Source organism: Variovorax sp. OAS795, assembly GCF_040546685.1.
Taxonomy (GTDB): domain Bacteria; phylum Pseudomonadota; class Gammaproteobacteria; order Burkholderiales; family Burkholderiaceae_C; genus Variovorax.
Genome location: NZ_JBEPOH010000002.1, coordinates 721,238 through 825,893 on the forward strand (window position 1 = coordinate 721,238; position 104,656 = coordinate 825,893).

Here is a 104,656-nt window from a genome sequence, read left to right on the forward strand (position 1 = left end):
ATCGCGCCGCAGCAGCGCAGGCGCGCACACGGGCAGCAGCGTTTCGCGGAACAGCAGCCGGTAGCCCGGACCCACCGGCGGGCTCGGCTCGGAATGGATGCTCACGTCGATGTCGTCGCGGTCGAAATCGGCCGGCTTGTGCGACGTGGTGATCTGCACGTCGATGCGCGGGTGCTGCGCATGAAAACGCCCGAGCCGCGGAATCAGCCAGCGGATCGCGAAGGTGGGCGGCACCTTGATGCGCAGCAGCCATTCGTCCGGGCTTTGCTGCAGCTGCCGTGTGCCGTGCTCGATCTGGTCGAAGGCCACGCGCATGCTCGCAAAGTAGCTCTCGCCGGCGGGCGTGAGGCGGATGCCGTGCCGCCCGCGCTCGAACAGCGGCACCTTGAGCCAGCCTTCGAGCGTCGCGATGTGCCGGCTCACCGCGCCCTGGGTCACGAACAGCTCCTGCGCGGCCCGCGTGAAATTGCCCGAGCGGGCGGCCGCCTCGAAGGCGCGCAAGGCATTGAGCGGAGGCAGTCGGCGTGTCATGGGGTATGAAGTTTACTCATGCTTGCATGCCTTTATTGTGGTTGCTGCGTGCAGGGGCGCAGGCATAGCATCGCAGCCAGCAAAACGACGGAGACAAGCCCATGACGATGAAGAAATTGCATGCCTGCCTGGTGGCGGCCGTGCTGCTTGGCGCGCAGGCCGCGGCCTTCGCGGACGACGCGGCAACGAAGAACTATCCGTCCCAGCCCATCAAGCTCATGGTGCCCTGGCCACCGGGCGGCGGCGTGGACACCACGGCGCGCATCGTGTCCGACCTGCTCGGCCAGCGGCTGGGCCACCCCTTCGTGGTCGACAACCGCGCCGGTGCCGGCGGCAACATCGGCACCGAGCTCGCGGCGCGGCAAAAGCCCGATGGCTACAACCTGCTGATGTCCTCGATCAGTCCCAACGCAGTGAACGTGAGCCTCTACAACAAGCTGGGCTTCGATCCGGTGAAGGACTTCGAGCCGATCATCTATGTCTCGGCCGTGCCCAACATCCTCGTGGTGCCGGCCAGTTCGCCGTTCAAGTCCGTCAAGGACGTGATCGATGCGGCGCGCGCGAACCCGGGCAAGCTCAACTACGCCTCCGGCGGCGTGGGCTCGTCGCAGCACCTGGCGGCGGTGCAGTTCGCCACCGCCGCCAAGCTCGACATCGTGCACGTGCCCTACAAGGGCACGTCGCCGGCCGAGTCCGACCTGGCCGCGGGCCATGTCTCGCTGATGCTCGACACCACCACCTGCCTGCCCTTCATTGCGGCCGGCCGCATGCGTGCACTGGCCGTGGCATCGAAGCAGCGCAACCCCGCACTGCCCGACGTGCCCACCTTCGACGAAGCGGGCCTGAAGGGCGTCTATGCGTCGTCGTGGTACGGGCTCTCGGCACCGGCGGGCACGCCGCGCCCGATCATCGACAAGCTCAACGCCGAGGCCAACGCGGTGCTCAAGTCGCCCGAGCTGCAAAAGCGCATGGCGGCGTTCGGTGCCGAGATCGGCGGCGGCACGCCCGAGGACTACGGCCGTTTCATGGCGAGCGAGACCAGGCGCTATGCGGAGATCGTGCGCATCTCGGGCGTGAAGCTCGACTGATTTCCTTACTTTCCCAAAGCGACTTCTTTCATCCATGCCTTCCGTTCCCCGCACCCTCTTCGAAAAGATCTGGCAGGCGCACCTGGTGATGCAGCGCGACGATGGCCAGGGCCTGCTGTACGTCGACCGCCACCTGGTGCAGGACGGCTCCGCGCCCGCCTTCGAGATGCTGCGCCATCGCGGCCTCGCGGTGCGCCGGCCCGACCGCGCGTTCGCCACGCCCGACCACTACGTGCCGACCGCCTCGCGCGCGCTGTCCGACATCGCCGATCCCGAGAAGCGGGCCATGGCCGAGGCCCTGCAGCACGACAGCGCCGCCGCCGGCATCCGCTTCTTCGGCCTGGACGACCTGCGCCAGGGCATCGTGCACGTGGTGGGGCCGGAGCAGGGCCTGAGCCTGCCCGGCAGCGTGATCGTCTGCGGCGACAGCCACACCGCCACGCATGGCGCGCTCGGCGCGCTGGCCTTCGGCATCGGCGCCTCCGAAGTGGCGCACGTGCTCGCCACGCAGACCCTCTGGCAGCGCAAGCCGCGCACGCTGCGCGTGACCATCGACGGGCGGCTTCCCGAAGGCGTCTCGGCCAAGGACATCATCCTGGCCGTGATCGCGCGGCTCGGTGCCGGGGGCGGCACCGGCCACGTCATCGAGTACGCGGGCGAGGCGATCCGCGCCCTTCCGATGGCGGGGCGCATGACGGTGTGCAACATGTCGATCGAGGCCGGCGCGCGGGCCGGCATGGTCGCGCCCGACGACACCACCTTCGAGTGGCTGGCCGGGCGCCCCGAGGCGCCGCAGGGCGCCGCCTGGGACGAGGCGGTGGCACGCTGGCGCCAGCTGCCCGGCGACGAGGGCGCCGTGTTCGACAACGCGCTGCAGCTTCGCGCCGGCGACATCGCGCCGATGGTCACCTGGGGCAACAGCCCCGAAGACGCGTTGCCGATCACCGGCTGCGTGCCCGATCCCGCCCATGCCGCCAGCGCCGAGCGCCGCGAGACCATGGAGCGCACGCTGGCCTACATGGGACTGCGTCCGGGCCAGCCGCTCGGCGAGGTCGCGGTCGACCGCGTCTTCATCGGCTCCTGCACCAACGGCCGCATCGAGGACATGCGCAGTGCCGCCGAGGTGGTGCGCGGCCGCCGCGTGGCCGAAGGTGTCGAGGCCTGGGTCGTGCCCGGCTCGGGGCTCGTGAAGCAGCAGGCCGAGGCCGAGGGGCTCGACGCGGTGTTCCTTGCGGCCGGCCTGCAGTGGCGCCACGCCGGATGCTCCATGTGCCTGGGCACCAACGGCGACCAGGTGGCCGCGGGCCAGCGCTGCGCATCGACCTCCAACCGCAACTTCGTCGGCCGCCAGGGACCGGGATCGCGCACCCACCTGATGAGCCCTGCCATGGCCGCGGCAGCCGCCGTCACCGGCCGGCTGACCGATGTGCGCAGCCTGCTCGCCGCGCACCGCTGAGCGACAACCGGAATTCGAACGATGGAAGCTTTCACCCGACTCGAGGCCGTGGCGGCGCCACTGCCCCGCGCGAACGTCGACACCGACCAGATCGTGCCCGCGCTCTACCTGCAGAAGCCGCGTTCCGACAACTTCGGCAACTATCTTTTTCGCGGCCTGCGGCATGACGCGAACGGCCAGCCCCGAGACGGCTTCGTGCTCGACGAGCCGGCGTATGCGCAGGCGCGCATCCTGGTGGCCGGCCCCAACTTCGGCTGCGGCTCGTCGCGCGAGCACGCCGTCTGGGCGCTGTACGACGCGGGCTTTCGCGCCGTGGTGGCGCCGGGCTTCGGCGACATCTTCTTCGGCAACGCGCTGAAGAACGGCCTGCTGCCGGTGCGCCTGTCCGAAGCCGTGGTGCGGCAGATGCTGGCCGACCTGCGCGCGCATCCCGGCGCGCGCATGACGGTGGACCTGCGCGCGCAGACCGTCACCGGACCGCGCGGCGGCATCGAGCCTTTCGCGATCGATCCGTTCCCGCGCCATTGCCTGCTCGAGGGCCTGGACGAGATCGACTACACGCTGGCGCAGCACGCCGCCATCGACGCCTTCGAGCGGCGGTGCGAGGGTGGCCAGCCTTCCTGAAACGAGACAACCCAGAAAGGTTTGAAATGAAGATAGCAGTGATGCCGGGCGACGGCATTGGCCGCGAGGTCACGGCCGAGGCCGTGAAAGTGCTCAAGGCAGTGGTGGGCGGCGCCCGGCCCCTGGAACTGGTGGAGGCGGCGATCGGGCAGGCCGGCATCGATGCCGCCGGCGATCCGCTGCCCGCCGCCACGAGCGAGATCGCGCGCAAGGCCGATGCGATCCTGTTCGGTTCGGCCGGCATGCCGGGCGACGAGGAGATCCCGTTCATGATGCGGCCGGGCGCGAGCCTGCTGCGCCTGCGCAAGGAGCTGGGCCTGTTCGCGAACTTCCGGCCCGCCTTCCTGTTTCCCGAGCTGATCGGCGCCTCGACGCTGAAAGCCGAAGTGGTCGACGGCCTCGACCTGATGATCCTGCGCGAGCTCACGGGCGACGTGTACTTCGGCGAGCCGCGGGGCAGCGGCCTCAACGCGGCCGGCGAGCGCGAGGCCTTCAACACCATGCGCTACTCGGAGCCGGAGATCGAGCGCATCGCGCATGTGGCGTTTCGCACCGCGCGGGCACGCGGGCGCAAGCTGTGTTCGGTGGACAAGGCCAACGTGCTCGAGGTGATGCAGCTGTGGCGCGAGGTGGTCACGCGCGTCGGCGCGCAATACCCGGACGTGGCGCTCACGCACCTGTTCGTCGATGCGGCCGCCATGCAGCTGATGCGTGCGCCCCGGCAGTTCGACGTGATCGTCACCGGCAACATCTTCGGCGACATCCTCTCCGACGCGGCCGCAATGCTCACCGGGTCGATCGGCATGCTGCCATCGGCCTCGATGGCGGCGGGCAGCTTCGGGCTCTACGAGCCGGTGCACGGCACCGCGCCCGACATCGCGGGCAAGAACCTCGCGAACCCCCTGGCCTCGATCCTGTCGATGGCGATGATGCTGCGCTTCTCGTTCGACCAGCCCGGCGCTGCCGGCCGCGTCGAAGGCGCCGTGCGCCGCGTGCTGGCCGATGGGCTGCGCACCGGCGACATCTTCCAGCCCGGCTGCACCCGCGTGGGCACCGAGGAGATGGGCGAGGCCGTGGTGGCGGCGCTTGGAAGGAGCGGCGGCTAGCGCTGCGGCTCCGCCGCCATCAGCACCGCGCATGCCTTGTCCCGCAAGGCAAGCAGAGGTCCCCGCAATTCCTCTTCGGTGTCCCGGATGCTCGCCGCCGTGGCAACGCTCACATTGAAGACATGGATCGGCCGGCCGGGCATGACAAGCGGCGCGGCGAGCGCGACCACCTCGGGCTGCCATGACGCCACGCAATAGCCCCGCTGTTCGACGCTGGCCATCGCGGCGCCGATCTCGTCGCGGATCCGGCCCCATTCCGAACGCCGCGCGGCCTTGAATCCGGCCAGCAGCGCGCGCCGTTCTGCGGGTGGCGCTACGGCCAGGTAGGCCCTTCCCAGCGAGGTGAGTTCCATCGGCACGCGCTGGCCCGCGACCACGTTGCGCAGCGCCACCTTGCGGTTGTAGCGCACCGATTCCAGATACACCATCTCATCGCGGTCCGGCGCCGCCAGGCCGACATTGATGCGCATCTTCTCGGCCAGTGCGCGCATCAGCGGCGCCACCGCATGGAGCACCGGCGATCCGGAGCGCATGGCGTGGCCCAGGCTCAGCACGGGGGCCGCCAGCCGGTAGGCCCGACGGCTGCGGTCATGCTCGAGCAGGCCGGTCTCGGCCAGCGTTTGCGTCAGGCGGCTCGCGGTCGCACGCGAGAGGCCGGTGCGCTCTGCGATCTCCCCGTTGCCCAGCAGGTCCGCACCCGGCCGGAAGGCGCGCAGGATCTCGATGCCCCGCACCAGGGACCGGTTCAGGAGCGGATCTTCGTGATGCTGGCGCCGCGGTATGGAGTCTGGAGGAGAGGGCATGAAAGGGGGCTCGAGGCGACAGGGCCGAGCCTAACGCAAATTTCCATCCAGTGGAAATCGGGGGCTGTGCCACGAGGCCCATGCGCCTAAGCTGTACCCAGTCGACGAGAAGAGCCGCAGGGCCGCCCCGATGGATTTCGCACATTCCTTTTTTGACGGAGACAGCCCATGCAGAACACCACGATCCTGGCACGTGCCAGGAGCGCCCTTCTTCTTTCGATCGCCTGCGCCGCCGCAAGCCTGGCCGCGATGCCCGCGCGCGCGGCGTTTCCAGAGAAGCCGATCAAGCTCGTGGTGCCGTTCGCACCGGGCGGCGGTACCGACCTGGTGGCGCGCACCATGGCCATCACGATGGGCCAGGAGCTGGGCCAGCCCGTGATCATCGACAACAAGCCCGGCGCGGGCACGATCATCGGCACGGATGCGGTGGCCAAGAGCGCACCCGATGGCTACACCATGGTGATGGCCACCGTCGCGCACGTGGTGAACCCGAGCATCCAGCCCAAGCTCCCGTACAACCACGACAAGGCTTTCACGCCGGTCATGCTGGTGGGCATCTCCCCGAACGTGCTGGTGGTCCGCGCGGACAGCCCGCTCAAGTCGGTGAAGGACCTGCTCGATGCGGCCCGGAAGGACCCGGGAAAGCTCTCGTTCGCGTCGCAGGGCGCGGGCACGTCGGCCCACCTGGCCGGCGAGCTCTTCAAGAACCTCACCAGGACCAACATCACGCACATCCCGTACCGCGGCGCAGGCCCCGCCATCACCGACCTTCTGGGCGGACAGGTCGACGTGATGTTCGCGACCGCCGCGGCGGTGGGCAACTTCGTCGAGAGCGGCAAGCTGCGCGCGCTGGCCGTGACGACCGCCACGCGGTCCGCGGCCCCGGCCCTCGCGAAGGTACCGACCATCGCAGAGAGCGGCGTGCCCGGTTATGTCGCGGACAGCTGGTATGGCCTCTATGCGCCGGCAGGAACCCCGGCCGACGTGATCGTGCGCCTCAATGCGGCTGCGAAGAAAGCCGTGCAGACCGAAGCCTTCCGCAAGCGCGTGGAGTCCGAAGGCCTTGTGATCCAGGGCGGCTCGCCGCAGGACTTCGACAAGTACGCCAAGGGCGAGGAAGCGCGCTGGCGCAAGGTGGTCAAGGAAAAACAACATCACCGCGGAATGAACGGAGAAACGAAATGAGCAGCAGCAACCTGATCGAACTGGAAGTCGCCAACGGCATCGGCACCCTGTGGCTGAACCGCCCCGACAAGCGCAATGCGATGAGCGACGCCATGCGCACCGAATTCATCGCCGCGCTGGAGCACGTGACTTATGACAAGAGCATCCGCGCGCTGGTGCTGACGGGCCGCGGCAAGGGCTTCTGCGCTGGCGGCGACATTGCCGGCATGGAGCGTCGCATGCAGGCGCCCGCGGGCGAGGTCGGCTTCAACGGATGGAGCCGGCAGCAGCGCGTGCACCACACGCAGTCGCTCCTTCACACCATGCCCAAGCCGACGATCGCCGCGGTCAACGGCGCGGCCTCGGGCCTGGGTGCCGACACGGCACTGGCCTGCGACTTCATCATCGCGTCGGACGCCGCGAGCTTCAGCTGGTCGTACATCCATCGGGGCATCGTTCCCGACGGCGGCGGCATGTACTTTCTTCCGCGCCGGGTGGGCCTGGCCAAGGCCAAGGAACTCATCTTCAGCGGCCGCAAGGTGGAAGCCGGGGAGGCGCTGAAGCTCGGCATCGTCGATCGCCAATCGGAGGCCGAGGGCCTCGTGGCGGACGCGCAGCGCTGGGCCGCCGAGATGAGCAAGGGCTCGCCGACCGCGCTCGCACTGGGCAAGACGATCCTGAACCAGAGCTTCGAGTTGTCGTCGCACCAGGTGTTCGCCCAAGGCAGCCAGGCGCAAGGCATCTGCTACACCAGCACCGAGCACCGCGAATCGGTGATGGCGTTTCTCGCCAGGAGCGGCGCGAACAAGGAGTCCGCGCAATGAACGAGGTGAATGCCATCGCGAGGCTCCTGAAGCCGCGCAGCGTCGCGGTCATCGGCGCCTCCGGCGACGCCGCGAAGACCGCGGGCCGCCCCGTGGCTTACCTTCGCAAGCATGGGTTCACCGGCGAAATCTACCCGGTCAATCCGCGCGCCGAAACGATCGGCGGCCTGCGCTGCTACCCCGACATCGCGTCGATTCCAGGCACGCCTGACGTCGGCATCGTGCTGCTCGGCGCCGAGCGCGCGCATCTCGCGGTGTGCGAACTCGCGGCGAAGGGAACCGCCGCCGCGATCGTGCTCGCGAGCGGCTACACCGAGACCGGCGAAGACGGCGCGCGCCGGCAGCGGCAGCTCATCGAAGCGGCCGGGGGCATGCGCATCCTGGGGCCCAACACGATCGGCTTGGTCAACCTGAGCGACAACATCGTGCTGTCGGCCAGCGGCGCGCTCGAGATGGATCATTTCCCGGTCGGCGGGATCGGCGTGGTCTCGCAGAGCGGCGGCATCCTGGGCGCGCTGCTGTCGCGCGCTGCGCCGCGCGGCATCGGCCTGTCGAAGCTGATCTCGACCAGCAACGAAGTCGATCTCGAGCTCGCCGATTTCGTCGACCACCTGGCCGACGATCCGGAGACGAAGGTGATCGCGCTCTATGTCGAAAGCATCCGCAATCCCGCGAAGTTCCGCGCCGCGGCACTGAAGGCCGCGAACGCCGGCAAGCCCGTGGTCGCTTTCAAGATCGGCCGCTCCGAGGCGGGCGCCAAGGCCGCGGTCTCGCACACCGGCGCACTGGCAGGCGCGGACAGCATGTACGACGCGCTGTTCAGGCAGGTTGGCGTGATCCGGGCCCAGACCTTCGGCGACCTGCTCGACATTCCCGTGGCGCTGGCCACCGGCCGCAACCTGCGCGGCAATCGCATCGCCATCCTCACCTCCACCGGCGGCGCCGGCACGCTTGTGTCCGACGACCTGGGCATGCAGGGCTTCGACACGCCCCCGCCTGACGCCGCCACGGCCGAGGCCCTGCGCGCGCTGCAGAGCGGCGACCACGCCGTGCTCGACCGCAACCCGATCGACGTGACCCTGGCCGGCCTGCAGCCGGACCTGCTGCGCGGCGCCATCAAGGTGCTGCTCGCAAGCCCGAGCTACGACGCGCTGGCCATCATCGTCGGCTCGTCCAGCCTGGCTATGCCCGAACTGATGGCAGGCGCCATCGAGGACTGCCTCCCCCTTTCGGACAAGCCCGTGATCGCCTATGTGAGCCCCCATGCGCCCGAAGTGGGAGCGCTGCTCACGCAGCGCGGCGTGCCGGCCTTCGCGGCGGCCGAGAGCTGCGCGGCCGCCCTCGGCGCCATGCGCAAGGTGGGCGAATGGCAGGCGCCGGCGCCGGCCGATGCGGCGCGTCCAACGGTGCCCATCGACGACATTCCGTCCGGCTCGCTGGACGAAGCCCAGGCCAAGCAGCTGTTCACGCGCTTCGGCATCGATGGCGCGGGCGAGCGCGTGGTGGCAACGCCTTCGGAGGCCGAAGCGGCGGCGCGCGAACTCGGCGGACGCGTCGTGCTGAAGATCCTGTCGGCCCAGATCACCCACAAGAGCGACGTCGGCGGCGTGGCCGTGAACCTCACGCCGCAGACGGTGGGCGCGCGTCTGCAGGCGATGGCTTCCGAGGTGGAAGCCAAGGCCGGCGTGCGGCCCGAGCGCTTCCTGGTGCAGGAGATGGTGGGCGGCGGCACCGAGCTGATCCTGGGCATGCACCACGACGTGCTGGGCACGGCCATCCTGCTCGGCATGGGTGGCGTCACCGCCGAGCTGTTCAAGGACACGTCGATGCGCCTCCTGCCGCCGCAAGGTGGGCTCCGTCGCGAAGAGGCCATCGGCATGGCGCAGGAGCTCAAGACCTGGCCGCTGCTGGACGGCTTTCGCGGCCGTCCCAAGGCCGACGTCGAAGCACTGGCCACCGCCATCGTCGCCTTCTCGCGCATGGCGGCGCAGCTCGGAGATCGCCTTGCCGAGGCCGAGATCAACCCGCTGTTCGTCTTGCCCGAAGGGCAGGGCGTGCGCGCGGCCGACGGCGTCGTCGTGCTGGCCGGCTGAGCTGCGGATCGAGGAGCACGCACATGCACGCCACCGAAGTATTTGCCCGTTACGCCGCCGGGTTCCGAACGCAGGAACTGTCGGCCGAAGTCGTCCACCATGCCAAGCGCGCGGTGATCGACTGGTATGCCTCGCTGTTTCCCGGCCTTGGTACCGCGCCGGTGCAACAGCTCGAAGACGTACTGGCCGACGACCTGGACCACGGTCGTGCCTGTCTCGTGGGCGGTCGCGCCGCCACAGCGCGCGCGGCCGCGCTGATCCACGGCACGGCCGCCCACGCGGCCGAAGTGGACGACAGCTTTCGCGACGCCATGTACCACCCGGGCGCCGCGACCATCGCGGCGGCGCTCGCGGCAAGCCAGGATGTGGGCGCCAGCGGCTTGCAGTTCTTGCGCGGCGTCGTGCTCGGGTACGAGGTGTCGACGCGCATCGGCGTGGTCATGGGGCGCCCGCACTACCGCTTCTGGCACAGCACGGGCACCGTCGGCAGCTTCGGCGCGGCGGCCGCCGCAGGCGGGCTGATGGGGTTGGACAAAGCGGCCTTCGCGCATGCGCTGGCCACGGCTGCCACCTTCGCGGCGGGCCTGCAGCAGGCCTTCCGCATGGACTCCATGTCCAAGCCGCTGCATGCGGGCCGCGCGGCGGAGGCCGGCGTGCTCGCCGCCCAGCTCGCGCGGCGCGGCGTGACGGGCTCGCTCGACGTGCTCGACGGCGAGGCCGGATTGGGGCGCGCGATGAGCAACGGCCCCGACTGGTCGCAAGTGGGCGCGACGCTGGGGCAGGACTTCCACATCACCCGCCTCACTTTCAAGAACCACATCGGCTGCGGCCATACCTTTGCCGCGATCGACGGCGCGTTGGCGCTGAAGGCGCGGCATGGTCTCGCGCCGGACGAGATCGAACGCGTGCACGTTGCAACCTACCGGCCCGCGCTCGACATCGCCTGCTACACGCATCCCGCCACGGCGAACGAGGCGCGCTTCAGCCTGGCCTACGTGGTCGCGACCGCGCTGGTGCACGGCAGCGTGCGCCTCGCGGCCTACGAACCCCGGCGGCTGGACGACCCGGCCACGCGGGCGCTGATGGAACGCATCGGTGTCGCGGTGGATCCCGAACTGGACGCCGCGTTCCCGGGCCAGCGCGCCGCGCGCGTGGTGATCGAAACCCGCGACGGCCGGCGCCTCGAACACCTGCAGCCCAACCGCAAGGGCGACCCGGAGGAGCCGCTGACCGATGCCGAGCTCGAAGGCAAGTTCTTGGAGCTGTCCTCGCCCGTGCTCGGCGAGGAGCGCGCGCGTGCGTTGCTCGAACGCCTCTGGACGCTCGATGGCAGGGCGACGATGCGGGCCCCCGTGTAGCGCCCCTCAGAGCGAACGCGGCAGCAGCGCCGGCACGAGCGTGCGGTTGAGCCGCTCGCGCCACCAGCGCAGCGCCTGGCCGCGCGCGTTGGTCTTCCAGGCGAGCCAGAACGCCTCGGGCGCGCGCGGCTCGTCGGTGGCGAGCTCGACCAGCGTGCCGCGCGCCAGCTCGCCGTGGATGCAGGCACGCGGCAGGAAGCCGTGGCCCAGGCCCGCGGCCTGGCAGGCGATCTTCGCGGCCATGCTCGGCACCGCCACGCGGTGCTGGCCGGCCAGCAGCCCCACGGTGCGGTCGGACAGCGTGCGCGCGCTGTCGCTCACCACGATGGCGTTGTGCTCGAGCAGGTCGCCGCGATGCAGCGGCCGGCCGAGCCGGGTCAGCGGATGCGTCGGCGCGACGCAGAACGCGAACTCGAGGCTGCCCACCATCACGGCCTGGTAGCCCCCGCCGGCCGGCCCTTCGCCCGCGGCGATGACGATGTCGGCGCGTCCTTCGCGCAGGGCCTCCCAGCTGCCGGTGAGCGCTTCGCAGCCGATGCGAAGCCGGGTGCCGCAGCGCAGTTCCTCGAAGGCGCGGATGTCGTCGATGAGCGCCTGCGTGGGAATCAGCGAGTCGTGCACCAGCCGCAGCTCCGACTCGAAGCCCGTGGCGATCTGCCGCATGCGCGATTCGAGATCGCTCGCGGCGCCGAGCAGCCAGCGGCCCTCCTTGAGCATCTCATCTCCGGCGGCCGTGAGCGTGACGCGCGGCCCGTTGCGCACGAACAGCAGCATGCCCAGCTGCTCCTCGAGCTTGCCCACGGCATAGGAGATGGTCGAGGGCACCTTGTTCAGGCGCGCGCCCGCGGCGGCGAAGGAGCCGTGGCGCGCGATGGCGTCCACGAGTTCGATGGCTTCGAGACTGAGCTTCAGCACGGGCAAGTCCTTGGAAAACGGATCATCGAAAAATTCGATGATTGACGGCTAAATGTTTCGTCGAAGGGTGCCGGGAAAAGAAAGATGATTCAGCCATGCCTCGGGGATTCATCCCCGGGACCATTGTGAATCAAATCGAACCCGTCGAACCACAAAGGACTCAATCATGTTGGAAATTCGCAGCGCCAATGACCGCGGACTCGCAGACTTCGGCTGGCTCAAGTCGCGCCACACCTTCTCCTTCGGCCACTACCATGATGCCGCGCAACAGGGCTTCTCGGACCTGCTGGTGATCAACGACGACCGCGTGCATCCGGGCCGCGGCTTCGGCACCCACCCGCACCGCGACATGGAAATCTTCTCGTACGTGCTCGAAGGCGCGCTCGAGCACAAGGACTCGATGGGCACGGGCTCCGTCATCCGCCCCGGCGACGTGCAGATGATGAGCGCGGGCACCGGCGTGCGGCACAGCGAGTTCAACTCTTCCGCGGCCGACCCGCTGCACTTTCTCCAGATCTGGATCACGCCGAGCGCCAGGGGCGTGGCGCCGCGCTACCAGCAGGTGCACTTTGCGCCGGAAGAAAAGCGCGGCCGCCTGCGCCTGATCGTTTCGCCCGAAGGCACCGACGGCTCGCTCGCAGTGCACCAGGACGCCCGTGTCTATGCCGGCCTGTTCGATGGCGATGAATCCGCCTCGCTCGAGCTCGGCGCCGATCGCCATGCCTATGTGCATGTGGCGCGCGGCAGCGTCGAGCTCAACGGCCAGCGCCTGGGCGAGGGCGACGGCGCTCGGCTGCGCGGAGAACGGCAGATCGAGCTGGCCCGCGGCGAAGGCGCCGAGGTGCTGGTGTTCGACCTGCGGCCGAACGAGCTGCCTTCCTTCCACTGACGCGCTCGACGCATCCCTGTTCCCTGTTCCTTCCTTTCTTTCTTTCTTCAATTTTTCAAACGGAGTACTTCATGTCCATCAAAGCCACCCCCACCGCCGGCGCCAAGCTGCTCACCCCCGCCGACCACACGCTGGTCATGATCGACTTCCAGTCGCAGATGGCGTTTGCCACGCACTCGATCGACGCGGTGAACCTGCGCAACAACGCCGCCCTGGTGGCCAACGCGGCGGCGGGCTTCGGCGTCTCGACCATCCTCACCACCGTGGCCGAGAAGAGCTTCTCGGGCCCGATGTTCAGCGAGATCACCGATGCCTTCCCGGGCCAGAAGATGCTCGACCGCACCTCGATGAACACCTGGGAAGACGCGGCGGTGATCGACCGCGTGAACGAGATCGGCAAGAAGCGCATCGTGCTGTCGGGCCTGTGGACCGGCGTGTGCATCGTGGGCCCGGCGCTGTCGGCGCTCGACCAGGGCTTCGAGGTGTTCGTGATTGCCGACGCCTGCGGCGACGTGTCCACCGAGGCGCACAACCGCGCGATGGACCGCATGGTGCAGGCCGGCGCGCAGCCGATGACCTCGCTGCAATACCTGCTCGAGCTGCAGCGCGACTGGGCACGCACCGACACCTACGAACTCACCACCGGCATCGCGAAGAAGTTCGGCGGCGCCTACGGCCTGGGCGTGACCTACGCCAAGACCATGTTCGGCGCACACGAAGGCTGAGCGGGCGCATTCCGATGAAGCCCTATGTCCTGTCGCTTGCGCTGGGCCTTCTGGTCGGCGTGATCTACGCGCTCTTCCAGGTGCGCTCGCCGGCCCCGCCGGTGATCGCCCTGGTGGGGCTTCTGGGAATCCTGCTCGGCGAGCAGGTCCCGCCCCTGGTCAAGGGCTGGCTCAAGCCCGAGGCGGCGGCCACTTCCTGGCTGCACCACCAGGTCAAGCCGCATGTGTTCGGCGAATTGCCACAATGCGCCAAGGCCGGCCAGGCCGCCGCACCGGGCAAAGAAGCATGAGCGATCCCTCCATCGACGAACAACGCCGGCGGCTGTGCCTCGGCACCCTCGGCGCCGCGCTGGCCGGTACCGCATCGGCCCAATCCAACCCTTCGAGGACACCCGACATGGCAGGCACCCCGACCGCCCCCGATCTCATCCTGCACAACGGCCGCTTCACCACGCTGGACCGCGCCAACCCCGTCGCCGACGCCGTGGCCATCGCGGAAGGCCGCTTCACCCGCGTGGGCCGCGCGCAAGACATCCTGCCGATGGCCCGCAGCCACACCCGCGTGATCGACCTGCAAGGCCGGCGCGTGCTGCCGGGCCTGATCGACAACCACCTGCACATCATCCGCGGCGGCCTCAACTTCAACCTCGAACTGCGCTGGGACGGCGTGCGCAGCCTGGCCGACGCGATGGCCATGCTGAAGCGCCAGGTCGCCATCACGCCCGCGCCGCAATGGGTGCGCGTGGTGGGCGGCTTCACCGAGCACCAGTTCGCCGAGAAGCGCCTGCCGACCATCGACGAGCTCAACGCGGTGGCGCCCGACACGCCGGTGTTCCTGCTGCACCTGTACGACCGCGCACTGCTCAACGGCGCGGCGCTGCGCGCGGTGGGCTACACCCGGGACACGCCCGCGCCGCCCGGCGGCGAGATCGTGCGCGACGCGGCCGGCAACCCGACCGGCCTGCTGCTGGCCAAGCCCAACGCGAGCATCCTCTACGCCACACTGGCCAAGGGTCCGAAGCTGCCGTTCGAATACCAGCTCAATTCCACGCGCCACTTCATGCGCGAACTCAACCGGCTGGGCGTGACAGGCGCCATCGACGCGGGCGGCGGCTTCCAGAACTTCCCCGAGGACTACCAGGTGATCCAGCAGCTGTCCGATGCCGGGCAGCTCACCATCCGCCTGGCCTACAACCTCTTCACGCAGAAGCCCAAGCAGGAGAAGCAGGACTTCCTGAACTGGACGGCCACGTCCAAGTACAAGCAGGGCGACGACTACTTCCGCCACAACGGCGCGGGCGAGATGCTGGTCTTCTCGGCCGCCGACTTCGAGGACTTCCGCCAGCCGCGGCCCGACATGGCGCCCGAGATGGAAGGCGACCTGGAAGAAGTGGTGCGCGTGCTGGTGCAGAACAAATGGCCCTGGCGCATGCATGCGACCTACGACGAGACCATCGACCGCGCGCTCGGCGTGTTCGAGAAGGTCGACCGCGACACGCCGCTCGCGGGCCTGAACTGGTTCTTCGACCATTGCGAGACCATCTCGGAGAAGTCGATCGACCGCATCGCCGCATTGGGTGGCGGCATCGCGGTGCAGCACCGCATGGCCTACCAGGGCGAGTACTTCGTCGAGCGCTACGGCGCCGGCGCAGCCGAGGCCACGCCGCCGGTCAGGCGCATGCTCGAAAAAGGCGTGAAGGTGTCCGCCGGTACCGACGCCACGCGCGTCGCCTCCTACAACCCGTGGGTGTCGCTCTCGTGGCTGGTCACGGGCAAGACCGTGGGCGGCATGCAGCTGTACCCGCAGCGCAACTGCCTGGACCGCGAGGCGGCGCTGCGCATGTGGACCGAGAACGTGACCTGGTTCTCCAACGAGGTCGGCAAGAAGGGCCGCATCGAGGCCGGCATGCTGGCCGACCTGGTGGTGCCCGACCGCGACTTCTTCGCCTGCGCGGAATCGGAGATTGCCGACACCACGTCGCTCCTGACGATGGTCGGCGGCAAGGTGGTGTACGCCGCGGGGCCGTTCCAGCCGCACGACGAAGGCGCGCCGCCGCCCGCCATGCCCGACTGGTCGCCGGTGCGCAGCTTCGGCGGCTACGGCGGTTGGGGCGACGCCGAGGGCGCACCGCTGCAGAAGGCGATGCGCCACGCGGCCATGGCCTGCGCCTGCGCCAACAACTGCGGCGTGCACGGCCACCAGCACGCGACGGCGTGGAGCAGCAAGCTGCCCATCGCGGATCTCAAGAGCTTCTGGGGCGCGCTCGGCTGCGCCTGCTGGGCGGTGTGATGGCGATGCACTGGACACCTTCACGCGCCGTGCGCTGGGCCGCCTTGCTGCTGCTGTGCGCGGCCTACCTGCAGGGCGGGCTCAACAAGGCCATGGACTTCGATGCGGCCCTGGCCGAGATGAAGCACTTCGGCCTGTCGCCTGCGGCGCCGCTGGCGCTGGGCGTCATCGTGCTGGAACTGGGCGCCTCGGCGCTCATCCTCACGGGCTGCCTGCGCTGGCTCGGCGCGCTCGCGCTGGGCGGCTTCACGCTGCTCGCGACCTTCGTCGCGCTGCGCTTCTGGGAGATGCCGCAGCCCGAGCGCTTCATGGCCGCCAACTCTTTCTTCGAGCACCTCGGGCTGGTCGGCGGCTTCCTGCTGGTAGCGTGGCATGACCTGAAGGAACGTACCCATGACTGATGCCCTGAAAACCGCCGCCCCTTCGCAGCCCGGCGCCTTCGCGCCGCTGCGCCAGCCGGTGTTCGCGGTGCTGTGGGCCGCTACTGTGCTCGGCAACATCGGCAGCTTCATGCGCGACGTGGCGAGCTCGTGGCTGGTGACCGACCTTTCGGCCAACCCGACCGCCGTGGCGCTGATCCAGACCGCCGCGACGCTGCCGATCTTCCTGCTCGCGATCCCGGCCGGCGTGCTGTCCGACATCCTCGACCGGCGCCGCTTCCTGATCTTCGTGCAGCTGGTGCTCGCGGCCGTCAGCGGCACGCTGCTGGTGCTCTCGCACACCGGTGCGCTCACGGTCGAGTACCTCATTGCGCTGACCTTCGTGGGCGGCATCGGCGCCGCGCTGATGGGGCCGACCTGGCAGTCGATCGTGCCCGAGCTCGTGCCGCGCAGCGAGCTCAAGGGCGCGGTGGCGCTGAACTCGCTGGGCATCAACATCGCGCGCTCCATCGGCCCGGCCGCGGGCGGCCTGATCCTCGCGAGCTTCGGCGCGGCAGTCACCTACGGCGTCGACGTGCTGAGCTATGTGTTCGTGATCGCGGCGCTCCTGTGGTGGAAGCGCCCCGCCGCGGCCGACAGCGGGCTGTCCGAGAACTTTCTCGGCGCCTTCCGCGCCGGGCTGCGCTACACGCGCGCCAGCCGCGAGCTGCACGTGGTGTTGCTGCGCGCGGCCGTGTTCTTCCTGTTCGCGAGTTCGGTCTGGGCGCTGCTGCCGCTGGTGGCGCGCCAGATGCTCGGCGGCACGGCAAGCTTCTACGGCGTGCTGCTGGGCGCCGTGGGCGCGGGCGCGATCGCCGGTGCGCTGGTGATGCCACGGCTGCGTGCGCGGCTCGATGCCGACGGGCTCATCCTGCTCGCATCGCTGCTCACCGCGGCCGTCATGGGCAGCCTCGTGTTCGCGCCGCCCAAGTGGCTCGCGGTGATGTTGCTGCTGGTGCTCGGGCTGGGCTGGATCATTGCGCTCACCACGCTCAACGGCGTGGCGCAATCGATCCTGCCGAACTGGGTGCGCGGCCGCGGGCTGGCGGTGTACCTCACGGTCTTCAACGGCGCCATGGCCGCCGGCAGCCTGGGCTGGGGTCTGGTCGCGCAGCAGGTGGGCGTGCCCGCCACGCTGGTGGCGGGTGCGGTGGGCCTCGTGGTGGTGGCGCTCCTGTTCCACCGCGTGCGGCTGCCGGCCGGCGAGGCCGATCTTCAGCCTTCCAACCACTGGCCCGAGCCGCTGGTGGCCGAACCCGTGGCGCACGACCGCGGGCCCGTGATGATCCAGGTCGAGTACCGCATCCGCAAGGAGGACCGCGCCGGTTTCCTCGCGGTGATGAAGCGGCTCTCGCTCGAGCGGCGGCGCGACGGCGCCTATGCCTGGGGCATCACCGAGCACACGGTCGATGCCGAGCGCATCGTGGAGTGGTTCCTCGTCGAATCGTGGGCCGAGCACCTGCGCCAGCATCACCGCGTGTCGCATGCCGATGCAGATCTGCAGGGCGAGGCCATGCGTTTCCACATCGGCCCGGACAAGCCCGTGGTGCACCACTTCCTCTCTATCGGGGACTGACGACCGGGTCCGCGCGGCGCGCGTCAATCTGGCAGGAAGCATGAGGTCATTGGTTGCCTTCGCGCCGCGCACTGCCTAGACTCGGGGCATGACCACCGCCCTTGTCTGCACCCATGCCGCCCTGGCCACGCTGCTCCTCGCAGCGGCCTGCGCGCGTGCGCTCGCAAACAACAAGGCGCGCCGCCAGCTGACGCCAGCACATTCCTGAGCCCGGCGGTCCGCTTTCTCCCTTTCAGCGCAACCATCGACCGCCGGGCACAAAGACCTGCGCGACCGCGAGCGCCAGCCCCCCGGACGGCGATCGCATTCGATGGAGTGCGTCGATGCATGCAACGATCAACGGCGAGCGCACGCTCACCGGCCTTGACTTCGCCCGCCTGAGCAAGCTGCTCGAGCGCCAGCTTTCGCCGAGCCTTGCGGACCTGCTCGCCAGCGCGGAGGTCACGGACGCGCGCGCGGTTCACCCGGGCGTGGTGACGATGAACTCGAAGGTCGAGATCATCGACGTGCGCACACGCGCGCAGCAGGTTCTCACCATCTGCTATCCCGAAGACGCCGTGCCCTCGGCAGGCCTCATCTCGGTGCTCTCGCCGGTGGGCAACGGCCTTCTGGGCCTGCGCGCCGGAGAGACGGCCAGGTGGCGCACACCCAATGGCGACGAGTGCGCCGCCGAGGTGAAGGCCATCGTCTTCCAGCCCGAGGCCGCGGGCGACTACGCCGCGTAGCCGAAGGCAAGGCCGTTCCCGGGCCCCCGACAAGGGCCGCTTTTCCAGCACGCGCACCCGGAACCCAGGCAACCGACACCCGTCGGCGGGCCCGGTGCGGGCGCAGCCATTGCCAAAGGATCTTGCAATGATTCCCCGTTCCATTCTCGCGATCACCGATTTTTCCGTTCAAGGCAACCACGCGCTCGACCGCGCAGCGCTCCTGTGCGCCGAGCATGGCGCCGCGCTCAAGCTGCTTTGCGTGGCATTCCCCGGGGAGCCGCCGCCCGATGCCGTATGCCGTCTCGCGCACCATGCGTTGCAGCTCGAACAGCGCCATGGCATCCGCACGCGCACCGTGAACCGGACGGCTTTCACTGTCGAGGATGTCCTCGCCTCTGCGCACGATGCCGACCTGCTGGTCTGGGGCACTGCGCCCGTGCGGGGCCTCCGGGCGTTCTTCATGGGCGAGCCGGTCGAGGCCGTGCTGCGGCAGCGCCAGTGTCCGGTCCTCGTCGTAAGGCACCCGGCCCCGGGCCCTTACCGCAGCCTGGTCGTGGCGGTCGATTTTTCCGAAGCGTCGCGCGGCCTGGTGGCGCTCGGCGCTGCGCTCAACCAGCAGGCGCGCATCGAGCTGTTCCACGCCATCAGCACGGCCAACGAGGGCAAGCTGCGCTACGCGGAAGTCTCCGAGCAGGCGATCAAGGCGTACCGCGACGAATGCCTGCGCCATGCGCGCGACCGGATGTTCTGGCTCACCGACTCGTACGAGGCACGCCGCAACCGCGTGCTGTCGGCCATCGGGCACGGGAACCCGGCGCGCCAGGTGCTGGTGCAGCAGCAGCGCAGCGGCGCCGAGCTCATCGTCGTCGGCAAGCATCCCGCTTCGGCGCTGTCGGACTTCCTGTTCGGCAGCGTGGCCCGGCGCGTGCTCGGCGGCGGCGCCGGCGATGTGCTGGTGGTGCCGCACGGCAGCCACGACCTGGCCCGGCGTGCCGCGGCACGCGGGCAGCCTTCAGCAGGCCGGCGCGTGGTGCGCCGCCTGCGCGCCGGCATACCCGACGAGCCGGCGATCCATCGGCTCGGCGCCACCGGCAACGGTGCTAGACGTTGAAAGGCAGCTGCCGCAGCGGCTTGCCGGTGAGCTGCACGATGGCGTTCGCGAAGGCCGGCGCCAGCGGCGGCAGGCCCGGCTCGCCGATGCCCTTCGGCGGCTCCGCGCTCGGCACGATGTGCACCGCGAACTCCGGCATGTCGGTGATGCGCGGGACCGCGAAATCGCCGAAATTGCTCTGCTGCACCACACCGTCCTTCAGCGTGATGGCGGCGCCGGCGAGGCACATCGACAGGCCCATCACCGCGGCGCCCTGCACCTGCGCCTCGACGCTGCGCGGGTTCACGGCCAGGTTGCAATGCACGCCGGCCGTGGCGCGGTGCAGCACCGGCTGGCCGTCCTTCACCGAGGCCTCGACCACGTAGGCCACCACCGACTCGAAGGACTCGTGCACCGCCACGCCCCAGGCGCGGCCGGCGGCCAGCGGCTTCTTGCCGTAGCCGCTCCTGTCGACTGCGAGCTGCAACGCGGCGCGGTGGCGCGGATGCTTGTCGCCGAACAGGCCCATGCGGTAGGCGACCGGGTCCTGCTTCGTGCTGCGTGCGATCTCGTCGATCAGCGTCTCCATCACGAAGGCGGTGTGGGTGGAGCCCACGCTGCGCCACCACAGGACGGGCACGTTGACCTTGGGGTGGTGCACGGTCAGGCGCATCGGGATCGGGTAGGGTTCGCGCATGCCTTCGGTGGCGGTCGCGTCGATGCCGTCCTTCACCTGGAACGGCTCGAACACCGTGCCCGTGAGGATCGACTGGCCCACGATGACGTGGTCCCACGCCAGCACCTTGCCGCGCTCGTCGAAGCCGATGCGCGCGCGGTGCAGGTGCATGGGGCGGTAGTAGCCGCCCTTGATGTCGTCCTCGCGGCTGTACAGCAGGCGCACCGGTGCGTCCAGGCCCGCGGTGCGCACGGCCTTGGCGATCTCGCAGGCCTCGACCACGTAGTCGCTCGAGCCCACGAAGCGCCGGCCGAAGCCGCCGCCCGCCATCTGCACATGCACGCTCACCTGCTCGGGCTTGAGGCCCAGCACGCGCGCCGCCGCGGCCGCGTCCAGCCCGGCGCTCTGGGTGCCGACCCAGAGCTCGGCGCGGTCGGCCGAGAGCTTCACGGTGCAGTTCAGCGGCTCCATCGGCGCATGCGCGAGATAGGGGAACACGAACTCGGCTTCGAGCTTGCGAGGGGCCTTGGCCAGCGGCGCCATGTCGGCGTCGAACTTGCGCGCGCCCGGCTTCGCGGCCAGCTCGCGGTATTGCACCAGTTGCCTGTCGCTGTCGACCTTCTCGACGGCCGACGTGTCCCATTGCAGCTTCAGTGCATCGCGGCCCATCTTGGCGGGCCAGTAGCCGTCGGCCACCACCGCCACGCCTTCGGCGCCGCGGTCCAGCGGCACGCGCAGCACGGCCTTCACGCCCTTCACGGCACGCGCCGCTGCGTCATCGACCGACTTGAGGCGCGCACCGAACACCGGCGGATGCGCGACCACGGCCGTGAGCTGGCCCGCGTGCTTGACGTCGATGCCGAAGTCCTGGCGTCCGCTGCTCTTGGCGCGCGCATCGAGCCGCGTGGTCGGCTGGCCGATGATCCTGAAATCCTTCGGATCCTTGAGCGTGACCTTCTCGGGCACAGGCAGCGCCATCGCGGCCTCGGCCAGTTCGCCGTAGCCGAGCTTGCGGCCATCCGCGGCCAGCACCGTGCCGGACTGCGTGCGCAGCGTGGCGACGTCCACTTTCCATCTGGCGGCCGCGGCCGACAGCAGCATGGCCCGCGCGCGCGCGCCGAGTTCGCGGTATTGCGTGAAGCTGTTCTTGATCGAGTTGGAGCCGCCTGTGAGGTGCATGCCGAAGACCGGGTCGTGGTAGGCCGGGTCGTTGGTGCCGCTCTTGCTGCGCACCAGGCGCCAGTCGGCATCGAGCTCTTCGGCCAGGATCATCGGCAGGCCGGTCTGCACGCCCTGGCCGAATTCGAGCCGGTTGTGGGTCACGGTGACTTCGCCATTGGGCGCGATCTGCACGAAGGCGAGCGGCTGCTGCGACGGCTTGAGCGCACCCGCGGGCTTTGCCGCGCCGCCGGCCTGGGCCACGGCCAAGTGGGGAAAGGCGCCGATCGCGAGGCCGCCGATGCCCGCGAGCTTCAGGAAGCTGCGGCGCGGCAGCGCGGCGGCGGCTTCGCCGGGCTGGCTTGCGGCCAGGAGGCGCTGCAGCGCGCGCGGCAGTTCGCTGGGGTCGATGTGGGTGGGCAGCATGGTGGGTGCTCTTTCAGGCGAGGGCTTGGGCGGCATCGGCCACCGCGGCGCGAATGCGTGCGTAGGTGCCGCAGCGGCAGATGTTGCCGGCCATGGCGCCGTCGATCTCGGCAGCGGTGGGCTGCTTGCCCTTGGGCTGCGACTTGAGGAACGCCGTCGCGCTCATGATCTGCCCGCTCTGGCAGTAGCCGCACTGCGCGACGTCGTGCTTGACCCAGGCCGCGTGCACCGCGGCGCCGACCGGGTCGCTGCCATCGGTCGCGGCTTCGATGGTGACGATTTTCTTGCCCTCGGCCGCCGAGATGGGCGTGATGCACGATCGGATGGCCTGGCCGTCCAGGTGCACCGTGCAGGCGCCGCAGAGCGCCGCGCCGCAGCCGAACTTGGTGCCGGTCATGCCCAGCGTGTCGCGCAGGGCCCAGAGGATGGGGGTACCGGGGTCGGCGTCGACCGTGTGGTTTCGGCCGTTGACGTTGAGCGCGCTCATGGGCGGATCTCCGAAAGTGGGAGGAGTGTGGGTGCGCCGACTTTACGAACTTTCATCTGAAAGAAAAACGGATCAATGCTGCATACCCTGTGAAGTTAAGCTTCAAGGTATGAAGCTGAATCAACTCGACGGATTGATGGCGTTCTGGAAGGTTGCCGAGCATGGCGGGTTCACCGCGGCGGCCGCCGACCTGGCAGTATCGCCCTCCGCGCTGAGCCAGGCGATCCGGCAACTGGAGGCCCGGCTGGGTGTGCGCCTGTTGAACCGGACCACGCGCAGCGTGAGCCTCACCGAAGCGGGCGAGGCCTACCTCGCGCGCGTCGGTCCGGCGCTAGGCCAGGTCATCGAGGCGGGCGACGAGCTGCACGTGCTGCAGGGCCGCCCCTCGGGCACCTTGCGGCTCAATGCCGCGCGGGTGTCGACCGCGCTGGTGCTGCGACCCTTGCTCGATGGATTCCTGCGCGCCAATCCGAATGTCCACCTCGAGCTGACCAACGACGAGGGCTTCGTCGACATCGTCGACAAAGGCTTCGATGCCGGCATCCGGTTTGGCGAGAGCATCCACCGCGACATGGTGGCCGTGCCCATCGGCGGACCGGTGGCGGTGGCGGTGGTGGCTTCGCCCGAGTACCTGAAGCGCGTGCCCGCGCCCCGGCACCCCGATGAACTCGTGCGCCACAACTGCATCCGCTTCCGCTTCGCCGCCACGGGGGCGATCTACAAGTGGGAGTTCGAGGTGGACGGCCGGCTCACGGAATACGACATCGCGGGCAATCTCACGCTCAGCGACACGATGTTCGGCCTGGACGCCGCGCTCGAAGGCGTCGGGCTGGCCTACACCTTCGAGCAGCTGGCGCGTCCCCACATCCGGGCCAAGCGGTTGAAGCGCGTGCTCACGGCTTTCTCGCCGACCTTCCCGGGCTTTCATCTGTACTACCCCAGCCGCCACGACCAGCCTTCCAAGCTGAAGGCGCTGGTCGAGTACGTGGGGCGGCACCGGCCCTGAGCGAAAGGCGGCGTCAGCGCGGACGCGCCAGGGTCTCGGCAAGCTCCCACAGCGAGCCCATCTGCCCCGAATGAAAGAGCAGGGGCGGCGTGTCGGTGCGCGAGAAGCGCTCCACGCGGCCGAGGATGATGGTGTGGTCGCCTTCCTGGTGGCGCGAGTAGGTCGCGCATTCGAAGGTGGCCACGCTGTCCAGAAGCCGCGCGCAGCCGTTGGCCCCGGTCTCGAAGGCATCGGCGAAGCGTTCGAACTTGTCGGCCGCGGGCTTGGCGAAGTGCCAGGCCAGCTCGCGCTGCCCGGCGGTCAGCACGCTGAGATTGAACGGCCGGCTTGCAAGGAAGGCGTCGGCCGCTGCGCGTGTCGTCGCGGATGCTCCACAGCAGCAATGGCGGATCGAGCGACACCGAGGCGAACGAGTTGATCGTCATGCCCTCGCGCTTGCCGTCGGCCGTGGTGGTGGTCACGAGGCACACGCCCGTGGGAAAGGCGCCGAGCGCCTGGCGCAGCTGGCGCGCATCGACCGTCTCGGCCGCGTCGCCCGTGATGAGAGCCCAGGAGTACATGGCCTGTTCCCGCTCAGTACTGGCCCTTGGGCTCCAGGCCGAGCAGGTACTGGCCCACCATCGAAGACACCGCGTCCCAGTTGAGGCTGATGTGGCGCGAGATCGCATTGGTGTCGCGCCACATGCGCTGGATCGGCTGGTTCAGCGCCAGGCCCGCGCCGCCCACGCTGGCGAACACCGCCTCGACCGCATCGCGCGAAAGCCGAGCGGCAAACGCATGGTCGCGGCGGTTGCGGATGCGCTGCTCGATGCTGATGGCATGGCCTTCGAAGGCCATCTGCTCCACCTGCGCGGTGTCGCGATAGAGAAGAAGCCGCGCCGCGTCGACGCTGGCCGAAGCTTCGGCCAGGCGCGACTGGACGGGAAAGAATTCGCTCAGCCGGCTGCCGCCGCCGGCCACGGCGCCGCGGGTGACGCGCGTGCCGGCCAGCTCGATCAGCTCGTCGACCGCGCCTTGCGCCGTGCCGATGATCGGCGACACCAGGCAGACCGGCACCGCCGAAAGAAAGGGAATGCGGTAGATCGGATTGGTGTTGACCCGGGCGCCGGGCGGGTTGTTGGACGAAGCTTCCGCGAAGGTCAGCTTGCGGTGCCCCGGAATGAACACCGGCTTGTCGATGACGATGCCCTTGGAGCCCGTGCCCGCCTGGCCGGCGACGTGCCAGTTGTCCTCGATGGCCCAGTCGGCCCGCGGCGCGAGCAGGAAGCCGGCCGTCGGCGGCGCGCCTTTTTCCTCGGGCGGAAACTGCACACCCAGCAACGCCCACTGGGAGTTGTCCACGTTGGATGCGAAGAGCCACTTGCCCTGCACCAGGTAGCCGCCGTCCACCTTCTGGGCCATGGTCGCGGGCGCATACGAGCCGCAGACGATCGCGTCCGGGTTCTTGCGCCAGACGTCGTCCTGCGCTTCTTCCGGAAAGATCCCGACCAGCCACTGGTGAATGGCGCCCAGCGAGCAGCCCCATGACGACGAGGTGCAGCCGCGCGCCAGTTCGCTGACCACGTCGATGAACGCGGTGAAGCCGTACTCATAGCCGCCGTAGCGCGCGGGCTGCATGAGCCGGAAGAAGCCCGCGTCGTGGAAGGCCTGCGTGGTGGCTTCGGAAACGCGGCGGTCCTGCTCGGTGCGCTGCGCCCGCTCGCGCAGCATCGGCACCAGATTGCTTGCAGATGCAGCTATTGTTTCGATCGAGGGCGCATCTTTCACGGGCGACTTCCGGCCCGGGGCGGGCAGCTCGACGCGGTTGAGGCGGGCAAAAGGGTTCATGGCTTCAGTCATGGGGGAGGCTCCGGATGGGTTGAATGGAACGCGACAGTGAAGGCCTCGATTGAAGACCAATACACTTGCAAATGCAATTAATAATTGATTGGGGTTTACGCTATGTCCGGCGCAAGATCTGCCTGTAGCATTCGGCATGGCCACAAGAAAATCCTCCGCAGCGGAACCTCGCCGGCTGCGCAAGTCGCGCGCCGAAGTGCCCGCCAAATTGAATGCATCCGCAGATAAAGTGGCGGACCACGACCTCGAGCGGGCCATTCCCTACCTGCTTGCACGCGCGGGCATGCGAATGGGGCAGTCGTTCAGCAAGGAGCTCAGGCAGTTCAAGCTCTCGCTGACCGAGTGGCGGGTCTGCGTCGCGCTGCACCACAAGGCACACCAGCGGCTCTCCGACCTGGCGCTGCACACGTCGACCGACGCTTCCACGCTCTCCCGCGTGGTCGACGGGCTGCTGCAGCGCGGCATCGTGGTGCGCGACCGGTCGGACGAGGATGCCCGCGCGCTCGCGCTGAGCCTGACCGAGGCGGGCCGCGACCTCACGCTGCGGATCATCCCGCTGGCCCAGGTGTACGAGCGCGTCTCGCTGTCCGGGCTCACGGCCGCGCAGGCCGAGTCCCTCCGGGACATGCTGCGGATGGTCTACGACAACCTGGCCGTGCTGGACAACGAGTAGCGGCTCGCCAGAAGGAGCGGCGCAATGAACATCAACTCCATCGACCTGAACCTGTTCCTGGTGTTCCAGGCGATCTACGCGACGCGCAGCGTGACGCTCGCGGGCGAGCGCCTCGGCATGACGCAATCGGCGGTGAGCAACGCGCTCAAGCGCATGCGAGAGCGCTTCAACGATGCGCTGTTCGTGCGCTCGGCCGATGGCATGGTGCCCACGCCGGTCGCGGAGCGGCTCATCGCGCCCATCGAGGAAGGCATTGCCTGCCTGGTGCAGGCCATCGACCAGGGCCGCACCTTCGAGCCCGGCACGTCGAGCCGCATCTTCCGGCTTGCGGTCAACGACATCGGGCAGCTGGTCATGATGCCGGAGCTGCTGTCGGTCGCGCGCGGCATCGCGCCCGGCGTTCGCTTCGAGACCGTGGACGTTTCCATGGCCGACGCGCGGCAGCGCATGCTGCACGGGCAGATCGACATCGCGCTCGGCAGCTGGGAAGCGATGGGCCCGTCGTTCTACCAGCAGCGGCTGTTCGACGAGACCTTCGTGGTGCTGATGTCGAAGGCGTCACCGCTGGGCGCGCGCGAGCGCATCGAGCTCGACGACTATCTTGCGGCCGAACACATCGCCTACCGGCCGCAGGGAACGACCGATTCCCAGCTCCAGCAGACCCTGGAGCGGGCGGGCGCGCTCGACCGGCGGCGCGTGGTCCTCACGGCCGCCCATTCGCTGGGCCTGGCCTCTATCGTCGCGACCTCGGGCCTGCTGCTGACCGCGCCGGCACGCCTCGCCCACGCCATGGTGGCCACGCGCGCGGACCTGCGCAGCGTCGATGCGCCCTTCGAGGTCACGCCCTTCGAGATCCGGCAGCAGTGGCACGAGCGCTTCCACCAGGACAGCGGCAACCGCTGGCTGCGCGAGCTGATCTTCGGCCTCTTCCACGAGCGGTCCCGCCGCGAGAGCGTGCCGCCGGCGCCAAGCCGGTGATCAGGCCGCGGGCGCGGCGCCTTCGAAGGCGCGTTCGAGCAGGGCGCGCAGCGCCGACTTCTCGAGCGGACGTGGATTCGGATACTGGTTCGAGGCGGCGAGCCCGGCCGCTTTCTCCAGCCCGTCGGCCGGCATGCCGATCGCCTTCAGCGACACCGGCGCGCCATGCGCCCGTGCCAGTTCGAACAGGCCCGTCGGTGCATCCGCCACGCCGAGCGCCCGTGCAATGCGGGCCATGGCTGCCGGCGCCGCGGCGGCGTTGTACCTGAGCGCATGCGGAAGAACCACCGTGTGCACCTGCGCATGCGGCAGGTCGAAGCTGCCGCCCAGGGTGTGGCACAGCTTGTGGTGCAGGCCCATGGACACGGCGCCCAGCACCGTGCCGCACAGCCACGCACCATAGAGCGCCAGGCTGCGGGCCGGCAGGTCGTGCGGGTTGTCGCGCAGCGGCTGCAGCGAGGCGGCGCAGGCGCGAATGCCCTCTTCGGCCATCAGCGCGATCACGGGGTTGCTGTCGTGCGCGTACAGGCCCTCCGCCGCATGCGCCATCGCATTGATCGCGCTCGTGACCGTGAGGTCCAGCGGCAGCGACAGCGTGAGCATCGGGTCGTAGACCACCACGCTCGGAAGCACGCGCGGATCGCGCCCGGTCTTCTTCAGGCCCTGCTCGGTGATGCCGTAGATGGGCGTCGCCTCGCTGCCCGCATAGGTCGTCGGTACCGCGATGATCGGCAGGCCGGACTCCAGCGCGATGGCCTTGCCCAGGCCGATGGTGGAGCCGCCGCCGATGGCCAGCGCGCAGTCCGCCTTCAGCTCCGAGGCCAGTGCGCGGGCCTTGCGCGCAATCTCGATCGGCACGTGCATGGCCGCTTCGTCGAAGATGGATGCGACGCGGCCGGGCAGGCGGCCGGCAATGGCCTCGGCCTGCGCGCGCTGGTTGGGCGTGCACAGCACCAGCGCACGCTTCGCGCCGAGGCGTTCGATCTCCGCCGGCAGTTGGTCGACGCTGTCCGCGCCGAAGACGATGCGCGAAGCGCTCGCGGTGTAGACGAAGCGGTCCATGTGCCTAGTCCCTCGGTACGCTGTTCAGGACGAAATCGTAGTCGAGTGTGTAGAAGGGCGTGTCCATGCGCGTGCCGTCGGGCGCGATGCCGGGCTCGTGGCGCTGCCAGTCGGCAATGAGCGAGGAGCGCACGCCGAACACGGCGTCCGAGCCCAGGTAGCTGCCGCCAGCGCGGAACACATGGGTGATGAGCGTCTCGTAGCCCGTCGCCCTGATCATGAAATGCAGGTGCGCGGGACGCCACGGATGGCGTCCGAGCCGCTCCAGCAGCTGGCCGACCGGGCCGTCGTGCGGAATGGCATAGGGCACGGCGACGATGGACTTGAAATGGTAGCGGCCATCCTCGAGGCTCGTCAGGTGGCCCCGGCCCTGCGCGTGGTCGAGCTCCGGGCGCTGCACGTCGTAGCAGCCCTCATCGTCGGACTGCCACACGTCGATGCTCGCATGCGCGATGCGCTCGCCATTGATGCCGCGGATGGTTCCGCTGACGAAGCAGGGCTCGCCGCTCGCACCGTTCGCGATGTCGTCGCCATGCGAATACGCGGGCGCATCGGGCACGTAGAAGGGACCGAACACCGTTGCCTCGGTGCAGCCCGAGGGGCGACGGTTGCATTGCGCGGTGACCAGCGTCGAAAGTCCCAGCACGTCCGATAACAGGATGAATTCCTGTCGCTTGTCGTCGGTGATCCTTCCGGCGGCGGTGAGAAAGCCGATGCCCTGCGACCACTCGGCCTCGGTGAGCTGCACCTCGCGCGCAAAGTCGTGCAGGTGCCGCACCAGGCTGTCCATCACCGTCTTCAGGCGCGGCTCGGGCGTCGCGGCTTGCGCCTTCAGCGCGGCGCTGGTGATGGTCCATTCGTCGATATCGATCATGTGCGGCCTTGCCTTTTTTTCCGGAATGGCTCAGGACAGCGGCAGCTTGAACAGCGACAGCGCGTTGGTGCGCCCGATCTTCTTGCGGTCGGCCTCGCTGATGCTCGCGTCGTTGAACCAGTTCGACGCGTGGTCGATGTTCTCGAACGGCCAATCGGTCGAGAACAGGATCCGGTCCGACCCGATCTCCAGCATCGCATCGATCAGCGTCTGGGTGCGGAAGTTGCCCGAGGTCGTGAGGTAGAAGTTCTCGTTGAAGTAGTCGCACAGCTTGCGCTTGGCAGGGTAGCCCTTGGGCGCCTCGACCCAGGCATTGCGGTGGTCGACGCGCCACATGTTGTAGGGCAGGCCTTCGCCCAGGTGGCCGAGGATGATCTTGAGGCCGGGGTGCCGATCGAAGAGGCCGCTGGCCATGAGGCGCAGCGCGTGCACCGCGGTTTCCTGCGCAAAGGCCCAGGTGGGGCCGAGCAGCCAGGGGTGGCCTTCGTAGATCTGTGCCCAGCTCGCGAGCGGATTGCGTGGATGCAGGTAGAAGGGCGCATCCAGCCGCTCCGCCGCGGCCCAGAACGATGCGTACTGAGGCGCGTCGTAGTAGACGGCATTGTCGGCCGTGCCGACCTGCGAGAAGCCATTGACCAGCGCGCCGCGAAAGCCCAGCTGGGTCATGCAGCGCTCGAGCTCCTCCGTGGCCTTGTCGGGGTCCTGCATCGGGAGCGCGGCAAAGGCCTGGAAGCGGTCGGGCCGCCTTGCCACCTGCTCGGCCAGGAAGTCGTTGGCGCGCACCGCGAGCTCATAGGCTTTCTTCGGGTCCGGCACCGCCTGCACGGCGGGCGCGTTCAGCGACAGGATCATCATCTCCATGCCGTTCGCGTCCATCTGGCGCAGGCGCACCTCGTGCAGGTCGAGCAGGCGCATGCTGAGCTCGCGCCAATACGCGCCGGGCACGAAGCCGGCCGAATCCTGCAGCGTTTCGGGAATCGCGAAATGTTCCTCGAGTCCGATCTTTCCTTGCATACCTGTCTCCTTTTGCGCGGGCATTGCCGCGAACAGCTGACCGACGGCAGCGCCACAGCGGCGCTCGACCTGAGGGCAATCTATGAGAGCGGGCAAGGGCGGTCCAACAAAGATCGGTGATAGCGCGCATTCGGGGATCGCATGGGCGCCCACGGCCTGTGGGTAGACCCGCCCCAACATTCACGAGCCGCATAGAGGGCATCCGGAAAATGCGTTGGACCCCGCGGGACGGCACGACCATGATCGCCTCCATCGCTGCCGGTGCCGCAACTTCCATTGCGAGACGCGGGCGGCGCACCAGGCACCTTTGCCATTCGAATCGGAGACAAGCGCCATGCGTCAGATCGACCTTCACAAGCTGGCAGACGATGCTCGCTTCAACCGCTTCCACGGCCTCGTGCTGCTCTGGTGTGCGCTCATCATCGTGTTCGACGGCTACGACCTCGCGGTGGTCGGCATCGCCTTGCCATCGATCATGAAGAAGATGGGCGTGGATGCGACCAACGCCGGCTTCATGGTGAGCTCCGCGCTCTTCGGCATGATGTTCGGCGCCATCTTCATGGGCACCATCGCCGACCGCATCGGCCGGCCCCGCGCGATCGCCATCTGCGTGGCCTTGTTCAGCGTCTTCACGGCGGCCGCGGGGCTGGCCGAGACGCCGCTGGCGTTCAGCGCCATGCGCTTTCTCGCGGGGCTCGGCATCGGTGGCGTGATGCCGAACGTGGTGGCGCAGATGACCGAGTACTCGCCGAAGAAGATACGCGCCACGCTCGTCACGCTGATGTTCAGCGGCTATGCGGTCGGGGGCATCATCGCCGCGATCCTCGGCAAGGGACTGATCGAGAGCTATGGCTGGCAGTCGGTCTTCTTCGCGGCGGGCGTGCCGGTGTTGCTGATCCCGTTCATCCTGAAGTCGATGCCCGAATCGATGCCGTTCCTGCTGGCCAAGGGCCGCGTCGACGAGCTCAGGAACATCGCCGCACGCCTGGAGCCGGGCTACCGGCCCGTGGCCACCGACAGCTTCGTGGTGCCCGCCAAGGACCGGGCCGACAGCGCGCCGATCAAGCACCTCTTCTACGACGGCCGGGGGTTCAGCACGGTGATGTTCTGGATCGCTTTCTTCATGTGCCTGTTCATGGTCTTCGCGCTGAGTTCATGGCTCACCAAGCTCATGGCGGGGGCGGGCTACAGCCTCGGCTCGGCGCTGACCTTCGTGCTGGTGCTGAACGTCGGCGCCATGGTCGGCGCCATCGGCGGCGGATGGCTCGCCGACCGCTTCCACATCAAGTACGTGCTCGCGGGGATGTATGCGCTGGCGGCCGTCTCGCTCACGCTGCTGGGCTACAAGATGCCGACGCCGGCGCTGTTCGTCCTCATCGGCCTGGCCGGCGCCTCGACCATCGGCACGCAGATCGTGGCCAACGCCTACGCGGGCCAGTTCTATCCAATGGCCGTGCGCGCCACCGGGCTCGGATGGGCATTGGGCGTCGGCCGCAGCGGCGCGATCCTGGCGCCGATCCTGATCGGCGTGCTGGTGGGCATGAACCTCCCGCTGCACCAGAATTTCATCGCCATCGCGATTCCGGCCGTCATCGGCATGGTCGCGGTGCTGCTGATCCAGCACGACCGGTCGGCCTCGGCGTCGGCACTGCGCGCGGAGGCCCTTGCCGCAGTGGACAAGTCGATCGCGGGGGTGCCCCGGATGCCGGGCGCCTGACTGCGGCGATGAGACTCCTCGCCGCTTTATCGCGCGAGGAACGCCAGCGCGGTGGGCACGAACTCCGCGTGGAACTGGAAGATGCCGCCATGTCCCGCATCGGGGTAGATGACCAGCGTGCCGTGCGGAAGCCGGCGTGCCAGGTCGTGCGAGTTCGATGTCGGAACCATGCGGTCGTCGTCACCGTTGGCGACGAGCACGGGCTGCTCCACCACCGACAGGTCGACGGGCGCCTTCTTGCCCCAGGCCGCGAGTGCCCGCAACTGCGCCATGTAGGCGGTGATCGTGATGTCCTTGTCGCGGTGGTCCGTGCGTTCCTTCAGCCGCTGCAGGAAGGCCTTGCCCGACTCGATGCCGCCGAGCGTGCGCGTGAAGAACAGGAACTGCTTCGGATCCTGGCCCGTGAACAGGCCGCGCAGCAGGTCGTAGTTGGCGACGCGGGCCACCGTGCTGATGCCCTCGCCGCCTGCGGGGCCCGTGCCCGCGAGGATCATCCTGCGCACGAGCTGCGGCTCCTTCAGCACGATCTCCTGCGCGATCATGCCGCCCATCGAGAAGCCGAAGAGATCGACCTGCCCGAAGCCCTTCGCCTTGATGAAGGTGATGGCGTCGTCGGCCATCTCTTCCATCGCGCTGGAGGGCGATCCGCTGCTCGCGCCGACGCCGCGGTTGTCGAAGGCGATCACGTGGTGCCTGGCCGCGATACCGTCCATGATGCGCGGATCCCAGTTGTCCAGCACCGCGGCCAGGTGGACCAGGAACACCACGGGCGTGCCGCCGTTCTGCGTTCCCATCTCGCGGTAGGCGAAGTCGATGCCGCCCGCCGAGATGGATTGCGTGGGAACGTTGGCCCAGGTCACGCGCGGCGCCAGGTCCGTGGACGGTGCACGGGTCCTCGTGCCGTCGGCCGGTGCATCGGCGGCCCCGGCCGGTTGCGAAAGGGCCGATGCGGCCAACGCGAGGGCGAGCGCGGCGGCTTTGGACGAATGGCGCATTGCGCTGTCTCCGGTGGTGCGTGAACGCGTCAGGCCGTTTGCGGCAGGTAGCTGGGCCTGGGCGCGGTCATGCCGCGCCTGACCTGCTGGGTGAGCTCATCGGCCAGCACCTCGTCGGCGCCGGCTTCGAGGCCGTCGAACGCGCGCGCGACGATGTCCTCGGCGCTCGACTTGGGCACATCGAAGCCACGCGTGAGGTCGGTGTCGACATAGGCCATGTGCAGCCCCAGCACCTGGGTCTTCTGCGCCGCGAGCTCGGTGCGCAGCGCATTGGTGAGCGACCACGCGGCCGACTTGCTCGCCGAATAGGCGGCCAGCTCGCCGCCATTGACCCACGAGGCGACCGACAGCACATTGAGCAGAGCGCCGCCGCCGTTGGCCTTGAGGATCGGCGCAAAGGCCTTGCTCACGCGCAGGACCGCAAAGAAGTTGGTCTCGAAGATGCGCCGCGCCACCTCTTCGCTGTCGGCCGCGAGAAAGCCGCCGGGCTGGGCGATGCCGGCGTTGTTGACCACCAGCGTCACGTCGGTTGCCAATGCCGCGGCGGCGGCCACGTCTTCGGGATTGTTGACGTCCAGCCGAAGGGCCTGGACGCCGGCTTGCGTGATGGTGGCGGTGTCGCGTGCACCCACGTAGACCTTGCGGGCACCGCGCGCGAGCAGCTCGCGTGCGAATGCCAGGCCGATGCCGCGATTGGCGCCCGTGACCAGGGCGACGGAATTCTCGATCTTCATGGGAATCTCCAAATGGATAAAAAAGAAGGGGACCTGTACCGCTTGCCCCTATCGCACCTTGACGACCACCTTGCCCCGGGCGCGTCCCTGGGCGAGGTACTCGAGGGCTTCCTTCGCCTGCTCGAACGGAAACACCTTGTCGATCACCGGGCGGATGCGCTCGGCCGCGAGGAGTCCGCCGATCTCGGCGAGCTGGTGCCCGTCGGGGCGGGCAAAGAGAAACGAGTAGCTGACGCCGCGCTGCTTTGCGAGCCGCTTGATCTTTCGGCTCATCATCGCGAACACGAAGGTCAGGACGAAGTTCAGCCCGCGCGCCCGGGCGAACGCCGCGTCCAGCGGCCCGACCAGCGAGACCATCGCGCCGCCCGGCTTGAGGATGCCGACCGCCTTTTCCATCGCGTCGCCCCGCACCGTGCCCAGCACCGCGTCGTAGCCGCGCAGCACGTTCTCGAATTCCTGCTTCTTGTAGTCGACGATCTCGTCGGCGCCGAGGCCGCGTACCAGTTCGACGTTGCCCGTGCTGGTGGTCGTTCCGACCTTGGCGCCCAGGTGCTTGGCCAGCTGAATGGCAAACGTACCGATACCGCCGGAGCCCGCCGGGATGAACACCTGCTGGCCGGCTTGAAGTTTCAAGCGCTCCTTCAGTGCTTGCCACGAAGTGAGCCCGACCATGGGCATCGATGCGGCCTGCACGAAGTCCAGGTTGGCCGGCTTCAGCGCGGCAGCGCCTTCGGGTACCGCCGCGAACTCGGCGATCGAGCCCGCGCCCGTGTCGAAAATGCTGGCGAAGATCGCATCGCCTGGCTTGAAGCGGGTCACGCGGCTGCCGACTTCCATCACCACGCCGGCGAGGTCGCTGCCCAGCGTGGCCGGAAACTCGAACTTCACGACAGCCTTGAAGAGCCCCGTCGGGATCATGTTGTCGATCGGGTTGACGCCCGCGGCGTGCACCTGCACCAGCAGCTCGTCGGGCTCGAGGGTGGGGCGGGGTACCTCGGTGAACCCGATGTCGGGCGATTTGCCGTAGCGCTTGAAGGTGAGTGCTTTCATGTCTTTCCTTGTTCAGGGCTGGAGCGGGTGTGCGAACGGAACGGCAGCGGCGCCGCGAACGCCACCCGCTTGGTCGTGTTTCGCATGATGAGCATCATATTTATGGGCGAAGAAGAAGGGCATGGCTGCACGGCGCCGGAATCAGCGCGCGGCCAGCTGCTTCAGCGCCGCCTCGCACAGGCTGGCCGAGAGCGCGGGTTCGTCGACCGCGCGCGCCAGCACCAGCGTGCCCACCAGCGTGGCGACGGTCGCGAGTGCGCGTTCGTGGGCAGCGGGCTGCCCCCAGTCCGGCGACTGGCGAGCGACGAAATCGATCATTTCCTTGATGTGGCGCGTGGTCACGCGGCGCACTTCGGGCGCCTGGCGCGGCGTTTCGGAGCCCAGTGCCGCCAGCGGGCAACCTAGCTCCACCTGCGCCACATGCTCGGGCGAAAGGTAGGTGCGCATCATGGAAGCCAGGGCCTGTTCCGACGGCACGCTGGCCACGACGCTGGCGGTTGCGGCGGCCGTTTCGGCGCATGCACGGGCCGCGGCTTCGGCCAGCATGGCCTCGCGGGACGGAAAGTGGGCATAGAAGGCGCCGTGCGTGAGCCCGGCCTCCTTCATGATGTCGGCCACACCCGTGCCGTCATAGCCGCTGCGGCGGATCGCCCGCGCGGCCGCGGAGACGATGCGCTCATGCGACGCTTCCTTGGCGGCTGTCCTAGCGTTGTGCTTTGCGTTTCGCATGATGCGTATCATATGTGTTTGCAGAACGCATGTCAAGCACCGCGGCCGCTGCCGATCCGGATCGCCGCTCCGTGCGTCACAGGAGGTCCTCGTCCACCACCAGCGACAGCAGCGACCAGCGCAGGCGCTGCGGCCAGCTCGTTTCCGGCTCGCGGCGCAGCACCCGGCGCTGCCCGTCGCGCAGGAAGCTCCATTGCAGGCCGCCGCCGTCCGGCGCGGCGCTCACGGCAAAGCTCGCGGGCATGCGCACGCGCTGGATCAGGTCGGCCAGCTCGGCGGCGAGCGCGGGGCTGTCGACGATCAGGCCGAGCTCGGTGTTGCAGTGCGCGGAGCGCCGGTCCATGTTCATCGAGCCCACGTAGAACCAGCGCCGGTCGATCACTGCCAGCTTGGCGTGCAGCCGGCCGAGAGAGCCTCGCGCGCTTTCGGTGCCGCTCCAGGCGGGATGCGGTTCGCTGGCGGGCATGAGCTCATAGAGCGCGGCGCCCATCTGCAGCAGGGCGCCGCGGTAGCGTGCATAGCCGTGGTGCACCAGCGGCTCGTCGGTGGTGGCGAGCGAGTTGGTCATCACCGCCACGCGCGCACCGCCGCGGCTCGCATCGGCCAGCGCTTCGATCATGCGGGGCATGGGGACGAAGTAGGGCGAGACGACGAGCACCTCGGCGCGCGCCGTCCTGAAAAGGTCGAGGTTCGCGGCCATCACCGGGCCCATTGCCGGGCCTTCACGGCGCAGCGTTCCTTCGGGCTCGTCGGGGCTGCCGCCGGCATCGTCGACCGCAGCGCCTTGCATGGCGGCGTCGGCCACCACGCGCACTTTCGCGGGCACCAGGTCGACCCGCCCCTGCGCGATTTGCGCGCCGACCGGGCCACGTCCCAGCGCATCGCGCTCGTCGGCCGGCGGCAGCACGGGGCCGAGCTCGCTCAGCACCGCGGCGAAGCGCTCGCGCGCACCGGCCGCCGTGCCGCCGCCCGATGCGATGGCCTCGAACGGGTAGGAGAGGGGCCCGTTCCAGAAGGCGTCGAAGCTCGCCGACAGCGCGCGCACCGCGGGCCCGGCCACGAGCGCGTCCATGTCGATGAAGTTGGCCGGCTTGCTGCGCCCGAAGTACGCGTCCGCGATGTTGCGCCCGCCGGTGATCGCGAAGCTGTTGTCGGCAATGAAGAGCTTGTTGTGCATGCGCCGGTTCACGCGGCCGATCTCGTGCAGCGACAGCAGCACGCGCGTGCGAAGGCCGCCGCTGCGCACGGGCAGGGGGTTGAACACGCGCACCTGCACGTTGCCGTGCGTGGCCAGGCCGGCCAGCATCGGGTCGTCTCCGCCGGTGTACAGGTCGTCCACCAGCAGGCGCACGCGCACGCCGCGCGCGGCCGCATCGCGCAGCGCGCGCAGGAACTGCCGCCCCGAGGCGTCGTCGGCCACCACGTAGTACTGCGCATCGAGCGTGTGGCGCGCGGCCTGCGCGAGCGCGATGCGTGCATCGAAGGCCTGGTCGCCGCCCGGCAGCAGGCGCACGCCGGAGATCTCGGTGGCTTCGCCCGCCGCACCTTCCATGTCCGGCAGCGACGCCGCGGCAATGCGTGCAAGCGCGCTGTCTTCCACGTCGGTGCGCGCATGCGATGCGATGCGGTGCACCTCGCCCGGCAGCGCGGCGCAGCCCGCCAGCAGCGAGAGCAGCGCCAAGGCCGCGGCGCACAGCACGCGGGCGAGCTCCATGTGATGCAGCGCGGCGATGCAGAACCGGCACGCAAGCGGTTCGCATGCGGCACGCCATGCGGCAAGAGACGGTGGGGTGTTCATGGCGGTCCTCGGTGCATCGGATGCAAAGTGGCGATCGATGCAGGCAGTCTTCCGCGCGGCGTCCGCCGCAACAATTGAACGCAGCGCCTAGGTCGCCGCCGCTCCGCGACCGAGGGCACGGCCTAGTCCCGCGGCAGGGTGCGGGTGGCCGTCGGACTAGGCCTTTGGTGTAGGTGCGGGCGCTCGCTTATTGGGGGCCTTTGCGCTAACCTGCATCCAGCACGGGGAGGGTCAACGTAGACGAGAGGCCTGTATGAAGGTTCTGCTGGTCGATGACCACGAGATCGTCTGGAACGGCACGCGCCTGCTGCTGGAGCGCATGGCCGCCGAGATCGAACCCGGCCGCCCGTTCCACTTCGAAGCCGTGCGGGACGCCGAACAGGCCTGCCAGCTGGACGCCGCCGGCATCGACCTGCTGCTGCTCGACTACCACCTGCCCCAGCTCTCCGGCGTGGCCGCGCTCAAGGCCGTGAAGGCGCACTTCGAGGCCACGCCCGTGTGCATGCAGTCGGCCGAGAGCTCGCCGCAGCGCGTGCGCGAGGTCATCGAGGCCGGCGCGGCCGGCTTCATTCCCAAGTCGTACCGGCTCGAGGACATGGAGGCGGCGCTGCGCGTGGTGCTGCGCCACCGGGTCTACCTGCCGGCCGAGTTCGTGCTGGCCGACGACGTGACCCGCGCGCGCGACGCCGACGAACTGCCGCGCGAAGACCTCGCCCGCTTCCTTCGCGTCGAGCTCTCTCCGCGCCAACGCCAGGTGCTGGCGCTGGCCATCCGCGGCATGCCGGCCAAGCTGATCGCGCGCCAGCTGCTGATTGCCGAGGGCACGGTGAAGGTGCACCTGTCGATGGTCTACCGGGCGCTGGGCGCGCGCAACCGCACCGACGCCCTGTGCCGCGTCTTCGACGCGCAGGCGGCATGGGCGCTCGAGGCCACCTAGCATGGCCGCCGCGCGCGACGAGCTCGACGAACGGCGCCTGCAGGTGGTTGCGGAGCAGGCCGTGGGCCTGCGCTGGCAGATCCTGCTCACCGCCGTGGTGGTGGCGGCCATCGTGTGGCGCGACGTTCCGGCGCCCTGGGTGCTCGGCTGGTTCGCGGCCGTGATCGCCAGCCGCGAGTGGCGCGCCGCGGCGCTCGCGCGCATGGCCGCCGACCGCACCCGCCCCATCGGCGAGCGGCTGCGCGCCACCGTGAACTGGAACGTGCTGATCGGCGCCTGCAACGGCTCGGCGGCGCTGTTCATGGTGCAGCTCGACCCGACGCTCGATGCCGTCCTGACGATGATCCTGGTGTCGTGGGGTGCGGGCGCGGTGTCCACCAGCGCCACCGTGATGCCCGCTTTCCTGGTCTACGCGGGCCTGCTCTTCGTGCCCACCGCAGCCATGTGGCTGCTGGCCGGCGGCTGGCTCGGCTGGGGCGTGGGCGCGCTGGTGCTGATGTTCTTCGGCGTGCAGACGCGCTTCGCGCGGCGCAACCTCGCGACCTTCGAGGAGTCGTTCGGCATCCGCGCCGAGAACCAGGCGCTGGCCCAGTCGCTGGAGTTCGAGCGCGCGCAGCTGGCCATCGCGCGCGACCAGGCGGTGAGCGCCAACAACGACAAGAGCCGCTTCCTGGCCGGCGCCAGCCACGACCTGCGCCAGCCGCTGCAGGCAATGGCGCTCAACGTGGGCGCGCTGCGGCACGTGGCGATGGCGCCCGATGCGCGCGCGATCGTCGAGGTGGTCGACAGCAGCCTGGAGCAGCTGCGCGCCATGCTCGACGCGCTGCTCGATGTCTCCAAGCTCGATGCCGGCGTGGTCGTTGCCCAGCCCCAGCGCGTGCGGATCGACCGGCTGCTGACCGCCGTGGTGGCGAGCTTCGGCGCGGCGGCGTCGGCGCGCGATGTCGGGCTGCGCGCGGACTGTCCGCCGGGCCTGGAAGTGCAGACCGACCCCGACCTGCTGCGCCGCATGCTGGCCAACCTCGTGGACAACGCGATCAAGTTCTCGCCCACGGGTGGGCAGGTCGAAGTGCAGGTCTGCGTGCGCGATGCCCCCGGCGCATCGACGGGCGAGGTCGAGCTGACCGTGCAGGACCGCGGCCCCGGCATCGCGCCCGAGAACCATCGCCTCGTGTTCGAGGACCTGGTGCAGCTCCAGGCGGTGGGCGCCGCCGCTGCGCATGCCGCGGGGCACGGCCTCGGCCTGGGCATCGTGCGGCGCATGGCCGAACTGCTGGGCGTGCCGGTCGAGCTCGAGTCCAGCCTCGGTGCGGGTGCCTGCTTCCGCCTGCGGCTGCCGCGCGCCATGCCGGACGCCGGCGCACCCGAAGGTGAGCGCGGCGGCGCGCCCTGGAGCCTGGCCGGGCGCTGCGTGCTGGTGCTGGAGGACGACCCGATGGTGCGCGGCGCCTACCTCAACGCGCTCGGGGCGATGGGCTGCCGCGTGCTGTCCGCCGCCACGCTCGACGAGGCGCTGGCGCAGGTCGGGGAGCCCGACGCGGTGGTGGTCGACTGCCGGCTCGGCGGCGGCGTCTCGGGCTTCGAAGCCGCCGAGCGGCTGCGCGGGCAGCGCCGCGCATCGCCCGCACTGCCCGCACTGCCGATCGTCATGGTCACCGCCGACACCGGCCCGGCCGTGGTCGAGGCCGCGCGGCGCCAGGCGCTGCCGCTGCTGCGCAAGCCGGTCGACGACCGGGGGCTCGGCCGCGCGCTGGCCGCAGCCATCGAAGGTTCCTGAAAAATCCGCGAGCCATCGCGCGAGGAGTCGAACATGAACGACGGCGATCGCCTGCTCTCCGAAGGGGCCGAGGTGCTGGTGCGGGAGATCCTTGCGGCACCGCCCGATGCGCTGCACTGCGAGGTGCTGGTCATCGGCAGCGGCTACGGCGGCGCGGTGGCGGCCGCGCGGCTCGCGGGCGCGCAAGCCGCGGACGGCGCGACGGCCAGGGTCTACCTGCTGGAGCGCGGCAGCGAATACCTGCCGGGCGAATTTCCCGCCACCTTCGCGGAGCTGCCGGGCCATGTGCGCTTCAGCATGCAGGACGGCCGCCCCGCGCGCGGCAATGCTTCCGGGCTGTTCGACCTGCGCCTGGGCGGCGAGGTGAATGCGCTAGTGGGCAACGGGCTGGGCGGCGGCTCGCTCATCAACGCGGCGGTGATGGAGCGCGCCACGGCCGATGCCTTCGCGGCCGGCGCGTGGCCCGCGGGCCTGGACCTCGCGGCGCTGGCGCCGGGCTACGTCCAGGCCGAGGCCATGCTGGCGCTGGAGCAGATCCCCGAGAGCGTCTCCAAGCTCGATTCCCTGATGAGGGCCGGCGAGCGGCTGCCCGGCGCCTCGCGCGGCAAGGCCCATGTCGCGATCGCCTTCGCCGACGGCACGCGCACCCCGGCGCAGGTGGCGATGCACCGGTGCCTGCGCTGCGGCGATTGCGTGAGCGGCTGCAACCACCGCGCCAAGAAATCGCTGGACACCAACTACCTGGCGCTGGCCCGTGCAGAGGGTGCGCGGCTGTTCACCGGCGGCACCGCGCATCGCATCGCGGCCCTCCCGGCAGGCGCCGGCTATGCGGTCGAGTTCTTCTTCACCGACCGCCGCAAGGCACGCACCGACAACGCGAGGCCCTACGTGGTGCGCGCCCGGCAGGTCGTGGTGGCCGCCGGCACGCTCGGTTCCACCGAACTGCTGCTGCGCTCCAGGGATGCGGGACTGCCCGTCTCGCAGGCGCTCGGCCAGGGCTTTTCGGCCAACGGCGACATGATCGCGGTGGCGGCCGGGCAGGACGCCGAAGCGCTGTCCTGCGCAACCGAGGGCGAGGCGCCGGCGCAGCGCGGCATCGGGCCGACCATCACCGGGCTGCTGCGCACGCGCGCAGAAAAAGAAGGGCGCCCGCTGGTGATCGAGGAGTTCGCCATTCCCGCGCCGTTGCGCCGCCTGCTGGCCGAGGTGGTCGCCACCACCGGCGCGCTGCATGCGCTCGCGGACACGGACCTCGACCTGCATGCGCCCGACGAGGCGCGCGACCCGCTGGCCCTGGACGACGCGATGCTGCGCCGCACGCCGGTCTACGGAATGATGGGCGACGACGGCGCCGCCGGCCGCATCGAGCTGGCCGGCGATGGCGGCCGCGAGGCGCTGCTGGCCGATGCACGGGTGCGCGTCGCGTGGCACAAGGCTGCGGCCCTTCCGGTGTTCGCGGCCCAGATGCGTGCGTTGCATGCGGTGCACGACGGCGAAGGCGGCCTCGGCGGACGCGTGCTGCCCAGCCCGCTGTGGAATCCGCTGCCGCCTTTTCGCAGCCTCTCGGGCCTGCTGGATGCGCCGGGCTCGGTGCTTACGGTGCATCCGCTCGGCGGCTGCCGCATGGCCGACACCCCCGCGCAGGGCGTGGTCGACAGTTGGGGCCGCGTGTTCGACGGCGCGTCCGCTTCGCCGTCGCTGTTGCCGGGGCTCGCGGTGCTCGACGGTTCGATCGTGCCGGTCTCGCTCGGCATCAATCCCTCGCTCACCATCGCCGCGCTGGCCGAGCGCGCGGTGCCGATGCTGGCCGCGCAGTGGGGCCTGGCGCTGGCCGCAGCGTCGCAGCCGCCGCCGTCGGAACGGCCGCTGCGCCGCGACCTGAGCCTGCCTCGCGCGCCCGCGCCCACGCGAATCTCGCTGCGCGAGCGCATGACGGGCCGCGTGCAGATCGACGGCCAGGCCTTCGCGCTGAGCGCCGAGGTGGCGTTCGAGCCCGTCGACGTGCCGGCCCTGCGTGCCACGCCGCGCGCGCTGGCCCAGCCGCTGGTGCGCCTGCGCTTCGGCGAGGGCGACGGTGCGCCCGTCGCGTATTGCAGCGGCACCGCCTCGATGCTGGTGCGCGAGAAGAGCGACAGCATCGAGCGCATCCTGCGCAGCCATGCGCTGGCGCGAAGGAAGCTGCTGGCGCTCGCGAAGGTGTTGATCGCTTCACGCGCGCCCGCGGCGACCGCGGTCGACGGCAACGACGAAGGTGAGGACGGCGTGGCCTTCGACGGCCCGGTCATGGCCGACCTGCTGGCGCTGTGCTCGCACCTCGGCCAGGCGCGGCTGATCGAATACGACTGGACCGTGGAGCGCGTCGAGCACGGTGCGCCGCTGAAGGTGGGCGACCGGCTGCGGCTCACCAAGCGCATCGCCTTCGTCGAGGGCGGCAACCCGTGGCGCCAGCTCAGCGAGGGCGAGCTGCGCCAGGTCGACGCGCAAGGGACGAAGCCGCTCGGCCGGATGGTGCTGGACCCTTCGTATTTCGTGGAGCAGCTGCAGCCGCTCCTGCGCGTCGAGCACCAGCAGGACATGCCCAACCAGCTCGGCGACCTTGCGGAGCTCGCGCTCTGGGTGCTGCGCATGGTGCTGCAGATCCACCTGCTGAGCTTCGTGCCGCCGCCCGATTCGCCGCTGCACGACTGGGAGCGCCTGCCTGGCGAGGTGAATGGCGTGCAGCCGGAGCCGGTCGACATCGCAGCCGTGGCTGGCACGCCCGGCACGCCGCCGCGGCTGCTGTCGCGCTACCGCCCGCCGGTGCGCCGCGCGGGCACGCGGCCGGTGATGCTGATCCACGGCTACGGCGCGAGCGGTTCCACCTTCGCGCACAGGAGCATTCCCGGCAACCTGGTGCACACGCTGCTTGAGGCCGGGCGCGAGGTCTGGCTGCTCGACCTGCGCACCAGCATCGGCTTTGCATGCCCGCCGCGTGCCTACTGGTCGTTCGACGAAGTGGCCGAGGCCGACATTCCCGACGCCTTGCGCACCGTGCAGGCGGCGTATCCCATGCCGGCCGGTGCGGCACCGGTCCAGGTCGACGTGGTGGCGCATTGCATCGGCGCCGCCATGTTCAGTGCGGCGGTGCTGCGCCTGCCGGGCCTGCATGCGTCCATCGGCGCGGTGGTGCTGTCGCAGGTCGGGCCGCTGCTGCGCGCCACGGCCTTCAACCGGTTCCGCGGCTATGTGGCGGGCTACCTGCAGCAGTTCATCGGCGTGGACGAGTTCGACACGCGCCCCGCGCTCACGCCCATGAAGCGCCTGCTCGTCGACGGCCTGCTGGCGACCTTTCCCTATGCCGACGACGACGGCGAAGCCGCGCGCCTGCGCAGCGCGCCGGGCTTTGCAGCTGTGCGGCACCGGGCCGATGCGATCTTCGGCCAGACCATGCGGCTGCACAACATCGGCAAGGACACGCTCGATGCGCTCGATTCGATCTACGGCTTCGTCAAGCTGCGGGGCCTCGCGCAGGTCGGCCACTATGCGCGCGAAGAGGTGCTGACCGACGCCGGGGGCCAGGCCCACGCCGTGGGCTTCGAGCAGCTCGGCGAGCGCTTCGGCTTTCCGGTCTTCATGCTGCATGGGCAGCGCAACGCGGTGTTCGACTGGCGCGGCTCGTACGAGAGCTTCTGGCTGCTCAAGCGCGTGTTCGGCAAGGATGGCGGGCTGTCGCGGGAACCGCCGGCGCTGCCGGATCCGTCGGACCCTTCGAGGCCCTCCGGCGGCGACCTGTTCCTGGGTGAAGGCACGCCGCACCAGCTGCTGGTGCTCGGCGCCTACGGGCACCAGGACACGCTGATCGGCGAGAAGGCCTGCACCGACGTGTTCCCGCACATCGTGCGCTTCCTCGAAGTCTTCGACAAGAAGCCCGGCGCCGGCAGGCCGGTGCCGCCCGACTGGCTGGCCCGCCTGCCGTGGACCGGCCCCTGGCTCGGCCATGCGAGCCGTTCGGGCGGCAACGCGGGACGGCTGCATTGCCGCCTGGCGCTGCGCGCGCCGCCGGCCCATGTGTCGGCGCGCGCCGTGGTGTTCGTGCCCGCTTGGCGCCGCGCGGGGCGCTGGTGCTTCGACTACCCGTGGATGGTGGGCCTTGCGACCACGCGCGAGACGCTGCAGCAGGAGGCGCTGGAGATCGACCTCTTCGACGACCGGCTCGCCGAGTACCAGGGCTTTGCGGTGCTGACCGTGCACGACGACCTGCCGGTGGCGCGCGGGCCCGTCGAAGTGCTGGGCCGCAGGCTCGCCGCCGGGCTGTTCGCGGCGCCGCAGGACGAGCCCATCGAGCCGGTCCGCGTCGAGGTGATGCGAACGCTGGACGCGGCCACCGACGCGCAGCGCGAGCGCGCCGTGGTGCGCCTCGATCCGGCATGGACCGGCGCCGTGCAGCTCGAGGGCGAGCCGGCGCAGGCCTCGCTGTGCTTCGCGCTGGCGAGCTGCCAGTACGTGCCGGGCCTGGTCGATCGCGTGCCCGCGCAGGCTTCGTACCGGCGGCTGGCTCAGCGGCTCGAACTGCTCGCGCCACCGCACAGGCCGCAATTGCTGGTACTGGCCGGCGACCAGGTGTATGTCGACCAGACGGCGGGGCTCTTCGTGCCGGCCGGCGGCGACGACGTGGGCCAGGCCTATGCGCTCACCTTCAGGCTGGAGGCGCTGCGCCAGGTGATGGCGTCGCTGCCGACCTATCCGCTGCTCGACGACCACGAGGTGATGGACGACTGGACGCCGGGGCCCGACCCCTACGCAACGCCGGGGGTGCGCGCCGCGCTCGACGGCTACTTCGCGCAGCAGCACAAGCTGGTGCACGGCGCCGCGGCGCACCGCGACCAGCGGCCCTTCGACTACCGCATCGCGCCGGCCGGCTTCCCGTTCTGCATGCTCGACACGCGCAGCATGCGGCAGGCCCGGACGCTGCGCGCCGACGCGCCAGCGGCGAGCGCCGCCACGCCGCTCGCCCAGGCGGCGATCCGCGCCGGGGCCGGCATGGGCGATCTCGCGAAGTGGCTGGTGGCCGCGCCCGCCGGCTTGCCCAAGTTCATCGTCTCGCCCGTGGCGCTGTTCCCGATGCCGCGCGCCGCCGTGTTCGGCGACCCGTCGGAACGCCTGGGGCTCGACGACTGGAGCGGGTACCCGGCCTCGCAGCGTGCACTGCTCGAACTGCTGCGCGACACCAGTGCGCGCCATGTCGTGGTGCTCTCGGGCGACCGGCACATGTCGAGCGTTTCGAGCCTCTGGCTGCAGTCGGCATCGGGGCCGGTGGAGGTGATCTCGGTCGTGTCCTCGGGCCTGTATGCGCCCTGGCCCTTCGTCAATGCGCGGCCCGACGCGTTCTGGCTCGACGGCGAAGTCGAGCTCGGGACCGTGCCCGGTGCCTTCCGCGCCACCATGGCCACCGCAGCCGTGGGCACCGGCAACGGCTTCGCGATGCTGCAGGTGGCGCGCGGCGCGGGCGGTCACTGGCGCATCGGCGTCACGCTGGACCTGGACGAGGGACTCACGCAGTGCGAGCGCGACCTCGATCCCGCGGGCGGCAACGGCTGGACGGTGGAAGGTCCGGCGCGCTTCGCGCGCGCCTAGCGCCGGACCTGCCGGACCTGCCTCGGTCCTCAGTCGCCGGGGATGTGCGGCGGGCGCAGTTCCACGGCCTTGGTCGACTTCTTGCGCAGCCGGATGTTGAGCATCTCCACGCCCAGCGAGAACGCCATCGCGAAGTACACATAACCCTTCGGCACGTGATGTCCGAAGCCTTCGGCGACCAGCACCACGCCCACCACCACCAGGAAGGCCAGCGCGAGCATCTTGATGGTCGGATGGTTCGAGACGAAGCGCCCGATCGGTCCGGCGAACAGCATCATGAGAAAGACCGACACGATCACCGCGGCGATCATGACGCGCACGTCGTCCACCATGCCCACGGCCGTGATGATCGAGTCCAGCGAGAACACCAGGTCGATCACCATGATCTGCAGGATGACGGAGGCGAAGGTGGCCGTGACCGGATTGGCCTTCTGCTCGTGCCCGCCTTCCAGCGACTGGTGGACCTCGCTCGTGCTCTTCCAGATCAGGAACAGCCCGCCCAGGATGAGGATCAGGTCCCGGCCCGAGATGTCCTTGCCCAGCACCGAGAAGAGCGGAGACACCAGGCCGACGATCCAGGCGAGCACCAGCAGCAGACCGATGCGCATGAACATGGCCATGAACAGGCCGACGCGGCGCGCGAGTTCGCGCCTGGCGGGCGGCAGCTTGTCGACCAGGATCGAGATGAAGATGATGTTGTCGATGCCCAGCACGAGCTCGAGCGCAGTGAGCGTTGCAAAGGCGATCCAGACCTGGGGGTCCGTCAGGAGTTCAAGCATCGATTTCCTTTTCAGTGCGTTGGGCGTACGCCAACAGTCTAGGGCAGCGGGGCGGGCGGCAAGAGCGCTTTCGCGAACGATTCCGCCAGGCAATCGACGAACACCCGGATGCGCGAGGAGAGCTGGTGCCGCTGCGCATACACGGCATGGATGTCGGCATTGGGCGTGCGGTACTGCGGCAGCACCTGGACCAGCCGGCCGCTCGCGAGATAGCGCGCGACGTCCCACTCCGCGCGCATCACGATGCCGTGCCCGTCGAGCGCCCAGCGCACCGCGATCTCTCCGTCGTTGGTGGTCAGCGCGCCGCGCACCTTGATGCTCTCGGTGTGTTCGCGGCGGCCCTTTCCGCTCGACAGCCGCCAGACGCCGTAGGCATCGTTGCCCTGGCGGATCCCGATGCAGTCGTGGCGCGCCAGGTCGCTCGGCACCACCGGCATGCCGCGCTGGGCCAGGTACCTGGGCGAGGCGCACAGCAGCCGCCGGTTGGGCGCCAGGCGCCTGGCGATCACCCGCGCATCCGGCGGTTCTCCGAAGCGCACGCAGACGTCGAAGGCATCGTCGGTGAGCGGCGGCGGATCGGCCGAGAGCTGCAGCTGCACCTCCACGTCGGGGCACAGGCGGCTGTAGCGCGAGATCACGGGCGCCACGTGCATCCGGCCGAACCCCAGCGTGGCATTCACGCGCAGCAGGCCCTTCGGCGAGCCCCTGCCCTTGGCCAGCAGCTGGTCGAGGTCGTCGAGCTCGCCGAGGATGCGGCGCGCATGTTCGAGGAACACCTCGCCCTCCGGCGTGAGGCTCATGCGGCGCGTGGTGCGGTTGACCAGCGTCGTGCGCAGCCGCTGCTCCATCTGGGACAGCCGCTTGCTCACGGCCGGCGTGGACACGCCCAGGTTGCGGGCCGCGGCGCTCAGGCTGCCGCCGGTCGCAATCTGCACGAAGAAGCCCAGTTCGGAGGGCTGGATGCCTGGGTTCATGGTCGCTTGATTGTTGACTTGCAGTTAAGGATGGATTCACTTTAACTGCGCGGCGCCCTCGGGTGCAACCGACAGAATCGGCCTCATCGAACCAAGGACCCAACCCCCATGAAGACGTACAAGATCGCAACCATTCCCGGCGACGGCATCGGCAAGGAAGTGGTGCCCGCCGGCCGGCAGGTGCTCGAAGCGCTGGCCCAGGCCGAACGCAGTTTCAGCTTCGAGTTCGAGAACTTCGACTGGGGCGGCGACTACTTTCGCGCGCACGGCGTGATGATGCCCGCAGGCGGCCTCGATGCGCTGCGCGACAAGGACGCGATCCTGTTCGGCTCGGCGGGCGATCCGCACATTCCCGACCACATCACGCTCTGGGGCTTGCGCCTCAAGATCTGCCAGGGCTTCGACCAGTACGCCAACGTGCGTCCGACGCGCATCCTGCCCGGCATCGACGGGCCGCTGAAGCGCTGCGGGCCGGACGACCTGAACTGGGTGATCGTGCGCGAGAACTCCGAAGGCGAGTACGCCGGTGTCGGCGGCCGCGTGCACCAGGGCCACCCGATCGAAGCCGCCACCGACGTCTCGATGATGACGCGCGCCGGCGTGGAACGCATCATGCGCTTCGCCTTCCGCCTCGCACAGTCGCGCCCCCGCAAGCTCCTGACCGTCATCACCAAGAGCAATGCGCAGCGCCACGCCATGGTGATGTGGGACGAGATCGCGCTGCAGATCTCCAAGGAGTTCCCGGACGTGACCTGGGACAAGGAACTGGTCGATGCATCCACCGCGCGGATGATCAACAAGCCCGCGTCGCTCGACACCATCGTCGCGACCAACCTGCATGCGGACATCCTCAGCGACCTGGCCGCCGCGCTCGCGGGCAGCCTGGGCATCGCGCCGACCGGCAACATCGATCCCGAGCGGCGCTATCCCTCGATGTTCGAGCCGATCCACGGCTCGGCCTTCGACATCATGGGCCAGGGCCTGGCCAATCCGGTCGGCACCTTCTGGTCGGTCGTGATGATGCTGGAGCACCTCGGCGAATCCGAGGCCGCGCAGCGCGTCATGAAGGCCGTCGAAGCCGTCACGGCCGACCCGGCGCTCCACACGCGGGACCTCGGCGGCACCGCCACCACCGCGCAGGTCACGCAGGCCGTGTGCGCGCAGCTCGCATAGCAGTTCCTGCGGCAGACCGAACAAGTACGGCGCAGACCGCCAACCCGGAGACAAGACATCATGAAGATCCAACGATTCGCCATCGGGCGACGCGCCCTCGCGGCCACCGCCGTTGCGGCACTCGGCCTGTGCGCCGCACCCTGGTCGGCGGCGCAGGAGCCGTGGCCGTCCAAGCCGATCAGCCTGGTCGTGCCGTTCCCTTCGGGCGGCACCACCGACGTGCTGGCCCGCGCACTCGCCGATGCGCTGTCCAGGAGCCTGGGCCAGCCCGTGATCGTGGAAAGCAAGCCGGGCGCCGGTGCCACGCTCGGCGCCGACTACGTCGCCAAGGCCAGGCCCGATGGACACACGCTGCTGATGGGCGCGGTGCATCACACCATCGCCACCAGCGTCTACAAGAAGCTGCCGTACGACTTCCAGAAGGACCTGGCGCCGATCACCACGGTGGCGATGGTGCCCAACGTGCTGGTGGTCAATGCAACGCTCACGCCGGCCAGGTCGGTCGCCGAGCTGGTCGCACTCGCCAAGTCATCGTCCAGGGAGCTGGCCTACGGCTCCAACGGCAACGGCACGGCGCAGCACCTGATCGGCACGCAGTTCCAGGCCAGCACCGGCGTCAACCTGCTGCACGTGCCCTACAAGGGCAGCGGCCCGCTGACCACCGACCTGCTCGGCGGCCAGGTGGCCATGTCCTTCGACACCATCACGCCGGTGCTGCAGCACATCAAGGGCGGCAAACTGCGCGCGCTGGCCGTCACCACGGCCAAGCGCTCCGCCGTGCTGCCCGATGTGCCTACGCTCGAAGAGGCCGGGCTCAAGGGCTTCGACATCGGCACCTGGTTCGGCGTGCTGGCGCCCGCCGGAACGCCGAAGGAAATCGTCGCGAAGCTCAACGCCGAGATGGCCAGGATCATCAGGTCGCCCGAGTTCGGCGAGCGGATGCGCGCGATCGGCGCCGATCCGATCGGCGACAGCCCGGCCGACATGGCGGCCCGCATCCGCGAAGAAACCACCAAGTTCGCCAAGCTCGTGAAAGACGGCAAGGTCACGATCGAATGAACCGGGGCCACCTGGCCATCGACGGGTCAGTGCGCGTGGGATTCCGCCGCCTTCGGTTCCGGAACGATCACCGAGACCGTTTCGCTGCCGAGGATCTTGTGGCTGGGGTCGGCAAGCTCGATCAGCATCTTGTGCAGCCCGGGCTTGAGGCCGACCACGATGATCGGGTCGCCGCTCGTGTGGGCCCAGGTGCCGGGCCGGTCGTCGACCGTCACGTGCAGGTGGCCGACCCGCGGCGACACCTCGACGGCCGCCTTGCCGAACACCGGGATGATGCGCAGGTTCTCGGTCCGGTACTGAACGATGACGACGCCGCGCGCCAGCGGTTCGGCCAGCGGCGGATACACGACGAGCTTCGCGGGCGCCTCCGAGGCGACCGGAATCACCGCCGCGGGGCGGGCGGGATCGGTGGCGGCCTCTGCCCACGATGCGGCGCAGAAGAGGGCGAGGGCGCTGGCGGCGGCGAGCGGTCTCAGGAGGTTCGGGAGGGAGGGCACTGTGTTTCCTTGATGCGGATGGGCGATGTCCGGATCTTGGGCGCGCCAGGGCCGTCGCGACGCACAAGGCGTATGCCTGTGTATCCACGCTGGAAACCGACACAGTACGTTTCGCTTCCGCCGGCTGGCGGTAGCGGCGCGAGGCGCTCCTACAGCGGCAGCTCCAGCGTTTCCCATGCGCGCAGCATGCCGACCTGCCGCCGCAGGTAGTCGGTCGGAATGGCCTGGGAGCCCCAGACCGGAATGCGCCCCGCGTACTCGCCGAGCAGCCAGAACTGCCGCACCGCCATGAAGCGCGCGATGGCGGCAAGGTCGACGTCCGCGACGGGCCGCGCTTCGCGATAGGCTGAAACGAAGTGCCGCCACTGCGTCGTCACCTTGTCGCTCGGCGGCACGTCCGGTGCGCGCGGATACAGGCTCCAGGGATAAACCGCGAGCTCGTAGGCGAGATAGCCCGGGCCGATCTCGTCGAAGTCGAAGAACACCGCCTCCCGCTTTCCCCCGGGACCCGGCACCACGAAGTTGTTGCTCCCGTGCGCATCGCCGTGGCACAGCACCTGGGCGAGTTCGCCCAGCGCCAGGATGCCGTCGTGCAGGCGCTGTCCCAGGTCCGCGAACTGCGTGCGCAGCTCCGCGGTCATGGTCGGCGCGCGCAAGAGCCCCTGCAGCGGCTTCATCAAGAGGTAGTCCAGGTCCAGGCGATAGATGCTGCCCGTTCCCTGCAAGCTTTGGCCGGCCGCGTGCAGTGCGGCCAGGCCGTGCGCCAGGGCCTCGATGTCCTCGGCCGAATCGCCGGTGGCCTCGCCATCCAGGTACTCGAACAGCATCAGCGCACGGCGGCCTTCGGGCAGCATGGCGTGTATCGCCACTTCGCCGTCGGCAGCCGGCAGGCAGCGGGCGACGCGGCACCCGAGCGCTGCCCAGTGCTCCAGCGCCGCGGCCTCGAACGATGCATTGGGGCCGCCGCGCGGACGCTCGGCACAGAGGCGTGCCACCACCTGCCGGCCGCTGGCAAAACGCAGCCTGTAGACCTGGTTGAAGCTGCGCCGCAGGAACTCGCTCTCGATCACTTCTCCGAGGTTGTAGTGCGACTGCACCAGCATCGCGATGCTGGCCGCGGTCGGCGTGGATTGCGCGATCTCGAATTCCATGGAGTCTCGAAGGAAAACACCGAGTCTATGCTGCGTGCGCAGCGCACCAAGGAGACCCGGCATGCGGCACATGTTCAATGTATTCGGCCAGGTCATGGCCATCGAGAGAGCCGATGACCGGTGGCACGCGTTGGGGGTGCCTTGCGCTCCCACGCGTCGCGGCCTTTCACATCAAGCGCAGCCCTCGGGCGAATTGCATCGAGGTCTTCACGAGCTTGGGCATCTCGCCCATCTTCGCGATTTCTGCCAGCCCGTCCTCGGTGATGCGCATCACCGTCGCCATCCGCGACGCGGCATAGGGGTCGGTCGGCTTGAGAGGCGCGATCTCCGCCTCGATCAGGCCCGTGGCGACGAGCACCGAGACATTGCGGATTTCTTCGGGCTGCACGACCCGCACGGGCAGCGGGGTGTGCTGCAACCTCATCAGGAACAAGAGCGGCATTCGATCTCCCATTTGCCGGCGCTGTTCAGTCAAGGAAAGCCGGCCCCTTTCTGTCGTCGAAATGTAGGCTGAAGCAAGTGTTCTGTGTACCTGGCCAGCCGACATAGAACGACGGTACTGTCAAGGGCATCGGACCCTATTGATGAGTCGAAACGTTGCTAGCGCAGGAACATGTAGAGCAGAACGCCCACTGCGGCAACGCCGGACGCACGGGAAAAGAGCATGACCATCGGTCTTTTCGCCACGATGACGAACAGGCCCACTCCCATGAATGCCAAGCCCGGAAGGGCGCCTCTTGGTCCGCTCCACGAGAGCAGAAAGGCAAAAATTACCGTGCCTGCAACCAGCAACGGAACCGCGACGAACACGATCCAGAGCCAGCGGGGGCCGGTGTCGGGCTCTCCCCTCGCTCGTTCGGCAGCTTCCGAATCGACGTGGAGGCCGCAAACCGGGCAAACAAGCAATCCGCCGGGAATCGAAGCGGAACACTGGGGGCAGCAAGATTTCATGGGTTCCTTGCACATGCTGTGCGAAGTGATCCGTTCGAAAGCCGAGTGGCGGACTCGACCGGTTCGGCGCTGTCCATCGAGGCCGGTGGACGCGAGCTGGTGGTCCGCGCAGAGAGTGCTGATGGCTTTTCGATGATGCCAAAATCCGGCCCGGGCTTCGGATCGAGGGCATGACATATTCCCGTTCTCCCTCGGTTTCAATGAGCGCTGCAACGGTTCAATAAAGGTACCCCCCATGCTGCCCTCCCTCCTCATGCTCGCCCTGAGCCTTGCCGCTGCGAACGGCGCGGCCGCGCAAACAGCTGAAGCGAAGCCTGCGGACACGGCCGCCCAGGCAGCGCCGGTGACCACCTATGCCCGCATCGCGTCTTTCAAGGAAGAAGCGGACGGCAAGCTCTACGTGCGCCTCAAGCTGCTGCCCCGCGCCAAGCTGCCCTTCACGGTCCAGGCCTTCAGGGTGCGCGACCGTGCATTGGTCGCAGACATTGCCGAAGGCGCGTGGGTGAGGTTCACCGCGAAGCACATCGATGGCGAGAACACGTTGACGTCGATTCGCGTGGCGCCGGAGTGCAAGCGCTTCGAGAAGTGCGACTGAGGCGGCGCGCCCGCGGCTTCATTCCAGGCCGAGGATGGCCCGGTTCCGCGACGCGATGATGTCCGCGGTCTTCGGCGTTGCGCCCGGGCCGGGTTCGAGGCGCACGTCGTGCAGGCCGAGCTTGCGCTTGCCCGCGCGCAGGGCCACGGGTTCCACGGGCTGGCCGGTGGCGTGCTCGACCAGTTGCAGCGGCGCCTTGTGGCCGCACCACTGGTCGCCCCACTGCATCAAGGCCATGAGCGCGGGGTAGAGGGCCTCGCCCTTTTCCGTCAACCGGTATTCGTTGCGGCGCTCGCTGCCTTCGGCCAGCACCTTCTCCAGCACGCCGTGCGCCACGAGGCTGTTCAGCCGCGCGGTGAGCACATTGCGCGCGATGCCCAGGCGACGCTGGAAGTCGTCGAAGCGCGTGGTGCCCAGCGTGCACTCGCGCACGATGAGCAGGCTCCACCACTCGCCGACTTCGTCGAGCGCACGCGCGATCGAGCAGTTCATGCCGTCAAAGGTCTTTCTGTACATGGGGCTATTCTAGCCACGTAAGTTGCGTGACGCAACTTAAGAGAATAGAGTCCAAGTTTCGTCACGCAACTATCTTGTCTTCATCGCCCGACCGAGGTTGGGTCTTTTTTGTGGAGTTCCCCATGGACAAACGCCTCCTCGTTCTGGCCTCCGGCATGTTTGCGATCGGCACCGACAGCTTCGTCGTGGCCGGCGTGCTGGGCCAGGTGTCTGCCTCGCTCGGCGTGTCCGTCGCATTGGCCGGACAGATGGTCACCCTCTATGCACTGAGTTATGCGCTGCTCTCGCCGGTCGTCGCGGCAACGGCCGCGCACTGGCCGCGCAAGCGGCTGCTGCTCGCGGGCCTCGCCGTCTTCGTGGTCGGCAACGTGATCACCGCGGTGGCGCCGAGCATCGAACTGGTGCTGGCCAGCCGCCTGGTGGCCGGCCTGGGCGCGGCGATGTTCAGCCCCACCGCCACCGCCGCGGGGGCCTCGCTGGTACCGCCCGAGCAGCGCGGCCGCGCGCTCGCCATCGTGATCGCCGGGCTGTCGAGCGCCACCGCGCTGGGCGCGCCGCTGGGCACCTTCATCGGAGGCTGGCTCGACTGGCGTGCAACGATGTGGTTCGTCGCCATCGTCGGCACGATCGCCGCGGCCGGCGTCGCATGGCGCCTGCCGAACATCCCCAACCTGCCGGCCGTGAGCCTCGCGCGCCGGCTGGCACCGCTGGGCGATGCGCGCGTGCTGCTCACGCTGCTGACCACCTGGCTGGTGTATGCGGGCCTCTTTCTCGTCTACACCTACATCGGTTCGAGCTTCGACCGCGCAACGGGCGGCGATGCGCGCGTGCTGGCCGGCCTGCTGCTGCTGTGGGGCGTGGCCGCGACGGTCGGCAACCTGGCCGCGGGACGGCTGACCGACCGCTTCGGCAGCCGGCGCATCATCAATGTGGCGATCGCGCTGGCCGCGCTCGATTTCGCGCTGCTGCCCTGGAGCTCCGCCTCGCTCGCGACCGCGGTGCCGGCGCTGATCGTCTGGGGCGTGTGCGGCTGGGGCGTGCTGGTGCCGCAGCAGCACCGGCTGATCGGCATCACGCCCGCTGCGGCGCCGTTGCTGCTGGGGCTGAATTCGGCCGCGCTCTACGTGGGCGTGTCGGTCTCGGGGCTTGCCGGCGGCGCGGCGCTCGCGTTGATCGGCAGCCACTACCTCGGCCTTGCCGGCGCGGTGTTCATCGCGGCGGCGCTGTTCGTGGCCGAGTGGGCGCACCGGCGCATCGTGCGAACGGAGCGCGAACCTGCGGCCGTCGCGGCCGCCGTCTCCGGGACGGCACGCTGATCCGAAGTGCGCGTGCCGGCCGACAGTGCGTGCGCCGGCGGCTGACGCGTGCATCGGCAAAAACCTACGCAAGAAACCAAAGTCCTCGCCTTCAATGGCCCCGACGTCGAGAGGGGATCGAGGCGTGCCGTACGCCTCGCCGCCGGCGGATCAGGAGACAGCCATGCGTACCCGGAACGAGAAGAAGAACGAAGTGGCAAGCCATAGCGATCGCGACGCCGATCCCGATGGCGGCATCGACCCCCACCCAGGCCTGACCGGCACCACCCGACGCTCGCTGCTGCGCAGCGCGGTGCTGTTCGCGATGTTCTCGGGCGGCGGCATCGGCCTGACCGCCTGCGGGGGAGGTGGCGGCGGTGGCGGAGGCGGGGGCTTCGGAGGCGGCATCGGTGGAGGCGGCGGTGGCGGCACCCCTCCGCCCGACGGTTCCAACACGGTGTTCAAGCATGGCATCGCGAGCGGCGATCCGCTCTCGGACCGTGTGATCCTCTGGACCCGCGTGTCGGTGGCCGCGCCCGGCACCCTCAACGTCGACTGGGAAGTGGCGAGCGACGAACGCTTCGGCATCATCGTCGCGCGCGGCACGGCGAGCACCGGCCCCGAGCGCGACTACACGGTCAAGGTCGACGTCGCCGGCCTGCAGCCGGCCAGCACGTATTTCTATCGCTTTGCCGTGGGCAGCGAGAACTCTCCCATCGGCCGCACCAAGACGCTGCCGGTGGGGGGCGTGTCGCAAGCCAAACTGGCGCTGGTGTCGTGCTCCAACTTCCCGAGCGGCTACTTCAACGTCTATGCCGACATCGCCAAGCGCACCGACATCGACGTGGTGCTGCACCTGGGCGACTACATCTACGAGTACGGCCGCATCGGGTATGCGTCGCAGCTCGCCATTGCGATCGACCGCGAGTCCAACCCCGACCACGAGATTCTCACGCTCGCCGACTACCGCCTGCGCCATGCGCAGTACCGCACCGATGCCGACCTGCGCGCGCTGCACGCGAGGCTGCCGATGATCGCCGTATGGGACGACCACGACGTGGCCGACAACGCATGGTCGGGTGGCGCCTCCAACCACGACGAGTCCACCGAAGGCAGCTATGCCGCACGCCGCGCCGCGGCCGTGCAGGCCTACCACGAGTGGCTGCCGACGCGGCTGCCCGACCCGGCCGACCCGCTGCGCATCTACCGGTCGTTCGACTTCGGCACGCTCGCCTCTATGCACATGCTCGACACCCGGCTGATCGGGCGCGACAGGCAGGTCGATCTCGACCAGTACCTGGCCGGCGAGGCGGCGGCTTCCACGCGGCAGCTGTTGGGCCAGCCGCAGGTGGACTGGCTGTCCGGGCACATGGCCGCCTCGGCCGGCACATGGCAGGTGCTTGGCCAGCAGGTGCTCATGATGCGCATGCACATTCCCCTGAGCGTCGCGGCCAACTTCAGTCTCGAGACGCTGGGCGACTACCTGGCGGCGCAGGCGCTGCCGGAGTCGGCGCGCAGTGAAAGCCAGCGCGCCCTGCTCGCACAGCGCAAGGTGCCCTACAACCTCGACGCGTGGGACGGCTACCCGGCCGCGCGCGACGCGGTGCTGGCCATGGCGCGCAGCCAGGGCAAGAACCTGATCTCGCTGGCCGGCGACACGCACAACGCCTGGGCCGGCAACCTCACCGACACATCGGGCCAGCGCGTGGGGGTGGAATTCGGCACTTCTTCGGTGTCTTCCCCCGGCTTCGAGCGCGCGCTGCCGCTGATCGCCCACGACCTCTTGTCCGACGGCTTCAAGCGCATGGTCGACGACCTGCGCTACGCCGAGACCAGCAAGCGCGGCTATGCCGTGCTGACGCTCACGACGGCCGAAGCGCGCTGCGAATACATCGAGGTCAGCACGGTGTTCAGCCGCGACTATTCGGTGCGGCTGGCCGCCACGCTGCGCGTGCTGCCGGGCGCCGGCAACCTGCAGGTGCTCGCCACCTGAGCCTCGGCGGCGCCGCCCGGCGCCGCGGCCTTGCCAGCTGCGCCCGGCCATGCAACGGCATGGCCGGGCGCTCGTGCGCCAGCCTCCGATCCGCTTCGATCCTGCCCCGGCCACGCTGCGCCGGGCGCGCCAGCGCGTGCGCCGGAACCTCGGCAATCCTCTCGCGACGGAGCTCCTTTTTGATCACCTGCGGTTATTGATCGATCAAGATCTTTCAATTTACGAGGATCAATCGCCTGCCTACGATTGCCGCCAACGATTCCCGCACAACAGTCGGAGACAAGCAGATGGAAAGAACGCTCATGGCCGCGGCGGCGCATGCAGCGCTGGCACAGCCATGGAGCTGGCTGCTGGCGCCGCTCTCCGGCGCCGACGAACACCACATTGCGGACTGGACGGCATGGCACGCCCGGCTCATGGTGCTCGGCTGGGGCATCCTGCTGCCGCTGGGCGCACTGGCGGCGCGCTTCTTCAAGATCGTGCCCGGGCAGGACTGGCCCGCGCAACTGGACAACAAGGCGTGGTGGCATGCCCACCGCGCCATGCAATACGCCGGCGTGCTGGCGATGAGCGCCGGCCTCTGGCTCGCGTGGGGCACGGGTGGCGTCCGCGGCGCCGCGGCGCAGCTGCATGCGTGGCTCGGCTGGGGCCTGTGCATCGCGGGCTGGGCGCAGGTGGCCGGCGGCCTGCTGCGCGGCGGCAAGGGCGGGCCGACCGATGTGCGCCTGCGCGGCGACCACTACGACATGACGCGCTGGCGCGTCGGCTTCGAGCGCGTGCACAAGTCGCTGGGCTGGCTCGCCATCGGCGTTGCTGCCATGACCATCGTCCTCGGCCTCGCCATCGCCGACGCGCCCCGCTGGATGGCCGTCGTCCTGGTGATCTGGTGGAGCGCCTTCGCGGCGGCCTTCGCGCTGCTGCAACGCCGGGGCCGCTGCATCGACACCTACCAGGCCATCTGGGGGCCGGACGCCGCGCACCCCGGCAATCGTCAGCCTGTCGTCGGCTGGGGCGTGCGACGCTACACGGCGGCCGCCTGGCGCGCACGTTCCGGCCCACCCTGACCCCTCGCAAAAAACCAAAACTTCAAGGAAAAGAGATGTCAGGCCTGGAATTGAACAACGTGGTCAAGCGCTTCGGCGAAGTGACCGTGGTGCAGCAGATGGACCTCGCCATCGGCGACGGCGAATTCGTCGTGCTGCTGGGCGAATCGGGCTGCGGCAAGAGCACCACGCTGCGCATGATCGCGGGGCTCGAAGAGGTCAGCGAAGGGCACATCACCATCGGCGGGCGCGACGTCACGCGGGTGGCGCCGATGGCGCGCGACATCGCGATGGTGTTCCAGAACTATGCGCTGTATCCGCACATGGACGTGGGCACCAACATGTCGTTCGCTTTGCGCCTGGCGGGCCGGCCCAGGGCGGAGATCGACAGCAAGGTGGCCGCAGCCGCCAAGGTGCTGAACATCGGCCACCTGCTCGCGCGCAAGCCCAAGGAGCTGTCGGGCGGCCAGCGCCAGCGCGTGGCGATCGGGCGGGCCATCGTGCGCGAGCCCAAGGTCTTCCTGTTCGACGAGCCGCTGTCCAACCTCGACGCCAAGCTGCGCGGCCACATGCGCGCCGAGCTCGCGCTGCTGCACGAGCGCCTGGGCAAGACGACGGTCTATGTGACGCACGACCAGGTCGAAGCCATGACGCTGGCCTCGCGCATCGTGATCTTCGACAAGGGCCGCATCCAGCAGGTGGGCACGCCGTCGGAGGTGTTCACGCGGCCGGCGAGCCTGTTCGTGGCGGGCTTCATCGGCACGCCGACCATGAATTTCTTCCAGGCCCGCTATGCCGAGGAAGACGGGCAATGCCTGCTGCGCGGCGAAGGCTTTGCCTGGCAGGCGCCCGCGTGGCTCGCGGCCCGGCCGCCCGCGCCCGGGCAGGCGCTCACGCTGGGCTTGCGCCCGCAGGCGCTGCGCGCCAGCGCACAGCCGGCACAGCTCGCCGTCACGGTGGACGTGGTGGAGTACCTCGGCACCGAAAGCCAGGTCGTCGGCCACATGGCCGCGCCCTCGGGCCAGCGCGTGGCCGCGATGCTGCCGGGCGATGCGCATGGGCAGCTGCACCGCGCCATCCACCTGGCGTTCGACAGCGAGGACCTGCACGTTTTCGACAGCGGCAGCGGGCACACCTTGCGCCGCTGAGCTTCCTCCACCGATCAACACACACAAGAAAAGAGGTCGCCGTGAAAAGAAGAGATTTCGTGAAGAGCAGTGCCGCCACCGTGTTCGGCGCCGGCTTGCCGCTTCGCAGCGCGTTCGCGCAGAGCCGCTATGCCAGGTACGCGGGACAGACCGTGACCTTCAACATCCCGGCGCATCCGCACTACGACGCGATGCTGAAGATCCTGCCCGAGTTCACGCGGGAGACCGGCATCAAGGTCGACGTGGACAAGCTGTCCATGGGGCGCATGAAGGAAAAGCAGCTGCTCGAGATGGCCAAGCCGCAGGGCGACTACGACCTGGTGAGCTATGTGGTGATGTGGAAGGGCGAGTACGTCGCCAAGAACCTCGTCCATCCGCTGGAGCGCTTCTTCAGGAATGCCGCGCTGGTCGATCCGGAGTTCGACCTGAAGGACATCATCCCGATCTACCTGGAGAACCTCGGCCTCGTCGGCGGGCCCAAGGGCTACCTGGCCGGCCCGGGCGCGCAGCTCTACGGCCTGCCCTATGGCGCCGAGACTTCGGTGCTCGCCTATCGGCGCGACCTCTTTGCCAAGCACGACCTGCAGCCGCCCGGCAACTACGACGAGTTCGCCAGGCTGCTGCGCGTGCTGAAGGACAAGGAAGGCATCGGCGCGCTGGCCTCGCGCGGACAGGCCGGCCACCAGTGCGTGCATGCCTGGCTGCTGCATCTGAACCCGCTCGGCGGCAGCATCTTCGACAACGAGTGGAAAGTGCGCTTCAACGACGCGGCGGGCATCAGGGCGCTCAAGTTCCTGCAGGAGGTGGTGGCCACCGGCCCGGCCGGCATCCCGGCCTACGGACAGGGCGAGAGCAACACCGCGTTCCTGCAGGGGCAGGCCCGCCATGTACCTGGATTCGACCTCGCTCGCCGGCCTGGTGAACGATCCTTCCAAATCGCGGATCGCGGGCAAGGTGAGCTGGGCGCTGCACCCCATGGGCACGCGCCGCGCATCGCAGTCGGGCGGCCTCGGCCTCGCGATCCCCAAGAACGCGAAGAACGCCGATGCGGGCTTCCTGCTGATGCAGTGGCTCACCGCCAAGGCGCAGGACAAGGCCTGCACCCGGGCCGGCGGCACGCCGGTGCGCAACTCGACCATGGCCGATGCCGAGCTTGTCCGCCAGTACCCGGAGTTCATCACCTTCAGGGAGGCGCTGAAGTACAGCAACCCCGACTGGCGGCCGATCATCCCGGTGTGGGACAAGATCAACGTGCAGGCCCTGGGCGTCGGCATCTCCGAGGCCCTGACCGGCAAGAAGACCGCCGAGGCCGCGCTCAACGACCTGGTCGGTCCGGTCACGCAGATCATGCGCGAAGCGAGCTACAAGGTCTGACCGCGATGCGCACCTCTCCCTGGGTTCCGGCCTTCTATCTCGGGCCGGCCGTGCTGATCATGGCCGCGGCCTGCCTCTACCCCGTCGTGTCGGCGTTCCAGCTCGGCTTCTTCGACTGGAGCATGGGCACGCCGTGGAGCGAGGCCCGCTGGGTCGGGCTCGACAGCTTCGTCTCGGCCTTCTCCAACCCGCGCGTCTGGTCGTCGCTGTGGACCACGCTGCAGTTCGCGGCAGTGAGCGTCACGGCGGAGATGGTGCTGGGCATCGCGCTGGCGCTGGCACTGGAACGGCCGGTGCGCGGCACGGCGTTCTTCCGCACGCTGTTCATCCTGCCGATGATGATCGCGCCCATTGCGGTGGGCCTTGCATGGCGCTACCTGTTCGATGCGCAGTTCGGCCTGGTCAATGCGGTTCTGGCCTTGTTCGGCATCGCGGCGCGCGGCTGGCTGGCCGACCCGACGCTGGCCTTCGCCGCCATCGTCGTGGCCGACATCTGGCAGTGGACGCCCTTCGTCTTCATCATGATGGTGGCGGCGCTGGCCAACGTGGACGGCGCGGTGATCGAGGCTTCGCGCATCGACGGCGCCAAGTGGTGGCAGATGACCTTCCTGGTCAAGCTGCCGATGGTGATGCACGTGATCGCCATCACGCTGATGATGCGGCTGATCGACGCCTTCCGCGTGCTCGAGGTGATCTACGTGCTGACCTTCGGCGGCCCGGGCGATGCGACCGAGATCCTCGCGCTGCATATCTACAAGACAGCCTTCGTCGGCCAGCAGCTCGGCGCGGCGGCTGCCATCTCGGTGCTGCTGCTGCTGGTGGTGGTGGCCCTGTCCTGGGGTGCGCTGCGGCTGTCGAACCCGTTGAAGAACGACAGGTGAGGCGCCGTCCATGAAACGCTCCCCTCTTGTCACGGTGCTGCACTACGCGATGCTGGTCGCGCTCGCGGCGCTGTGCATCGCGCCCATCGCGGTGATCTTCACCACCAGCCTGCGCCAGCAGGTGCAGATCTTCGCCGAGCCGCTGAACTTCATCTTCACGCCCACGCTGGAGAACTACCGCGCCGTGCTGCAGGAAGACAAGTTCAGCAGCTACCTGATGAACAGCCTGTTCGTCGGCATCGTCTCCACCGCGGTCACGCTGGTGTTGGGCTGCATGGCGGCGTATGGCCTGGCGCGCTTCCGCTTTGCGGGGCGCAACACCATCGCCTACACCACGCTCCTGCTGCGCACCGTGCCGCTGGCCGTGCTGGCCATCCCGGTCTTCATGATCTGGAGCCAGTGGCACCTGATCAACAGCCTTTGGGGACTGGTGCTGCTCTACGTGGCGGTCAACCTGCCGTTCACCATCTGGCTGCTCTACGGCTTCGTGCTGCAGGTGCCGGTCGAGCTGGAAGAGGCCGCCGCCATCGACGGCTGCGGCCCGATCCAGGTGTTCGTGAAGGTGCTGCTGCCGCTCATGGCGCCGGGCCTGGCCGCGGCGTCGATCTTCACCTTCCGCATCGCAGTGGAACGAGTTCATCCTGGCGCTGGTGCTGACCGACCGGCACACGCGCACGCTGCCGGTGGCGGCCTCGCTGTTCATCACCGACATGGGCGTGGACTGGGGCAAGGTGATGGCAATGGGCAGCCTCATCGCGATCCCGCCGCTGATCTTCACCTTCGTCGCTGCGCGCCAGATCATCACCGGGCTCACCGCCGGGGCGGTCAAGGGATGATGACCATGCCGACGAACCCGACCTTCATCGGCCGGCGCCAGCTGATCCAGGCGGCGGGCGCGTATGGCGCCGCCTGCTGGGGTCTCGGCGCCCATGCGCAGGGCGCGGGCCAGGCAGCCTGGGGCAAGCTGCGCGGGCAGACCATCCGCGTGAGCTATCCCGGTCCGCACCCGCACTACGACGCCGCCGAAAAGCTCTTCGACGATTTCACGCGCGAGACCGGCATCAGGATCGAGCGCGACCGCACGCCCTATCTCGACATGAAGGACCGCCAGCTGGCGGGCATGCGCAAGCCGCAGGGCGACCACGACGTGATCACCTACCTTGTCGTGTGGAAGGCCGAGTACATCAAGGAGAAGCTGCTGCGCCCGCTCGACGACATGCTGGCCGACCCGCTGCTGGCCATGCCGGGCTATGAATTCAGCGACCTGATTCCGGCCTATGTGCAGGCCATCGGCAGGGCGAACGGTCCGAAGCCGAACCTGGCCGCGCCAGACACAAGGCTGTATGGGCTGCCCTGCGGCGCGGAAACCAGCGTGCTCGGTTTCCGGCGCGACATCCTGGAACGGCAGAAGCTGCATGTGCCGGCCACCTACGACGAACTGCTGCATGCCTGCGAGGTGATCCGCGACAAGGAAAAGATCGGCGGCGTCACCTCGCGCTCGCAGGCGGGCCACCAGGTCACGCATGCCTGGCTGCTGCATCTGTCGCCATTCGGCGGCCAGGTGTTCGACGCCGGCTTCAGGCCCGTGCTGCACGAGGAGCCGGGCATCAAGGCCGCGGAGACGCTTCGCCGCCTGGTGGAAACCGGGCCGGCGGGCGCCGGCAATGCCGGCTTCGACGAGATGCAGGCCGCGTTCCTCGACGGCGAATGCGCGTTCTATCTCGACTCGCTGGCGGTGATGGGACCGGCCAAGGACCCGAGGCGCTCGAAGGTGGCGGACAAGATCGCCTATGCGATGCACCCGAGTGCCAGGCGCATGTCGGGCCAGACCGGCGGCTTCGGCCTTGCGATTCCGAAGAACGCGCGCCGGCCCGAGGCCGCCTGCGCGTTCATCCAGTGGATGACCAGCAAGGCCAGCGATCTTCGCGTGGCGACGCTGGGCGGCAACACGGGGCGCTGGTCGACACTGGCCAATGTCGATTTCAAGATCAGGAATCCCGAGCAGGGCATCCTGCCTTTCGTGCTGCGTGCCGCCAACCCCGACTGGCGGCCCCAGATTCCCGAATGGGACGAGATGAGCAAGAACATCATCGGACAGGCGCTGCCCGATGTGCTCGCAGGCCGCCGCACCGCACGCGAGGCGCTGGCCTCCACCGTGGCGCCGCTGGCGTCGCTGCTGCGAAGCGGTGGCTGGACCAGCGCGGAACGTACCCGGGACTGCTGCGAAAGACCCACCGCATGAACACCCCCATCGACATCTTCGACCCGCGGCTGTCGCCCGTGGTCGAAGGCGCGCGGCTCGAGAAGCTGTGCACCGGCGCCGCGTGGAGCGAAGGCCCGGTCTGGATGCACGAGGACGACGCCGTGCTGTGGAGCGACATCCCCAACGACCGCATGCTGCGCTGGAGCCCGAAGGACGGCATGTCGGTCTGGCGCAGCGGCGTCGAGTTCACCAACGGCCACGCGCGCGCCCTGAACGGCGACCTGCTGCATTGCTCGCACGGCCTGCGCGCCATTGTGCGCACCCGTGTTTCAGCCGATGGCGTGCACGCCGGCACGCACGACGAGATCGTGGTCGACCGCCATCTCGGCAAGCGCCTCAATTCGCCCAACGACATCGTCGTGAAGCGCGACGGCACGATCTGGTTCACCGATCCGCCCTACGGCATCGCGAGCGACCGCGAAGGCCACCGTGCCGAGCGCGAGCAGGCGGCCAACTTCGTGTTCCGCTTCGACCCCGCAACCGGCCGGCTCGATGCCATGACCGATGCCGTCGAGGAGCCCAACGGCCTCGCGTTCTCGCCCGACGAATCGCTGCTCTACGTGAGCGACACCTCGGCCGCGATGCGCAGCGACGGCGGCGGGCGCCACCACCTGATGGTGTTCGACGTGCATGCCGGCGGGCTCTCGAACCCGCGCGTCTTTGCCGAGGTGAACCCCGGACTGCCCGATGGCTTCCGGCTCGATGCAGCGGGCTGGGTCTACACCAGCAGCCTGGACAGCGTGCAGGTCTATCACCCCGACGGCAGCCTGCTCGGCAAGATCCATGTGCCCGAAAAGGTGGGCAACCTCTGCTTCGGCGGCGCCCGGCGCAACCAGCTCTACATCGCAGCGAGCTCCTCGCTTTACCGCATCACGCTTCGTACGGAAGGAATCCAGCGTCCATGACACAAGAAATCCTGCTCCTGGTGGAAAAGTGCAGCCACTGCTTCAGCTACTACGCCGTCGAAAGCGGCGAGCGGCTGCACAGTATCGGGCTCGAAGATTTTCCGCATGAGTTCGTGGTGGACGCGGCCAGGCGCTTCGCCTACGTGGGCCACTACGGCGTGGAGACCTCGGGCCACCCGGGCCACGGCGGCACGCGCATCTTCCAGATCGACCTTGCGGGCCGCAAGCTCGCGCGCACCATCGACATCGCGCCGTTCAACCGCGTGCACGGCATGCAGATGGACGAGCAGGGCCGCCTCTATGCACTGAGCGAAGACCGCGCGCAGCTCGTGGTGCTCGACCATCCCGAGACCGACACGGCCCCGCGCCGCGCCGTGCCCGCGGGCGGCATCAAGAGCCACCTGTTCGCGCTCACGCGCGACGGGCAGACGGCCTACGTGATGAACCTGCTCTCGCACACCGTGAGCAAGGTGCGGCCGCACGACGCCACGACGCTGCCGGTGTCCTGCTCGCCCGGCGACAAGCCCGAGGGTTGTGCGCTCTCGGCCGACGAGAAGACGCTCTACGTCACCAACCGCTGGAGCAACACGCTCGCGGCGATCGACACCGCGCGCATGAAGGTGCTGCGCGAGGCCCCTTCGCGCGACGACCCGACGCGCATCTACCTGTACCGCGACGGGCGGCTGGTGGTCACCAACTACGGCGAGCGCAGCCTCTCGGTGGTCGATGCGGCCAGCCTCGAGGAGCTGGCCCGCATCCCGATGGCCGCGCGGCCGATCGCGCTGAGCTTCCATCCGACGCGCCCGCTCGCCTTCGTGAGCCAGGACAACGACAAGCTCGGCTACTTCAACATGGAGACGCTGGCGTTCGAGCGGTTCATCGCGACCCAGCGCGAGCCCGACGTTTCATGCGTGGTGACGCTGTGAACGCCCCTTCCGCTCCGGTGCTGCGCGTCGAGGCGCTCGGCAAGCGCTTCGGCGGCACCCAGGCGGTCGACGACGTGTCGCTCGACCTGCATGCCGGCGAGATCCTCGCCTTGCTCGGCGAGAACGGCGCCGGCAAATCGACCCTGATCAAGATCCTGGCCGGTGTCTACAGCCAGGACAGCGGCAGCGTGTTCCTGCAGGGCCGGCCCGAAGCCGAGTGGCGCGCCGCGCCGCGCGAGCAGCAGGGCATGGCCTTCATCCACCAGGACCTCGGGCTGGTCGAATGGATGACGGTGGCTGAGAACGTGGCGCTCGGCATGGGCTTCCCGCGCCGGCTCGGGCTCATCGACTGGAAACAGGTCGAGCGCAATGCGCGCCGCGTGCTCGGGCACGTGGGCTGCGACATCGATCCGCGCCGCCGCGTCTTCACGCTCACGCGCGCCGAGAAGTCGCTGCTCGCGATCGGCCGCGCGCTGGACGCCGACGCGCGCGTGCTGGTGCTCGACGAGCCCACCGCCAGCCTGCCGATGGCCGACGTGCAGCGCATGTTCGCGCTGCTGCGCCAGCTGCGCAGCCGCGGCGTGGCGATGATCTATGTTTCGCACCGGCTCGACGAGATCATGGACATCTCGGACCGCGCCGCGGTCATGCGCGACGGCAAGCTGGTCGGCACCCGCGTCACGCAGCAGGCGAGCGCGGCCGAGCTGGTCGAGCTGATCGTCGGCAGCAAGTTCGATGCGTCGCTGCCCAAGGCGCGCGGCGACGGCACCGACACCCTGCTCACGCTCGATGCGGTGTATGCGGCCAACGCCGGCCCGGTCACGCTGCAGGCCCGCCGCGGCGAGGTGCTGGGCCTGATCGGCCTGCGCGGCGCGGGCCACGAGGCGATCGGCCGCATGCTGTTCGGCCTGATGGAACTGGAGCGCGGCCGCATCCTGATCGGCGGGCGCTCCGTGGTGCCGCGCAATCCGGCACAGGCCATCCGGCTCGGCATCGGCCTGGTGGCGGCGGACCGCATCGACGAGAACCTCGGCGCGAACCTCAGCGTGCAGGAGAACCTGTTCCCCAACCCCGCCCTCGCGCTCGGCACCCTCTTGGCGCGGCTCGCGCCCGAGGCCGAGTCGGCCGATGCGCGCCGGCTGATCCGCCAGTTCGACATCAACCCGCCGGCGCCGCAGGCAGAGATCCAGAACCTGAGCGGCGGCAACCAGCAGAAGGTGGTGCTGGCGCGCTGGATGAACCTGAAGCTGCCGCTCCTGATCCTGGAGGAGCCCACCGCGGGCGTCGACGTCGGCGCCAAGCGGCAGATCTACGAGATCCTGCGCGAGCAGGCCGATGCCGGCGTCTGCGTGCTCGTGATCTCCACCGATTTCGAGGAAGTCGCCAACGTGTGCACGCGCGCCATGGTGTTTCGCGGCGGCACGGTGGCGTGCGAGCTCGACGGCGCCGGGCTCAGCGTCGCGCGGCTGCTGGTCGCTGCCGCGGGCGGCGAAGACACGGCCGCACCGGCCCCCAAGACACCCACTACAACACCAGAGGCAATCGCGTCATGACCACTTCCATCCGCGCCACCGCGCTCGAACCCGATCCGTCCTTCGACACCGCCCACACGCTCGGGCTGCTGGCCCGCATCGGCCGACAGATGCCGGTCTACGGCCTGCCGGTGCTGACCATCGGGCTCATCGTGCTGTTCTCGATCCTGCTGCCGCAGAGCTTTCCGACGCTGTTCAACCTGCGCTCGATCCTGAGCGACAAGTCGGTGATCGCCTTGCTCGCGCTCGCCGCCACCATCCCGATGATGACCGGCAAGATCGACCTCACGGTCGGCTACGGCATCGTGCTGTGGCACATCCTCGCGATCAGCCTGCAGACCCAGTTCGGGCTGTCGTGGCCCGCGGCGGTGGCGGTGGTGCTGCTGTGCGGCGCGCTGTTCGGCGTGATCAACGGCGTGCTTGTGGAGCAGGCGCAGATCGACTCGTTCATCGCCACGCTGGGCACCGGCACCGTGCTGTATGCGATCGCGATGTGGCACAGCGGGGGGCGCCAGGTGATCGGCAGCCTGCCCGACGGCTTCGTGAACATCGCGGGCGCCGACCTGTTCGGCCTGCCGGTCACGGCGTTCTATGTGATGGCGCTGGCCGTGGTGCTGTGGCTGGTGAGCGAGCACACGCCGATCGGCCGCGCGTTCTACGTGATCGGCTCCAACCCGAAGGCGGCCGTGCTCAACGGCATTCCGCTGCAGAAATGCGTGATGGGCGCGTTCGTCGCGTCGGGGACGCTGTCGGCCTTCGCGGGCGTGGTGCTGGCCTCGCGGCTGCAGATCGGCCAGGCCGGCGTGGGGCTGGAGTTCCTGCTGCCGGCGCTGGTCGGCGCCTTCCTCGGCTCCACCACCATCCGGCCCGGCCGCGTGAACGTCTGGGGCACGCTGGTCGGCGTGGCCATCCTGGCGGTCGGCATCTCGGGCATCCAGCAGTTCGGCGGCGCGTTCTTCGTCGAGCCGCTGTTCAACGGCATCACGCTGCTGGTGTCGATCGGCATCGCGGGGTATGCGCAGCGCAAGCGCGGCCAGTCGATCAAGCGCCGCATCGCCGAGCAGCAGATCGCATCGCATCCAGCCGGCGCGCCGAAGGCGCCCGCGGAGTCCTGAAGGTTTTTTTCCACCACCCACCAGAAGCAACGAGAGACAAACATGACGACAACCTCCTTCCACGCATCGCTCAACCGCGCGCGCCGCACGGTGTTCGCAGCCGCCTTGGCCGCAGGCCTCGCGGTCCTTTCGGGCCACGCGATGGCCGACGATTTCCTCCAGCTTGCAAAGAGCAAGGTCGCGGCGGCGACGGCCGCCAAGACCAAGTGGGACGGCCCCACCACGGGCCCCAAGGCCGTGGCCGACAAGACCATCGTGTTCGTCGCGTCGGACATGCGCAACGGCGGCGTGCTCGGCGTGTCCAAGGGTGTGGAAGAGGCCACCAAGGTCATCGGCTGGAAGGTGCGCGTGCTCGATGGGCAGGGCACGGTGCAGGGCCGCACCGCGGCCTTCAACCAGGCGATGGCGCTCAAGCCGGCCGGCATTTTGCTCGGCGGCTTCGACGCCAAGGAACAGGCCACCAGCGTGAAGAAGGCGACCGAGGCCAAGGTTCCGGTGGTCGGCTGGCATGCCGCGAAGGAATCGGGTGCGGTCGACGGCCTGTTCTTCAACGTGACGACCAACGCGCAGGACGTGGCGGAGATTGCCGCGCTCTATGCGGTCGCCAAGTCGGACGGCAAGGCCGGCGTGGTGGTCTTCACCGACTCCGCGTATGCGGTGGCCATCGCCAAGTCGAACGCCATGGCCGAGGTCATCAAGAAGTGCGCCGGCTGCACGCTGCTGGGCGTGGAGGACACGCCGCTGGCCGACACCTCCACCCGCATGCCGCAGCTGACCACGTCGCTGATCCAGCGGCACGGTGCCAAGTGGACCTATTCGCTCGGCATCAACGACCTGTACTTCGACTTCATGGGCCCCACCCTGCAGTCGGCCGGCGCGGTGGCCAAGGACCTGCAGAACCTCTCGGGCGGCGACGGCTCGGAGTCGGCCTACCAGCGCATCCGCAGCAAGCGCTTCCAGGCCGGCACGGTGCCCGAGCCGCTGAGCCTGCACGGCTGGCAGATGGTCGACGAGATCAACCGGGCGCTGGGCGGCCAACAGCCCAGCGGCTACTCCACGCCGGTGCACCTGGTGACGGCCGAGAACATTGCGAGCGACGGCGGACCGGCGAACAGCTTCGATCCGGGCAACGGCTACCGCGACGCCTACAAGCGCATCTGGGGCAAGTAGGACGCAACACGCCGCACGCGGCGTTCAGCGAAGCGGCAGCTCGATGCAGCCGGCGAGCCGGACCTGCGGCACGTGGCCGAGGCGCGCGCTGCTCGCAATGACGATCGCATGGCCCGGGCGCGCCGCGCGCGATGCGATGGTCTTCCACAGGCAGCCGATCGACCGCGCATCGAGCGCGCCTTCGGGTTCGTCCAAGAGCACCAGCGGCCGGCCCGAAGACAGCGCGGCGGCGAGCCAGACCTTGCGCTTCGACCCGGTCGAGAGCATGTACATCGGCTTGTCGATGTGCGCGGTGAGCGAGAAGCCTTCGACCAGCGTCTGCCACAGCGCCGCATCGAAGGCCCCATCGCCCTCGCCCAGCATGGCCGTGCAGTCGCGCGCGGTGACCTGGTCGAACGCCTCGGTGGCCGGATCGCAGAAGAACACCTGGCGCCTGTAGGCGGAGGGTGCGGCGGCGAGGCTTGCGCCCGCCAGCGCCAGCGTGCCGGAAGCGGGCAGGGTGCCCGCGATCACGCGCAGCAGGGTCGATTTTCCGCTGCCCGTGTCGCCATGGAGCAGCGTGACGCCTTCGCCCACCGAGGCGCTCCAGCCCGATGCCAGCGCGGGCTGGCCCGGGTAGGCAAAGCCCACGCCGTCGAGCCGGAGGATGGGAGGGGGCGTCGGAGAATTCATGTGCAGGGGCCTTTCGCCCGATTCTGCCTCGGACCGCCAGCGCCGTAACAGCGTGTGCGAACGCGCCGGCAGCCGGCGAAGGCGGGCGTCGATACGGCATACTCCCACCCCCCGATTCGCCAAAAAAAACCCCCACTGCATGGACAAGGAAGTCGACCCCTCCGTACTCGCCGTCATCGATGAGATGCGACTCTCGGGACCGCGCCTCACGCCGGTCGAGATCGTCGCCAAGATGGGCGTGTTCGACGCGCGCGACAAGCCGTTCGACCAGGCCTGGCTCGCGACCGGCGACAACGTGATTGCCACCGTCTGGGCGGAATACGTGAGCGTCGGCGAAGGCGGGCGCTGGTTCTGCCTCGAGTCGCTGGACGTGCAGCGGCGCGCCGCCGGCGGCGACCGCACGCCGCACCAGGTCCAGCGCGCGAAGGATCGCCTTGCGCTGCTCAAGCGCACCTTCGATGCAGAGCAGGGCTTCCGGGCCGTGCTGCAGACCAACCGCGTGCCGATCGCCGAGCTCGAGAGCAACAAGGCCGCGAAGGTCTCGACGCGGGTGCGCGACGAGAGCGAATGGCATGTGGCCGTGTGGGAGCCGCTGCAAAAACTCGCGGTGCTGGTGCGCGGCCCGCGCGGCTGGGTTCCGGGCGAAACCGACATCCAGGCCGCCCGGGCGCGGGGTGGCGTGCCCGCCAACGCGCCGGAAGCGCAGGCGGCTTCCGGCCAGGCCTCGCGCGAAGACGTGCAGGCCGCCGCAACGGCCTATGTCATGCGCCACTTCAAGGGCTACGGCTACAACGCCGAGGACGTGAGCAGCCAGGGCCTGGGCTACGGCATCGAAGTCTCGAACGCCAAGGGTGCAACGCTTCTCCGGGTCGTGGTGAAGGGCACCGCCACGGGCCTGCCGGCGTTCCAGCTCACGGACGAGGAACGCGCGGGTTCCGCGCGCGAGCCGCTCTGGCGCCTGCTGGTCGTCTCCGATGCGCTCGGTCCCACGGCGCAGCACAAGATCTACAAGGCGTCTGAAATGGTGCAGGCGCCGGGCTTCGATCCGATTTCATAGCCGGCAACCTGCCGGTTGCCCAAAAGGCGGCACCCCGCACGGGTCGCCGCCTTTTTTGCGTCCATTTTTGTGACGGATCTTTTCAGGGCCAGCCGCGCACGCAGTGGAAACCTCGCACCCTGCGCAAGCGGCTTTGGCTGACACCGAGGCCCTTGCAATCTGGAAAAAATGACTGCAAGGAAGCCGGTCTCCGGTTCCATTCTCCGCTCTCGTTTGTTCATTCATTCCCTCCCGAGGAGACTGTCTTGACGATGAAGATCGCGCAGATCGCCCCCTTGTACGAAGCCGTGCCGCCACGGCTCTACGGCGGCACCGAACGGGTTGTCGCGCACCTGGCCAACGCGCTGGTCGACCTGGGCCACGAGGTCACGCTGTTCGCCTCCGCCGAAACGCAGACCCGGGCCCGGCTGGCGCCCACGCGCGCACAGGCCCTGCGCCTGGACCCGGCGCCGTTGAAGTCCGACCTGGCGAGCCACATGAGCATGCTGCACGAGGTGCGGCGGCGCGCGGACGAATTCGACGTGCTGCATTTCCATGTCGACCTGCTGCACTTCCCCTTCTTCGAGCACATGGCGGCCCGCACGCTCACCACGCTCCATGGCCGCCTGGACATCGCCGACCTGCCCGGCGCCTACATGCGCTGGAAGCAGTATCCGCTGGTGTCGATCTCGCGGCACCAGCGCAAGCCGCTGCCCTTTGCCAACTGGTTCGCGACCATTGCGCACGGGATCGACCCGGCGCCGTATGCGTTCTCGCCGGAGCCCGGCGGCTATCTCGCGTTCCTCGGCCGCATCTCGCCGGAGAAGCGGCCGGACCGCGCCATCGCTATCGCCACCCGGGCCGGCGTGCCGCTCAGGATCGCGGCCAAGGTCGATGCGGCCGACGCGCGCTATTTCGAGCGCGAGATCCGGCCGCTGCTGGACAACCCGCTGGTCGAGTTCATCGGCGAAATCGGCGATGGCGACAAGGCCGCTTTTCTCGGCGGTGCGCGCGCGCTGCTCTTTCCGATCGACTGGCCCGAGCCCTTCGGGCTCGTGATGATCGAGGCCATGGCCTGCGGCACGCCGGTGATCGGATGGCGCTGCGGCTCGGTGCCCGAAGTGATCGAGCATGGCGTGAGTGGGCTCATCGTCGACGACGAGGCCCAGGCCGTCGAGGCGGTGCATGCCGTGGGCGCGCTCGATCGCCGCCGCGTGCGGCAGGCGTTCGAGCTGCGGTTCTCGGCGCATGCGATGGCCAGCGCCTATGTCGCGCAGTACGCACGCCTTGCCGGCGGGAGCGTGCTGCCCCCCCACGGCGAGCTCTGCCCAGAGGCCGCATGAGCATGAGCGATGAAGTGCCCGCGACCGAACAGGCGGAGCCGGCGCCCGAGCGTGCGGTGCAGCACGCCTTCGTGCTCAAGGAGGGCGACACCTACTTCGTGATGGACGGGCACGGCGACGTGGGCGGCGGCGTGGACGGGCTCTTCCACGACGACACGCGCATGCTGTCGACCTTCGTGCTGCGGCTGAACGGCGCGCGGCCCTCGCTGCTGTCCAGCGGCGTGAGCCAGGACAACGTGTTCTTCACCGCGAACCTCACCAACCACCCGCTGCCGGTGCTCGGCTCCACCTCGATGCCGCAAGGCGTGATCCACCTGGAGCGCAGGCGCTTTCTCTGGGGCGCGCGGCTGTACGAGCGGCTGCGGCTCGTGAACTACAGCGACCAGCCCGCGGAGGCGCCGCTCACGCTGCAGTTCGGCGCGGACTTTCGCGACATGTTCGAGGTGCGCGGCCAGCAGCGCGCGCGGCGCGGCGAGTTCGGTGTGCCCGATGTCGGCGTGCAGGGCGTGGAGCTGCGCTACGAAGGGCTCGACACGGTGCTGCGGCGGGCCTGCATCAACTTCTCGCAGGTGCCGCAGCAGCTGGACACAGGCGCCGCGGCCTTCACCGTGCCGCTCGCGGCGCACGGCCATTGGACGCTCTACATCGAAGTGGGCAACGTGCCCGCGCTGCCGTCTGCCGAACGGTACCGCCAGGCGTGCGCGCTCGCGCGCTGGCGCATGCGCGCGCGGCAGCGTCGCGGCTCGCGGCTGGAGAGCTCGGGCCGCCTGTTCCAGGCCTGGCTGGACCGTTCGCGCGCCGACCTCGCCTTGCTCACGACCGACCTGCCGACCGGGCCCTATCCGTACGCCGGCATCCCGTGGTTCTCGACGCCCTTTGGACGCGATGCCATCGTGACAGCCTTCCAGACGCTGTGGATCGACCCGCGGCTGGCGCAGGGCGTGCTGGAATTTCTTGCGGCGCGGCAGTCGCGCCAGACCTCGAGCTTTCGCGATGCGGAGCCCGGAAAGATCATGCACGAGACCCGCAAGGGCGAGATGGCCGCCGTCGACGAGCTGCCCTTCGGCCAGTACTACGGCGGGGTCGACACCACGCCGCTCTTCGTGGCGCTGGCGGGCGCCTATGCGCAGCGCACCGCGGACCACGCCACCATCGACCGCATATGGCCCGCGCTGCTCGCGGCCTGTGCATGGATGGAGCGCAACATGGCGCGCCATCCCGATGGCCTGCTCGCCTACCAGCGCGGCGAGACCAGCGGCCTGGTGAACCAGGGCTGGAAGGACAGCCACGACTCCATCTTCCATGCCGACGGCCGCACGCCCGAAGGACCGATCGCGCTCGTCGAGGTGCAAGGCTATGTGTATGCCGCCTTCCTGGCCATGGCGTCGATCGCCGAGTGGCGCGTCGAAGCCGGCGCGGCGCACTGGCGCCAGCGCGCGGCCGCGATGCGCGTCGCGGTCGAGAAGCGCTTCTGGCTCGACGACCTGCAGTTCTATGCACTGGCGATCGACGGTGGCAACCAGCCCTGCCGCGTGCGCGCTTCCAATGCGGGGCACCTGCTGTTCACCGGCCTGCCGATCATGGAGCGTGCCCTGGCCGTGGGCCGGCAGCTGCTGTCGCCGGCCTTTGCCTCGGGCTGGGGCATCCGCACCTTGCCCGTCGAGGCGGTGCGCTTCAACCCGATGTCGTACCACAACGGGTCGGTGTGGCCGCACGATGCCGCGCTGTGCGCGGCCGGCATCGCGCGCTACGGCGAGCGCGACGGCGTGGTGCGCATCCTGGACAACCTGTTCGAATCGGCTGCGCACTTCGGCATGCGGCTGCCCGAATTGTTCTGCGGCTTCGACCGGCAGCCTGGCCAGTCGCCGATCGCGTATCCCGTGGCCTGCCTGCCGCAGGCGTGGGCGGCGGGGTCGGCGTTCATGCTGCTGCAAGCCTGCCTCGGCCTGCAGGTCGACGGCATCCGGCGCCAGGTGACCATCGTGCACCCGCGGCTGCCGGCCGACATCGACCAGCTGCATGTGCGGCAGCTGCACGTCGGCGATGCGCGCGTGGACCTGCATTTCCAGCGGCTCGAAGACCGGATCGTGGTGGTGGCGCAAACGTCGCCGGGCGGTCCCAAAGTGGCGGTGAACCTGCAGCTCTAGCGCAGCGGAGCGCGTGGTGGCGCGGCCTCAGGCCCTGCGCCTGAACAGCGCCGAGGCACCGCTGGCATGCGCCACGTCCTCGGCCGCCGAGAGCAGCGCGGGGCCGAGTGCGAGCATGCGTTCTTCGGTCAGGCGCACCACAGGCCCGGCGATGGTGATGACGCCGATCGCCGCGCCATTGCCGCTGCGCACCGGCGCGGCCATGGCGCTCATGCCGGGTGCGAACACCTCGTTGATCATCGCGAAGCCGCGCTTGCGTGCCGCGCGCAGGCAGGCGAGCAGCGCCTTGACGCTGGTGGGCGCCTTGGGGCCATAGTCCTCGGGTTGGCCGAAGCCTTGCCGCGCCACGAGCTGCAGCGCCTGTTCGTCGCTCAATGTCGAGAGCCACGCATGGCCCGCCGAGCTGCATGACAGGTTCACCGACAGGCCCATGTCCGGGTCGTAGCGCAGGCCGCGCAGGGCGCCCTGCGCCTTGGCCACGAAGGTGAGCTCGTCCCCGTCGACCACCGCGAGCCGGACCAGCTCGCCGGCTTCGGCCGCGAGCCGGTCGAGCAGCGGCTGGGCCACGTCCACGATGCCGCTGTTGCTCAGGAAGCTCAGGCCGAGTGACACCAGCTTGATGGTCAGCATGTAGTCGCCATGGCTCTGGTCCTGCCGCACGTAGCCGCAGCGGATCAACTCGACCAGCAGGCGGTGGGTGGCGCTCAGCGGCATGCCGAGCTCGGCCGAGAGCGCGGAAAGGGCGCGGCCTTCCGGGTGGGCGGCGAGATGCTCAAGCACCTTGAAGCTGCGTTCGAGGATGGCGGTCATGGGGTGCGGAGAATGGCAGGCAGTCGCCACTCTAGCGCTTTTGCCAAGTGTTTTCACCGACGGAAAACGTTTCCAGCGTGGCAAGGCCGGGCAAGAGACCGAACGCCTCCTGTGAGGCGCTCAGGTCACGCTCATCACCAGCGGCGTGGTCTGGAAGGCCAGCTGGCGCCAGCGGCCCTCGTGCTCGGTCCAGACCTGCATCACGCGCGAATCGATGCGCACGGTGCCGCTGCCGTCCTTGCGCACGGCCACCAGCAGCTGCCGGCCGGTCATGAGCGCGCTAGCGCCGAGCAGCTGCACTTTCAGTTCGGAGCGCTCGACCTGCCGGTAGTCGACGTGCGTGCCGCCCGAGCGGAAGTAGCTCTCGCAGTCGTCGACCTGGCCCTTGGCATGCACATGCGTGAGCGCCGGATGAAGGATCTCGCGCAGCCGCGCGAAGTCGCGGCGCATCATGGCGTCGCAGCGTTCCGCTTCCAGGCCGAGCAGCAGGGCCTCGGTGCCGTTGAAGGCCTCTGTCATGCGGGCTCCTGCAGGGTGACGGCGGCGCGGTCCGGCGCGGTGCCGAGTTGCTGGCATGCGCGCCGCACCAGGGCCTCGATGTCCCCGCCGCTGCGCGCCACGCCATAGACCAGGTGGTCCGGCCGCACGAGCGCGGCCTCGCAGGCGTGCCGCTCGAACCAGCCGGCCAGTACGCCGTCGGCTTCGGCCAGGGACGCAATGCCTTGCGAAGCGGCCGCGCCATCGATGCAGAGCAGCTGCGCCCCAAGGGCGGCGGCGGGTTCGCGCAGGGCATCGAGCGTGCCCGCATCCGGCGCATGGCGCAGCACGAGCAGGAAGCCGTGCGGCAGCAGGTCGTCCATCATCCGCGGCGCCGCGCCCGCTTCGACCGATCCGACCGCCTGCGGAAAGGGCGTGCCCGCGGGCGCTTCGTCGCGGTCGATCAGGCCGTGGTGCACGCCGGGCAGCAGGCTCTGGCGCAGCTGCATGCGCACCTGGCCGCCTTGCGCATCGCGCAGGCGGCGGTCGCGCTCGGCGGCACGCACGGGGTCGCGCTCGCAGATGATCTGGCCCAGGCGCTTGACGGTCGCCGTCACGTCCTCGACCTGCGGCCCGCGCTCGTCGCCGTAGCTGTCGAGCAGTCGCTCGGGCGCCCGCCCCTCGATCACCCATTGAAGCTTCCATGCGAGGTTGACCGCATCGCGCAGGCCCTGGCACATGCCCTGCGCCAGGAACGGCGGCATCTGGTGCGCGCTGTCGCCTGCGAGCAGCACGCGGCCCTGGCGCCATTGCTCGAGCACCACGGCATGGAAGCGATAGGTTGCCGCGCGCCAGATGCGCGCATCTGCGGGCGTGAGCCAGGGCGCGAGCAATTGCCAGATCGATGCGGGCGGCATCTCGCGCTGCTCGGCCTCATGGGGCAGCAGCAGGAACTCCCAGCGCCGGTGCGTGCCGGGCCCCACCACGTAGGTGCACGGCCGCGCCGGATCGCAGTACTGGACATTGGTGGCGGGCAGGCGGTCGAGCTTGTCTTCGTCGACGTGCATGTCGACCACGATCCAGGGCTCGTCGAAATCCAGGCTCTTGAGCTTCAGCCCCATCTGCTTGCGCGTGGGGCTGGTGCCGCCGTCGCAGCCGACCACATAGTGGGCGCGCAGCTGCAGTTCGGTGCCGTCGGGCCGGCGGACGCCCAGCAGCGCGTGCCCGGGCGACTGGGTGATCTGCACCACCTCGTGCCCGAGGTGCACCGACACGCCCGGCAGCAGGCCGACGGCTTCGCGCAGCGAGGCTTCGAGTGCGGGCTGGTTGAAGGTGTACGAGGGCGCCCAGGCGAGCGGGTAGGGCGGAGGACCCATGTCGAAATGCTGGATGGGTTCGCGGTCGCTGCCCTGGTAGATGGTCGGGCGGTAGAGCGTCATGTGCGGCGCCAGCGTGCCGGCAATGCCGATCTCCTGGAACACGCGCAGCGCCTCGTGGTCGAGCGCGAAGGCGCGCGGCAGCGGATAGATCTGCTGCGACTTGTCGAAGACCGCGACGCGCAGGCCGCGCCGGCCCAGCAGCGCGGCGAGCGTGGCACCGACGGGGCCGAAGCCGATGACGGCCACGTCGGCGGTTTCCGGATCTTGTGGGCGCATGGTATCTTTCAAATGCATGAACATGGAATTGTGCATAAAACATGTTTCCATGCACCAAGGGTTGTCCCCGATGGCGCCCTGCCGCGGGTCGGAAAAGAATGCATAAAACGCGCTTTGTGCACCAGACCCCCTAAACACCCCCAGCAAGGAGACACCATGACCACGATGAAAGCCGCCCGACTGCACAAGGTCGGCGCCCCGATGGAAGTCGAGCAGCTGCCCATTCCGCAGCCGGCCGCCAACGACGTGCAGGTGCGCGTGCACGCCTGCGGCATCGTGCCCAACCTGGGCAACATCCTGGCCAACTGGACGACCTGGTTCCCGGAGCTCCCGCTGCCGCCGCTGCCCGCGATCTTCGGGCTGGACCCGGCCGGCGAGGTGACGGCCGTGGGCTCCCACGTGCACACCTGGAAGCCGGGCGACCGCGTCTACGTGAACCCGAGCCTCTACTGTGGCGGCTGCCGCGCCTGCCGCAACGGCGACCTCGTCAACTGCACGCACTACGCGTTCAGCGGCTACTTCGGCTTCTCGCAGGACTCTCTCAAGCTGTACAAGAACTACCCCTACGGCGGCCTGTGCGAATACATGATCGCGCCGCAGTACGCGCTGGTGAAGCTGCCCGACAACGTGAGCTTCAACCAAGCCGCGCGCTTCGGCTACCTGGGCACCATGTACTCGGCCATGCGCAAGGCCCGGGTCGGCCCCGGCCGCAGCGTGCTGATCAACGGCATCAGCGGCACGCTGGGCATCGGCGGCGCGCTCTTCGGTCTGGCCATGGGCGCCACGCGCATCCTGGGCACCGGCCGCAACCGCGAGCTGCTGGAGCGCGTCAAGGCGCTCGCTCCCGACCGCATCGAGGTCTTTTCCAATGCCGACGGCGAGGCTATCGACACCTGGGCCAAGGCCCGCACCGACGGCCTGGGCGTGGACACCTTCATCGACGCGCTCGGCCCCGGCGCGCCGCACGAGACCTTCCAGCAGGGCGTGCGCGCACTGAAGCGCGGCGGCCGCGCCTTCAACATCGGCGCCATCGCGGGCATGGTGGGCATGGACCTGCACACCATGATGGACGAGCAGCAGAGCATCGAGGGCTCGGCCTGGTTCACCGCCGGCGAAGGCCAGGACATGGCCGACATGGCCGAGGCCGGTACGCTCGACCTCTCGGTGTTCGAGCATGTGTGCTATCCGCTCGACCGCATCAACGAGGCGATCTCGGGCATCGCGAGCCGCAACGGCGGCTTCAGCAACTTCGTCATCAACCCCTGAGGCAAGCGATGAAAATCCGACGCGTGGTGGCAGGTACGGGCGCCGACGGCAAGGCGCAGGTTCTTTCGGACGGCGCGGCGCCGCGCAGCGTGGCGTTCACGACCGTGCCCGGCTTTGCCGCGGCGCTGCTCTGGGCCACCGAGCCTGCCGACACCGTGGGCGCGGGCACTGCACGCGACCGCACGAACGAGGCCGGCTTCACGCCGTCCGCGGGCGGCACGCGCGTGATGATGGTCAGCTTCCCGCCCGATGCCGTGATGATGCGCGCGGACTTCGATGCGGCCGCGTTCGGCGCGGAGTTCGGCCGCCTCGTTCCCGGCCTCGCGGAGACCTTCGAGCCCGATCACCCGGGCATGCACACCACCGACAGCATCGACTACGACATCGTGCTCGAAGGCGAGATCACGCTGGAGCTGGACGACGGCGCCCAGGTGCTGCTGCGCCGGCATGACGTGGCCGTGCAGCACGGCAACCGGCATGCGTGGCGCAACCTGGGCGACCAGCCCGCGACCATGCTGTTCGTGCTCGTGGGCGCCCGGCGCGGCGGCGGCGCGGCATGAGCGGCGGTGCATAAAATGATTTCCATGCATAAACAAGAAACCTCCCCCGCCTACGAACCGCCCCTGGTCGAGCAGGCCTTCACGCGCCTGCGGCAGGACGTGCTGTCCGGCACCTTCGAGGCGGGCGCCAAGCTCAAGCTCGACGAGCTGCAGACGGCCTACGGCTACTCGAGCAGCCCGCTGCGCGAGGCGCTCAGCCGGCTCGCGCAGGAAGGCCTCGTGCGCGCCGACGAGCGCCGCGGCTTCCGCGTGGCGCCGATCTCCGAGGACGACCTGGCCGATATCACGCGCATGCGCGTGATGCTCGATGTGCCCGCACTGCGCGAAGCCATTGCGCACGGCGACGACGCCTGGGAGGCCGCGATCCTCGCTGCCTTCCACCGGCTCGAGAAGGTCGAGTCGCGCCTGAGCGACGGCCCCGTCATCCTCGACAACGACTGGTCTCAGCTGCACCGCGCCTTCCACCTGTCGCTCCTGGCCGCCTGCCCTTCGCTGCGCCAGCGCGTGTGGGGCGCGAGCCTGTTCGACCAGGCCGAACGCTACCGGCGCTTCTCGGGACGCCACCGGAGGACCGCGCGCCGCAAGTCGAACGAGCACAAGAAGATCATGGACGCCGCCTTGCGCCGCGACGCGGACACCGCCTGCGCGCTGCTCGAGGAGCACATCCTGAGCACGCAGCGCAACGTGCTGGCCGCACTCAGGGCCGCCGAGGCCGCACACACATAAGGGGCGCGCAGCCCCGCCCATCTGGAGTCAGCATGCTCAAGGTCGCCCGACCCACGCCATCGCATTTCGGCATCTTCGTCACCGACCTGGAACGGATGGTGGCGTTCTATACCGAGACCTTCGACCTCACGATCACCGATCGCGGCGAAGGCCGCACCTTCAGGAACCAGCTGGTGTTCACCAGCGCGAGCCCGGACCAGCACCACCAGCTGGTGCTGGCGTCGGGCCGGCCGGCGGAGGCGACATTCAGCACCGTGATGCAGATCTCCTTCGTGGTGCCGAGCATCCAGCACCTGCGCGACATCTCCGCACGCGCCGAGGCGCGCGGTGCCACCAACATCCGCGGCCTCAACCACGGCAATGCGCTCTCGGTCTACATGCTCGACCCCGAAGGCAACACGGTCGAGATCTACATCGACACGCCGTTCTACATCGCGCAGCCGCATGGCGATCCGCTCGACCTCTCGAAGGACGACGAGACGCTGATGCGCGAGACCGAGGAGGCGTGCCGCAAGGACCCCACGTTCATGCCGCTCGCGCAGTGGCAGGCGCAGTTCGAATCGCGCGTGCCGGTAGCACCAGTGGCGACCTGACGCGACCCCCATTTTCTTCACCCCCTCACATCCCAACCGGAGTTCCCATGAAGCTTTTGTCCTATGTTCATCAAGGCCGCGAAACCTGGGGCGCCGTCGTCGGCGACGGCGTGGTCGATCTCGGCAAGGCGCGGCCGCAGCATGCGGGCCTGGTCGACTACATCGCCTCGGGCGAGTACCTGCAGGCGGCGCAGCATGTCGAGGGGCTGCCCATCGCGGCCAAGCTCGCCGACATCACCTTTCTTCCGCCGATCCCGAAGTCCGAGAAGATCGTGTGCGCGGTGCGCAACTACATGGACCACCACCAGGAGGTGCTGGCTGCCGGCATGCACCGCGAGCTGTCCGAGCAGCCGCCGATCTTCCTGCGCGTGTGGCGCTCGCAGTGCGCGCACAACGCGCCGATCGTGCGGCCGCACGTGTCCGAATCGCTCGACTGGGAAGGCGAGCTCGCCGTGATCATCGGCAAGGGCGGGCGCAACATCGCCGAGGCCGATGCCTTCGACCACGTGGCGGGCTACGCCTGCTACAACGACGGCAGCGTGCGCGAGTGGCAGTTCCATGCCAAGCAGATCGCCTCGGGCAAGAACTTCGAATCGACCGGCGGCTTCGGTCCCTGGATGGTGACGGCCGACGAGATCGCACCCGGCCGCGAACTCAAGCTCGAGACCCGCCTCAACGGCGAAGTGGTGCAGAGCAGCCACACGGGCCACATGATCTTCAGCATTCCGAAGCTCATCGCCTACTCCTCGACCATCTTCACGCTCGCGCCCGGCGACGTGATCGCCACCGGCACGCCGGCCGGCGTGGGCTGGAGCAAGAAGCCGCCGCGCTTCATGAAGCCGGGCGACGTGTGCGAGGTCGAGATCGAAGGCATCGGCGTGCTGCGCAACCCGATCGTCCAGCAGGACTGACGCACCCGGACCGGACCGCGGCGGCACAAGCCGCGGCCTTCCTCCACAACCATCGGAGACAAAAATCATGTGGCACAGACGATTGCTCGTCGCCGCAGGCCTGACCCTGGCCTGCGCGGCACCCTTACACGCCCTGGCCCAGGGCTTCCCTGACAAGCCGATCAAGATCTACCAGGGCTTTGCGGCCGGCGGCAACGCCGACACCATCGCACGCGTGGTCAGCACCGAGATGTCCAAGGGCCTCGGCCAGCCTTTAGTGGTCGAGGCGCAGACCGGCGCGGGCGGCACCATCGCCTCGGGCACCGTGGCGCGCGCCCGGCCCGACGGCTACACGCTGCTGCTCGCGACGGGCGGCCATGCGGTGGCCGGCGCGCTCTACAACAAGCTCAGCTACCAGACGGTGACGGATTTCCAGATGGTCTCGACGATCACCTACTTTCCGTTCCTGCTGGTGGTGCGGGCCGATTCGACCTACCGCGGGCTGGGCGAGATGCTGGCCGCGGCGCGCGCCGATGCGCGCAGCGTGTCGTACGGATCGGCCGGCATCGGCTCCACGCACCACCTGGCCGGCGAGCTTCTGGTGAAGAGCGCGAACGTCGAGCTGCTGCACATTCCCTACCGCGGCGATGCGGCCTCGGTCGCGGCGCTGCTCGGCGGCGAAGTGCCGATGATCATCGCGCCGCCCACCGCGGTGCTGGCCAACATCAAGGCCGGCAAGCTGCGCGCGCTGGCCACCACCGGCGCCCAGCGCTGGAGCCAGATGCCCGAGCTGCCGACCGTGGCCGAGCAGGGCGTGCCCGGCTACGACGTGCGCTCCTGGGCCGGCTTCATGGCCCCCGCGGGCACGCCGCGCCCGATCGTCGATCGCCTGCATGCCGAGACGCTCAAGGCGCTGCAGGCACCGGCGGTGCGCACGCGGCTCGAGGAGATGGGCGGCGAAGCGCGCGGCAGCACGCCCGAAGAAATGACCGCCATGGTGGCCGCAGAGCTCAAGCGCTGGACCACCGTGGTGAACGATGCACGCATTCCCAAGCAATGAGGACCCTTCCATGCCGCTGATCGAGATCCGCAAGCGCAGCCTGTCCATCGAGACCATCTACCACGAGGGCGGTCCGCCGGCTGCCACGCCGCTTCGGCTGGCTGCGGCCTGCGCGGTCATCCACAACCCCTACGCGGGGCGCTACGAACCCGACCTGATGCCCTTCATGGCCGAGCTGCGCACGCTGGGCACGCTCCTGGCCACCGAGCTGGTCGAGACGCTGGGGCGCGACAAGGTCGAGGTCTACAGCAAGGCCGCGATCGTCGGCGTGAACGGCGAGCTGGAGCACGGCGCGGTGTGGCACGAGGCCGGCGGCTGGGCCATGCGCGAGGTGCTCGGCGAGCCGAAGGCCATCGTGCCCTCGGCCAAGGCCGTGGCGGCCACGGGCTACCGGCTCATGGTGCCGCTGCACTACATCCATGCCGCGTACGTGCGCAGCCACTACAACTCGATGGAGGTCGGCATCCAGGATGCGCCCCGGCCCAATGAGATTTTGTTCGCGCTGGTCATGGGCACGGGCGGCCGCGTGCATGCGCGCCTGGGCGGGCTCACCAAGGACAAGGTGTCCGTGCACGACGGGCAGCGCTGATGGCCCGCTCCACGATGAAGGCGATCCAGCTCCAGGCGCCCGGCGGCCCCGAGGTCCTGCAACTGGTGGACCTGCCGCTGCCGGAGCCACGGGCCGGCGAGGTGCGCGTCAAGGCCATGGCCATCGGCGCCGGCGGGCCCGACGTGCTGATCCGCAACGGCACCTACAAGTGGATGCCGCCGATGCCGGCGGTGCCGGGCAACGAGTTGGCCGGCGTGGTCGATGCCGTCGGGCCCGGCACCACGGCGCTGCAGGTGGGCCAGCGCGTGCTGGTGAGCGCGCGCGAGCTGAAGCAGCGCGGCGGCTGCTATGCCGGAGCCATCTGCGTGCCCGAGGCCGCGCCTTTCGTGCTGCCCGATGCGATCCGCTTCGAGGATGCCGTGAGCCTCGGCAACTTCCAGCTCGCGCTCGCGATGCTGTCGAGCAACGGCAACCTGCCCGCGCAATCGATCCTGGTGCCCGGGGCGGCCGGCGGCGTGGCCACGGCGCTGGCGCAGGTGGCGCGCGATCGCGGCCTGCGCGTCTTCGGCACGGCCTCCACGCCGCAGAAGCGCGACTTCGCGCTGGCCAACGGCGTGCACGAGATCATCGAGGGCGACGTGCCCGGCCTCGCGGAAAAGGTCATGCAGCGCACCGACGGCCGCGGCGTCGACCTGGCCTTCGACCATCTCGGCGGCGAGCTCTTCATCGCCTGCCTGCGCGCGCTGGCGCCTTTCGGCATGGTGGTTTCCTACAACATCGTGAACGGCCCGCCGGCCGGCGACGTGTTCGCGGAACTGCGCAAGCTCTTGAGCCGGAGCCTGGCCGTGCGGACCTTCTCGATCCATTCGGTGGACAACGACCTGCCGCAGCGGCGCGGTCTCATGCAGGCCGCCATCGCGCTCATGGCCGAAGGCCGCGTGCACGCACCGCCGGCCACCTGCTTCGCGCTGGCGGATGCGCGCCGCGTGCACGAACTGCTCGACGCCGGAAGCACGCTCGGCAAGATCGTGCTGCTGCCGCCCGAAGCGCCCGGGCGTTGAGGAGAAAGGGCACCGCCCCGCATGCCGGTGCATGCGGCGGTGCCTGCGCTCGCTCGCGTCACTTGCGAGACGGCTTGCCACAGTCCTCGGTGTTTGAATTGCCCAAACCCGCCAAAAGGACGCCCCATGTTTGCCGAACCCTCCGCCAAGACCCGCGATCTGCTCGAACGCCTGAACAAGTTCTTCGACCAGCACATCTATCCGAACGAAGCGCGCTACCACCACGAGATGGACGCCTTCCGCCGCCAGGGAAACGCCTGGCAGGTGCCGGCGCTGATCGAGGAACTGAAGCCGGTGGCGCGCGCCGCGGGCCTGTGGAACATGTTCCTGCCGCATCCGCACCGCGACGTGCCGGCCATCTCCAACCTCGACTACGCGCCGCTGTGCGAAGTGATGGGCCGCGTCTCGTGGTCGGGCGAGGTGTTCAACTGCTCGGCGCCCGACACGGGCAACATGGAAACCATCGAGCGCTACGGCACCGAGGCGCAGAAGGACGAATGGCTCGCGCCGCTGCTCGCGGGCGAAATCCGCTCGGGCTTCCTGATGACTGAGCCGGCTGTCGCCTCGTCGGACGCCACCAACATCCAGTGCACCATCCGCCGCGAAGGCGGCGAGTACGTGATCAACGGCCGCAAGTGGTTCTCGTCGGGCGCGGGCAGCCCGCGCTGCAAGATCTTCATCGTGATGGGCAAGACCGACCCCGATGCGCCGCGCCACGCGCAGCAGTCGATGGTGCTGGTGCCGCGCGACACGAAGGGCGTGACGGTGTTGCGCCACCTCTCGGTCTTCGGCTACGACGACGCGCCGCACGGCCACATGGAAGTGCTGCTGGAAGATGTGCGCGTGCCCGTGGCCAACATCCTCCTGGGCGAAGGGCGCGGCTTCGAGATTGCGCAGGGCCGGCTCGGCCCGGGGCGCATCCACCACTGCATGCGCTCCATCGGCGCTGCCGAGCGCGCGCTCGAACTCATGTGCGATCGGCTGCGCAACCGCGTCGCCTTCGGCCGTCCGCTGTCGGAGCAGTCGATCTGGCACGAGCGCATCGCCGAGTCGCGCTGCCTCATCGACCAGGCGCGCCTGCTCACGCTCAATGCGGCCTACAAGATGGACACCGTGGGCAACAAGGAAGCCCGCGCCGAGATCGCGATGATCAAGGTGGTGGCGCCCAACATGTCGTGCAAGGTGGTCGACTGGGCGATCCAGGCGCACGGCGCCGCGGGCGTGAGCCAGGACTTCTGGCTCGCCGAAGCCTACGCGCACCAGCGCACCGTGCGCATCGTCGATGGCCCGGACGAAGTGCACCGCAACGCGATTGCCAAGCTGGAGCTGGCCAAGCGCGCGCCGGTGGGCGCGGGGCGCTGAAGCGGGGCGAAGGGGAGGCAAGGAGCACCTGCCGTTCGGTGCGTCGGTCAGCGGGTTCTTAGCGCTGTTTCTGCGAGGCCGTCCATCGGCTCGCATTGGCAATGTGAACAATGGTTGCCCGCTCTTGCGGGCAGTCGATTGCTGGCTATAGTTCGCCGGCGCGAGCGGCGGATCCCGGATCCGGACCGCAGGCGAACTCCGGACCGACCTGGGGTGAACGCAGCGCACCACCACGCATCGAGTTCGAACCATGACTGAATCACTCTGGGTCGTCGCCTTCCTTTCCCTCTCCTTGCCCTCCGGCTACGAACTGACCGGCAGCTCGACCGAAAAGGTCACGCGGGACGTCTTCAAGGCCAAAAGCGAGTTCCGCTCCTGGAGGTCGCCGGATGGAAAGATGCTGGTGCTCTCGTCATGGGCACCCCGGCCGCTTCGCGATGGCGGGCCCGCGGTGATCGTGAACTCGTCACCGATCGAGATCGCAGGGCAAACGGCCGAGTTGCTCGAGGCCTCGCTCTTCATGGGCATGAAGCAGGATGTGCTTGCCACCCATCTGAAGTTCTCGAACCCGGAGAGCACCGTGCTGGTCTACGGCAAGGGCTACAGCAAGGAAGAGTTCAAGGCGCTCCTGCGCAATGCCGACATCCGCCCTGTGCCGTAGGCGCAGGGCCGTTGCATCAGGCGCCAATTTGCCAGGCCCCTCGCATTCGTGAGAATGGCGGCATGAGCCACCCTGACGCTGCGCCGGAAACTGCCGACTACATCTCCTTCGAGGAGTTCCGCAACGGGCTGCCGCACGGGCGCTTTCGCGTCATCGTCAGTCCTGCGCTGGTGGTGCCCTTCGTGTCCCACCTCACGCATGCCACCATGCTGTCGATCGCGCTGATCGGCCCGGGCATCGCCGCGGCGCTGGCGGGCTATCCATGGCTCGGCGGTCCGCTGGTGCTGGCCGGCATCCTGGTCCGGTGGTCCGTCAAGACCCAGGCGTCCCGCATCCTGCTGCACCTGGCCACGCGCGTGCCCTCGGTCTACGAACAGGCCGGCGAGCACGGCGTGATGGAAGTGCGCCGCGCCTGAGGCGCAGCGCGGCCTGTAGGGGTTCAGCTCCCGGGCCGAGCGGCCAGCTGCCGGGCCAAGGCTTCACGCGCCCTGCGGGCCGGCGCCGCATCCACGCGGTCCGCGAGCACCTGCGCCAGCTGCTCGAGCTGGGCCGGTGCAAGGCCCACGTTCATGGCGATGCGCATGTGGGACTGCAGCTGCGATTCGGCGCCCGCAAGCACCGACAGCATGCCGACCGTGGCCAGCTCACGGCTTTGCCAGTCGAGGTTGTCGCGCTCGAACACGTCGCCGAACAGGTGCGTCTTCAGGTACTCGTCGATGGCCGGTGCGAAGTCGAACAACGCGCCCTTGACCGGCGCGCCGGCCAGCTTCGTCTGGTTGAAGGTGCCGGCCGACAGCAGCGCGTCACCCTTGGGAATGGGACGCGAGGGCAGCGGCCCCTCCTTGTCCTGGATGCCGCGCTGCCTGCGGGCCTCCAGCACCTTCATCAGCTCGCCCAGCGCATTGAGGCTGCGCGGGAAACCGGCATAGGCATACACCTGCACCAGGATCTCTTTCGCGTCGTTGACGGTGAGGCCCGCGTCGAGGCCCTGCCCGAGCGCGGTGTTCAGGCGCGCGATGTCGCCGGACGCCGCGAATGCCGCGACCGGGACGACGGATTGCTGGCGCAGCGAAAGCGTCTCGGATGCGGCGGGCGCGGCGTTCATGTTCGTGGGCTCCTTCAAGGCCGGGCCGGCATGGCACAGCGCGGCGGCCAGGCACAGCGCCAGGGCCGGCGCGCCGCTCCTGCGCCTATTGGCGCTGGTTGTATTGCGCATCGGTGACCTTCTCCATCCATTCGACGTTCTTGCCGTTCACGGTGCCGGTGACCGCCAGGTGGACCAGTGCCGTGAAGGGCGCGGCGCCATGCCAGTGCTTGACGCCGGGAGGGCACCAGACGACATCGCCGGGGCGGATCTCCTGCACGGGTTGGCCCCACTCCTGCGTCAGGCCGAGGCCCGACTGGACCACCAGGCGCTGCCCGGCCGGATGGGTGTGCCACGCGGAGCGCGCGCCGGGTTCGAAAGTCACCATGCCGCCGGAAGCGTTGAGGGCCTCGGTGGCGGGCCAGACCGGGTCCACGCGAACGCGGCCGGTGAAGTATTCGGCAGGACCGGCCGCGGAAGGCTGGCTGCCGGCCCTCGCGATCTGCTGGGCCGCTCCCGCGGCGGGCGCAGGCTCGGCGCCCGCACCCATGGTGTTCAGCGCTGCAAGGTAGAGCGCGGCCTTCAAGGGTCTTGTGCTCATGGGGGTCAACTCCTGGTCGTCGATGGGGATGATGTGCGCCGCCGTTGCATGGGGCCGCAGGCCGATGAATGAACTCTAGGGATCTCGCGCCCGATTGAGAAGCCGGCAAAATCGGCATGCTTATGTGAATGGAGCTCACCAATGGCCAAAGAGAACCTGAACGACCTGCAGGCGTTCGTCATGGTCGCGCGCGAGCGCAGCTTCACCCGCGCTGCTGCCCAGATGGGCGTGTCGCGCTCGGCGCTGAGCCATTCGATGCTGGCGCTGGAAGCCCGCCTGGGCGTGCGCCTCCTGGCGCGCACCACGCGCAGCGTTTCCGTGACGCACGCGGGTGCGCGGCTGCTGGACACGCTCGCGCCGCGGCTGCAGGACATCGAGCGCGAACTCGAATCGTTGGCCGCGATGCGCGACAAGCCGGCCGGCAAGGTCCGCATCACCGCGCACGACCATGCCATCGCGACCGTGCTGTGGCCCAGGCTGCTGCCGCTGCTCAAGCAATATCCCGACATCGAGGTGGAGTTCAGCGTCGACTACGCCTTCACCGACATCGCGGCCGAAAGATTCGATGCCGGTGTGCGGCTGGGCAACCGCGTCGACAGGGACATGGTGGCAGTGCCGATCGCGCCGCCGCTGAGGATGGCGGTGGCCGCCTCTGCGGACTACCTCGCAGGAAAGCCGCTGCCCGTGAGGCCCGAGGACCTCACGGCCCACCGCTGCGTGAACCTGCGGCTTCCCACGCACGGCGGCCTGTACGCCTGGGATTTCGAGAAAGGCAACAAGGAGATCAGCGTGCGCGTGCAAGGCCAGACGGTGCTCAACAACACGTTCCTGATGCTGCGCGCGGCGCTGGACGGCATGGGCTTTGCCTACGTGCCTTTCGACATCATGGAACAGCACATCGCCGAGGGGCGGCTGGTGCCGGTGCTGCAGGACTGGTGGCCCACCTTCCCGGGCTACCATCTCTACTACCCCCATCGCCGCCACATCGCACCGGCGCTTGCGCTGGTCATCGAGGCCTTGAGGTACCGGGCGCCGCCGCCCAGGCGCACGGGGTGACCGCCGGCGGCCGATGCGCATGGCCGATGAACGCCGGCCTTTGACCGACAGCGCATTTTGAATTGCACCAACCCGCCAGGGTGCGCCAAAGCGCGCCGCAGCCCCGAGCATCCGCTTCCGGAGACAACTCAGGACGGACACGGGACATCATGGCGCAACAGGAATTCGACTTCGTGGTGGTGGGGGCCGGCTCGGCGGGCTGTGTACTGGCGCACCGGCTGGTTACGGCAGGGCGCAGCGTGCTGTTGCTGGAGGCGGGGCCGTCCGACAACGACCGCTTCATCCACATGCCTGCCACTTTCGTGCGGGTGATCGGCACCGAACGCACCTGGGCCTACGAGAGCGAGCCGCAGCCGGCGGCCAACGGACGCAGGATGTTCGTGCCGCAGGGCCGCACGCTGGGCGGCGGCAGTTCGGTCAACGCCATGGTCTACATCCGCGGCACGCCGGCCGACTACGACGGCTGGCAGGCGCAGGGCTGCGAGGGCTGGCGCTGGGCCGACGTGCTGCCGTGGTTCCTCAAGGCCGAGGCGAACTCGCGCTTCGCGTGCGGGCTGCACGGCACGGGCGGGCCGCTGAAGGTGAGCGACACGCGCTTCCGGCACCCGCTGAGCCTGGCCTTCCTGCGTGCGGCGCAGCAAAGCGGGCTGCCCTACAACGACGACTTCAACGGCGCGGAGCAGGCCGGCGTCGGCTTCTACCAGACCACCACCTTCGAGGGCCGCCGCGCGAGCACCGCGGCCACCTACCTGGCGGCCGTGCGCGGCAACCCGAAGCTCACCGTGGTCACCGGCGCGCACGTGATGCGCGTGCTGATGCAGGACGGCGCCGCCACCGGCGTGGTCTACCGCGCCGGCCAGGGCGGCAGCAGCGAAGACATTGTCGCCACGGCGCGGCACGAGGTGATCCTCTCGGCCGGCGCGCTGGCCTCGCCCAAGCTGCTGCTGCTGTCGGGCATCGGGCCCGGCGCGCAGCTGCAGTCGCTGGGCATTCCGGTGGCCAGGGACCTGCCCGGCGTGGGCGAGAACTTCCAGGACCACCTGGAGGTGTCGGTCTATGGCCGCACGCGCGAGCCGATCAGCCTCCTGGGCAACGACAGCGGCCTGGCGGCGCTCAAGCACGGGCTGCAGTGGACGCTCTTCAACACGGGCCTGCTCACCTCGAACGTGGTCGAGAGCGGCGGCTTCGTCGACACCACGGGCGAAGGCCGGCCCGACCTGCAGTTCCATGTGCTGCCGGTGCTCGTGGGCGACGTCGACCGCGCGCCGCTGGCGGGCCACGGGCTGTCGATCAATCCCTGCTTCCTGCGGCCGAAGTCGCGTGGCAGCGTGCGGCTGCGCAGCGCCGACCCGATGGCCCCGATCCTGTTCGACGGCGGCTACCTGCAGGCCAGGGAAGACGTCGACACGCTGGTGCGCGGCGTGAAGCTCGCGCGCCGCATCCTGCGTGCGCCCGCGCTGCGTGAGCTGGTGAGCGAGGAGCTCGCGCCTTCGGCCGCGGACGACATGGCCGACGACGCCATCGAGGCCTATGTGCGCCAGCGTGCCAAGACCGTCTACCACCCGAGCGGCACCTGCCGCATGGGGCGGGACGACATGGCCGTGGTCGATGCGCGGATGCGCGTGCATGGCATGGCGAAGCTGCGCGTGTGCGATGCCTCGGTGATGCCTTCGATCGTGAGCGGCAATACCAATGCACCGACGGTGATGCTGGCCGAGCGCTGCGCGGACTTCGCGCTGTCGGACAACTGACATTGCACGCTCGGTCAAGCACCGGCGTTCACCCCCACCTAGAGTCGATTCCGACAAGGAGACGCAGCAAATGAGTTCCACAGGATCCATGGCCGGCAAGGTCGCATTCATCACCGGTGGCGGCACCGGCATCGGCGCGGCCGTGGCCGCGCAGTTCGCCGCGGCCGGCGGCCGCGTGGTGCTGATGGGGCGTCGCCTCGCACAGCTCGAAGCCGTGGCTTCGGCACTCGGCGGACTCGCGGTGGCGGGCGACGCCGCCAGCACCGGCGACGTCCAGCGCGCCTTGGCCGCGGCCCGCGAAAGATTCGGCCGCGTCGACGTGCTGGTGGCCAACGCAGGCGGCCACGGCGTGGGCGACGCGCTCTCCACCGACGATGCGTCGTGGGCGCTCTCGACGCGCCTCAATCTCGATACCGCCTTCGTCTGCGCGCGCGAACTGCTGCCCGAACTCATCGAGCGGCGCGGCAACATCGTCGTGCTCTCTTCGCTCGCGGGCCACTTCGCCGGGCCGGGCGTGATCGGCTACGTGACGATGAAGCATGCGCTCATCGGCCTGGTGCGTTCGCTGGCGCGCGACTACGGCAGGCAGGGCGTGCGCGTGAACGCGGTGTGCCCCGGCTGGGTGCGCACCGAGATGGCCAACGAGCAGATGCAGGTGCTGGTCGACAAGTACCGGCTGGCGGATGCCGACGCGGCCTACGACCTGGTCACGCGCGACGTGCCGATGGGCCGCGCCGCGAGCCCGGAGGACGTCGCCAACGCCGTGCTGTTCCTGGCCTCGCCGATGGCGGCGATGGTCACCGGCAGTTCGCTGATGGTCGATGGCGGCGCCTCCGCTGTCGACCTGCCGACCATCGCGTTCGCGCACGACGCCTGAAGGAATGCACACCATGAGCAACGAAGCCGCCAAGCCCGCCGACTGGAAGACCTATGACGAGTTCGCCGCAGGCATCGCGACCAACCGCCTGCCCGCCTCCGATGCGCTGGCCGGCCGGACGCTGACGCTCGCACTGCCCGATTTCAGGCTTACGCTCGCGCCGCGCTCGCAGCATGCGATCGACTGGAGCGAGCAGGGCGGGCGCGGCGCGCAGGGCCGGGGCGACTGGTACGAGGCCGTCGAGGTCGCGCCCGACACCTTCTTCATCGACATTACGCAGGCCAGCCGACCGACGGAGGCATTGAGCGTGGTGCTCAACACCCGCACCCGCCGCGTGCTCGCCATCCGCTGCTGCATCGTCAGTGCCGCGGAAGCCGCGGGCCAGCCGCGCGTACCGCAGGACTTCTGGGTCGGCACGCTCGAAGGCGGCGCCGCGTCCGGCCCCGTGCCGCAGCCCACGCGCGACCTGGTCGGCCTGCGCACCTGGCAGACCTACAGCCCGAAGCATGTCTACGAGCACACCTACCTGAGCGCCGAGCGCTACTGCTGGCAGTGCCTGGTCGGCGTGCAGCGCGGCCATGGCGACGTCGACCTGGCGAGCTACTACAAGTTCGACGACCAGCAGTACATCTTCACCTTCCGCGAGTTCCTGATTCCGGTCGCGTCGGTGTTCTTCTTCGACTTTGCGAGCGGCCGCTCGACGGGCAAGTTCCTCGGCGTGACCGGGACCGGCGAAGTCGCCAACAACCCCGCCGGTGCCTTCATGCGCAAGGCCTCGCAGACCTTCTACCCGCCCGAGTTCGGACCGGTCTGAGCTTCTTTCTTCCTGCCTTCACTTCTCCAGGAGCCTTTCATCATGCGCACGCCCCACCAGATCATCGCGGACCACTACGCCGCCTCCGACCGCAAGGACCTGCAGGCGATGCTCGCCGAGGTGGCCGACGACGTGCAGTGGACCGAGATGGCCGGCTTTCCCTGCGCCGGCACGCACGTCGGCCGGGTCCAGGTGGTGGAGAAGGTCTTCAAGGTGCTGGGCGCCGAGTGGGAGGGCTACCGCTTCGTGCTCGAACGGCTGGTCGACGGCGGCGACACCGTGGTCGGCATCGGCGACTACCACGGCCGCCACCGCAAGACCGGCAAGGACATGCACGCGCGCGTCACGCACGTGTGGCAGGTGCGGGACGGCCTGGTGCGCCGCTTCGAGCAGTTCACCGACACGCTGCTGGTGGCGCGGGCCATGTCGTGAGCGGCCCTTCTTTTTTCCACCCCACGCATCGCCCCGGAGGCAACCCATGAATCTGCGAGACCTGTCGCTCGAGCACCTTGGCCTGGTCGGTCTCCTGGCGCAGCGCCGGCGCGGCAACCACATCGACGGCCGCGAGTCGGCGCCGGCCAATGGCCTGTACCTGCCGGTGGTCGACCCCGCCACCGAGATGACCGTGGCCGAGGCACCCGACAGCGATGCGGCCGACGTGAACGCCGCCGTGGCGAGCGCGCGCCGCACCTTCGAGAGTGCCGCTTGGCGGGGCCTGCGGCCGGCCGACCGCGAGCGCATGCTCTACACGCTCTCGCGCCTCATCGAGTCGCACGCCGACGAGCTCAGCGCACTGGAGACGCTGCAAAGCGGCAAGCTGCGCGGCATCGCACGCATGATCGACGTGGGCTCGGGCGCGGAGTTCGTGCGGTACATGGCGGGCTGGGCCACCAAGCTCGAAGGGCAGACGCTGGACAACTCCATCGGCATTCCCGGTCCGCAGTGGGTGACCTACACGCGGCGCGAGCCCGTGGGTGTGGTCGGGGCGATCGTGCCGTGGAACTTTCCGCTCGCCATCGCGCTGTGGAAGGTGGCGCCGGCGCTCGCGGCCGGCTGCACCGTCGTGCTCAAGCCCTCGGAAGAAACCCCGCTCACCGCGTTGAGGCTGGCCGAGCTGGCCATCGAGGCGGGCTTTCCGCCCGGCGCGCTCAATGTGGTGTGCGGCCGCGGCGCCACGGCGGGCGCCGCGCTTGCCGCGCACCCGGACCTCCGCAAGATCAGCTTCACCGGCTCGACCGCCGTGGGCCAGCGCATCGGCCATGCCGCGGTCGACAACATGGCGCGCTTCACGCTGGAGCTGGGCGGCAAGTCGCCGCTCATCGTGCTCGACGATGCCGACCCTGCCGCGGCGGCGCAGGGCGCGGCCAACGGCATCTTCTTCCACCAGGGGCAGGTGTGCACGGCAGGCTCGCGCGTCTACGTGCAGCGCGGCATCTTCGACAAGGTGGTGCAGCAGCTGGCCCAGGTGGCGGAGGCGGTGCGCATCGGCTCGGGCTTCGACCCCGAGACCCAGTTCGGGCCGCTGGTGTCCAAGCGCCACATGGACCGCGTGATGGCGCACATCGACGGCGCGGTGGCCGAGGGCGCCACGCTGGTCACCGGCGGCAGGCGCGCCTTCGACGGCGGCTGCTTCGTGCGGCCCACGGTCTTCGTCGACACGCAGCCCTCGATGCGCATCGAGCGCGAGGAAGTGTTCGGCCCCGTCGCCACGGTGGTGCCCTTCGACGATGTGGAAGACGCCATCCGCCTGGCCAACGACAGCGCCTACGGCCTCGCGGCCAGCGTGTGGTCGAACAACCTCTCGGCCGTGCACCGCATCGTGCCGCGCCTGCAGGCCGGCATGGTCTGGGTCAACGCGCACAACGTGCTCGACAACGCCCTGCCGCTGGGCGGCGTGAAGCAGTCGGGCTACGGGCGCGACCTGGGGCGCGCGGCGGTCGAGAGCTTCACCGAGCTCAAGAGCGTCTGCATGGCGGTGTAGCCGCACCCGATTCCGATCACAACTGGAGACATACAAGATGAAGAGAACAAGGAAGATCGCGCTGTCGGCCCTCGTCGGCGGCATGGGGCTCGCCGGCTTCAGCGGCGCCTGGGCACAGGCCGGCCTGGACTGCGGCCTCAACAACGGCAAGCCCGCGACGGGCGAGCCCATTCCCATCGGCGCCGTGGTCGGCAAGACCGGGCCCGACGACTTCAGCGCCTCGGGCCAGGCGGCGGCTGCGTACTTCAAGTGCGTGAACGCCAACGGCGGCATCAACGGCCGGCCGGTCGACTACATCGTGGTCGATGACCAGTGGAACCCCGAGACCGCGGCGCAGGTCGCGTCCAAGCTCGTGAAGGACCGCAAGGTGGTCGCGCTCGCGGGCAGCACCAGCTTCGTGGAATGCGGCGCCAACGCCAAGATGTATGCCGACGAAGGCGTGATGGTGATCGCCGGCACCGGCGTGCCGCGCGAGTGCTTCAATGCGCGCAACTACGTGCCGGTGAATGCGGGGCCGCGCGTGTCGGCCACCATTGCCGCCATGTACGCGGCAGAGAAGTACAAGTCGAAGAAGATGGTCTGCATCATCCCGAACATCCCGAGCCTGGGCAACTGGGCCTGCGAGGGACCGAAGGAGTGGGGCAGGAAGAACGGCGTGGAGGTCGAGACCATCGCCATCGACCCCGGCTCGGCCGATGCCACCTCCACCATGCTGCAGGCCGCCGCGAAGAAGCCCGACACCATCATCATGAACGTGCCCAAGGGCATCCTGGTGCCGATGCTGGCCGCTGCCGAGCAGCAGAACCTGGGCAAGAAGATCCACTTCGTGTCGTCCGCGCCGGCCTACAACGCCGACGTGCCCAAGGCCATCGGGCCGTACTGGAAGGGCAACTTCGACGTCAACCTGGAGTTCAACCCGGTGGAGTCGGCCGGCCCCGACAACAAGAACTGGCAGGCTGTGATGGACCGCTACGGTGCCAGGAGCGACCCGCGCGACACCTTCTCGCAGGCCGGCTACGTCGCCGCGCGGCTCGTGACGCAGGCGCTGCTCAAGATGGACCCGAAGAAGATCGACCGCGCCAGCGTGACCGATGCCTTGCGCAAGGTGACGGACTTCCGCAGCGACATTCTCTGCAAGCCCTTCTACGTGGGCAACGGCAACCGCCACAACGCGAACAACAGCGGGCCGGTGGCGAGCCCCGACGGCAACGGCTGGCGCTTTGCGCCCGGCGGCTGCCTGACGGCGGACGATCCGGAGCTGGTGGACATCCGCGCCGACGAGCTGAAGATGGGCCTCAAGTAGGCGCGCCGGGCCATGGAGGACTACCTGCCTTTCGTCATCTCGGGCCTGGGCCTGGGCGCGGTCTATGCGCTCTCGGGCGTGGGGCTGGTGGTGCTCTATCGCTCGTCGGGCGTGCTGAATTTCGCCTTCGGCGCCATCGGCGCGATCGGCGCCTACGTGGCCTGGTCGATGCTCGGCGCGGACTGGCCACAGGGTCTCGCATGGTGCGCGGCCATCGTCACGTCGATGCTGCTGTCGCTGGCCTACGGCCGGCTGCTGGCGCCGCGCCTGTCGCACCGCGACCCGACCATCCGCAGCATCGCCACGCTGGGCTTTGCGCTGGTGGTGGTGGGCTTCACCGAGTGGTACTGGGGCGAGCAGCCGCGCCGCCTGGTGCTGCCCACCGATGCGGGCGCCATCGAGTTCGTGCTCGGCGAAGTCGAGGTGCGGCTCACGCACACGCGAGCGCTGGGGCTCGCGCTGGCGGTGATCATGATGGGCGGCGTGGGCCTGTTGCTGTCGAAGACGCGCGTGGGCCTGAAGATGCGCGCGCTGGCCAACGATCGCGACCTGAGTGCACTCCTGGGCATCCGCGTGCTCGGCGTCGACACGGTGGCCTGGGTGCTGAGCGGCGCGTTCGCCGGCGTGTGCGGGCTGCTGCTGGCCAACATCGTGCGGCTGCAGGCCACGCTCCTGACCTTCCTGGTGATCCCGGCCTTTGCCGCGGCAATCATCGGCCGGCTGCATTCGTTGCCGGCCACGGTGGCGGGCGGCATCGCGATCGGCGTGCTCGAGGCGCTGGCGATCACCGTGCCGGGCTTCGCGGCGTTCCGCACGGCCACGCCGTTCCTGATTGCGCTGGCCATGATCGTCTTCTACCGCAGCGGGACGCGGCCGGCATGAGCGCGTCATCGACCCTTGGCGGTGCCTTGCCGCTTGCCGATGCACCGCCGGCGGCGCTGGCGCTGGCCGCGCGCCGTGCGCACCTGTCGCTGGCGCTGATGGCGGGCTCCGTGCTGCTGATCGGCCTCGTGGTGCCGTGGCTGGCGAATGCCTACTGGATCAAGACGCTGACCTCGTCGCTCGCGCTGTCGATCGCGGCGGCCGGGGTGGCGCTGCTCTACGGACAGCTGGGACTGGTGTCGCTGTGCCAGTACGCGCTGCTCGGCGTGGGCGGCTGGTTCGCGCTGCGCGCGGGGCACGGGCTGGGCTGGCCCTTCGAGCTGTCGGTGCTCGCGGGCGGGCTGCTGTCGTGCGCGGTGGGCATGCTCGCGGGGCTGCCGGCGCTGCGCCTCAAGGGGCTGTACCTGGCGCTCGTCACCATGATGATGGCGGGCGGCTTCCAGGTGGTGATCAACGTGACGGGATTTCCCGACGGCGGCGCGGGCTGGCTCGGGCGCGTGTTCGGCAGCGAGCGGCTGATGATGCCGCGGCCGTCGCTGGCGCTCTCCGATGCGGCGTACTTCCGCTACGTGGCCGGGTGGCTGGCGGCGGTGCTGGCGCTGATCGAGCTGCACCGGCGCACGCGCGCCGGACGCTCCTGGGCGCTGATCCGGCGCGGCGAGGCCGCGGCCGTGGCGGCGGGCGTGAACATCCTGCGCTACCAGACCTGGGCCTTCGGCCTGGCCGGCTTCTGCGCCGGCGTCGCGGGCGCGCTGCTCGCGGGCGGCGTGGGCCAGCTCGACGGGCGCGCCTTCACCGCGGGCGATTCGGTGATGTTGTTCGCGCTCACCGTGGTGGGCGGCGTGTACCACTGGGCCGGCGCGCTGGTCGCGGGGCTGCTGCTGCGTGCGGTGCCCGCCTTGCTGACGGACTTCGGCGTGAACGGCTATCTGGCGATGATCTTCTTCGGCGTCGCGCTGCTGCATGCGCTGGTCACGGCACCGAGCGGTATCGCGGGGCAGCTCGCGGGCGCGGCCGACGCGCTGTTTAAGCGCCTGTCGCCGCGCGGCAAGGATGCCGCGCCATGATCCGCATCCACGATCTCACCGTGGCCTTCGGCGGCGTCAAGGCCATCGATGCCCTGAGTGCCGAGCTCACCGCGCCGGTGTGCGGCCTGATCGGGCCGAACGGGGCGGGCAAGACCACGCTGGTCAACGTGCTCAGCGGACTGGTGTTGCCCCGCGCCGGCACGGTCGCGGTGGACGGCGCGGACCTGCTGGGCCTGAAGCCCATCGAGCGCGTGCGCTTCGGCCTCCGGCGTTCGTTCCAGACCGAGCAGGTGGTGGAAGACCTCAGCGTGTGGGACAACGTGCGGGCGCTGCTCGACCATGTGCCGCACACGCGCGGCGATGCGGCCACGCAGGTGGCGCGGGCGCTGTCGCACACCGGTCTGCGCGAGGAGGCGACCGTCCTCGGGCATCGCCTCAACCTGTTCCAGCGCCGCATGCTGGAGATCGCGAAGTCGCTGGTCGGCGCGCCCAAGCTGCTGCTGCTCGACGAGCCCGGCGCGGGCCTCACCGAGCAGGAGGCCGGCGTGCTGCGCCGCGTGATCGGCTCGGTGCATGCGTTCTGCGGCGCGCAGGTGCTGCTGATCGACCACGACGTCGACCTGATCGCGGCCACCTGCACCGAGACGCTGGTGCTCGACTTCGGCCGCCGCCTGGCGCTCGGGCCGACGCGCGCGGTGCTCGACGACCCGGCCGTGCGCCGGGCCTACCTGGGGACGGAATGACATGCTGAGCATCCACGACCTGCGCCTGCAGCGCGGCGGCAAGGCCGTGCTGCACGGCATCGACCTGCAAGTGCCGCCGGGCCAGGTCACCGCGCTGCTCGGCGCCAACGGCGCGGGCAAGTCGAGCACGGTGATGGCCATCGGCGGCGTGTTGCCGCTCACCGGCGGGCGCATCGAGGTCGAGGGCCATGCCTTGCACGGCCAGCGTCCCGAGCGGGTGCGTGCACTCGGCGTGGCGGTGGTGCCCGAAGGCCACCGCGTGCTCGGCGACCTGTCGGTGCTCGACAACCTGCGCGCCGCCGCCACCGCCTTGCCGGCGGGCCGCGTGGCCGATGCGGTCGAGCAGGTGCTGGCGGTATTTCCGGAGTTGCGCGTGAAGCTCGCGCTGCCCGCGCGCTCGCTCTCGGGCGGGCAGAAGCAGATGGTCTGCATCGCCCAGGCGCTGATCGGCAAGCCGCGCTACCTGGCCATCGACGAACTCTCGCTCGGTCTCGCCCCCACGGTGGTCAAGCGGCTGGTGGAGGTGGTGCAGCAGGTGGCGCGCGACGGCGTGGGCGTGCTGCTGATCGAGCAGTTCACGACCGTGGCGCTGGCGGTGTCGAGCCGCGCCTATGTGCTGGAGCGCGGCCGCATGGCTTTCGCGGGAACGTCTGAAGAATTGCGCAGCCGGCCGGAGATCCTGCACAGCAGCTACCTGGCCGCGGCGTAGGGCCCGAGGCCCCTGCGGGGTTTCAGTGCGTCAGCGACGCCGAGGCCAGCGCCCGTTCGGCCTCGCGCCGCTGGAACTCGCGCGGCGCGACGCCGTACTGCGCCTTGAACACGCGGCAGAAATGCGCGCTGCTGTTGAAGCCCCAGGCAAAGGCGATCTCCGAGACCGAGATGCGCCGGCCGCCGGCGCTGCGCAGCGCCTCGCTGCAGCGCTCGAGCCGCATCTGCCAGATGAAGCGGTCGAGCGTCTGGTCTTCGTCCTCGAACACGCGGTGCAGGTAGCGCTTGGAGCAGCGCAGCTGCTGCGCGATCAGGTCGAGCGACAGGGCCGGGTCCGCGAGGTGCGCATGCACGAACTGCTTGACCCGGGCCTTCAGCACGCCGGGCACCGGATGCGCGCCGAACTGCTCGTCGGAGTGCGTGGCGAGCGTGGAGGCCAGGAGGCCCAGCACGGTATCGCTGACCGAGCGGCCGACCGCATTGGGCAGTGACGGCAGCTGGTCGGCCAGCGAGGTGAGGAACGAGCCCAGCACCGCATAGAGCCCCTGCATGGCCGGCGTGTGCGCCTCGCAGGTGTGCAGGTCGGGAATCTTCATGCCCTTGAACTGCTGGCGCGGGATCGTGATGGCCAGCAGGCGCGAACGCTCGGGGTTGGTGATGGCGTAGGGCACGCGCGGGTCGTACAGGCTCCAGTCGCCGGGGTGCAGATGAAACTCGCGGTCGTGCTGCGAGATGTGGCCATGGCCTTCGAGCTGCAGCACCAGCTTGTAGTGTTCGTCCAGCGCGATTTCGTGGCGCGTGTCGGGCCGCGCCACGCGGTGCGAGGGCGCCTCGATCATGAACATGCCCAGCGGCCCGAGCTCGTAGGCGTCCATGCGCGCATCGAAGGAGCCGGTGTCCAGGCACTGCACGCGCAGCGCGCCGAAGTACGAGGTGTTGATGCGGCCCCACCAGGCCTGCCGGTCGGAGGGATGTTCGATCAGCGTGCTGAAGTGGTGTGCGTTCATGCCGTGGGTTCCGTGGAGGGACGCTCGAAGCGCTTCCGCAGGATAGGCATGCGCAGGCGCGGCATCATCGGTGTTTCCACCCGGCCGGGGCGCGCCTGGCGCTCCCGGTCAACGCGCCGTGCGCCCTGGGTCAATCCACGGGCGCGCCCGGGGGCGGCTCACTGGGGCTGGAGCCCGGCCTTGGCGACGACGGCGCGCCACCGCTCGATTTCCCGCCTGACCATGTCGCCCATCTGGGCCGGCGACGACGGCGCGGCCTCGCTGCCGAGCGTGAACAGGGTGGCCTTGAGGCCCGGATCCTCCGCCGCCGTCCTGGCGGCCTTGCCGAGCAGCTCGACGATGTCCGCCGGCGTGCCGGCCGCGGCCGCGAGGCCGAGCCAGGAGCGGATCTCGAAGCCCTTGAGCACGGCCGAGGCCGGCGCAATCTCGGGCATCGAGGGCCAGGGTTGCGCGCTGGTGATGGCCAGCGCGCGCAGCCGTCCCGACTTGATGTGCGGCGAGGCGACGGTGAGCGTGTCGGCCAGCACGTCCACGTCGCCCGCGATCACCGCCTGCACCGGCGCGCCGCCGCCGCGGTAGGGCACGTGCAGCAGCTTGACGCCGGCCGCCACCCCGAGCATCTCGCCGACCATGTGCTGCGTGGAGCCGACGCCGACGGAGGTGAAGGTCACTCCGTCCGGCTTCTTGCCCGCGAGGGCAAGCAGGTCCTGCAGGCTCCTGGCGGGATGCTCCGATCGCACGGCGATGACGAAAGGAAAGCTCGTCACGGTGGAGATGAACGAGAAATCCTTGACCGCGTCGAAGGGCAGCGACTTGCGGATCGCGGCCGACACCGTGTGCGCACCGGTCAGCATGACGACGTTGTAGCCGTCCGGCTTCGACTTGGCGACGTAGTCGCTCGCGATGGCGCCGCCCGCGCCGCTCTTGATGTCGACCACCACGGGCTGCCTGAGCACGTCCTGCATTTTCTGCGCGAAGAGCCGCGACACCACGTCGGCATTGCCGCCCGCACCGAAGCCGTGCGTCAGCTGGAGCGGGCGCGAAGGGTACCTGTCCTGTTGCGCCAGCGCCGCGGGCACCAGCAAGCTGCCGGCCGCGCCGGCCATGAAGCTGCGTCTGCTGATCTGAACCATGTCTGTCTCCTTTTATCGCTGACTTACCGGTGGCCCGGCGTGAAACCCTGCCAGACCGCGTCGTAGCCGGCCTGCAGGTTGCCCGCGGCGAGGGCCTGGGCGGTGGGCCTGAAGACATGCCGGCTTTCGAACATGAAGGCCAGCGTGTCCCGGATCCGGTGCGGGGCGAGCTCCGCGGCGCTGGCCTTCTCGAAGGTCGCGGCATCGGGACCGTGCGGCAGCATGCAGTTGTGCAGGCTCATGCCGCCAGGGACGAAACCCTCGGCCTTGGCGTCGTAAACGCCGCGGACCAGCCCCATGAGCTCGCTCATGACGTTGCGATGGAACCAGGGCGGACGAAAGGTGTCCTCGGCCACGAGCCAGCGCGGCGGGAAGATCACGAAGTCGCAATTGGCCACGCCCGGTGTGTCGGTGCCCGAGGTGAGCACGGTGAAGATCGACGGGTCCGGGTGGTCGAAGCTGATGGTGCCGATCGCCATGAACCGCGCCAGGTCGTACTTGCAGGGCGTGAGGTTGCCGTGCCAGGCCACGACATCGAGCGGCGAGTGCGGCTGGCCGCCTTCCCAGAGATGGCCGAGAAACTTGTTGACGATGCGCACCGGACCGGTGTCGGCCTCGAAGGCCGCCACCGGCGCAAGGAAGTCGCGCGCGTTGGCCAGGCCGTTCGAGCCGATCGGGCCGAGCTCCGGCAGCCGGAACGGCGCGCCGTAGTTCTCGCAGACGTAGCCGCGCGCATCGCCCTCGGGCAACTCGACCCTGAACCGCATGCCGCGGGGCACGAGCGCAATCTCGCCCGGCTGCACCTGCAGCTTTCCGAGTTCGGTGTGCAGCAGCAGCGCGCCCGCCTGCGGAACGATCAGCAGCTCGCCGTCCGAGTCCATGAAGTAGCGCTTTTCCATCGAGCGGTTGGCGAGGTAGACATGCACCGCGCAGCCGGTCTGCGCATGCGCATCGCCGTTGCCCGCGATGGTGACCATGCCGTCGACGAAATCGGCGGGTTCGGCGGGCATCGGCCACGGATCCCAGCGCAGGCGGTTCGCCGGCGTCTCGGCCTCGTTGAACGGGCCACTGCGCCAGCGGCCGTCGTCGATGCGTGCGAAGGCGCCGTGCATCGCGCTGGGCTGCATGCGGTACATCCAGGTGCGCCGGTTGTGCTCGCGCGGGGCCGTGAAGGCGGCGCCCGACAGCAGCTCCGCGTACAGCCCCAGGGGCGCCTGCTGCGGCGAGTTGCGACCCACCGGCAGCGCGCCCGCGCGGGCCTCGCTGGCGAACTGGTTCCCGAAGCCGCTCTGGTAGGCGATCGCGGCAGGGTCGTGTCGGGCCATGGAGGTGTCTTCCTGCATGGTGCGGGTCACTGTTGCCATTGCGGCGTGAAGAAATCCGCCGGCACGAGGATGCGCGACTCCTGGTTCTGCAGCAGCGGCAGCATCTTCGCGGCATAGGCCTTGAAGCCCGGGTCCGACATCAGCGCGTGGCGCCGCTGCGTGCGCTCGTTCATGTCCTCGTAGGCCCACAGGTGGACGATCTGGCTCAGCGTGCCGGTCTCGGACCGGTAGTAGCCCACCATGCGGCCGAGGATGCGCTTCTGGATCTCCAGTCCCTCGGCTTCGTAGAGCGCGAGGTAGTCGCGCCATTTGCCGGGATGGGTCGTGTAGGTTCTCTGTTCGACGATCATGCCTTGTTTTCCTGTGGTCAATTCCGCGCGGCGCGCACGATGCCGCTGCACTGCCCGAAGCCGATGCCCACGTGGCCCGGCGATTCGCAGCGGCCGGTGAGGATCACTTCGTCGCCATCGGCCAGGAAGGTGCGCTGCTCGCCGCCGGGCAGCGCGAGCGGCCGGCTGCCGCCCGAGGTGATCTCGAGCAGGCTGCCGAGCGCATCGGCGCCTTCGCCCGAGACGGTGCCGGAGCCCAGCAGGTCGCCGGTGTCGAGCGCGCTGCCGTTGCTCGTGTGGTGCGCCAGCATCTGGGCGACCGTCCAGTAGAGAAGGCCGGTGCCGGAGCGCGACAGCCGCATTGGCGGCAGGCCGCCAGCGGCCATCCCTTCGCTGCGAAGGTGGGCGTCGAGCACGATGCGAAGGCCGCCGTGGCGCTGGTCGGCGTCGTCCCACAGGTAGGGAAGAGGCACCGGATCGCCCGCCTGCCGGGCCGCGGCCGGCGTGCGAAAGGGCGCCAGCGCCTCGGCCGTGACGACCCAGGGCGACACCGTCGTCGCGAAGCTCTTCGCGAGGAACGGCCCCAGGGGCTGGTATTCCCAGCCCTGGATGTCGCGCGCCGACCAGTCGTTGAGCAGCGAGAAGCCGAACACGTGCTGCCATGCGTCGCCAACGGAAATGGGATGCCCCTGCACGGACCCCGCGCCGACATACACGCCGAGCTCGACCTCGTGGTCCAGCCTTTGCGCCGGTGCGTAGCGCGGCTGCGCATCGTCCGGCCCCTTGAGCTGGCCGAAAGGGCGCTGCACCGGCGCGCCGCTGACACGCACGCTGTTGGCGCGGCCGTTGTAGGCAATGGGCACATGCTTGTAGTTGGGCAGCAGCGGCATGTCCGGGCGGAACAGGCGGCCGGCATTCGTCGCATGGTGGATCGATGCGAAGAAATCGGTGAAGCCGCCGACCTTCACCGGCATCAGCAGTTGCACCTCGTCCAGGCCCGACAGCGCGTGGCTTGCTGCGTCGCGATCGGGCCCGGAGCCGGTGCGCTCGGCCAGCAGTTGCGACAGGCCTGCGCGCAAGGCCGAAGCGGCCGGTGCGCCCAGCGCCATGAGGTCGTTGAGCGCCGCGGCACGGCAGGCGAGCGCGGCCGTCCGGGCGAGTCCGTCCAGCTGCTGCGCACAGGCCCCGATGTCGAGGATGCGATCGCCGATGCCCACGCCGCAGCGCGGCGGCCCGTTGCCGTCCGACGGCCGGAACACGGCGAAGGGAAGGTTCTGGATCGGGAACTCGGCATCGGCCGCATTGGCCGACGCGACCCAGCTGCGCAGGGCAGGGTCGTGGGTGGCATTCAGCATCGGGTTCACAGGCTGTGCCCTCCGTCGATCACGATGCGCGTGCCCGTGGCGGTGCGCAAGTGCGTCACGCAGGCCAGCACCGAAAGCGCGACGTCCTCCGGCGTGACGATGCGCCCGAGCGGCGTGGCCGCCGCCTTCATCTCCAGCTCCTCGCGGTTGCGCCCCTGGACGAAGCCGGTGTCGACCGAGGCCGGCGACACGCCGAGAAAGCGCACGGCCGGCCCGAAGGCGCGCGCCAGCGACACCGTCATCGTGTCGAGCGCCGACTTGGCCGCGCAATAGGCGATGTTGCTGCCCAGGCCGGTGAAGGCCGAGACCGACGACACGTTCACCACGGTGGCGGCACCCGAGGCGCGCAAGAGCGGCATCAGCGCGCGGATGATCGAGAACGGACCGCCCGCATTGGCCAGCAGGATCTCGTTGAAGAGCTCGGGCGTCAGGGCCTCGAGCCGGGCGTGCGGGATGCGCTGGGTGAAGCCGGCCGAGTTCACGAGGACGTCGATGCGGCCGTAGGCGGCCTGCAGCGTTTCCGCGAGCGCGGCATGCGCGCCACTGTCGGCCAGCGGCATGTGCAGGGTCCAGTGCCCTTCGCCGGGAAGCTCGGCGCGCAGCAGCTCGGCGCGCTGTTCGCCCTGGTTGAAGCCGATGACGACGGCCGCACCCGATGCGGCGAGCAACCGGACGGTGGCGGCACCGATGCCGCTGCTGCCGCCGGTGACGACGGCGACCTTGCCGTGCAGCGCATCGGATGCGCCGGGCTGTGAAAGAGTCATGATGGTTCGCAGTAGGAAATGAGGGGTCAGGCGTAGCGGACCAGCACGGACTTGGTCTCCAGGAACGAATCGAACGATTCCTCGCCCAGGTCGCGGCCGTAGCCCGACGCGCCCCGGCCGCCTTCCGGCAGGCCCGGCCAGGGCATCGGTTCGGTGTTGACGGCCACCTTGCCCGAGCGGATGCGCGGCACGACCGAATGCATCGTCGCGAGGTCGCGCGTCCACAGGCAGGCCGAGAGGCCGTAGTCGGTGTCGTTGGCCATGTGCACGGCCTCCTCCACGCTGTCGAAAGGCGTGACCGTGATGACCGGGCCGAACAGCTCTTCGCGCACGATGGCGGCGCCCTGGTCCGCCACCGCGACCACGCTGGGGCGCACATAGAAGCCCGCGGCATCGATGCGCGGGTCGGCGGTCAGCAGTTCGGCGCCGGCACGCTGGGCGGCGTCCAGGTGGCCGAGCACATGCTGCTGCTGGCGGGCGTTCACCAGCGGCCCGA

At 69.4% G+C, this 104,656-nt stretch carries 97 protein-coding genes and 3 pseudogenes (1 of these 100 only partly in view); 64 read left to right on the forward strand and 36 right to left on the reverse strand.

All coding sequences use genetic code 11. The features are described 5' to 3' along the window. Positions 1–531, reverse strand: the 5' portion of a protein-coding gene (gene gcvA / locus ABID97_RS29015) for a transcriptional regulator GcvA (protein ID WP_354402946.1). The gene continues 366 nt to the left of window position 1, outside the view; 531 of the gene's 897 nt are visible here — the first part of the coding sequence; the start codon lies at positions 529–531; its stop codon lies off the left edge, out of view. 101 nt (positions 532–632) lie between these two features. Between gcvA and ABID97_RS29020 the strand changes: the two genes are divergently transcribed. From ABID97_RS29020 to leuB, 4 genes are read left to right on the forward strand one after another with little or no spacing between them, the layout of a single operon-like run. Next, complete coding sequence (locus ABID97_RS29020) at positions 633–1,619, forward strand: Bug family tripartite tricarboxylate transporter substrate binding protein (protein ID WP_354402947.1); 987 nt, start codon at positions 633–635, stop codon at positions 1,617–1,619. Positions 1,620–1,653: 34 nt separating this feature from the next. Then, positions 1,654–3,075, forward strand: a complete 1,422-nt coding sequence (gene leuC, locus ABID97_RS29025) for a 3-isopropylmalate dehydratase large subunit (RefSeq protein WP_354402948.1) — start codon at positions 1,654–1,656, stop codon at positions 3,073–3,075. Between the two features lie 21 nt (positions 3,076–3,096). Continuing rightward, positions 3,097–3,699, forward strand: coding sequence for a 3-isopropylmalate dehydratase small subunit (gene leuD / locus ABID97_RS29030; RefSeq protein ID WP_354402949.1), 603 nt, complete (start codon positions 3,097–3,099; stop codon positions 3,697–3,699). Between the two features lie 26 nt (positions 3,700–3,725). Then, on the forward strand, positions 3,726–4,805 hold the full coding sequence (gene leuB, locus ABID97_RS29035) for a 3-isopropylmalate dehydrogenase (protein ID WP_354402950.1): 1,080 nt from the start codon (positions 3,726–3,728) through the stop codon (positions 4,803–4,805). On the opposite strand, the gene ABID97_RS29040 is transcribed toward leuB, so the two are convergent. Then, positions 4,802–5,608: an IclR family transcriptional regulator gene (locus tag ABID97_RS29040; RefSeq protein ID WP_354402951.1), complete on the reverse strand. Its 807-nt coding sequence runs from the start codon at positions 5,606–5,608 to the stop codon at positions 4,802–4,804. The two genes, leuB and ABID97_RS29040, sit on opposite strands and share 4 nt — an antisense overlap. Before the next feature lie 168 nt (positions 5,609–5,776). Between ABID97_RS29040 and ABID97_RS29045 the strand changes: the two genes are divergently transcribed. Genes ABID97_RS29045 through ABID97_RS29060 form a run of 4 tightly spaced genes read left to right on the forward strand, consistent with a single transcriptional unit; the run spans position 5,777 to position 11,047 of the window. Further along, positions 5,777–6,793: a tripartite tricarboxylate transporter substrate binding protein gene (locus ABID97_RS29045; RefSeq protein WP_354402952.1), complete on the forward strand. Its 1,017-nt coding sequence runs from the start codon at positions 5,777–5,779 to the stop codon at positions 6,791–6,793. Further along, positions 6,790–7,596 (forward strand): enoyl-CoA hydratase/isomerase family protein, encoded by an 807-nt coding sequence (locus tag ABID97_RS29050; protein WP_354402954.1) that lies wholly within the window; start codon positions 6,790–6,792, stop codon positions 7,594–7,596. The genes ABID97_RS29045 and ABID97_RS29050 overlap by 4 nt, the downstream gene beginning before the upstream one ends. Then, entirely contained in the window at positions 7,593–9,689 is a 2,097-nt protein-coding gene (locus ABID97_RS29055) for an acetate--CoA ligase family protein (protein WP_354402955.1), read from the forward strand. Before ABID97_RS29050 ends, ABID97_RS29055 begins: the two co-directional genes overlap by 4 nt. A gap of 23 nt (positions 9,690–9,712) precedes the next feature. Next, on the forward strand, positions 9,713–11,047 hold the full coding sequence (locus tag ABID97_RS29060; RefSeq protein WP_354402956.1) for an MmgE/PrpD family protein: 1,335 nt from the start codon (positions 9,713–9,715) through the stop codon (positions 11,045–11,047). 6 nt (positions 11,048–11,053) lie between these two features. On the opposite strand, the gene ABID97_RS29065 is transcribed toward ABID97_RS29060, so the two are convergent. Further along, positions 11,054–11,962, reverse strand: a complete 909-nt coding sequence (locus ABID97_RS29065) for a LysR family transcriptional regulator (protein WP_354402958.1) — start codon at positions 11,960–11,962, stop codon at positions 11,054–11,056. 166 nt (positions 11,963–12,128) lie between these two features. Here ABID97_RS29065 and ABID97_RS29070 point away from each other — a divergent pair, with 166 nt between their 5' ends. The 8 genes from ABID97_RS29070 to ABID97_RS29105 all read left to right on the forward strand — a co-directional run bounded on the left by ABID97_RS29070 (position 12,129) and on the right by ABID97_RS29105 (position 19,679). Then, positions 12,129–12,851, forward strand: coding sequence for a pirin family protein (locus tag ABID97_RS29070; protein WP_354402959.1), 723 nt, complete (start codon positions 12,129–12,131; stop codon positions 12,849–12,851). A 71-nt stretch (positions 12,852–12,922) separates the two neighbouring features. Next, positions 12,923–13,576, forward strand: a complete 654-nt coding sequence (locus tag ABID97_RS29075; RefSeq protein ID WP_055798514.1) for a hydrolase — start codon at positions 12,923–12,925, stop codon at positions 13,574–13,576. Between the two features lie 14 nt (positions 13,577–13,590). Beyond that, on the forward strand, positions 13,591–13,866 hold the full coding sequence (locus tag ABID97_RS29080; protein ID WP_354402960.1) for a DUF1427 family protein: 276 nt from the start codon (positions 13,591–13,593) through the stop codon (positions 13,864–13,866). Between the two features lie 107 nt (positions 13,867–13,973). Next, entirely contained in the window at positions 13,974–15,866 is a 1,893-nt protein-coding gene (locus tag ABID97_RS29085; protein ID WP_354403085.1) for an amidohydrolase, read from the forward strand. A gap of 5 nt (positions 15,867–15,871) precedes the next feature. Next, positions 15,872–16,267 carry a DoxX family protein gene (locus ABID97_RS29090; protein WP_354403086.1) on the forward strand — a complete coding sequence of 132 codons (396 nt, stop codon included), beginning with the start codon at positions 15,872–15,874 and terminating at the stop codon, positions 16,265–16,267. Then, positions 16,260–17,861 carry an MFS transporter gene (locus ABID97_RS29095; protein WP_354402961.1) on the forward strand — a complete coding sequence of 534 codons (1,602 nt, stop codon included), beginning with the start codon at positions 16,260–16,262 and terminating at the stop codon, positions 17,859–17,861. Before ABID97_RS29090 ends, ABID97_RS29095 begins: the two co-directional genes overlap by 8 nt. Positions 17,862–18,184: 323 nt before the next feature. After that, the gene (locus ABID97_RS29100; RefSeq protein ID WP_354402962.1) at positions 18,185–18,586 is read left to right on the forward strand and encodes a GreA/GreB family elongation factor; all 402 of its coding nucleotides are present in this window, start codon (positions 18,185–18,187) and stop codon (positions 18,584–18,586) included. Between the two features lie 127 nt (positions 18,587–18,713). Further along, positions 18,714–19,679 carry a universal stress protein gene (locus ABID97_RS29105; RefSeq protein ID WP_354402963.1) on the forward strand — a complete coding sequence of 322 codons (966 nt, stop codon included), beginning with the start codon at positions 18,714–18,716 and terminating at the stop codon, positions 19,677–19,679. On the opposite strand, the gene ABID97_RS29110 is transcribed toward ABID97_RS29105, so the two are convergent. Together ABID97_RS29110 and ABID97_RS29115 are read right to left on the reverse strand one after the other, a co-directional pair. Next, positions 19,669–21,918, reverse strand: a complete 2,250-nt coding sequence (locus ABID97_RS29110) for a xanthine dehydrogenase family protein molybdopterin-binding subunit (RefSeq protein WP_354402964.1) — start codon at positions 21,916–21,918, stop codon at positions 19,669–19,671. The genes ABID97_RS29105 and ABID97_RS29110 overlap by 11 nt on opposite strands. A 13-nt stretch (positions 21,919–21,931) precedes the next feature. Further along, positions 21,932–22,405: a (2Fe-2S)-binding protein gene (locus tag ABID97_RS29115; protein ID WP_354402965.1), complete on the reverse strand. Its 474-nt coding sequence runs from the start codon at positions 22,403–22,405 to the stop codon at positions 21,932–21,934. A gap of 109 nt (positions 22,406–22,514) precedes the next feature. Between ABID97_RS29115 and ABID97_RS29120 the strand changes: the two genes are divergently transcribed. Continuing rightward, positions 22,515–23,411: a LysR family transcriptional regulator gene (locus ABID97_RS29120; protein ID WP_354402966.1), complete on the forward strand. Its 897-nt coding sequence runs from the start codon at positions 22,515–22,517 to the stop codon at positions 23,409–23,411. Positions 23,412–23,424: 13 nt separating this feature from the next. Here ABID97_RS29120 and ABID97_RS29125 read toward each other — a convergent pair whose 3' ends face one another. From ABID97_RS29125 to ABID97_RS29135, 3 genes and pseudogenes are all read right to left on the reverse strand, one after another. Continuing rightward, entirely contained in the window at positions 23,425–23,718 is a 294-nt protein-coding gene (locus ABID97_RS29125) for a flavin reductase family protein (protein ID WP_354402967.1), read from the reverse strand. 100 nt (positions 23,719–23,818) lie between these two features. Then, a pseudogene (locus tag ABID97_RS29130) lies at positions 23,819–24,079 on the reverse strand (hypothetical protein); the annotation flags it as partial. Beyond that, complete coding sequence (locus tag ABID97_RS29135) at positions 23,985–25,250, reverse strand: acyl-CoA dehydrogenase family protein (protein ID WP_354402968.1); 1,266 nt, start codon at positions 25,248–25,250, stop codon at positions 23,985–23,987. The gene ABID97_RS29135 and the pseudogene ABID97_RS29130, both read right to left, overlap by 95 nt. Positions 25,251–25,386: 136 nt before the next feature. On the opposite strand from ABID97_RS29135, the gene ABID97_RS29140 reads away from it, so the two are divergent. Both ABID97_RS29140 and ABID97_RS29145 read left to right on the forward strand, forming a co-directional pair. Next, positions 25,387–25,923 (forward strand): MarR family winged helix-turn-helix transcriptional regulator, encoded by a 537-nt coding sequence (locus ABID97_RS29140; RefSeq protein ID WP_354402970.1) that lies wholly within the window; start codon positions 25,387–25,389, stop codon positions 25,921–25,923. Positions 25,924–25,947: 24 nt separating this feature from the next. Next, positions 25,948–26,901, forward strand: a complete 954-nt coding sequence (locus ABID97_RS29145) for a LysR family transcriptional regulator (protein WP_354402971.1) — start codon at positions 25,948–25,950, stop codon at positions 26,899–26,901. Here ABID97_RS29145 and ABID97_RS29150 read toward each other — a convergent pair whose 3' ends face one another. The 3 genes from ABID97_RS29150 to ABID97_RS29160 are packed head-to-tail and all read right to left on the reverse strand — an operon-like array spanning position 26,902 to position 29,851. Beyond that, positions 26,902–27,963, reverse strand: a complete 1,062-nt coding sequence (locus ABID97_RS29150) for a maleylacetate reductase (RefSeq protein WP_354402972.1) — start codon at positions 27,961–27,963, stop codon at positions 26,902–26,904. Positions 27,964–27,967: 4 nt separating this feature from the next. Continuing rightward, complete coding sequence (locus ABID97_RS29155; RefSeq protein WP_354402974.1) at positions 27,968–28,837, reverse strand: intradiol ring-cleavage dioxygenase; 870 nt, start codon at positions 28,835–28,837, stop codon at positions 27,968–27,970. Between the two features lie 30 nt (positions 28,838–28,867). Continuing rightward, positions 28,868–29,851, reverse strand: coding sequence for an amidohydrolase family protein (locus tag ABID97_RS29160; RefSeq protein WP_354402975.1), 984 nt, complete (start codon positions 29,849–29,851; stop codon positions 28,868–28,870). A 334-nt stretch (positions 29,852–30,185) separates the two neighbouring features. Between ABID97_RS29160 and ABID97_RS29165 the strand changes: the two genes are divergently transcribed. Continuing rightward, positions 30,186–31,568: an MFS transporter gene (locus tag ABID97_RS29165; protein WP_354402976.1), complete on the forward strand. Its 1,383-nt coding sequence runs from the start codon at positions 30,186–30,188 to the stop codon at positions 31,566–31,568. A 26-nt stretch (positions 31,569–31,594) separates the two neighbouring features. On the opposite strand, the gene ABID97_RS29170 is transcribed toward ABID97_RS29165, so the two are convergent. The 5 genes from ABID97_RS29170 to ABID97_RS29190 form a co-directional block, all read right to left on the reverse strand. Next, positions 31,595–32,563 carry an alpha/beta fold hydrolase gene (locus tag ABID97_RS29170; RefSeq protein ID WP_354402977.1) on the reverse strand — a complete coding sequence of 323 codons (969 nt, stop codon included), beginning with the start codon at positions 32,561–32,563 and terminating at the stop codon, positions 31,595–31,597. 29 nt (positions 32,564–32,592) lie between these two features. Next, the gene (locus ABID97_RS29175; RefSeq protein WP_354402978.1) at positions 32,593–33,297 is read right to left on the reverse strand and encodes an SDR family oxidoreductase; all 705 of its coding nucleotides are present in this window, start codon (positions 33,295–33,297) and stop codon (positions 32,593–32,595) included. A 48-nt stretch (positions 33,298–33,345) separates the two neighbouring features. Further along, on the reverse strand, positions 33,346–34,347 hold the full coding sequence (locus ABID97_RS29180) for an NADP-dependent oxidoreductase (RefSeq protein WP_354402979.1): 1,002 nt from the start codon (positions 34,345–34,347) through the stop codon (positions 33,346–33,348). 141 nt (positions 34,348–34,488) lie between these two features. Beyond that, positions 34,489–35,088, reverse strand: coding sequence for a TetR/AcrR family transcriptional regulator (locus ABID97_RS29185; RefSeq protein WP_354402980.1), 600 nt, complete (start codon positions 35,086–35,088; stop codon positions 34,489–34,491). 64 nt (positions 35,089–35,152) lie between these two features. Then, positions 35,153–36,874 (reverse strand): phospholipase D-like domain-containing protein, encoded by a 1,722-nt coding sequence (locus tag ABID97_RS29190; RefSeq protein WP_354402981.1) that lies wholly within the window; start codon positions 36,872–36,874, stop codon positions 35,153–35,155. A gap of 253 nt (positions 36,875–37,127) precedes the next feature. Between ABID97_RS29190 and ABID97_RS29195 the strand changes: the two genes are divergently transcribed. Genes ABID97_RS29195 through ABID97_RS29205 form a run of 3 tightly spaced genes read left to right on the forward strand, consistent with a single transcriptional unit; the run spans position 37,128 to position 45,201 of the window. Beyond that, positions 37,128–37,811, forward strand: coding sequence for a response regulator (locus ABID97_RS29195; RefSeq protein ID WP_354402982.1), 684 nt, complete (start codon positions 37,128–37,130; stop codon positions 37,809–37,811). Between the two features lies 1 nt (position 37,812). Beyond that, complete coding sequence (locus ABID97_RS29200; protein ID WP_354402983.1) at positions 37,813–39,588, forward strand: hybrid sensor histidine kinase/response regulator; 1,776 nt, start codon at positions 37,813–37,815, stop codon at positions 39,586–39,588. Between the two features lie 33 nt (positions 39,589–39,621). Beyond that, positions 39,622–45,201, forward strand: a complete 5,580-nt coding sequence (locus tag ABID97_RS29205; protein ID WP_354402984.1) for an alkaline phosphatase D family protein — start codon at positions 39,622–39,624, stop codon at positions 45,199–45,201. Between the two features lie 29 nt (positions 45,202–45,230). On the opposite strand, the gene ABID97_RS29210 is transcribed toward ABID97_RS29205, so the two are convergent. Beyond that, positions 45,231–45,980, reverse strand: a complete 750-nt coding sequence (locus ABID97_RS29210) for a TerC family protein (RefSeq protein WP_354402985.1) — start codon at positions 45,978–45,980, stop codon at positions 45,231–45,233. 38 nt (positions 45,981–46,018) lie between these two features. Continuing rightward, positions 46,019–46,954 carry a LysR family transcriptional regulator gene (locus ABID97_RS29215; RefSeq protein WP_354402986.1) on the reverse strand — a complete coding sequence of 312 codons (936 nt, stop codon included), beginning with the start codon at positions 46,952–46,954 and terminating at the stop codon, positions 46,019–46,021. A 108-nt stretch (positions 46,955–47,062) separates the two neighbouring features. On the opposite strand from ABID97_RS29215, the gene ABID97_RS29220 reads away from it, so the two are divergent. Together ABID97_RS29220 and ABID97_RS29225 are read left to right on the forward strand one after the other, a co-directional pair. Continuing rightward, complete coding sequence (locus ABID97_RS29220) at positions 47,063–48,127, forward strand: tartrate dehydrogenase (protein WP_354402987.1); 1,065 nt, start codon at positions 47,063–47,065, stop codon at positions 48,125–48,127. Positions 48,128–48,187: 60 nt separating this feature from the next. Then, complete coding sequence (locus ABID97_RS29225; protein ID WP_354402988.1) at positions 48,188–49,186, forward strand: tripartite tricarboxylate transporter substrate binding protein; 999 nt, start codon at positions 48,188–48,190, stop codon at positions 49,184–49,186. Between the two features lie 26 nt (positions 49,187–49,212). Here the strand turns inward: ABID97_RS29225 and ABID97_RS29230 are convergent, their stop codons facing one another. The 4 genes from ABID97_RS29230 to ABID97_RS29245 all read right to left on the reverse strand — a co-directional run bounded on the left by ABID97_RS29230 (position 49,213) and on the right by ABID97_RS29245 (position 51,800). Then, the gene (locus tag ABID97_RS29230; RefSeq protein ID WP_354402989.1) at positions 49,213–49,683 is read right to left on the reverse strand and encodes a DUF6130 family protein; all 471 of its coding nucleotides are present in this window, start codon (positions 49,681–49,683) and stop codon (positions 49,213–49,215) included. 149 nt (positions 49,684–49,832) lie between these two features. Beyond that, entirely contained in the window at positions 49,833–50,834 is a 1,002-nt protein-coding gene (locus tag ABID97_RS29235; RefSeq protein ID WP_354402990.1) for a phosphotransferase enzyme family protein, read from the reverse strand. Positions 50,835–51,000: 166 nt separating this feature from the next. Then, a complete protein-coding gene (locus ABID97_RS29240) occupies positions 51,001–51,276 on the reverse strand; it encodes a hypothetical protein (protein WP_354402991.1) in 276 nt (91 codons plus the stop codon). Positions 51,277–51,434: 158 nt separating this feature from the next. After that, positions 51,435–51,800, reverse strand: coding sequence for a hypothetical protein (locus ABID97_RS29245; RefSeq protein ID WP_354402993.1), 366 nt, complete (start codon positions 51,798–51,800; stop codon positions 51,435–51,437). 220 nt (positions 51,801–52,020) lie between these two features. Between ABID97_RS29245 and ABID97_RS29250 the strand changes: the two genes are divergently transcribed. Further along, entirely contained in the window at positions 52,021–52,380 is a 360-nt protein-coding gene (locus ABID97_RS29250) for a hypothetical protein (RefSeq protein WP_354402995.1), read from the forward strand. 18 nt (positions 52,381–52,398) lie between these two features. On the opposite strand, the gene ABID97_RS29255 is transcribed toward ABID97_RS29250, so the two are convergent. Beyond that, positions 52,399–52,896, reverse strand: a complete 498-nt coding sequence (locus ABID97_RS29255) for a winged helix-turn-helix transcriptional regulator (RefSeq protein WP_354402996.1) — start codon at positions 52,894–52,896, stop codon at positions 52,399–52,401. A gap of 122 nt (positions 52,897–53,018) precedes the next feature. Between ABID97_RS29255 and ABID97_RS29260 the strand changes: the two genes are divergently transcribed. The 13 genes and pseudogenes from ABID97_RS29260 (at position 53,019) to ABID97_RS29320 (ending at position 68,541) form a co-directional block, all read left to right on the forward strand. After that, a complete protein-coding gene (locus tag ABID97_RS29260; RefSeq protein WP_354402998.1) occupies positions 53,019–54,212 on the forward strand; it encodes an MFS transporter in 1,194 nt (397 codons plus the stop codon). Positions 54,213–54,375: 163 nt separating this feature from the next. Continuing rightward, positions 54,376–56,184, forward strand: coding sequence for an alkaline phosphatase D family protein (locus tag ABID97_RS29265; protein ID WP_354402999.1), 1,809 nt, complete (start codon positions 54,376–54,378; stop codon positions 56,182–56,184). Between the two features lie 287 nt (positions 56,185–56,471). After that, positions 56,472–57,248, forward strand: coding sequence for a cytochrome b561 domain-containing protein (locus ABID97_RS29270; protein WP_354403000.1), 777 nt, complete (start codon positions 56,472–56,474; stop codon positions 57,246–57,248). A gap of 35 nt (positions 57,249–57,283) precedes the next feature. Next, a complete protein-coding gene (locus ABID97_RS29275) occupies positions 57,284–58,375 on the forward strand; it encodes an ABC transporter ATP-binding protein (RefSeq protein ID WP_354403001.1) in 1,092 nt (363 codons plus the stop codon). A gap of 191 nt (positions 58,376–58,566) precedes the next feature. Further along, positions 58,567–59,196, forward strand: a pseudogene (locus ABID97_RS29280) (ABC transporter substrate-binding protein); the annotation flags it as partial. 64 nt (positions 59,197–59,260) lie between these two features. Continuing rightward, on the forward strand, positions 59,261–59,749 hold the full coding sequence (locus ABID97_RS29285) for a type 2 periplasmic-binding domain-containing protein (RefSeq protein ID WP_354403088.1): 489 nt from the start codon (positions 59,261–59,263) through the stop codon (positions 59,747–59,749). Positions 59,750–60,000: 251 nt separating this feature from the next. Then, a complete protein-coding gene (locus ABID97_RS29290; protein ID WP_503012838.1) occupies positions 60,001–60,630 on the forward strand; it encodes a carbohydrate ABC transporter permease in 630 nt (209 codons plus the stop codon). 10 nt (positions 60,631–60,640) lie between these two features. Further along, complete coding sequence (locus ABID97_RS29295; RefSeq protein ID WP_354403002.1) at positions 60,641–62,872, forward strand: extracellular solute-binding protein; 2,232 nt, start codon at positions 60,641–60,643, stop codon at positions 62,870–62,872. After that, entirely contained in the window at positions 62,869–63,798 is a 930-nt protein-coding gene (locus ABID97_RS29300; RefSeq protein ID WP_354403004.1) for an SMP-30/gluconolactonase/LRE family protein, read from the forward strand. Before ABID97_RS29295 ends, ABID97_RS29300 begins: the two co-directional genes overlap by 4 nt. Beyond that, complete coding sequence (locus ABID97_RS29305; protein ID WP_354403005.1) at positions 63,795–64,724, forward strand: YncE family protein; 930 nt, start codon at positions 63,795–63,797, stop codon at positions 64,722–64,724. The genes ABID97_RS29300 and ABID97_RS29305 overlap by 4 nt, the downstream gene beginning before the upstream one ends. Further along, positions 64,721–66,277 carry a sugar ABC transporter ATP-binding protein gene (locus ABID97_RS29310; protein ID WP_354403006.1) on the forward strand — a complete coding sequence of 519 codons (1,557 nt, stop codon included), beginning with the start codon at positions 64,721–64,723 and terminating at the stop codon, positions 66,275–66,277. Before ABID97_RS29305 ends, ABID97_RS29310 begins: the two co-directional genes overlap by 4 nt. Next, positions 66,274–67,371, forward strand: a complete 1,098-nt coding sequence (locus ABID97_RS29315) for an ABC transporter permease (protein ID WP_354403007.1) — start codon at positions 66,274–66,276, stop codon at positions 67,369–67,371. Before ABID97_RS29310 ends, ABID97_RS29315 begins: the two co-directional genes overlap by 4 nt. 42 nt (positions 67,372–67,413) lie before the next feature. Then, the gene (locus tag ABID97_RS29320) at positions 67,414–68,541 is read left to right on the forward strand and encodes an ABC transporter substrate-binding protein (protein WP_354403008.1); all 1,128 of its coding nucleotides are present in this window, start codon (positions 67,414–67,416) and stop codon (positions 68,539–68,541) included. A 24-nt stretch (positions 68,542–68,565) separates the two neighbouring features. Here ABID97_RS29320 and ABID97_RS29325 read toward each other — a convergent pair whose 3' ends face one another. After that, positions 68,566–69,213, reverse strand: coding sequence for an ABC transporter ATP-binding protein (locus ABID97_RS29325; RefSeq protein WP_354403010.1), 648 nt, complete (start codon positions 69,211–69,213; stop codon positions 68,566–68,568). 139 nt (positions 69,214–69,352) lie between these two features. On the opposite strand from ABID97_RS29325, the gene ABID97_RS29330 reads away from it, so the two are divergent. From ABID97_RS29330 to ABID97_RS29340, 3 genes are all read left to right on the forward strand, one after another. After that, positions 69,353–70,270 (forward strand): hypothetical protein, encoded by a 918-nt coding sequence (locus tag ABID97_RS29330; RefSeq protein WP_354403011.1) that lies wholly within the window; start codon positions 69,353–69,355, stop codon positions 70,268–70,270. Between the two features lie 251 nt (positions 70,271–70,521). Continuing rightward, the gene (locus ABID97_RS29335; protein ID WP_354403092.1) at positions 70,522–71,592 is read left to right on the forward strand and encodes a glycosyltransferase family 4 protein; all 1,071 of its coding nucleotides are present in this window, start codon (positions 70,522–70,524) and stop codon (positions 71,590–71,592) included. After that, complete coding sequence (locus tag ABID97_RS29340; protein ID WP_354403013.1) at positions 71,589–73,739, forward strand: amylo-alpha-1,6-glucosidase; 2,151 nt, start codon at positions 71,589–71,591, stop codon at positions 73,737–73,739. The genes ABID97_RS29335 and ABID97_RS29340 overlap by 4 nt, the downstream gene beginning before the upstream one ends. 27 nt (positions 73,740–73,766) lie before the next feature. Here the strand turns inward: ABID97_RS29340 and ABID97_RS29345 are convergent, their stop codons facing one another. From ABID97_RS29345 to mhpA, 3 genes are all read right to left on the reverse strand, one after another. Next, the gene (locus ABID97_RS29345; protein ID WP_354403014.1) at positions 73,767–74,549 is read right to left on the reverse strand and encodes an IclR family transcriptional regulator; all 783 of its coding nucleotides are present in this window, start codon (positions 74,547–74,549) and stop codon (positions 73,767–73,769) included. Between the two features lie 120 nt (positions 74,550–74,669). Next, positions 74,670–75,068, reverse strand: a complete 399-nt coding sequence (locus ABID97_RS29350) for a nuclear transport factor 2 family protein (RefSeq protein WP_354403015.1) — start codon at positions 75,066–75,068, stop codon at positions 74,670–74,672. After that, a complete protein-coding gene (mhpA, locus tag ABID97_RS29355; RefSeq protein ID WP_354403016.1) occupies positions 75,065–76,681 on the reverse strand; it encodes a bifunctional 3-(3-hydroxy-phenyl)propionate/3-hydroxycinnamic acid hydroxylase MhpA in 1,617 nt (538 codons plus the stop codon). The genes ABID97_RS29350 and mhpA overlap by 4 nt, the downstream gene beginning before the upstream one ends. A 156-nt stretch (positions 76,682–76,837) precedes the next feature. Here mhpA and ABID97_RS29360 point away from each other — a divergent pair, with 156 nt between their 5' ends. The 11 genes from ABID97_RS29360 to ABID97_RS29410 all read left to right on the forward strand — a co-directional run bounded on the left by ABID97_RS29360 (position 76,838) and on the right by ABID97_RS29410 (position 85,826). After that, positions 76,838–77,947: an alcohol dehydrogenase catalytic domain-containing protein gene (locus ABID97_RS29360; protein WP_354403018.1), complete on the forward strand. Its 1,110-nt coding sequence runs from the start codon at positions 76,838–76,840 to the stop codon at positions 77,945–77,947. Positions 77,948–77,955: 8 nt separating this feature from the next. After that, positions 77,956–78,507 carry a cupin domain-containing protein gene (locus ABID97_RS29365; RefSeq protein ID WP_354403019.1) on the forward strand — a complete coding sequence of 184 codons (552 nt, stop codon included), beginning with the start codon at positions 77,956–77,958 and terminating at the stop codon, positions 78,505–78,507. A gap of 24 nt (positions 78,508–78,531) precedes the next feature. Further along, complete coding sequence (locus ABID97_RS29370) at positions 78,532–79,233, forward strand: GntR family transcriptional regulator (RefSeq protein ID WP_503012832.1); 702 nt, start codon at positions 78,532–78,534, stop codon at positions 79,231–79,233. A 32-nt stretch (positions 79,234–79,265) separates the two neighbouring features. After that, entirely contained in the window at positions 79,266–79,826 is a 561-nt protein-coding gene (locus ABID97_RS29375) for a VOC family protein (protein WP_354403021.1), read from the forward strand. Between the two features lie 47 nt (positions 79,827–79,873). Next, positions 79,874–80,737, forward strand: coding sequence for a fumarylacetoacetate hydrolase family protein (locus ABID97_RS29380; RefSeq protein WP_354403023.1), 864 nt, complete (start codon positions 79,874–79,876; stop codon positions 80,735–80,737). 67 nt (positions 80,738–80,804) lie between these two features. Then, positions 80,805–81,776, forward strand: a complete 972-nt coding sequence (locus tag ABID97_RS29385; RefSeq protein WP_354403025.1) for a tripartite tricarboxylate transporter substrate binding protein — start codon at positions 80,805–80,807, stop codon at positions 81,774–81,776. Positions 81,777–81,786: 10 nt separating this feature from the next. Beyond that, a complete protein-coding gene (locus ABID97_RS29390; protein WP_354403026.1) occupies positions 81,787–82,365 on the forward strand; it encodes an amino acid synthesis family protein in 579 nt (192 codons plus the stop codon). Continuing rightward, complete coding sequence (locus ABID97_RS29395; RefSeq protein ID WP_354403028.1) at positions 82,365–83,387, forward strand: zinc-dependent alcohol dehydrogenase family protein; 1,023 nt, start codon at positions 82,365–82,367, stop codon at positions 83,385–83,387. Before ABID97_RS29390 ends, ABID97_RS29395 begins: the two co-directional genes overlap by 1 nt. Positions 83,388–83,513: 126 nt before the next feature. After that, complete coding sequence (locus ABID97_RS29400; protein ID WP_354403030.1) at positions 83,514–84,749, forward strand: acyl-CoA dehydrogenase family protein; 1,236 nt, start codon at positions 83,514–83,516, stop codon at positions 84,747–84,749. Positions 84,750–84,999: 250 nt separating this feature from the next. Beyond that, entirely contained in the window at positions 85,000–85,410 is a 411-nt protein-coding gene (locus ABID97_RS29405; protein WP_354403032.1) for a class I SAM-dependent methyltransferase, read from the forward strand. Between the two features lie 62 nt (positions 85,411–85,472). Continuing rightward, a complete protein-coding gene (locus ABID97_RS29410) occupies positions 85,473–85,826 on the forward strand; it encodes a hypothetical protein (RefSeq protein WP_354403033.1) in 354 nt (117 codons plus the stop codon). 23 nt (positions 85,827–85,849) lie between these two features. On the opposite strand, the gene ABID97_RS29415 is transcribed toward ABID97_RS29410, so the two are convergent. Both ABID97_RS29415 and ABID97_RS29420 read right to left on the reverse strand, forming a co-directional pair. Continuing rightward, positions 85,850–86,515 (reverse strand): carboxymuconolactone decarboxylase family protein, encoded by a 666-nt coding sequence (locus ABID97_RS29415; protein ID WP_354403093.1) that lies wholly within the window; start codon positions 86,513–86,515, stop codon positions 85,850–85,852. 85 nt (positions 86,516–86,600) lie between these two features. Further along, positions 86,601–87,095: a (R)-mandelonitrile lyase gene (locus tag ABID97_RS29420; protein ID WP_503012833.1), complete on the reverse strand. Its 495-nt coding sequence runs from the start codon at positions 87,093–87,095 to the stop codon at positions 86,601–86,603. 141 nt (positions 87,096–87,236) lie between these two features. On the opposite strand from ABID97_RS29420, the gene ABID97_RS29425 reads away from it, so the two are divergent. The 11 genes and pseudogenes from ABID97_RS29425 to ABID97_RS29475 all read left to right on the forward strand — a co-directional run bounded on the left by ABID97_RS29425 (position 87,237) and on the right by ABID97_RS29475 (position 98,239). Continuing rightward, positions 87,237–88,151 (forward strand): LysR family transcriptional regulator, encoded by a 915-nt coding sequence (locus ABID97_RS29425; RefSeq protein ID WP_354403035.1) that lies wholly within the window; start codon positions 87,237–87,239, stop codon positions 88,149–88,151. Between the two features lie 149 nt (positions 88,152–88,300). Beyond that, positions 88,301–89,893 (forward strand): annotated as a pseudogene (locus ABID97_RS29430) (GMC family oxidoreductase); the annotation flags it as partial. 79 nt (positions 89,894–89,972) lie between these two features. Next, entirely contained in the window at positions 89,973–90,779 is an 807-nt protein-coding gene (locus ABID97_RS29435; RefSeq protein ID WP_354403037.1) for an SDR family NAD(P)-dependent oxidoreductase, read from the forward strand. 13 nt (positions 90,780–90,792) lie between these two features. Then, positions 90,793–91,593, forward strand: coding sequence for a MoaF C-terminal domain-containing protein (locus ABID97_RS29440; RefSeq protein WP_354403038.1), 801 nt, complete (start codon positions 90,793–90,795; stop codon positions 91,591–91,593). A 42-nt stretch (positions 91,594–91,635) separates the two neighbouring features. Then, positions 91,636–92,025: a nuclear transport factor 2 family protein gene (locus ABID97_RS29445; protein WP_354403039.1), complete on the forward strand. Its 390-nt coding sequence runs from the start codon at positions 91,636–91,638 to the stop codon at positions 92,023–92,025. Between the two features lie 46 nt (positions 92,026–92,071). Then, positions 92,072–93,574 (forward strand): aldehyde dehydrogenase family protein, encoded by a 1,503-nt coding sequence (locus ABID97_RS29450; protein ID WP_354403040.1) that lies wholly within the window; start codon positions 92,072–92,074, stop codon positions 93,572–93,574. Between the two features lie 37 nt (positions 93,575–93,611). Continuing rightward, on the forward strand, positions 93,612–94,877 hold the full coding sequence (locus ABID97_RS29455; RefSeq protein ID WP_503012834.1) for an ABC transporter substrate-binding protein: 1,266 nt from the start codon (positions 93,612–93,614) through the stop codon (positions 94,875–94,877). Between the two features lie 12 nt (positions 94,878–94,889). After that, positions 94,890–95,759, forward strand: coding sequence for a branched-chain amino acid ABC transporter permease (locus ABID97_RS29460; protein WP_307640344.1), 870 nt, complete (start codon positions 94,890–94,892; stop codon positions 95,757–95,759). Further along, positions 95,756–96,826 (forward strand): branched-chain amino acid ABC transporter permease, encoded by a 1,071-nt coding sequence (locus ABID97_RS29465; protein WP_354403042.1) that lies wholly within the window; start codon positions 95,756–95,758, stop codon positions 96,824–96,826. Before ABID97_RS29460 ends, ABID97_RS29465 begins: the two co-directional genes overlap by 4 nt. Further along, positions 96,823–97,530 (forward strand): ABC transporter ATP-binding protein, encoded by a 708-nt coding sequence (locus ABID97_RS29470; RefSeq protein ID WP_354403044.1) that lies wholly within the window; start codon positions 96,823–96,825, stop codon positions 97,528–97,530. Before ABID97_RS29465 ends, ABID97_RS29470 begins: the two co-directional genes overlap by 4 nt. Before the next feature lies 1 nt (position 97,531). Then, complete coding sequence (locus ABID97_RS29475) at positions 97,532–98,239, forward strand: ABC transporter ATP-binding protein (RefSeq protein WP_354403045.1); 708 nt, start codon at positions 97,532–97,534, stop codon at positions 98,237–98,239. Positions 98,240–98,261: 22 nt separating this feature from the next. On the opposite strand, the gene ABID97_RS29480 is transcribed toward ABID97_RS29475, so the two are convergent. From ABID97_RS29480 to ABID97_RS29510, 7 genes are all read right to left on the reverse strand, one after another. Continuing rightward, positions 98,262–99,245: an AraC-like ligand-binding domain-containing protein gene (locus tag ABID97_RS29480; RefSeq protein WP_354403046.1), complete on the reverse strand. Its 984-nt coding sequence runs from the start codon at positions 99,243–99,245 to the stop codon at positions 98,262–98,264. Positions 99,246–99,403: 158 nt separating this feature from the next. Next, positions 99,404–100,378 (reverse strand): tripartite tricarboxylate transporter substrate binding protein, encoded by a 975-nt coding sequence (locus ABID97_RS29485; RefSeq protein ID WP_354403047.1) that lies wholly within the window; start codon positions 100,376–100,378, stop codon positions 99,404–99,406. A gap of 23 nt (positions 100,379–100,401) precedes the next feature. Further along, positions 100,402–101,703 carry a homogentisate 1,2-dioxygenase gene (gene hmgA / locus ABID97_RS29490; RefSeq protein WP_354403048.1) on the reverse strand — a complete coding sequence of 434 codons (1,302 nt, stop codon included), beginning with the start codon at positions 101,701–101,703 and terminating at the stop codon, positions 100,402–100,404. Between the two features lie 26 nt (positions 101,704–101,729). Continuing rightward, on the reverse strand, positions 101,730–102,053 hold the full coding sequence (locus ABID97_RS29495) for an NIPSNAP family protein (RefSeq protein ID WP_354403050.1): 324 nt from the start codon (positions 102,051–102,053) through the stop codon (positions 101,730–101,732). 17 nt (positions 102,054–102,070) lie between these two features. Then, positions 102,071–103,396: a fumarylacetoacetase gene (fahA, locus tag ABID97_RS29500; protein WP_354403051.1), complete on the reverse strand. Its 1,326-nt coding sequence runs from the start codon at positions 103,394–103,396 to the stop codon at positions 102,071–102,073. Next, positions 103,393–104,160 carry an SDR family NAD(P)-dependent oxidoreductase gene (locus ABID97_RS29505; RefSeq protein ID WP_354403052.1) on the reverse strand — a complete coding sequence of 256 codons (768 nt, stop codon included), beginning with the start codon at positions 104,158–104,160 and terminating at the stop codon, positions 103,393–103,395. The genes fahA and ABID97_RS29505 overlap by 4 nt, the downstream gene beginning before the upstream one ends. A 26-nt stretch (positions 104,161–104,186) precedes the next feature. Continuing rightward, positions 104,187–104,656: aldehyde dehydrogenase family protein (locus ABID97_RS29510; protein ID WP_354403053.1), on the reverse strand; the 470-nt coding region annotated here is incomplete at its 5' end.

What these genes read in the sequence shown, in the direction of transcription:
- ABID97_RS29020 (WP_354402947.1), top strand. Translation starts at nt 633, where the DNA reads ATGACGATGAAGAAATTGCATGCCTGCCTGGTGGCGGCCGTGCTGCTT.
- leuC (WP_354402948.1), top strand. Translation starts at nt 1,654, where the DNA reads ATGCCTTCCGTTCCCCGCACCCTCTTCGAAAAGATCTGGCAGGCGCAC.
- leuD (WP_354402949.1), top strand. Translation starts at nt 3,097, where the DNA reads ATGGAAGCTTTCACCCGACTCGAGGCCGTGGCGGCGCCACTGCCCCGC.
- leuB (WP_354402950.1), top strand. Translation starts at nt 3,726, where the DNA reads ATGAAGATAGCAGTGATGCCGGGCGACGGCATTGGCCGCGAGGTCACG.
- ABID97_RS29040 (WP_354402951.1), bottom strand. Translation starts at nt 5,608, where the DNA reads ATGCCCTCTCCTCCAGACTCCATACCGCGGCGCCAGCATCACGAAGAT.
- ABID97_RS29045 (WP_354402952.1), top strand. Translation starts at nt 5,777, where the DNA reads ATGCAGAACACCACGATCCTGGCACGTGCCAGGAGCGCCCTTCTTCTT.
- ABID97_RS29050 (WP_354402954.1), top strand. Translation starts at nt 6,790, where the DNA reads ATGAGCAGCAGCAACCTGATCGAACTGGAAGTCGCCAACGGCATCGGC.
- ABID97_RS29055 (WP_354402955.1), top strand. Translation starts at nt 7,593, where the DNA reads ATGAACGAGGTGAATGCCATCGCGAGGCTCCTGAAGCCGCGCAGCGTC.
- ABID97_RS29060 (WP_354402956.1), top strand. Translation starts at nt 9,713, where the DNA reads ATGCACGCCACCGAAGTATTTGCCCGTTACGCCGCCGGGTTCCGAACG.
- ABID97_RS29070 (WP_354402959.1), top strand. Translation starts at nt 12,129, where the DNA reads ATGTTGGAAATTCGCAGCGCCAATGACCGCGGACTCGCAGACTTCGGC.
- ABID97_RS29075 (WP_055798514.1), top strand. Translation starts at nt 12,923, where the DNA reads ATGTCCATCAAAGCCACCCCCACCGCCGGCGCCAAGCTGCTCACCCCC.
- ABID97_RS29080 (WP_354402960.1), top strand. Translation starts at nt 13,591, where the DNA reads ATGAAGCCCTATGTCCTGTCGCTTGCGCTGGGCCTTCTGGTCGGCGTG.
- ABID97_RS29085 (WP_354403085.1), top strand. Translation starts at nt 13,974, where the DNA reads ATGGCAGGCACCCCGACCGCCCCCGATCTCATCCTGCACAACGGCCGC.
- ABID97_RS29090 (WP_354403086.1), top strand. Translation starts at nt 15,872, where the DNA reads ATGCACTGGACACCTTCACGCGCCGTGCGCTGGGCCGCCTTGCTGCTG.
- ABID97_RS29095 (WP_354402961.1), top strand. Translation starts at nt 16,260, where the DNA reads ATGACTGATGCCCTGAAAACCGCCGCCCCTTCGCAGCCCGGCGCCTTC.
- ABID97_RS29100 (WP_354402962.1), top strand. Translation starts at nt 18,185, where the DNA reads ATGCATGCAACGATCAACGGCGAGCGCACGCTCACCGGCCTTGACTTC.
- ABID97_RS29105 (WP_354402963.1), top strand. Translation starts at nt 18,714, where the DNA reads ATGATTCCCCGTTCCATTCTCGCGATCACCGATTTTTCCGTTCAAGGC.
- ABID97_RS29110 (WP_354402964.1), bottom strand. Translation starts at nt 21,918, where the DNA reads ATGCTGCCCACCCACATCGACCCCAGCGAACTGCCGCGCGCGCTGCAG.
- ABID97_RS29115 (WP_354402965.1), bottom strand. Translation starts at nt 22,405, where the DNA reads ATGAGCGCGCTCAACGTCAACGGCCGAAACCACACGGTCGACGCCGAC.
- ABID97_RS29120 (WP_354402966.1), top strand. Translation starts at nt 22,515, where the DNA reads ATGAAGCTGAATCAACTCGACGGATTGATGGCGTTCTGGAAGGTTGCC.
- ABID97_RS29135 (WP_354402968.1), bottom strand. Translation starts at nt 25,250, where the DNA reads ATGACTGAAGCCATGAACCCTTTTGCCCGCCTCAACCGCGTCGAGCTG.
- ABID97_RS29140 (WP_354402970.1), top strand. Translation starts at nt 25,387, where the DNA reads ATGGCCACAAGAAAATCCTCCGCAGCGGAACCTCGCCGGCTGCGCAAG.
- ABID97_RS29145 (WP_354402971.1), top strand. Translation starts at nt 25,948, where the DNA reads ATGAACATCAACTCCATCGACCTGAACCTGTTCCTGGTGTTCCAGGCG.
- ABID97_RS29150 (WP_354402972.1), bottom strand. Translation starts at nt 27,963, where the DNA reads ATGGACCGCTTCGTCTACACCGCGAGCGCTTCGCGCATCGTCTTCGGC.
- ABID97_RS29155 (WP_354402974.1), bottom strand. Translation starts at nt 28,837, where the DNA reads ATGATCGATATCGACGAATGGACCATCACCAGCGCCGCGCTGAAGGCG.
- ABID97_RS29160 (WP_354402975.1), bottom strand. Translation starts at nt 29,851, where the DNA reads ATGCAAGGAAAGATCGGACTCGAGGAACATTTCGCGATTCCCGAAACG.
- ABID97_RS29165 (WP_354402976.1), top strand. Translation starts at nt 30,186, where the DNA reads ATGCGTCAGATCGACCTTCACAAGCTGGCAGACGATGCTCGCTTCAAC.
- ABID97_RS29170 (WP_354402977.1), bottom strand. Translation starts at nt 32,563, where the DNA reads ATGCGCCATTCGTCCAAAGCCGCCGCGCTCGCCCTCGCGTTGGCCGCA.
- ABID97_RS29175 (WP_354402978.1), bottom strand. Translation starts at nt 33,297, where the DNA reads ATGAAGATCGAGAATTCCGTCGCCCTGGTCACGGGCGCCAATCGCGGC.
- ABID97_RS29180 (WP_354402979.1), bottom strand. Translation starts at nt 34,347, where the DNA reads ATGAAAGCACTCACCTTCAAGCGCTACGGCAAATCGCCCGACATCGGG.
- ABID97_RS29185 (WP_354402980.1), bottom strand. Translation starts at nt 35,088, where the DNA reads ATGATACGCATCATGCGAAACGCAAAGCACAACGCTAGGACAGCCGCC.
- ABID97_RS29190 (WP_354402981.1), bottom strand. Translation starts at nt 36,874, where the DNA reads ATGAACACCCCACCGTCTCTTGCCGCATGGCGTGCCGCATGCGAACCG.
- ABID97_RS29195 (WP_354402982.1), top strand. Translation starts at nt 37,128, where the DNA reads ATGAAGGTTCTGCTGGTCGATGACCACGAGATCGTCTGGAACGGCACG.
- ABID97_RS29200 (WP_354402983.1), top strand. Translation starts at nt 37,813, where the DNA reads ATGGCCGCCGCGCGCGACGAGCTCGACGAACGGCGCCTGCAGGTGGTT.
- ABID97_RS29205 (WP_354402984.1), top strand. Translation starts at nt 39,622, where the DNA reads ATGAACGACGGCGATCGCCTGCTCTCCGAAGGGGCCGAGGTGCTGGTG.
- ABID97_RS29210 (WP_354402985.1), bottom strand. Translation starts at nt 45,980, where the DNA reads ATGCTTGAACTCCTGACGGACCCCCAGGTCTGGATCGCCTTTGCAACG.
- ABID97_RS29215 (WP_354402986.1), bottom strand. Translation starts at nt 46,954, where the DNA reads ATGAACCCAGGCATCCAGCCCTCCGAACTGGGCTTCTTCGTGCAGATT.
- ABID97_RS29220 (WP_354402987.1), top strand. Translation starts at nt 47,063, where the DNA reads ATGAAGACGTACAAGATCGCAACCATTCCCGGCGACGGCATCGGCAAG.
- ABID97_RS29225 (WP_354402988.1), top strand. Translation starts at nt 48,188, where the DNA reads ATGAAGATCCAACGATTCGCCATCGGGCGACGCGCCCTCGCGGCCACC.
- ABID97_RS29235 (WP_354402990.1), bottom strand. Translation starts at nt 50,834, where the DNA reads ATGGAATTCGAGATCGCGCAATCCACGCCGACCGCGGCCAGCATCGCG.
- ABID97_RS29240 (WP_354402991.1), bottom strand. Translation starts at nt 51,276, where the DNA reads ATGCCGCTCTTGTTCCTGATGAGGTTGCAGCACACCCCGCTGCCCGTG.
- ABID97_RS29245 (WP_354402993.1), bottom strand. Translation starts at nt 51,800, where the DNA reads ATGTGCAAGGAACCCATGAAATCTTGCTGCCCCCAGTGTTCCGCTTCG.
- ABID97_RS29250 (WP_354402995.1), top strand. Translation starts at nt 52,021, where the DNA reads ATGCTGCCCTCCCTCCTCATGCTCGCCCTGAGCCTTGCCGCTGCGAAC.
- ABID97_RS29255 (WP_354402996.1), bottom strand. Translation starts at nt 52,896, where the DNA reads ATGTACAGAAAGACCTTTGACGGCATGAACTGCTCGATCGCGCGTGCG.
- ABID97_RS29260 (WP_354402998.1), top strand. Translation starts at nt 53,019, where the DNA reads ATGGACAAACGCCTCCTCGTTCTGGCCTCCGGCATGTTTGCGATCGGC.
- ABID97_RS29265 (WP_354402999.1), top strand. Translation starts at nt 54,376, where the DNA reads ATGCGTACCCGGAACGAGAAGAAGAACGAAGTGGCAAGCCATAGCGAT.
- ABID97_RS29270 (WP_354403000.1), top strand. Translation starts at nt 56,472, where the DNA reads ATGGAAAGAACGCTCATGGCCGCGGCGGCGCATGCAGCGCTGGCACAG.
- ABID97_RS29275 (WP_354403001.1), top strand. Translation starts at nt 57,284, where the DNA reads ATGTCAGGCCTGGAATTGAACAACGTGGTCAAGCGCTTCGGCGAAGTG.
- ABID97_RS29285 (WP_354403088.1), top strand. Translation starts at nt 59,261, where the DNA reads ATGTACCTGGATTCGACCTCGCTCGCCGGCCTGGTGAACGATCCTTCC.
- ABID97_RS29290 (WP_503012838.1), top strand. Translation starts at nt 60,001, where the DNA reads ATGGTGCTGGGCATCGCGCTGGCGCTGGCACTGGAACGGCCGGTGCGC.
- ABID97_RS29295 (WP_354403002.1), top strand. Translation starts at nt 60,641, where the DNA reads ATGAAACGCTCCCCTCTTGTCACGGTGCTGCACTACGCGATGCTGGTC.
- ABID97_RS29300 (WP_354403004.1), top strand. Translation starts at nt 62,869, where the DNA reads ATGAACACCCCCATCGACATCTTCGACCCGCGGCTGTCGCCCGTGGTC.
- ABID97_RS29305 (WP_354403005.1), top strand. Translation starts at nt 63,795, where the DNA reads ATGACACAAGAAATCCTGCTCCTGGTGGAAAAGTGCAGCCACTGCTTC.
- ABID97_RS29315 (WP_354403007.1), top strand. Translation starts at nt 66,274, where the DNA reads ATGACCACTTCCATCCGCGCCACCGCGCTCGAACCCGATCCGTCCTTC.
- ABID97_RS29320 (WP_354403008.1), top strand. Translation starts at nt 67,414, where the DNA reads ATGACGACAACCTCCTTCCACGCATCGCTCAACCGCGCGCGCCGCACG.
- ABID97_RS29325 (WP_354403010.1), bottom strand. Translation starts at nt 69,213, where the DNA reads ATGAATTCTCCGACGCCCCCTCCCATCCTCCGGCTCGACGGCGTGGGC.
- ABID97_RS29330 (WP_354403011.1), top strand. Translation starts at nt 69,353, where the DNA reads ATGGACAAGGAAGTCGACCCCTCCGTACTCGCCGTCATCGATGAGATG.
- ABID97_RS29335 (WP_354403092.1), top strand. Translation starts at nt 70,522, where the DNA reads ATGAAGATCGCGCAGATCGCCCCCTTGTACGAAGCCGTGCCGCCACGG.
- ABID97_RS29340 (WP_354403013.1), top strand. Translation starts at nt 71,589, where the DNA reads ATGAGCATGAGCGATGAAGTGCCCGCGACCGAACAGGCGGAGCCGGCG.
- ABID97_RS29345 (WP_354403014.1), bottom strand. Translation starts at nt 74,549, where the DNA reads ATGACCGCCATCCTCGAACGCAGCTTCAAGGTGCTTGAGCATCTCGCC.
- ABID97_RS29350 (WP_354403015.1), bottom strand. Translation starts at nt 75,068, where the DNA reads ATGACAGAGGCCTTCAACGGCACCGAGGCCCTGCTGCTCGGCCTGGAA.
- mhpA (WP_354403016.1), bottom strand. Translation starts at nt 76,681, where the DNA reads ATGCGCCCACAAGATCCGGAAACCGCCGACGTGGCCGTCATCGGCTTC.
- ABID97_RS29360 (WP_354403018.1), top strand. Translation starts at nt 76,838, where the DNA reads ATGACCACGATGAAAGCCGCCCGACTGCACAAGGTCGGCGCCCCGATG.
- ABID97_RS29365 (WP_354403019.1), top strand. Translation starts at nt 77,956, where the DNA reads ATGAAAATCCGACGCGTGGTGGCAGGTACGGGCGCCGACGGCAAGGCG.
- ABID97_RS29370 (WP_503012832.1), top strand. Translation starts at nt 78,532, where the DNA reads ATGCATAAACAAGAAACCTCCCCCGCCTACGAACCGCCCCTGGTCGAG.
- ABID97_RS29375 (WP_354403021.1), top strand. Translation starts at nt 79,266, where the DNA reads ATGCTCAAGGTCGCCCGACCCACGCCATCGCATTTCGGCATCTTCGTC.
- ABID97_RS29380 (WP_354403023.1), top strand. Translation starts at nt 79,874, where the DNA reads ATGAAGCTTTTGTCCTATGTTCATCAAGGCCGCGAAACCTGGGGCGCC.
- ABID97_RS29385 (WP_354403025.1), top strand. Translation starts at nt 80,805, where the DNA reads ATGTGGCACAGACGATTGCTCGTCGCCGCAGGCCTGACCCTGGCCTGC.
- ABID97_RS29390 (WP_354403026.1), top strand. Translation starts at nt 81,787, where the DNA reads ATGCCGCTGATCGAGATCCGCAAGCGCAGCCTGTCCATCGAGACCATC.
- ABID97_RS29395 (WP_354403028.1), top strand. Translation starts at nt 82,365, where the DNA reads ATGGCCCGCTCCACGATGAAGGCGATCCAGCTCCAGGCGCCCGGCGGC.
- ABID97_RS29400 (WP_354403030.1), top strand. Translation starts at nt 83,514, where the DNA reads ATGTTTGCCGAACCCTCCGCCAAGACCCGCGATCTGCTCGAACGCCTG.
- ABID97_RS29405 (WP_354403032.1), top strand. Translation starts at nt 85,000, where the DNA reads ATGACTGAATCACTCTGGGTCGTCGCCTTCCTTTCCCTCTCCTTGCCC.
- ABID97_RS29410 (WP_354403033.1), top strand. Translation starts at nt 85,473, where the DNA reads ATGAGCCACCCTGACGCTGCGCCGGAAACTGCCGACTACATCTCCTTC.
- ABID97_RS29415 (WP_354403093.1), bottom strand. Translation starts at nt 86,515, where the DNA reads ATGAACGCCGCGCCCGCCGCATCCGAGACGCTTTCGCTGCGCCAGCAA.
- ABID97_RS29420 (WP_503012833.1), bottom strand. Translation starts at nt 87,095, where the DNA reads ATGAGCACAAGACCCTTGAAGGCCGCGCTCTACCTTGCAGCGCTGAAC.
- ABID97_RS29425 (WP_354403035.1), top strand. Translation starts at nt 87,237, where the DNA reads ATGGCCAAAGAGAACCTGAACGACCTGCAGGCGTTCGTCATGGTCGCG.
- ABID97_RS29435 (WP_354403037.1), top strand. Translation starts at nt 89,973, where the DNA reads ATGAGTTCCACAGGATCCATGGCCGGCAAGGTCGCATTCATCACCGGT.
- ABID97_RS29440 (WP_354403038.1), top strand. Translation starts at nt 90,793, where the DNA reads ATGAGCAACGAAGCCGCCAAGCCCGCCGACTGGAAGACCTATGACGAG.
- ABID97_RS29445 (WP_354403039.1), top strand. Translation starts at nt 91,636, where the DNA reads ATGCGCACGCCCCACCAGATCATCGCGGACCACTACGCCGCCTCCGAC.
- ABID97_RS29450 (WP_354403040.1), top strand. Translation starts at nt 92,072, where the DNA reads ATGAATCTGCGAGACCTGTCGCTCGAGCACCTTGGCCTGGTCGGTCTC.
- ABID97_RS29455 (WP_503012834.1), top strand. Translation starts at nt 93,612, where the DNA reads ATGAAGAGAACAAGGAAGATCGCGCTGTCGGCCCTCGTCGGCGGCATG.
- ABID97_RS29460 (WP_307640344.1), top strand. Translation starts at nt 94,890, where the DNA reads ATGGAGGACTACCTGCCTTTCGTCATCTCGGGCCTGGGCCTGGGCGCG.
- ABID97_RS29465 (WP_354403042.1), top strand. Translation starts at nt 95,756, where the DNA reads ATGAGCGCGTCATCGACCCTTGGCGGTGCCTTGCCGCTTGCCGATGCA.
- ABID97_RS29470 (WP_354403044.1), top strand. Translation starts at nt 96,823, where the DNA reads ATGATCCGCATCCACGATCTCACCGTGGCCTTCGGCGGCGTCAAGGCC.
- ABID97_RS29475 (WP_354403045.1), top strand. Translation starts at nt 97,532, where the DNA reads ATGCTGAGCATCCACGACCTGCGCCTGCAGCGCGGCGGCAAGGCCGTG.
- ABID97_RS29480 (WP_354403046.1), bottom strand. Translation starts at nt 99,245, where the DNA reads ATGAACGCACACCACTTCAGCACGCTGATCGAACATCCCTCCGACCGG.
- ABID97_RS29485 (WP_354403047.1), bottom strand. Translation starts at nt 100,378, where the DNA reads ATGGTTCAGATCAGCAGACGCAGCTTCATGGCCGGCGCGGCCGGCAGC.
- hmgA (WP_354403048.1), bottom strand. Translation starts at nt 101,703, where the DNA reads ATGGCCCGACACGACCCTGCCGCGATCGCCTACCAGAGCGGCTTCGGG.
- ABID97_RS29495 (WP_354403050.1), bottom strand. Translation starts at nt 102,053, where the DNA reads ATGATCGTCGAACAGAGAACCTACACGACCCATCCCGGCAAATGGCGC.
- ABID97_RS29505 (WP_354403052.1), bottom strand. Translation starts at nt 104,160, where the DNA reads ATGACTCTTTCACAGCCCGGCGCATCCGATGCGCTGCACGGCAAGGTC.